The sequence below is a fragment of the Mycobacterium sp. ITM-2016-00316 genome, from assembly GCF_002968335.2.
Lineage (GTDB): Bacteria > Actinomycetota > Actinomycetes > Mycobacteriales > Mycobacteriaceae > Mycobacterium.
Genome location: NZ_CP134398.1, coordinates 628,871 through 742,055, shown reverse-complemented (window position 1 = coordinate 742,055; position 113,185 = coordinate 628,871). Strand labels below are relative to the sequence as shown.

Here is a 113,185-nt window from a genome sequence, read left to right as displayed (position 1 = left end):
CGATGCCCAGTACCGTAAGCACCCCGGCGGCGGTCAGCAATACCAGCGCCAGCACGATCAGTGGCGGGTAATAGACCACCGTCGACACCGTGGGTTGGCCGTCCATGATCGGCGGCACCTGCTCCCTGGATCCGGCGGCGAGCCAGCTCATCACCGCACCGGCCAGGGCCAGAACTGCCACCGCGAGTTGCACCAGCGCGGTGCGCCTCACGACGCCGGCTCCCCGACCAGAGATTCCAACGCCGCGCGCAGTGTGCGATGCCTGCGCGCCCAGGCCTGGCCCGAACGGCCGTCGGTCAGTTTCATGCCGATGCCGGTACGCCCACGCGGAATGCCACTCAGCTCACCGAAGGCGCGGTAGGACTGCCATTTCTCGTTCTCGTGACGCTTGGGTTCCGGGTAGATCTTCACGATCTCGGCGATGGTGACGAACTCGGTGCCCTGCCGCAGCGTGGTGGGTGTCAACTCCACCGACGTGTGGATGCGCGCGGCCTTGATCTGAATCCACAGGAAGCCACTGACCAGGATCATGAAGGCCGCGGGCACCCCGAACTGCACGCCGCCACCACCCGAGAGCTGGATGAACATCATCGCGCCACCAGCCGCCGGGCCCGCCAGCAACCACCACCAGGTGCCGCCCGGCTCGTGGAACAACACCTGCTCGGTGGTGTCGGGTGTCGGCGGGGTGCCCTCGGTCATTGCACCTCCAGAAACCAGTCGGAGGCCGCCGGCCGCATGAACAGCGTCGCACCGATGGCCACCGGCACCACACCGAAAAGGGCCAGCGGCGCGATGGCAAACGGCGCCAGCAGCGCCAGCACGAACACCAGCGCCACCAATACCACTGCCAGCCACACCATCGCCCGGCGGAAGCGCAGGTCCCCGCTGCGCGCACGGCCCGCCAGGAAGCTCAGCACCACACCCGTGATCAGCAGCAGACCACTGATGCCCCCGCGCATGACCACGATGCTGTGGACCTCGCTGTCGGACAGCTCGGCGGAGAAGGCGCTGCGCGGCGTGCTGATCGCACTGATCAGCCCGAGCAGACCACCGGCCAGCATCAGCACCGATCCCGCCAGCACCAGCCAGAACGCGATGTTGACGATGGCCGGACGCGGCGCAGGTGTGGGTTTGGTCATATCCGCGCCAGCCTAACGGGTGAGGTATTCGTGAGCGTCCTTGCGGTGCAACAACACCACGCCGCCGAGAATCAGCACCGAACCGAAGATGGTGCACGCCGCGAACCCGACCGCGGCGAACTCGGACCGGTCCACGGTGAACAGGCTGGAGACCGAATAGACCACCGCCGTCAGGCCGCCCGCGGTCAGCAGCGTGCGCGGCCACCGGTAGCCCAGCCGCATCAGGACCGCGAACGTCGCGACCACGGCGATGGTCACCACGAGGAAAAGACCCGATGCGACGTAGACATAGGCACCGGCATCCGGCATGCGTGCGGTGGCCAGATCGATGATGTAGCCGATCGCCATGAGGGGCAGGGCTGCCATCCAGAGCCAGAACCCGGTGTCGACGTCCTCGGGGCGGCTCACCTGGTCGGCGGCGGGCGGTTCCTCGGTCACGCCAGCCATCCGGCGGCCTCGGCCGCCCAGTAGGTCAGCACGATATCGGCCCCGGCACGCCGGATACCGATCAACGATTCCAGTGCCGAAGCCTGCAGGTCGATCCAGCCGTTGGCCGCGGCGGCGCTGATCATCGCGTACTCCCCCGAGATCTGATACGCAGCCACCGGTACCGGTGAGATGTCCGCGGCGGCGGCCACCACGTCGAGATAGCTCATCGCGGGTTTGACCATCACGATATCGGCGCCCTCATCGATATCCAGCGTGATCTCGTGCACGGCCTCCCGGGCATTGCCCGCATCCTGCTGGTAGGTGCGCCGATCACCGGAAAGGCTGGAGCCGACGGCTTCCCGGAACGGGCCGTAGAAGGCCGAGGCGAACTTCGCGGCGTAGGCCAGGATGGCGACATCTTCGTGCCCGGCCTCGTCGAGACCGTCCCGAATCGCCGCCACCTGACCGTCCATCATGCCACTCGGCCCGACCACGTGCGCACCCGAATGAGCCTGGGCCACAGCGAGTTTCACATACTGTTCGTTGGTGGCGTCGTTGTCGACCCGGCCGTGCGCGTCCAGCACGCCGCAGTGCCCGTGATCGGTGAACTCGTCGAGGCAGGTATCGGCCATCAAAACGGTGGCGTCACCCAAATCAGCGGCAAGATCGCCGAGAGCCACGTTCAGGATGCCGTCCGGGTTCAGGCCTGCGCTACCGATGGCGTCCTTGTCCTCGTCGCGCGGCACACCGAAAAGCATCAGCCCGCCCACCCCGGCGGCCACCGCCTCGGCGGCGGCCCGGCGCAACGAATCCCGGGTGTGCTGGACGACTCCGGGCATCGAGGTGATCGGACGCGGCTCCGACAGTCCGTCGGCGACGAACATCGGCAGCACCAGATGGCGCGGCTCCAACGACGTCTGCGCGACCAGCCGACGCATCGCCGGCGTCGACCGCAGCCTACGGGGGCGGACCCGCATCTAGCTCTCCCGTCGCTTCGCCCGCCCCATTTAGCGGCGGCGGCTCTTCTTACGCGGCGGAGGCAGTGCACCCTCGGCCCGCAGGCGCGCGGCGTGCTCGGCGAGCGCCTCGACCAGCGGACCGACAGCGGCCGTCTCCGGCTGCACGTCGACGCGCAGGCCGAATTCGACTGCCGTTTCCGCGGTCTTGGGGCCGATGCACGCGACGATGGTCCGCGCGTGCGGCTTGCCTGCGATGCCGACCAGGTTGCGCACCGTCGAGCTCGAGGTGAAGCACACCGCGTCGAAACCGCCGGTCTTGATCATCTCGCGGGTCTGCGCCGGCGGCGGGGCTGCACGCACGGTGCGGTAGGCGGTGACATCCTCGATCTCCCAGCCACGTTCGCGCAGGCCCTCGGCCAGAGTTTCGGTGGCGATATCGGCGCGGGGCAACAACACCCGGTTCACCGGATCGAAAATCTCGTCGTAGTCCGGGAATTCGTCAAGCAGACCCAGTGAGGACTGCTCACCGGAGGGCACCAGCTCGGGGTTGATACCGAAGGCGCGAACCCGATCCGCGGTGGCCTGACCGACACAGGCGATCTTCACACCGGAGAACGCCCGCGCATCCAGACCGAACTCGTTGAACTTCTCCCACACCGCACGGACGGCGTTGGTCGAGGTGAACACCACCCACTGGAACCGTCCGTCGACCAAACCCTTGACGGCCCTTTCCATCTGGGCCGGGCTACGTGGCGGCTCGACGGCGATGGTGGGCACCTCGACGGGCAGTGCGCCGTGGGTGACCAGGCGATCGCTCATCTCACCGGCCTGATCCTTGGTGCGCGGCACCAGCACGGTCCAGCCGTACAGCGCACGGCTTTCCCACCAGTTCAGCTTCGCGCGGTTGGCGACGGTCTTGCCGATCGTCACCACCAGCGGCCCGGCCAGCGGACCCGGGGTGCCGCCGGTGGACTCGGCCGCGGTCAGAATCGCCTTGTCCCCCAGGCCGGCCAGCGTGGTCTCCACCGAATGCTGCTGGCAGGTGGTGCCATGCGCGGTGACCACGGCCGGGGTGTTCTCGGCCAGGCCGAACTCGACGAGGGTGCGCGCCGCATCGGCCAGATGCGAGGCGGTGGCGTGCAGGATCAGCGGGCCGGGGGCGGCGGCCAGCGCGGCCCAATCGACGTTGGGGTCCCGGACATCGGCCACGGTGTGCGAGGAGCCCAGCGGCAGACCGGCATACGTCGGCACTGCGGTGGTGTCCGGCAGGCCGGGCACGATCTCGAAATTCAGGTGGGTGCGAGCCAGGGTGTTGACCTCGGTGATGACCGCGTCGACCGAGAGCGGGTCACCGGCCACCAGCCGGACCACATCCACGCCGTGCCGGGCCTCGGCGGCCAGGGTCTTGGCGACCTCGGCCGGGTCGCCCAGCGCGGGACGCACATCGGGGCCACCGGCCACCACGGCCGCCAACTCGGCGCCATCGGAATCCGAGGCGGGAGCCTCCGGCGCCGGCCCGGACGTGGGCGGCAACTCGGAGCCGATCAGCGCCAACACCGCCTCGGGTACATCGGGGTCGGTGAACACCGTCGCGGCGTTGGCGAGTACCGTCCGCGCACGGGTCGTCAGCAGGCCTGGATCGCCCGGGCCTGAGCCAACGAACGTGATGCGGCCGGGCCGGATCTTGCGGCCTCGGCTACCTGCGTGCCCAGTCATCTGTCACTCCCAGCATCTGCCAACACGTCACGTGCACCCAGTTCGAACAGCTCCGCGGCCACCGAGAGCCCAAGCTCCCGTGCCCGCTCCGGAGTACCGATCCCGGACGCACGGATCACGTCGGATCCGTCCAGCGCCGCCACGCATGCCCGCAGCGACAGCTCTTCGAAGACCCGGCCGTCCTCATCGATGGACTCGACCACCTCAGCGATGGCACCCACCGGCGCGGAACAGCCCGCCTCCAGTTCGGCGAGCAGGGCACGTTCAGCGGTGACCGCGGCGCGAGTGTCGGCGTCATCCAACTCCGCCAGCACCGCGACAAGCTCACTGTCACCGGAGCGACACTCCACTGCGAGAGCCCCCTGCGCCGGTGCCGGCAACATCTGCACCGGTTCGAGAGACTCGGTCACAGCGTCGAGCCGTCCGATGCGTGCAAGACCCGCCCGGGCGACGACGACTCCGTCGAGATCACCGCTACTTACCCTGTTCAACCTGGTGTCTAGGTTGCCTCGTAGGGGGCGAATTTCCAAACCGAGACCCAGTGCTCTAAGCTGCGCGGCCCGTCGCGGGCTCGAGGTGCCGATCGTCGAGCCGGCGGGCAACTCTCCCAGCACCATGCCGTCACGGGCCACCAGCGCGTCCCTGGCGTCCTCACGGGGCGGGATGGCGGCGATGTCGAACCTGGGGTCGGCCGCGGTCGGCAAATCCTTGTAGGAGTGCACCGCCATGTCGACGACACCGTCGGCGACCGCCTCGCGCAGCGCCGCGGTGAAGACGCCGACGCCGATCTCAACGATGGGTGCACTGGATTGGTCGCCGGCCGTGGCGACGATGACCAATTCGGCGGGGTGGCCGTTGGCGGTCAGGGCATCACGGATGAAGCCGGCCTGAGTCGTCGCGAGCAGGCTGCCCCGGGTGCCGATCCGGATCACTCGGGCTGGTCGTTATCTGTTGCGATCAAAGGCAATTCGCCACCGGAGACGGCGTCGACAGCCTGCGGATCGAGCTCGAAGAGCTCACGCAGCGCCTCGGCGTAGCTGTCTCCGCCGGGGGCCCCTGCAAGTTGCTTCACCCGCACCGTGGGGGCGTGCAGCAGCTTGTCGACGACGCGGCGCACCGTGCGGGCCACCTCGTCGCGGTGCGTGGAGTCCAGCCCGGGCAGCCGGTTGTCCAGCCGCAGCAATTCGGCCTCCACCACATCGGCGGCACGCTGGCGCAGCGCCGTCACCGTCGGGGTCACCTCGGCCATCCGCTGCCCGGCCAGGTAGTTGGCAACCTCGGCGGCCACGATGGCCCGGGCCGCTTCGGCATCGGAAGCGGCCGCGCGGGCGGTGGGCTCGCGTTGGATGCGGTCCATGTCGATGACGTGCACGCCGGGCAGGCCGGCCACCGCGAGGTCGATATCGCGGGGCATACCCAGATCGCACATCACCAGCGGGCGGTCACCGTCGCGCGCCGTGAGGCCGTGGTGCACGTCGGCCAGCGACATCACCGGCCGGACCGCGCCGGTGCTGCTGACCACCACATCGGCGGTGGCCAGCACGGAGGAGATGTCGTCCAGGGTGTAGGCAGTGGCGGGCACGCCGAGTGCGGAGATGTTCTCGGCGAGCCGGCGGGCCCGCGGCAGCGACCGGTTGACCACATCGATGCGGTCCACCCCGGCCCGGACCAGGTGCTTGGCGGCCAATGCGCCCATCGAGCCGGCGCCGACCACGACGGCGGACTTACCGGCCAGGCCCGTGCCGATTCCCCGGTCGCTGCGCTCCAGCCCGCCGTTGAGCCGCTTTTCGGCCATCTCCAGCGACACCGACACCACCGAGGCGCCCGCGGAGTCGATTCCGGTCTCGTTGTGCACCCGCTTACCGACCGACAGCGCGCGCTGGGCCAGTTCGTGCAGGGTGCGACCGACGGTGTGGTTGGACTCGGCGGCGGCGTAGGCCCGCCGGACCTGGCCCAGGACCTGCTGCTCGCCCATGACGACGGAATCGAGTCCGCTGGTGACGGCAAACAAATGCTCGACGGCGGCCTCCGCGTAGCGCACATAGGCGTACTTGGTGAGGTCATTGAGGCCCATACCGGAATGCTCGGAGAGCACCTGACCGATCACCGACAACCCGCCGTGGAATGCGTCGACCACGGCGTACACCTCGACCCTGTTGCAGGTCGACAGCACCATGGCCTCGGTGACCAGCGAGGACTGCAGGACCTCGTCGATGATCTTGGCCTGATCGGACTCGTCAGTGCTCAACTGCTCCAGTACGGACACCGGCGCACTGCGATGCGAAACCCCGAATAGCAGCACGCTCACGGCATCATCACCTTCGACACTTCCCGTCGCTTCGCTCGCCCAGGACAGCTATTTCCGTCGCTTCGCTCGCCCGGTCAGGGTCCAAAGTAGCCGTTCACCAGCGCGCCACCAAATTAACTGACATCTGCGCGCAACCGGGGTTCGTCGACCTCCCAGTAGCTGTGTTCGGCGCCGTCGAGCAACACGACCGGCAGCCGATCGCCGAATTCGGCACGCAGGGCGGGTTCCCCCGCAGCAGCCGCTGCATCGACGTCGGTGGAGCTCAGCGCGAACCCCAGTTCTTCGGCCAGCGCGGTCAGCGCCGCGGCCGCTCGTTCGCACATGCTGCAGCCGGCTCGTGTGAGCAACACCACCTGATGGTCCACACATCCAGTATCGACCCTGCGTGACTTAGGGTTGAAACGTGTCCGAGACGCCCCCGCCGCCGCCGCCGGACCTGACCGCGGCCGCGTTCTTCGACGTCGACAACACCCTGGTGCATGGTTCGTCGCTGGTGCACTTTGCCCGCGGGCTGGCCGCCCGCAAGTACTTCACCTACGGCGACATCCTCGGAATCGTCTACGCGCAGGCGAAATTCCAGTTCACCGGCAAGGAGAACAGCGACGACGTCGCCGAGGGCAAGCAGAAGGCGCTGGCCTTCATCGAGGGCCGTTCGACCGCGGAACTGGTCGAACTCGGCGAGGACATCTATGACGAGATCATCGCCGACAAGATCTGGCCGGGCACCCGCGCGCTGGCCCAGATGCACCTCGACGCCGGGCAGCAGGTGTGGCTGGTGACCGCCACCCCTTTCGAACTCGCGGACACCATCGCCCGCCGGCTGGGCCTGACCGGGGCGCTGGGCACCATCGCCGAATCGGTCGACGGTGTCTTCACCGGCCGGCTGGTCGGCGACATCCTGCACGGGGCGGGTAAGGCGCACGCGGTCCGGTCGCTGGCCATCCGAGAGGGTCTCAACCTGCGCCGATGCGCGGCGTACTCGGACAGCTTCAACGACGTGCCGATGCTGTCACTGGTCGGCACGGCAGTGGCGATCAACCCCGATGCCGCACTGCGCGATGTCGCGCGTGAACGCGGATGGGAGATACGCGACTTCCGCACCGCACGCAAAGCGGCCCGGATCGGGGTCCCATCGGCGCTGGCCCTGGGCGCGGTCGGCGGAGCCCTGGCCGCGGTGGCCTCCCGGCGCGACGCGGGTCGTTGACCCTCGCGCTGATAGGCTGACCCGCCATGGGAATCGCTGAAGAGATTGTCGGAACCCACTTCCGGTACCCCGACTATTTCGAGGTCGGACGGGAGAAGGTCCGCGAATTCGCGAACGCCGTCAAGGACGAGCATCCCGCGCATCACTCCGAAGAGGGCGCCGCCGAGCACGGGCACGACGCCATGCTTGCGTCGTTGACGTTCATCGCGGTGGCCGGCCGGCGGGTCCAGTTGGAGATCTTCAACCAGTTCGATGTGCCGGTCAACATGGAGCGCGTGCTGCACCGCGACCAGAAGCTGATCTTCCACCGCCCCATCAAGGTCGGCGACAAGTTGTGGTTCGACTCGTACCTGGACTCGGTCATCGAATCGCACGGCGCCATCCTCACCGAGGTGCGGGCCGAGGTCACCGACGACGACGGCAATCCCGTGCTCACCAGCGTCATCACGATCCTCGGTGAGGCCGAACACGAAGGCCACACGGACGAGGTCACCGCGCAGATCGCCGCCGCCCGCGATGCCGCGATCGCGAAGATGGTGGCCGGGCAGAACGCCTGAGCCCGCGCGTCCAGGCCGAGTGTGAATCGTCGTCGGTGAAACTCCCGCGCGGCCGACGAGGACTCACACTCGCGAGCCGGGCATCGGCGAATCAGCCCAGGAAGGTGTTCCGGCGGTTGGCCAGCAGTTGGTACAGGGTGTGCTGGATGGTCTCGCGGACCTGGTCGGTCAGTTCGAAGGTGACCATCGGATCGTCGGCGGCCGTCTCGTCGTAGCCCTCGGTCGAGATCGGTTCCCCGAACTTGATATGCCATTTGGACGGCAGCGGCACCAGCCCGAGCGGCCCGGCCAGCGGGAACAGCGGGGTCACCGGGAAGTACGGCAGGCCCAGCACCCGCGCCAGCAGCTTGATGTCGCCGATCTTGGGATAGATCTCCTCGGATCCCACGATGGAGCACGGCACGATCGGCGCCTTGGCCCGCAGTGCGGCCGAGACGAACCCGCCGCGGCCGAACCGCTGCAGCTTGTAGCGGTCCTTGAACGGTTTGCCGAGGCCCTTGAAGCCCTCGGGGAACACCGCGGTGAGCTCACCCGCGGCGAGCAACCGGTGCGCGTCGGAGGTGCAGGCGACGGTGTGCCCGGCCTTGCGAGCGGCCTGCCCGACAACGGGCATGTCGAACACCAGGTCGGCGGCCAGCATGCGCAGCACGCGCTGACGCGGATGGTGATCGTGCACGGCGACCGCGGCCATCAGCCCGTCGAAGGGCAGCACGCCGGCATGGTTGGCCACCACCAGCGCGGCTCCATCGAGCGGGAGGTTCTCGACACCGCTGACCTCAACCCGGAACCAGGAGTTGAAAAGCCCACGCAGCATGGGCAACACAACGGCGTCGTTGAGGTGTGCGTCGAACCCGAACTCGTCGACGGTGTAGTCACCGGTCATCCGTTTGGTGACGAACTCGGCGATCCCCGAGATGGCCCTGGCCAGCTCGTTGGGGGCGTCGTCGGCAGCAGTTTCGGCGGCACCGTTGCGGTGCTGATCGATCTCGCGGACGACGGCGGCCATCTGCTCGGCGGAGGCGCGACCATCGGGATCGGCGAGCAGCGACGGGTGCCTGCGCGCACTGTCCGCCCGCTGCGAGGCCCGGCGCTGCGCCGAGGAACGGCCCGAATTGGAGTGCAGCGGAATCACTTTCGCTCTGGGTTCACCCGCCACGCGTCACCCTCTCCCCCCGCCCGATCACCTAGTCGACTAGCCTCCGACGCGTTGCGCCAGCGTCACGGCACGGCTCTCCACTGAGCGTACCCATTTCGGGTCGATGATCGGAGTCAGACCACGTCCCCGCACGTAATCGTCAAAAGCCTCCGCTGTCGTCCACTTAGGGTTATACCCTAGGACGTTACGCATGCGCGCGGTGTCCATCACCCGGCCGTAGCTCAGATAATTCAGCTGCTCGCGATCGAGTTCGGTGTAACTCGTTGCGCGCCTCAAGGAATCGACGGCGGCCAGCGCCGAACGAGGCACCGGCAGCGCGACCCGTCCGGATCGGCGGATCGCCTGACTCATCATGATGATGCCCGACGCTCCGACGTTGAAGGTGCCCGCGCGACCGGCGACCGTGGCACGCTCCAGCGCACCGAGCGCATCCTGTTCGTGCAGCAGTTGCAGCCGCGCATCGCGCCCCAGCACCGAGGGCACCACCGGACCGGCCAGGTACCGCGACAGCGCGGTGTCCATCGCAGGGCCGATCATGTTGGCCAGCCGCAGGATCGTCACCGCGATATCGGGACGACGGCGGGCCAAACCGCGGACGTACCCCTCGATATCGATGCTGTCGCGGGCGAAACCGTCCGCGGGCGGCCGGCGGGCCCCGCCGTCCTCGGTGAACATCACCGGGTCCCGTGAGCTCGCCCCGTACACCTCGGAGGTGGACTTGAGAATGACCCGGCGTACCGACGGCGCCTTCTGGCACGCCGCGAAGAGCTGGATCGCCCCCATCACGTTGAGCTCTTTGAGGGTCGCCCGCCCGCCTGCCCGCGGTGCGTACGACGCCGCCGCGGCGTGCACGACGGTGTCGACGTCACCGTTTCGGATGACCTTGGCGATGAACGGGTTGCGGATGTCGGCGCGCACGAATTCCGCGCGCCCCATCCTGCGTAACAGATCCTTGCTCGGCGCGATGGCGTCGACCGCGATGACGTGGTCGATCGCCGGGTTCTGCACGAGCCGAGCGGTCAGGTAGCCGCCGAGGAAACGGCAGGCGCCGGTGACCAACACCACTTTCGGATCGGTCGCCTGCTCGTCCATCGGGCCAGCCTATCGGCTGAAGCCGAAAGCTACTTACCGAGTTTTCTGCGCTGAACCCGAGTGCGACGAAGCAGCTTCCGGTGCTTCTTCTTCGACATGCGCTTGCGCCGCTTCTTGATAACTGAACCCATGAACTCCGCTACCTACCAATGAGTGAACTGACCGGGTCACCTTACCTGGGTGGCCCGGCCAAGTGGAAAACGCGTCCTACCCGGCGTCGAAGTACGACGTCTCCAGCAGATCGTGGACCGCCTTGGCATGCACCCGGAAGGACCGTCCGACGCGTACCGCCGGCAGTTCGCCGTTGTGCACCAGCCGGTAGACGGTCATCTTGCTCACCCGCATCAGGCTTGCCACTTCCGCGACGGTGAGAAATTGAGCCTTCGGCTGGCCGTCGCCGGCGGAATCCCGCGCCGATGGCCCGTTCAATGACGTCATCGCAACCCAATCCATAAGGCACGGCCGTTCCAGCGGCTTCCCCACCGCTGGCACGTACGCGTGCATACACGAGGAGAATAGCGTGGCCACTGGGGTTATTGCGACGGGTGTGGGCTAATCAGTCCGAAATTGGTGAACTACTCGGATGTAATTCCGAGCTGCTCAGAGCGCCTTTTTGCCGCCGCGATGGCATCGGAGACGGCACTGCGGAGGCCGCCTCGCTCCAGTTCCCGCAGACCAGCCGCGGTGGTACCGCCTGGAGACGTCACGATGGCCCGCAGCACGGTCGCCGAGGTGTCCATCACACCGGCCTGCGCGCTGTCCCGGCGGTCCAACAGCATGGCCGCCGATCCGGCCATGGTGTGCACCACGAGTTCGGTGGCGACCTCCCGGCTCAGCCCGGCATCGACGCCTGCGTCGACCAGTGCCTCGACCATCAGGAAGAAGTAGGCGGGCCCGGAACCCGACACCGCGGTCACCGCGTCCAGCTGCGATTCGGCCACCGTCAGCACATCGCCGACGGTGTCGAAGATGTCCGACACCTCCTTGAGCTGCTCGGCCGTCGCGAACCGGCCGGCGGCCACCGCACTGACACCCCCACCGACGACCATCGGGGCGTTCGGCATCACCCGGATGACCGGGGTGCCCGCGGGCAGTTTGGCCTCGAAGAACGCCGTGCTGACGCCCGCGGCCACGCTGACGAAGACCTGCTCCTCGCTCTGGCCCTCGGCCTTGGCGACGGCCTCGGCGATCTGACCGGTCACCGACTCCACATCGGTCGGTTTGACGGCGATGATGACGTAGGTGGCGCTGTCCGCGGCGTCGGACACCGAGGTCACCCGCACCGAGTAGGTTTCTGCCAGCTGCTTGGCACGGTCGGGATGCTTCTCGGCGACGACGAGGTCCTTGACCTGACGGCCCGCCCTCAACAGCCCCGAGAGCAGCGCTTCGCCGATACTTCCTCCGCCGATGATCGCAATTCTTGCCACGGGTGCAGTTTCCCATGGCGGGTGCCAGGGCGAGCGAAGCGACGGGGGAAAACTTCAGGGCGAGCGCAGCGACGGGGAAAGTTCGCGTCTACGTCGACGGCACCAGCGCGAGCTGACGGGTCTGCACCACGATGCGGCCCGCCGAGTCCACCACGACATGGTCCTCGTCGAACCACTCCTGACCGATCTGGGTCGTGGTGCACAGCACCCGCAGCCAGCCGTCGGCCGGGCGGGCCCGCAGGAAGGCCGTCAGCTGGACGGTGGGGGCCCAGCCGAACCGGTTGACCCCGAACGTCACCGGGGCCGACACATCGCCACACAGCAGGGCGAAAAGCACATCGGGAGCTTCGCCCCGGGGCCGCACCCAGTACTCGATGACCGGTGGTCCGCCATCCGAGCGCGGCGCCATGGTCGTCAACGACGGCCGGATATCGCATCCGTGGGCCAGATGCACAATGTCGGCCATCCGGTGTCCGGGACCGATCGGCTCCAGCCCGGGCGGCGGTTCGGGCGTCATCAACGGCACGACGGGGTTGGTCGACAGCAGCGGCGGCGCATCGTGCTCGGGGACGCCGAGGGTGACCGCCGCGCGGACCGCCACCCGGTCGCCCTGCATCAGTTCGACGTCGACCAGGCTGATCCGGCGGCCACGTTTGCGCACGGTCGTGATGACCCGCAGGGCGCCGGGATCCGGTGCCCACAGAAAGTTCCCGGACACCGCAATGGGTTCCATTGGGTTGATCCCCGGGTCGCTGCGCTCCAGCCCGCCGGACGGTTCGGCCAGCTCGGCGCGCGCCGCATTCGCACACAGCGCCAGCATCGCCCCGCCGTGCACCTTGGGCCCGATGGTCCAGTGCTCGTTGAGCGCACCCTCGTACACGCCGTCGCCGGCCGACCGCAGGCGCATGGCATCGCTGAACAACACGCTCATCGCAGCAGGTGCTCCCGGGCGAACTGCAGGGACTCGGTCAACAGGGCCTCCCGTTCGGCGGCGTTACGGGCTCCCGAGGTGGTGACCTCAAGAATGACGTGGCCGGTGAAATCACTGGCGGCCAACTGACGGCACACCTCGGCGGCGGGCTGGGTGCCCCGGCCCGGCACCAGATGCTCGTCGGTGGACGCCCCACTGCCGTCGCACAGGTGCAGATGAACCAGGCCCTGCCCCATCCGTCGCGCCATCTCCAGTGCGTCGGTGCCCGCCGTGGCGCTGTGCGACAGGTCCAAGGTGTAGTGCGCATGCCCGCCGTCGAGCGGGTCGAAGGACGGCGCGAACGCCGAGATGCCCGGGCCGGGGCTGCCGCCGCGTTTGCGCATCCGCTCGATCGAGGGCAGTCCGGTGCCCCAGAACCTGTCTGCCCGGAACGGGAACATGTTCTCCACCGCGACCAGGACATCGCTACCGGCCTCCAGGTCGGCGACCTGCTCGCTGAACCCCTCGGCGTAGCGGCGCTGCCAGCGGAACGGCGGATGCACCACCACGGTCTGGGCGCCCAGCTGCTCGGCGGCCCGCACGCTGCGTTCCAGCTTGGCGATCGGGTTCGCGCCCCACACCCGTTGTGAGATCAGCAGGCACGGCGCATGCACCGAGAGCACCGGGATGCCGTACGTCTGCGACAGGGCTTCGACGGCCTCGATGTCCTGGCTGACCGGTTCTGCCCAGACCATCAACTCGACACCGTCGTAGCCCAGGCGGGCGGCGTAGTCGAAGGCCGCCTCGGTCCGCAGCGGGTACACCGAGGCCGTCGACAGACCGACCTTGATCGCGGGGCGCACTTAGGTGGACTGCAGCAGGGCCAGCGGCCCGAGCGTCACCATGGCGCCCACCGCCACCGCGATCAGCGTGCTCGCGATGTCCTCGGTCTTACGCACCACCCGCACACCCACCACCAGGCCCAGGATCACCAGCACCGAGAGCGCCAGCGCCACGATGTTGTTCCACTTCCACAGCTGGTCGAAAGCGATGAACAGACCTGCGCCGAGCGCGACCGCGAGCACGCTCTGCACCACGATCCACACGCCGCGCATGAACGGCGTCGGAGCGTCGGGTTCGGTCAGGTCCAGCGCCGCCAGCGGCTCGTCGGCGTCGATGGCCACCTTCTGGGTGTCCCCGAGATCGATGTCCTCCGGGCCGAGTGTCCGGCCCTTGCGGGCCACATCGTCGGCGACGGAATCCCCACCGAACAGCGTGTCGGACGGTGACCTCTGGAACGACGGGCGGTTCTTCACGGTGCCGCGGTCATCGTCGCCATCATCGAGGGCTTCGTGATCATCGTCGTCGTGCAGCGGGTCGAAGGTCATCCCCTCGGCGCCACCGGCCGGCACATGCGGGTGCTTCTTCAAGGTGTGCGCGTGGCGGCGCGGGGCAAAGGCCAGTGGCTCGGGCTCCGCATCGCGCTGCTGCAGGTGCTCGGCGTAATCGGTTTCGGCGGCGTCGGGCTCGGCTTCGGGCTCTGTCTCCGGCTCCGGTTCCGGTTCCGGTTCGGCCTCCGGTTCGACATCGGCCTGCACCGGGGTTTCCTCGACAACGGGGGTTTCCTCGACGACGGGGGTGTCCTCGACCGTCGGCGGCTCCTCGACGACCGGGGTCGCCTCGGCCGTGGGTGCGTCCTCGATCGTGATGATCGGCATCTCACCGGTCAGCTCGGCGACGGTGACCGCATCGGCATTGCCACGGCGGCGCCGGCGGCGGCCGCCGGGTGCCGGGGATCCGATCGATCCGTTCTTGGCGAGCAGCTCCGCCACCGATATCGGACGGGTGGACGTGGTATCGCTCGGTTCTGTCATCGTGTGTTGCCCTTGGGAGTGGCTGGGGTGGTCTCGACCAGGGCGGTTCCGTCCGCTTCACTGTCGAGTTTCCGCAGAATCAGTCCCTCCCGCAATGCCCAGGGACAGATCTGTACCGTTTCGACACCCAGCGCCCGCATGCTCGCCTCAGCTACCAATGCGCCCGCCACGATCTGTGGCGCCCGTTCGGCACTCACCCCTTCCAGCTCTGCTCTGTCGGCCGTAGTCATCCTAGAGATGAACGCGATGAGCTGCCGTAGGCCGGCTGCGGTCAGCGTCCGCTTGACCCTCGGGCCTGCACCCGAGGGCGCCGCACCGGTGAGCCGGGCCAGCGAACGGAACGTCTTCGAGGTGGCGACCGCCAGGTCCGGTGTGCCCGCAGCCTGCATCACCGCGCCCGCCTCGGACAACTCGGTGGACAGCCAGTCCCGCAGCATCGCCACCCGGCGGCGACCCGGCGGATCCTCGGACAACCATTCCCTGGTCATCCGGCCGGCGCCCAGCGGTAGCGACATTGCGACCTCCGGCTCCTCGTCGACACCGCTGGAGAGCTCCAGTGAACCGCCGCCGATATCGATGTTGATGATGCGCCCGGCACTCCAGCCGTACCAGCGGCGCACCGCGAGGAAGGTGAGCCGGGATTCGTCGACACCGCTGAGGACCCGCAGCGCGACCCCGGTCTCGGCCTTCACCCGGGCCAGCACCGCCTCGGAGTTCTTGGCGTCGCGCACCGCAGAGGTCGCGAAGGCCATCATCTCCGCGCACCCCGAACTGGTCGCGATCTTCGCGAATTCATCGACGGTGGCGACCAGCGCGTCCGAACCCTTGCGGGTCAGCTTTCCGCTCGAGTTCGATGGCCTCGGCCAAGCGCAGCGCGGCCTTGGTGGAACTCATCGGGGTCGGATGGCCGCCACGGCGCGCATCGACAACCAACAAATGCACCGTATTGCTGCCCACATCCAGCACGCCCAATCGCACGCGACCCACGTTAGTGGGTTTACCGTTGACAACTGTGGGGACATCACATGTCGGCGGTATCGGTGGCGAGGTCGAATTGGACTTCGCCCGCGAGTGGGTGGAGTTCTACGACCCGGAGGACCCCAAGCACCTGATCAAGGCGGACATGACGTGGCTGCTGTCCAGATGGACCTGTGTGTTCGGCACACCCGCATGCCAGGGCACCGTCGAAGGACGCCCCGATGACGGCTGCTGCTCGCACGGCGCGTTCCTGTCCGACGACGACGATCGGGCCCTGCTCGACGACGCCGTCAAGACGCTGACCGACGAGGACTGGCAGTTCCGGTCCAAGGGTCTGGGCCGCAAGGGCTATCTGGAAGAGGACGAGTACGACGGCAAGCCCAACCTGCGCACCCGCAAGTACAAGGGCGCCTGCATCTTCCAGAACCGGCCCGGATTCCCGGGCGGTATCGGATGCGCACTGCACTCCAAGGCGCTCAAGCTCGGGGTCGAACCGCTGACCATGAAACCCGAGGTCTGCTGGCAGCTGCCGATCCGCCGGACCCAGGACTGGGTGACCCGCCCGGACGGTTCCGATGTGCTCCAGACCGTGATCACCGAGTACGACCGGCGCGGCTGGGGCGAGGGCGGTCTCGACCTGCACTGGTACTGCACCGGCGACCCCGCCGCCCATGTGGGTGAACGGCCGGTCTGGCAGTCCTACCGGCCCGAGCTCACTGCGCTGCTCGGTGACAAGGCCTACGCCGAATTGGCGGCCATGTGTAAACGCCGCGGCCAACTCGGCCTGATCGCCGTGCACCCGGCCACCCGCGCCGCGGAGTAGCCGCCCACAACAGGATTCACTATCTGTGGGGACTCAGCCCTCGAGCTTGTAGCCCAGCCCCCGCACCGTCACCAGGTGCACCGGGTTGGCCGGATCGGCTTCGATCTTCGAGCGCAGCCGTTTGACGTGCACATCGAGGGTCTTGGTGTCCCCGACATAATCCGCGCCCCACACCCGGTCGATCAACTGACCGCGGGTCAGCACCCGGCCGCTGTTGCGCATCAGGTACTCCAACAGGTCGAACTCCTTGAGCGGCAAGGTGATCGGCTCGCCATTGACGCTCACCACATGCCGTTCCACATCCATCCGCACCGGGCCGGCCTCCAGCACACCGTCCGCGACACCGACATCTTCGCTGTCGGCGCCGCGCCGCAACACCGCCCGGATCCGGGCGATCAGCTCACGTGCCGAATACGGCTTGGTCACATAGTCGTCGGCGCCGAGCTCCAGCCCGACCACCTTGTCGATCTCGCTGTCGCGGGCGGTGACCATAATGACCGGCACACTCGACCGTGACCGCAACTGCTTGCAGACATCGGTACCGCTCATCCCGGGCAACATCAGGTCCAGCAGCACGATATCGGCACCGGCCCGCTCGAATTCGGCCAGCGCGGACGGGCCGTCCCCGACAACGGTGGCCTCGAACCCCTCCTTACGCAGCAGGAACGCCAGCGGGTCGGCCAGGGACTCCTCGTCCTCAACGATCAGCACACTCGTCATGGGTGGCACGGTCCTCTCTCAATCATCGTCAACCGATCGGTCGTCTGGGATGGCCGGTATGGCAAGGGTGAACGTCGAGCCGGTACCCGGCTGACTCCACAACCGGATGGATCCGTTGTGATTGGCGGCCACGTGCTTGACGATGGCCAGGCCGAGCCCGGTACCGCCGGTGGCACGCGAGCGGGCCTTGTCGACCCGGAAGAACCGCTCGAACACCCGCTCCTGATCGGCCCGTGCGATGCCGATTCCGCGGTCGGTCACCGCGATCTCGATATCGTTGCCGCGCCGGCGCCTGCTGATCGACACCGGCGACCCGTCCGGCGAGTACGCGATGGCGTTGGACACCAGGTTCGCGATGGCGGTCACGAGCAGCCGCTCATCGCCGAGCACCCGGTAACCGGTCGGGGCGTCGGTGGTGATCGCGATATCGGCGTTGTCGGCGGCCACCTTGTAGCGCGACAACGCTTCGGCGACCACGGTGTCGACATCGACGCTGTCCAGCTGGGGCAGCGGTTCGGCGCCTTGGAGCCGGGACAACTCGATCAGCTCGCCGACCATGCTGGCCAGCCGATTCGATTCGACCACCATCTTCTCGCCGAACCGGCGGACGTTGTCGGGGTCATCGGTGGAGGCCAGTAGCGCCTCGGCCAGCACACCCATGGCACCGACCGGCGTCTTCAGCTCATGGCTGACATTGGCGACGAAATCGCGGCGGGTCGCTTCCATCCGCGCCTGCTCGGACTGATCTCCGACAAACACGACCGCGAACTGGTGGTCCTCCTCGACCAGCAGCCGCACATGGCCGCGCACCGAAAGACCCGAGCGGCCCGACTTCTGCTTCTTGCGCGGCGACAGATCGATATCGACGTCGGCGCCGGTGGACAGGCACCGCTGCACCGCCTGCCAGGCACGATCGTCGAGCAGCCGGTCACGCACCAGACCCAGTTCGGCGGCCTGGTCGTTCATGTAGACCACGTCGCGGAAGGCGTCGACCACCACGATCCCCATGGGTGACATCGCCGCGATATGACTGAGCATCTGGGAGATGGTGATTCCGCGGCCCTGCTCGGCCAGCAGGCGGGCCCGGCGTTCGGCAAGTCGCGAGGACACGACCATCCCCGCTGCCACGCCGCCCCCCAGCGCAAGCAATGCCAACGCTGCCGCCAACAGCAACGCGGAACCGACACTCACGCGAAAAGCGTACGCATCGGGTGAACGTCATCCCAGCAGCGTGCGGCCAAACCGGGACAAGTCACACGAACAAAGACAGGAGTTCGGTCACCGTTTACTCGCGTTCACTTGCTGTTGGCTTACTTGGCGCCCTGGGCGGCCACGGCGGCGGCTCCCGCGGCTGCGGCCTCGGGGTCCAGGTACCGGCCGCCGGCCACCACCGGCTTGAGGTCGTCGTCCAGTTCGTAGAGCAGCGGGATACCGGTCGGGATGTTCAGGCTGACAATGTCGTCGTCCGACATGCCGTCCAGGTACTTCACCAGGGCGCGCAGCGAGTTGCCGTGCGCGGCGATGAGCACCGTCTTACCGGCCTTGAGATCGGGGACGATGGTCTGCTCGAAGTAGGGAACGAACCGGGCCACCACATCGGCGAGGCATTCGGTCAGCGGGCCGCCGTCGATATCGGCATAGCGCGGGTCGGTGTCCTGACTGAACTCGCTGCCCTTCTCGATGGGCGGCGGCGGGGTGTCATAGCTGCGGCGCCAGGCCATGAACTGCTCGTCACCGTACTTCTCTTTGGTGGCGGCCTTGTCCAGGCCCTGCAGGGCGCCGTAATGGCGCTCGTTGAGGCGCCAGTCCCGGTGCACCGGGATCCACAGTCGGTCGGCGGCCTCCAGCGCCAGGTTCGCGGTGACGATCGCCCGGCGCAGCAGCGAGGTGTACAGCACATCGGGCAGCACGCCTTGCTCGGCGAGCAGTTCGCCACCGCGGATCGCCTGGGCCCGGCCCTTGTCGGTGAGATCGACATCTACCCAACCGGTGAACAGGTTCTTCTCGTTCCACGTGCTCTCGCCGTGACGCAGCAGGATCAGATTCGCCATGGCTGGCATTCTGTCACGAAGGCTGGTCGTCGATGAGATGTGCAAAGGCCTGCAAGTTCTTCAGCGACTCACCCCTTGCCACCCGCCACTCCCATTCCTTCTGGATGGACGAGCGAAAACCCAACTCCAACAACGTGTTGAAGTCGGAGTCGACGGCTTCGAGCACCTGTCCGAGGATCCGGTCGAGCTCATCGGCGTCGACCGAACTGTTCGACATCCAGCCGACCAGGTAGATATCGCCGAGATTGTCCAGCGTGTAGGCCACCCCGTAGAGCCTGCGGTTGCGCTTGAGCAGGAACTTGTAGACGGCTTCGAAGTTCTCATCGGGGCGGCGGCAGACGAAGGCCTCCACCCGCACCGAGTGCTCGCCGATGCTCAGGATGGTGTTGGTCTTGAGCCTGCGCTCGCCCGGCAGCGCCACCACGATGCCGGGCAGCCCGCCGTGGGCACCCTTGTGGTGCTCGTACTCAGTTCGTTGGCCTGCAGCGTCTTCTCGATGATGGCCTGGACCGTATTGCTCACGCCCGCACTCCCCTGCGCAGCGCGAACCGCCTACCGTTGCGACGCCCGGCGGGTTCACGGCGGGGATGCCGCGCGAGGTAGTCGGTGATGGCGTGGGTGTAGCTGTCCAGCAGCGCATCCACGGTGTGCGCCCAGGAGAACGTCGCGGCGTGCGCCACGGCGGCGGCACCCATCGTCTCGGGGCCACGCTCGAAAAGCGCACCGAGCGCCTGCGACCAGTCCCCGGCATCGTGCCCGTCGACCAGGGTGCCGCTCACCCCGTCGCGCACGGCGACCGGCAGACCACCGACCGACGCGGCCACCACCGGGGTGCCGCAGGCCTGGGCCTCGACCGCGACGAGACCGAACGACTCGTTGTAGCTCGGGACCGCGACGATATCGGCGGCCCGGTACACCTGGACCAGGGCATCCCTGGACTGCGGTGGAATGAATGTCACGCGGTCGGTGATACCCAGTTCGGCGGCGAGCCGAACAAGGTTGTCGGGCGTCGCGAGGCCGTTGCCGGAAGGTCCGCCTGCGATGACCACCTGCACGCTGGGCAGCCGGGCGGCTGCGCGCAGCAACACGTCGGGTGCCTTGAGCGGCTGGATACGCCCGACGAAGGCCACGATCCTGGCATCCGCGCTCAGCCCCAGCGCCGCCCGCGCGGCCTGCTTGTCCCCCGGTGTGAAAACCCGCAGGTCCACCCCGGGATGCACCACGTCGATATGCCGGCGGTCCGCATTGTGCAGCGAAACCAGCTGCTGCGCTTCGATTTCGGTGTTCACGATCAGCCGGTCGGCCTCGTCGACCACCTGCTGCTCGCCGACCGCGCGCAGCGCGGGCTCCGGGGCGTCACCCTCGGCGAGCGCGGCGTTCTTCACCGCGGCAAGGGTGTGCGCGGTGTGCACCAGCGGCACCGCCCAGCGGTCGGCGGCCAGCCATCCGACCTGCCCGGACAGCCAGTAGTGCGAATGCACGATGTCGTAGTAGCCGGGCTCGTGGGTGGCCTCGGCGCGCAGGACGCCCGCGGTGAACGCGCACAGCTGGGTGGGCAGATCGTTCTTGTCGAGCCCCTCGAACGGGCCTGCCACCACGTTGCGCACCAGCACTCCGGGCGCGACCTGGACCAGTGGCGCATCCGCCGACGAGGTGGCCCGGGTGAAGATCTCGACCTCGACACCACGGCGGGCCAACTCCAGCGCGGTCTGCAGCACGTAGACGTTCATGCCGCCGGCATCACCGGTTCCGGGTTGGGCCAGCGGCGAGGTGTGCACCGAGAGCACCGCAACGCGACGGGCAGTGTCCTTCAGTCCGGGCGTTTCTGGGACGGCGCGCACAATGACATGTCTACACCTGCGCCGAGCTGACCACACCCGAGGTATCAGGATGCGCCCAGCACACCCACTTCGCCGCGGCGCAGCTGGGCGCGGCGCATGGCGGCGATCGGATCGGCGTAGAGACCGCCGAGCGACACCACACCGGCACCCGCTTCCTGCACCCGGTTCCCGAACGCGGTCACCCGGATATCGCGGGGTCCCAGCACGGTCCGCGCCGCGAACGCGCGCTCGAGCGACTCCATTCCCTCCGGGTACTCGGTGAAGGCCTGACCGCCGACCACCAGATCGTCGGGGTTGAGCATGTCGCGCAGCAGCGCCACCGCCTCACCGAGCACCCTGGCCCGTTCGGCCAGCAGCGCGTGGGCGCCCTCATGGCCGCCGCGGGCGGCGCGCAGCACCGCAGGCAGCGTCGACGCGGGGCCCTCGGCCGGCACGATGCGCTGGTCGCGGGCCGCGTTCAGCACCGCTTCGTCGCTCACTGTCGACTCCAATTTACCTGTGCCACCGAGCAACTCGGAACTCGCCGGCAGCGCGGCGATGGTGCCTGGACCGCTCGATGGCGAGTGCACGCGGCCGCCGATGGACAGCGCGTAGCCAACCGTCTCGCGGGCGTAGACATAGAGGCTGGTACCGGCCTGCGCGCCCGGACGACGCCCGCCGAGCAACAACTCGGCGCCGGCCATGGCGTCGACGTGCGAGGCCACCGACACCGGCAGTCCCAGCGTCTCGGCCAACACCGGGCCGACCGGCGCTTGCGTCCAGCCCAACCGGGCATGGTCCAGGTAGCCGGAGGTGCTGTCCACGACGCCACCGGCGGCGACACCCACCCACAGTGGGCGGCGGCGGTGCCATCGGCTCAGGTAGCGGCGGGCACTGCCGGCCAGTGCTGCCAGCGCGGCGCCTTGGGGACCGCGCGGGGTCGGGGTCTCGACGACGTCGAGGGTCCGTCCGAACAGATCGGTGGCCACGATGCTGGTGGTCTTGGCGCCGATGTGCAGGCCCAGAGTCAGGAACGGCTCATGGTTGACCTCGACGGGGACGCGCGGGCGACCGATGGCCCCGGACACCGCGAGATCCGCGCGTTCACGCAAAACTCCGACCTCGAGCAGGGCGGTGACCTGGCGGTTCACCGTGGCGATGCTCAGCCCGGTGACGCGCGCGATGGCGTCACGGGCGATCGGGCCGCGCTGACGGACGGCACCGAACACCGATGCGGCCGCCGCATCGGCCACCTTCAGCGACGGCGCGACGATCTGGTGCCGGGCCAACAGGGCGCGCTTGGCGTGCGCGGCCGGGGTCTGACGAGCGGCGGCGGGAGGGGCAGCGATGGTGGTCATGGGAGTCCTCTGGTCTGAGTCGGGGTGGGTGGGCTTCTGCCACACCGGCGACTCAGCGGGACGAAATGGTCCTCGGGGTCAGCAGGGCGCGGCGGGTGCGCAACAACAACACGCACACCGCGCGGCGAGAACGCTCGCCTGACTCATCGAGAACACGCCGTCAACGTAGCACGCCCGCCGGCGCTCGCGCGAAGGTCAGATGCCCGGGATTAGGGTTGTCACCATGACGACCTCAACAGATCGGCGCCGCGTCGCGGTAGTCACCGGAGCCAGTGCCGGAATCGGTGCAGCAACCGCCAAAACGCTTGCTGCACAGGGATTTCACGTGATCTGCGTGGCACGACGGCCCGGCCCCATCGAGGCGCTGGCCGCCGAGATCGACGGCACCGCAATTGTGGCGGACGTCACCGATCCGGCCGCGGTGGCGGCGCTGGCCGAGCGCCTGGACCGGGTGGATGTGCTCGTCAACAACGCCGGCGGCGCACGCGGGCTGGAGTCGGTGGCCGACGCCGACATCGAGAACTGGCGTTGGATGTGGGAGTCCAACGTGCTGGGCACCCTGCACGTGACGAAAGCGCTGCTGCCCAAGCTGATCGACTCCGGTGACGGACTCATCGTCACCGTCACCTCGATCGCCGCACTGGAGACCTACGACAACGGTTCTGGCTACACCACGGCCAAGCACGCCCAGGGTGTCCTGCACCGCACACTGCGCAGCGAGCTGTTCGGCAAGCCGGTGCGGCTCACCGAGGTGGCGCCGGGAATGGTCAAGACCGACTTCTCGCTGAACCGGTTCGACGGGGATGCCGAGCGCGCCGAGAAGGTGTACGCCGGGGTGGAACCACTGGTGGCCGAGGACATCGCCGAGGTCATCGGATTCGTCGCGAGCCGGCCTGCGCACGTCGACCTGGATCTCATCGTGGTGCGCCCGCGTGACCAGGTCACCGGCGCGACCGGTTCCCGCGTCAACCGCCGGGGGTAGGAACCGGCGTCGTGGTGGGCGTCCCCGACAGCGTCGGGGCATCGCTGGGGGTGACCGGCGCGGTGACGGGGATGTTCGCCGGCGGGTCGTCGCTGCTGAGCGCCGACATGGACGTCCACTCGCTCCACGGCACGGCCCAGTCCCAGATGTCGCCGTCCGCGTAGGACAGGTCGATGCGGGTGCCGGTCACCTCGACCGGGTCGCCGTACATGGCGGTGTTGAAGTACTGCTCGGCGTCGGTGAGCGAGAGGTTGATGCAGCCGTTGGTGACGTTGGTGTTGCCCTGCGCACCGGAACTGGCCGGGTTGGCGTGAATGAACTCGCCGTTGTTGGAGATCCGGACCGCGAACCGCTCCCGCACGTTGGCGTACCCGGCGGCCGGGTTGGTCATGTAGAAGTCCTCGTACTTCTCGGTGACCACGTGGATGCCGCTGCGGGTGACGTTGCGGTCCAGGTCGCCTTCGCCGTAGCTGCACGGGAAGTCCATGATGACCGCGCCGGCACCGTCGAGCACCTGGATGCGGTGGCTGGAGGCCTCGGCCCTGACCACCTGGCGTCTGCCGATGGTGAAGTCGAGCGTCGAGTCGGCGGCGCCGTAGGCATCCGGGCCGAAGGACACCCCGTAGAGATTCGCGTCGACGTGCACGGTGGCGCCGGCCGGGTAGTAGTCCTTGGTGCGCCAGTGCACCCGGGAGCCGCCGACCTCGTCGGGCAGCCAGGCCCAACTGCCCTCCACCTCGGGAGTGGTGGTGACCGTGAGCGCCTTCTCGACGGTGGCCTTGTCCGCATCGGCGATGGCGGCGTCGAATTGCAGGATGATCGGCGCGGCCACCCCGACGGTCTGATGATCGGCGAGCTGGAACACGCCGCTCACCCTGGTCTGTGGGTTGACGGTGCTGAACCCGCCGGTGACCGGAACCGCCTTACCGTCACGGCCCACCACCGAACCGGTCCAGGTGTAGTCGCCGCCGTAGCCCAGCGGCTCAGTGACAGTGAACTCGGTCCGATCGCGGTTGAGCTTTCCGTCGACCGGTTCACCCGCGGCATTGGTCAGCGAGATGCGCTGGAACCAGCCGTCGCTGACCGTGGCCCCGGCCGCGGCGGTCGGCACCACATCGGCGGACGCGTCATCGGGGGTCAGGGTGATGCTCGGTGCCGATGCTTCGTCGGTGGGCTCGGGTGCGCTGGTGCCCGTCCCTGAGGTGCTCGAGCAGGCGGCGAGGAAGCCGGCGCCGCCGAGACCCAGGATGGTGAGCGCACGACGCCGACTCAGCTGGGCGCCTTCACATTCACCGGTAGGTCTCACGTGGACCCAGCGTACCTAGAGATTGCACCCGATCAGTACCGGCTCGGGTGTGAGTTCGATCCCGAAGCGGCTGAGTACCCCGTCGCGCACCACCCTGGCCAGGGCGATCAGATCCGCGGTGGTCGCGGAGCCGCGATTGGTCAGCGCCAGCGCATGTTTGGTGGACAGCCGGGCAGGTTCGTCGGGCCCGGGATATCCCTTGCCGAAACCGGACCGTTCCACCAGCCAACCGGCCGCCAGTTTCACGCCGTCGGAGGCGGGATAGTGCGGGACCGGCACGCCGACGTCGGCGCTCAGTCGTTCGAAGGCCTCGGATGTCACCACCGGGTTGGTGAAGAAGGACCCGACGCTCCAGGTGTCGTGGTCAGCGGCGTCGAGCACCATCCCCTTGGCGCCGCGCAACGCCAGCACCGCCTCGCGCACCCGCCCAGGGTCGGCCCTCTGGCCGGCCTGGACGCCCAGCGTGGTGGCGAGTTCTCCGTACCGCAGCGGTGCGCTGCGGCCGGTCGGGTCGAGGGTGAACTCGACCTCCAACACGACGATCGTGGACTGGTACTTGAGCACACTGTGCCGGTACCCGAATCCGAGCCGGTCGGGCGCGACCCATTCGTCGAGTCCGGTGCTGCGGTCCAGCAGCCTGACCCGCGAGATGGTGTCGGCAACCTCGGCCCCGTAGGCGCCGACGTTCTGGATCGGGGTGGCACCCGCCGATCCCGGGATACCGGACAGGCATTCCAGCCCGCCGAGACCGTGGGCCAGCGCGGCGACCACGACATCGTCCCAGGCCGCACCCGCCTCGGCGCGCAGCACGGATCCGTCGACGGTGATCGCGGTGTTGGCGACCGCCACCACCGTCAATCCCGACAGGTCGTCGGCCAACACCACGTTGGAGCCGCCGGCCAGCACCAGCACGTCATCACCCACGGGCAGCGCCGACAGCGTGGCGACGAGTCTGTCGGTGGTGTCGCAGGTGATCAGTCGCCGCGCGACGGGCCCGATGCGCACAGTCGTGCGCGCGGCGAGCGGTACGTTCTCGGCGACCGCCGCGCCCGCGAAATTCGTTCCGGCCACGGCCGCTAACGGTAGCGTGACCGGCATGCCGCGTTCCTATGACATGGCAGCGGAGTACCGGTGCAGCGTGACGCAGGTGCACGGCGCGTTCGCCGATGAGGCGTACTGGTTGGAGCGGCTGGAGAAGTCCGGCTGCGATGTCGCCACCCTGGACGCGCTGACCATCGACGACGACGGCGGCCTGCTCATCGCCACCACCCAGACGATCCGCTTCCACCGGCTGCCCGGATTCGTCAGCCAACTGCACGCCGGGGACCTCACCCTGGTCCGCGAGGAAATCTGGAGTCCGGTCCGGGACGGCCTGGCCACCGGCACCGTCAAGGGCACCGTGCCGGGCGCGCCGGTCAGGGTCGGCGGCACCGCCGCGATGAGCAGCATCGGTGACGGCGCCCGGGTGGACGTGCGGGCCACCGTCGAGGTGCGGATACCGCTGCTGGGCGGCAAAGTCGAGGGCTTCATCGGCGGCCAACTTGCGGAGATGGTCCGGCTGGAAGAACAGTTCACCTCGCAATGGATCAACGAGCACGTCTGAAGAAGCCGCTCGGCCTACCGACCCGCGGCACCACCGGTTACAACCGGCTGCGGCGCAGCGACCGCTGGCTGGTGCACTCGCCGCGGGTGCGCGCGGCGCTGCTGACCGCCGCCGACCCGCTGGTCGTCGATCTGGGTTACGGCGCGCTGCCGGTCACCACCCTGGAACTGGCATCGCGGTTGCAGACGGTGCGCCCGGATACGCGGGTGGTGGGGCTGGAGATCCACCCGGAGCGGGTCCGCACCGCACAACAGGCCGCCACCGACGGGGTCGAGTTCGCGCTCGGCGGTTTCGAATTGGCCGGGCTGCGTCCGGTGCTGGTGCGGGCGTTCAACGTGCTGCGGCAGTATCCGGTCACCGAGGTGGACGCCGCGTGGGCACAGCTGTGTGCGGGGCTGGCTCCGGGCGGGCTACTGGTCGACGGCACCTGCGACGAGTTGGGCCGGCTCTGCTGCTGGGTGCTGCTGGACGCCGACGGGCCGGTGAGCCTGACGCTGGCCTGCGATCCGTTCGCCATCGAACGGCCCTCGGAGCTGGCCGAGCGGCTGCCGAAGGTGCTGATCCACCACAACGTCGAGGGCCAGCAGATCCACACCCTGCTGCACGCCGCGGACCGGGCCTGGGCTGCCGCGGCCGGGCACGGGGTGTTCGGCCCGCGGGTGCGCTGGCGGGCGATGCTGGAGCAGCTACGCGCCGACGGCTTTCCGGTCGACCCGCCGCGCCGTCGGCTGCGTGACGGCGTGCTGACCGTGCCGTGGGCGGCCGTCGCACCCGCGACCTAGGCTGGGCTACATGCGGATTGCCCTGGCTCAGATCCGGTCCGGCACCGACCCCGCGGCCAATCTGGAGCTCGTCGACACGTACAGCCGCGAGGCCGCCGACGCCGGCGCCACGCTGGTGTTGTTCCCCGAGGCCACCATGTGCCGGTTCGGCGTGCCACTGGCCCCGGTCGCCGAACCGCTGAACGGCCGCTGGGCCGACGGTGTCCGCGCCGCCGCGCAGCGCACCGGGATCACGGTCGTGGCAGGCATGTTCTGCCCGTCGGGTGACGGCCGGGTGACCAACACGCTGATCGCGTCCGGCCCCGGCACCGACGCGCACTACGACAAGATCCACCTCTACGACGCGTTCGGTTTCGCCGAGTCCAAGACCGTGGCGCCCGGAGGCCGGCCGACGGTGATCGATGTCGGCGGTGTGCGGGTGGGGCTGACCCTCTGCTATGACGTCCGTTTCCCGGAGCTGTACACCGATCTGGCCGATCGCGGCGCCCAACTCATCACGGTGCACGCGTCGTGGGGCACCGGCCCCGGCAAGCTGGACCAGTGGACGTTGCTGGCCCGGGCCCGCGCGATCGACACCACCGCCGTGGTGGCCGCCGTCGATCAGGCCTACCCCGGTGACGAGATCGCCGCGCTCGGTCCGACCGGGGTCGGGGGCAGCCTCGTCGCGTCGGCAACCGGGGAGGTCATCGCCGTCGCGGACGCCGACGAACGGCTTCTGGTGACCGATATCGACCTGGACGCGGCGGCCAAGGCACGCGAGACGATCGCGGTGCTGCGTAACCGCACTCATTTCGCTAGGGCACAATCGAGTCCGTGACCGATCCCTGGGCCCGACCTGCCGACGAGGTACCGCCGCCCCCGCCCGTGCCGCAGCCGGCGCCGCCGCACCAGCCGGAGCCGACGCCGGAGGCCGAGCCGCAGAGCAGGCTCAAGCGGCTGTTCCGTGACCCGCTGTCCATCGTGCTGGTGGTGGTCATCGTGCTGGCGCTGGCGGTGGCCGGCATCGTCGGCACCGAGCTGGTGGCCCGCCGGATCGCCGATTCGACGGTCACCCGCATCACCTCCTGCGTCGTGCAGGACGGCGTCGACGTGTCGTTCGGCCCGCGCCCGATCGTGCTGCAGTACCTCAGCGACAACTACAACAACATCACCGTGACCACCGGCGGGGAACGCATCCGTGAGGCCGAGGGGATGAAGGCCGAGATCGTCATCAACGACGTCGAGGTCACCAACAACCCGGCCGCACCGGGCACCGTCGGCGCGCTGGACGCCAAGATCACCTGGTCGGCCGACGGCATCAAGCGGACCATCCAGAACGCGATCCCGCTGATCGGCAGCTTCGTCAACGGCGTGACGACCAATCCCAGCGACGGCACCATCGAACTGCAGGGCATGCTCGGCAGCATCGTCACCAAGCCCGAGGTGCGGAACAACGAGCTGACGCTGACGGTGGAGGCGCTGACGGGCCTGGGCTTCGTGCTGCCCCGGGAGACCGTGCAGCCCGCGCTGGACGCGTTCCTCAAGCAGATGACCGAGAATTACCCGCTGGGCATCAAGGCCGACAGCGTGGAGGTCACCGATTCCGGAGTGGTCGCGAAGTTCTTCAGCCGCAATGCCGCCATGCCGCCCAGCACCGGGCAGAGCTCGGATCCCTGCTTCGCGGGACTGTAGCCGAACGACCCGCGTTGAGCAGCCCGGCGATCAGGGTCAGAACGGCTCTTCGGTGCCCCCGGGGTTACAGCCGGTGGCCACCAGTTCGGCATCGCTGACCTCGGGCCGCCACGGCTCGAGATTCCAGCTGGTCTTACCCGGCTCGACGAACTCGGCGAACTGCCAGTGGCAGTTGAATTGCGCCTGCATTCCCGGGATGTCGGCCTCCGGCGAGACGGCCAGCACCTCGGCCCAGGCCTGATTCTGCTGCGGCTGGGTGCCCGGAATTGCGGCCTGTGCGCGGCCGGCCGGGGTCGGATACACCCGCAGGCTCTTCAGGTCGCCCCACTGCACCCATGAGGTGTGGTCGATGTAGGCGCCCGCAGGCTCGGCCGCCGCAATCGGTGCGCTCAGCAGCAGACCGGCCGCGCACAGCGCGGCGCTGAGGACACGCATCGCCTCAGCGTGACTTTCCCTGGATTTCCAGGATCTTCGGCCGCACGTCGACCAGGTAGACACCGGTCGCGCAGGCACAGATCGCGGCGCCGAACGCGTCGCGCAGGAGCAGCGCCAGGAGCACGCCGGCGCCGAGGATCAGCAACCAGACCGGCTTGGTGAGCTTTCCGGCGGCGGTGTACGCGTCGGGCCGTTGCATCGCGGCGTGGACGAAGGCGTACACGCCGACCAGGACCACGATCCCGACCAGGACAAGCAGAATGGCACCCGCCAGGTTTGCAAGCATCACGCCTGCAGCCTATGCGGGTGCCATCCGGTTCGCGAACCTACTTCTGGGTGACCTTCTTGGCCGGGGCCGCCTTCTTGGCCGGGGCGGCCTTCTTGGCGGCGGGGGTGGCCGGGGCCTTCTTGGCCGGAGCCTTCTTGGCCGGAGTGGCCGGGGTGGCCTTCTCGACCTTCTTGGGCAGCTCGACGCCGACCAGCTTGGCGGCGCGCTCGCCGACCGCGCGGGTCTGGCTGGCGACGGTGCCCAGCGCATCCTGGGTCAGCTCGACGGCCTGATCGGTGACCTCTTCGACGCGCGAGGCGGCCTCTTCGAGGGCCGGCTGGTTGCGCAGACGCTCCAGGGCGGCCTCGCCGCGCTCGACGAGCTTGTTGTACTGGCTGGTCGCCTCGTCGGCGTACTTCTCGGCAACCTTGCGCAGCTCCTCGGAGGTCAGCTTGTCGCGCAGCTCGTCGAACTGGGTGGGCAGGTCCTCTTGCAGCTTGGTCAGGCGGGCGCGGCCCTCTTCGACGCGGGTCTTGCTGTCGGTGCGGGCCTCGTCGGCACGATCACGCAGGGTCTCGACGATCTCGTTGACCTTGGCCAGGGCCAGATCGGCAGCGCCGACAGCCGCCAGCAACGGAGCCTTGAGGTCTTCGACGGTGGGCTGGGTCTTCTCGCTCATGGTTCTTCCTCTCAGATGGTGGTCGGTTGTGCAGCGGGTGGTTCGGGTTCAGGCTCGGATTCGGCTGCTGCAGCCTCTATTTCGGCCTCAGCCTCGTTCTGCTGACAGAACGAGTTGTAGATGTCGAGCAGCACCTGCTTCTGCCGCTCGGTGATCGCGGTATCGGTGACTATCGCGTCACGCACCTTGCTGCCCTCGCTGGGTTCGAGCATTCCGGCTTGGACGTAGAGCACCTCGGCGGACACACGCAATGCCTTGGCGATCTGGCTGAGCACATCAGCCGACGGTTTACGGAGCCCACGCTCGATCTGACTGAGGTAGGGATTGCTCACCCCGGCCTTCTCCGCGAGTTGGCGCACCGATACCTGCGCCGCCTCGCGTTGGGCCCGGATATAGCCGCCGATGTCGTGCGCGGCGTTGCTCACCACGACGGCAAGATTTTCGTCCTGCGTCACGATGAACCTCCGATCCGTCGGTTTTTGGCTGACGGAAACCACGGTAGGCGCGAGTGCTAACTATTGCAAGCACTCTGCTAGCACTCTAGAAGAGCAGCTGCGCCGCCGTGTAGATGACCAGACCGGCCAGTGACCCGACCACCGTGCCGTTGATCCGGATGAACTGCAGGTCACGGCCCACGTGAAGCTCAATCCGGCGGCTCGCCTCATCGGCATCCCAGCGCTCGATCGTCTCGGTGATGATCGCTGTGATCTCCGTCCCATACTGCGCGACGAGGTGCTGGGCGGCCCGCACGATCCAGCTGTCGACCTTGTCGCGCATCTCCGGGTCATCGCACAGCGACTCGCCGATCCGCACCACCGAGTCGGCCACCCGGGTCCGCAGGGTCGAAGACGGATCATCGACGGATTCCAGCACGATCCGTTTGGCCGCGGCCCATGCCGTCTCGGCCGCCCGCGCGACCTCATCGCGCGCCATGATCTGCTCCTTGACGTTCTCCGCACGCTGGATCGTGGCGCCGTCGTTCTGCAGATCGTCGGCGAACTCGAACAGGAACTTGGTGGCAGAGCGACGCAGCTCGTGGTTCGGGTCGCGGCGCACCTTGTCGGTGAAGTCCATCAGCTCGCGATGGATCCGGTCGCCGACCAGGTGATCCACCCAGCGCGGTGACCAGGTCGGGGAATCGCGCTCGATCACCCGCTCGATCACCTCGCCGGAGTTCAGCGACCACTGGAAGGCGCGGTCGGCCAGCAATTGGAGCAGCGCCTCCTGGCGACCCTCCTCCAGCAGGCTGGACAGCACCCGCCCGATCGGCGGGCCCCACTGCGGTTCGGCGATGCGCTTGATGATCATCCGGTCCAGCACCTGCTGGACGTCTTCGTCGCGCAGCATCTCGATGAGCACGCGCAACACCGTGGACACCTCGGCGGCCACGCGCTCGGCATTGCGCCGATCCGCGAGCCACTTACCGGTGCGGCCCGCCACCTCGGCGTCGCGCAGCTTCGTCGCGACCACGTCGGGCGACATGAAGTTCTCCCGCACAAAGGTGCCCAGACCTTCACCGAGCTGATCCTTCTTGCGTTTGATGATCGCGGTGTGCGGAATGGGGATGCCGAGCGGATGCTTGAACAGCGCGGTCACCGCGAACCAGTCGGCGAGCGCGCCGATCATGCCCGCCTCGGCGGCGGCGCGCACATAACCCACCCACGGTGCGGCGCCACGGGATTGGAGCCAGGTGCTCAGCAAGAAAATCACCGTCGCGCCGAGCAGGAAGCTCAGCGCGACGACCTTCATCCGCCGTAACCCGCGCTGCCGTTCCCGGTCCGCCTCCGAGTCGGCACCGGCCAGTGACTCCGCGAAACTCGTGTGTACCACTCCCCCATCATCCGCTACGGCACCAGCGGCCCGTCCACCGTAGTATCGAGTCGACCTAGTGATTGGATTATCACGACTGTGGCACAGCAGAGCGCGGCAGCGGTGAAGACCGATGGCCGGAAACGACGCTGGCACCAGCACAAAGTCGAACGACGAAACGAGCTGGTGGACGGCACGCTGGAGGCTATCCGACAGCGCGGCGCCAATGTCAGCATGGACGAGATCGCCGCCGAGATCGGTGTCTCCAAGACGGTGCTCTACCGCTACTTCGTGGACAAGAACGATCTCACCACCGCCGTCATGATGCGGTTCGCTCAGGTCACGCTGATTCCCAACATGGCCGCGGCGCTGTCGTCGAACCTGGACGGCTACACCCTGGTGCGGGAAGTCATCCGGGTCTATGTGGACACGGTCGCCTCCGAACCCGAGCCGTACCGATTCGTCATGTCCAACAGCAGCTCGAGCCGCACCAAGGCCATCAACGACTCCGAGCAGATCATCGCCCGCATGCTCGCCGTCATGCTGCGCCGGCGCATGCAGGCAGAGAAGATGGACACCTCCGGCGTCGAGCCGTGGGCGTTCATGATCGTCGGCGGCGTGCAGCTGGCCACCCACTCCTGGATGTCCAATCCACGGATGTCCACCGATGACCTCATCGACTATCTGACGATGCTGTCGTGGAGCTCGCTGTGCGGCATCGTCGAGGTCGGCGGCTCGCTGGAGAAGTTCAACTCGCAGCCCCATCCGTCCCCCGATCTGCCGCCGCACCTGCTTGACTAGCCAGTTGTGAGCCCTGACAACACCTCGGAACTGTCCACGCTGTGGAGCCACCAGCCGCACGCCCATCTGCGGTTCAAGCCGGGCGACTTGGTGTCCGAGATCGACGCCAACGCCACCCCCGGATTCACCGGCGCCAAATCGGACGCGCCGGCGCTACACGCCGAGCGCAATGAACGCTTCGCCGGCCTGCAGGAGATGCTCTACGCCAACAGCCGCAGTGGTGACCACCGTTCGGTGTTGCTCGTCCTGCAGGGGATGGACACCGCGGGTAAGGGCGGCATCGTGAAACATGTTGTCGGAGCCAGTAATCCGCAAGGCATCCAGTACCGCAGCTTCGGTAAGCCCACGCCAGAGGAGTTGTCGCATCACTACCTGTGGCGCATCAACAAGGCGCTGCCGGCCGCCGGCCACATCGGCGTCTTCGACCGGTCACATTACGAGGACGTGCTGATCGTGCGGGTGCACAATCTGGTGCCACCGGACGTGTGGGGCCCACGGTATGACGAGATCAACACCTTTGAGCGCGAACTCGTCGACGCCGGGACCACCATCGTCAAGGTGGCGATGTTCGTGTCGCTGGAAGAGCAGAAGAAGCGCCTCGCCGAGCGGTTGGACCGGCCCGACAAGTACTGGAAGTACAACCCGGCCGATATCGACGAGCGGCTGAAATGGCCGCTCTACCAAGAGGCCTATCAAGCCATGCTGGACAAGACCTCGACGGAATACGCGCCGTGGCACATCGTGCCGTGCAACCGAAAGTGGTACAGCCGGCTCGCAGTGTTGGAGCTGATGATCGAGGCCCTGAAGAGCCTCGATCTGCAGTGGCCCTCAGCGGATTTCGACGCCGAGGTGGAAAAGCGGCGACTCAAGACCGCCTGATGCGCGCCGAGCCTACGGCTTGACCAGCGTGAACTGACCGATGTTGGTGATGCCCCGGCGGAAGAAGTCCGCACAACCGGTCAGGTACTTCATGTAGCGGTCGTAGACCACCTGGCCCTGCATGGCGATGGCCTCGTCCTTGGCGGCTTCCAGGTTCGCCGCCCACATGTCCAGCGTGCGCGCGTAGTGCGGCTGCAGCAGGTGAATGCGCTGCAGGTCGAAACCGGTGTCCGCGGCCAGTTTCTGGATGTCCTCGACGGCGGGCAGCTGCCCACCGGGGAAGATCTCCTCACCGATGAACTTCATGAACTTCAGATCGCTGAGGGTGACCTTGATGCCGTTCGTGTGGAAGAACTCCTGGGTGTGCGCCAGGATCGTGTGCAGCAGCATGGTGCCGCCCTCGGGCAGGATGCTGTAGGCGCGCTCGAAGAACACCGGGTAGCGCTCGGCCTTGAAGGCCTCGAAGGCACCGATCGACACGATGCGGTCGACGGGCTCGTTGAACTCTTCCCAGCCCTGCAACCGGATCTCGATGGACCGTTTCGTGTCGAGCTTCGCCAACCGCGCGCGGGCCCATTCGGACTGGGCCTTGCTCAGCGTGATGCCGATGACGTTCACATCGAACTTCTCGATCGCGCGCTCCAGCGCACCACCCCAGCCGCACCCGATGTCGAGCAGCGTCATACCCGGCTCCAGGCCGAGCTTCCCGAGCGCCAGATCGAACTTGGCGTTCTGGGACTCCTCGAGGTTCATGTCCTCGCGCTCGTAGTACCCGCACGTGTAGCCCATGGTGGGTCCGAGGAACAGCGCGAAGAAGTCGTTGGAGATGTCGTAGATCGACTGCGACTCTTCGTAGTACGGCTCGAGCTCCGACTCAACTTTTGACATTCGGAAACAACCCTCTGTGATCGTCTGGACAACTGTGGACGAGTACCCAGATTCGGGTGCCCCCACACCGCATCGCCTGACTCTACCTGCCAGGCTCAGTACGAATAGAAGCCCTGACCCGATTTCTTGCCCAGTTGACCGGCCTCGACCATGCGCAGCAACAGTGGCGGCGGGCCGTACAACGGCTCCTTGAACTCCTCATACATCTTGTCGGCGATCAGCTTCAGCGTGTCGAGTCCGACCAGATCCGACAGCCGCAGCGGCCCCATCGGATGCGACAGTCCGCCCACCACGGCCTTGTCGACATCCTCGACGGTGGCGAAGCCGGCCTCGACCATCCGGACCGCCGAGAGCAGGTAGGGCACCAGCAGCGCGTTGACGACAAAACCCGACCGGTCCGAGCAGCGCACGACCTGCTTGCCCAGGGTATTGGCCGCGAAATCCTCGGTGCGCGCGATGGCCCCCTCGGAGGTGACCAGGGTGGAGATGAGCTCCACCAGCGGCAGCACCGGAACCGGGTTGAAGAAGTGCAGGCCCAATACCCGCTGCGGGTTCTGGGTGGCCGACGCGATCCGCATGATCGGAATGCTCGAGGTGTTCGACGCCAGCACGGCGTCCGGATCCTCGATGACGCGGTCGAGTTCGGCGAAGACCTTCGCCTTCACCGTGTCGTCCTCCACGATGGCCTCGATGGTGAGCTGACGGTCGGCCATGTCGGCAAGGCTGGTGGTGAAGCTCAGCCGCGCCAGCGCCGCATCCCGATCGGCCTCGCTGAGCTTGCCCTTGGCCGCCGCGCGGTCCAGGGACGCGGTGATCCGCTTGTTGCCTGCGGCGATGAGATCGTCGGTCGGCTCGAACACCAGAACGTGCGCCCCGGCCTTCGCGCACACCTCGGCGATACCGCCACCCATCTGTCCGGCCCCGATGACGCCGACCCGCTCAATACTCACTGCAACTCCCTTGGACTCCGGACAGCCGTCAGGCCCCGCCCGCATGCACGGACGAGGCCTGACGCTATCAACTCTGGTTGTCGGACTTCTTAGTGGAACTGACCCTCTTCGGTCGAACCCGCCAGCGCGGTGGTCGAGCTGGTCGGATCCACGGTGGTGGCGATCCGGTCGAAGTAGCCGGCGCCGACCTCACGCTGGTGCTTGGTCGCGGTGTAGCCGCGCTCCTCGGCGGCGAACTCGCGCTCCTGCAGCTCGACGTAGGCGCTCATCTGGTTGCGGGCGTAGCCGTGGGCCAGATCGAACATCGAGTAGTTCAGGGCGTGGAAGCCGGCCAGGGTGATGAACTGGAACTTGAAGCCCATGGCGCCGAGCTCGTTCTGGAACTTCGCGATGGTCGAATCGTCCAGGTGCTGCTTCCAGTTGAACGACGGGCTGCAGTTGTAGGCGAGCATCTGGTCGGGGAAGTCCGCCTTGACGGCCTCGGCGAACTTCTTGGCCAGCTCCAGGTCCGGGGTACCGGTCTCCATCCAGATGAGGTCGGAGTACGGGGCGTAGGCCTTGGCGCGGGCGATGCAGGGCTCCACACCGTTCTTGACGTGGTAGAAGCCTTCCTTGGTCCGGTCGCCGGTGATGAACGGCTGATCGCGCTCGTCGACGTCGGAGGTGATCAGGGTGGCGGCCTCGGCGTCGGTGCGGGCGATGACCAGGGTCGGCACGTCGGCGACGTCGGCGGCCAGACGCGCCGAGGTCAGGGTGCGGATGTGCTGCTGGGTGGGGATCAGCACCTTGCCACCGAGGTGGCCACACTTCTTCTCCGAGGCCAGCTGGTCCTCCCAGTGCGACCCGGCGACACCGGCGGCGATCATGGCCTTCTGCAGCTCATAGACGTTGAGCGCGCCGCCGAAGCCGGCCTCACCGTCGGCGACGATCGGGGCCAGCCAGTTCTCCACCGAGGTGTCACCCTCGACCTTGGCGATCTGGTCGGCGCGCAGCAGCGCGTTGTTGATCCGGCGGATGACCTGCGGCACCGAGTTGGCCGGGTACAGGCTCTGGTCGGGGTAGGTGTGGCCGGAGAGGTTCGCGTCGCCGGCGACCTGCCAACCGGACAGGTAGATGGCCTTCAGACCCGCGCGCACCTGCTGCACGGCCTGGTTGCCGGTCAGCGCGCCCAGCGAGTTGACGTAGTCCATGGTGTGCAGCTGGTCCCACAGCACCTCGGCGCCGCGGCGGGCCAGGGTGCTCTCCTCGACCACGTGGCCCTGCAGGGCGACGACGTCTTCGGCGGTGTACGTGCGCTCGATGCCCTTCCAACGGGGGTTGGTGTTCCAGTCGTGCTGGATCTGTTCCGGGCTCTTCGGCGTGCCAACGGTGGACATGGCTGCTCCTCATCAGTATTTGTTAACGCTGCAGCGACTTGGCCGCTTTGCTATACCGAGCATGCCCTACCGCATTACCGCAGGTCCACCCGTTTCAATTGCCAATTTTGTCCAACTGTCACACCAATGTTGCGAAGATTGTTAAGTACGCATCCCGCTTTACCGGTTCAGAAGCTACCGACGGGTAGGTGGTTTCTGCTGGTCAGTACGCCCGTACTGTTAAAACCCGGCGGGTCACAACGAGAACAGTGCCGCGACCGCTTTGGTCTCGTCCCCGACGGCATATGTGAGCGTTGTAACAGTGCGATCCTCAGCTCCGGACCGAACTTGTCGGTCGAGCCGGCCGGATACACGTGCGAGATGATCTCCAGATCGTCACCGAGGGCCACCGCGGAGTCGTGTTCGATGGTCACCCGCAGCGGCGCCTTCAGCAGCTCCGGCGCCTCGTGCAGGTACTCCTCGATCACGCTCCAGTACACCGAGTTGTTCATGTGGTCGAACAGGTCGATATCGCTGACCCGCACCGGGTACTTGCGCACCGCCGCCGCGGTGTCGCGAGGGCCGGCCTTGAGGTAGGACCTCCAGCGCAGCCGGTCCACATCGGTGGTGCGTCGCAATCCGGCAAGGAAGTCGTCGGAGATCCGGGACGGGGCCTGGGTCTCCTGGCTGAAATTGATCCAGAACGCCTCGGACTCCATCAAGCCGGCCCGCCGGCCCTCGATGCGGACCCGCATCTCGCACCACCGATTCGACGTCCCCGAGCACCAGCGGCGCAGCCGCAGGGTGTCCTTGAAGGCGATCGGCTCGATCAGATCGATCATCGTGCGCCGCACGATCCACGCCGGATGTGTGTCCTCATAGCCCATTTCGCGCAGCTGGTCCGAGCCGATGTCCTGGATGTGCCGGGTGGCGGCGTCGAACTTCAGGCGGCCCTCGCGGTCGATATCGGCCACCCGCAACGGCCACTGCACATCGAACACATCCGGGTGCGGGTCGGGGACGGGCATCAGGATCTTCGCCAGGGTCATGGTTCCCAATATGGTCTGCGAAGAATGCAAAGCCAACCTTTGCAGCCTTGACTAGGCTGTTTGGGGTGTCCAAGACCTACGTCGGCTCGCGGGTACGCCAACTCCGCCGGGAGCGTGGCTTCAGCCAGGCTGCGCTGGCGCAGATGCTGGACATCTCCCCGAGCTACCTCAACCAGATCGAACACGACGTCCGCCCGCTGACCGTCGCCGTGCTGCTGCGCATCACCGAGGTCTTCGGAGTGGACGCGACCTTCTTCGCCTCCCAGGACGACACCCGGCTGGTGGCCGAGCTGCGCGAGGTGACCTTGGACCGCGACCTCGACATCGCCATCGACCCGGCCGAGCTCGCCGATATCGTCGCCACCCACCCGGCGATCGCACGGGCGATGGTCAGCCTGCACCAGCGCTACCGGCTGACCAGCACCCAACTGGCCGCCCTCTCAGAGGGCCGTTTCAGCTCCGGGTCCGGCGCGGGTTCCGGAACCATCACCATGCCGCACGAGGAGGTGCGCGACTACTTCTACCAACGGCAGAACTATCTGCACGAGCTCGACACCGCCGCCGAAGATCTCACCATCGCGATGCGCATGCACCGTGCCGAACTCACCCGCGAACTGTCCGATCGGCTGACCCGGGTGCACGGCGTACGTATCGTGCGGCGCACCGACCTCGGCGACCCGGTGCTGCACCGCTTCGACCCCGCGACCCGCACGCTGGAGATCGGCGGGCATCTGGCCAGCGGTCAATACGTCTTCAAGCTGGCCGCCGAACTGGGCTACCTGGAATTCGGGGACCTGATCGACACACTGGTCGACGAGGGCAAATTCACCAGCGACGAGTCACGCACGCTGGCCCGGCTGGGTCTGGCCAACTACGTCGCCGCGGCCACCGTGCTGCCCTACCGGCAGTTCCACGAAGTGGCCGAGAACTTCCGCTACGACGTCGAGCGGCTCTCCGCGTTCTACGCGGTGTCCTACGAGACCATCGCGCACCGGCTGTCCACCCTGCAGCGCCCGTCCATGCGCGGGGTGCCGCTGTCCTTCGTGCGGGTGGACCGGGCCGGCAACATGTCCAAACGCCAGTCCGCCACCGGCTTTCACTTCTCCTCCTCCGGCGGTACCTGCCCGCTGTGGAACGTCTACGAGACGTTCGCCAACCCCGGCAAGATCCTGGTCCAGATTGCCCAGATGCCCGACGGCCGCGACTACATGTGGGTGGCGCGCACCGTCGAGCGCCGCGCGTCGCGCTATGGTCAGCCGGGTAAGACGTTCGCGATCGGCCTGGGCTGTGAGCTCCGACATGCGCACCGGCTGGTCTACTCGGAAGGGCTGGATCTGTCCGGTGGCCCAAACGCTACGACCGCAACACCGATCGGTGCCGGCTGCCGGGTGTGTGAACGGGACAACTGCCCGCAGCGCGCCTTCCCGGCCCTCGGCAAGGCCCTCGACCTCGATGAACACCGCAGCACGGTGTCCCCATATCTGACGAAGCAGACGACATGACCGATTCCGAAGTAGCCCCCGCCGGGGACTCCCCCGCCCGCATCCCGCCCGGCGGGTTGCGCGAACTCGGCCCACTCAACTGGGTCATCGCCAAGGCCGGCGCCCGCCGGATCCGGGCCCCGAAATTCCACCTGATGAACGTCCTGGGTCAGCACCGGCTCATGTTCCTGGCCTGGCTGCCGCTCTCCGGTTACCTGCTCTACGCCGGCAAGCTGGACCGCAAGGATGCCGAACTGGTGATCCTGCGGGTCGGTCACCTGCGCAACAGCGAATACGAACTGCAGCAGCACCGCCGACTGGCCCGCAGTCGCGGACTGGACGCGGAGGTCCAGGCCGCCATCTTCGAGGGCCCCGACGCGCCGGGTCTGGCGCCGCATCAGCGGGTGCTCATCACCGCGACCGACGAGTTCGTCATCACGCGGTCCATGTCGGCCGAGACGTGGACGGCGCTGTCCAAGCTCTACAACCGCGCGCAGATCATCGAATTCTGCACCCTCGCTGGACAATACGATGCACTCGCCGCCACCATGGCTACGTTGCGTATCCCGCTGGACTTCCCGGACTAGAGGCCCGGCCCGCGTCAGCACACATCGGTGATGACGACACAGTCACCGCCGGAGGACTTGGCCTCATACATCGCCGAATCGGCAGCGGCGATCGCGTCGCCGAGACCCGCAACGGTCCGGGCGCCGGTGGCCAAGCCGATGCTCACCGTGACGGCCGGTTGAGCGGGCGCGGAGATTGCCGAGCGAATCCGCTCGGCAATCAGGACGGCTTGAGCTGCCTGGATCAGGTCAACCACCAGGAATTCCTCGCCGCCCCAACGCACGACGACGGCATCGCGACGCACGCTCGCACGGATCCGCCGCGCCGTGCGGATCAGCACGTCGTCACCCACCCCGTGTCCGTAGGTGTCGTTGACGTCCTTGAAGCCGTCGACGTCGATCAGCAGCGCGCACAGGTGCGCATCCGCAGGTGCACCCTCATTGAGCCGTTTCATCGAGACCGGCAGGCCCCGACGATTGGTCAACTCCGTCAGCGGGTCGGTCAGCGATTGCATCGAACTGCCCTGCAGCAGCCAGAACCCGAACTGCAGCGCAGGCAGGATGCACACGGTGACGAGCAGGGCGATCACCGCTCGCGACACCGCCACCTGCAGGCCATGGTCGGAAGTGCTCAACACCAGCCACACCGCGATGCCGATCACGACGAGCGTGCACCACGCGATATGGGCCAGATGCACTCGCGGACCGTGGAAGAACACCACATAGCCGCCGGCGCACAACAAGATCGGGACCCCCGACATCGCCACGGTGGGATCGCCGAACAACAGCACCGACAGCGTCATGATGACGTCGACATAGGCGACCAGGAACGCCGACGCGCGCGCGGTCGGCCATGGCCGCAGCGCCCAGCGCGCCGACCACGCCAGCGACCCGAGGGAGACTACCGCCCAGCCGGCCCGGATGAGGGTGCTGTCCTGACCGGGCGGCAGAAACGCATTGATCGCCGCGAGGACGCCCATGACCACACCGATACCGGCGATCAGGTTCCGCAGGACCGGTAGTAGCCCGCGGCTGCGCAGGAACTCGATCCGCCACGTGTAGTCGTCGCGCTGGCCCCACCACTGGCGGAGCAATTCGCTGCGTCCGCCGTCGCCCATAGCGCGATTCTGGCAAAAGCACCACAGCTAAGTCGGGAAACGCACAGCTGGAGGCGCGCGGCTTACAAGTACGTGACAGCCAGCACCACGAGCGTCAGCAACATCGGGGCCACCGGCACCGACCACAGGAACGCCGTCCACGCCTGATCCTTGCGCTGATACGCGCGCCAGCCCAGCCAGGCGACGATCGCGGACAGCACCGTGATCACCGCCGAGGCGATGAGCACCCAGAAGCTCACCTCGCTGGTGTTGATCGCGAGCGTGATGGCGAGCAACCACAACATGTGCCCGATCACCAGGCCGCCGATGGCGGCGACGATCACTGCCCTGCTCGGCACGGCGGACCCCGTCAGAAGTTGATCATGTGGCCGGCCAGGCCGTGAATGGCTTCCTGCAGCGCCTCGGACAGGGTCGGGTGAGTGTGCACATTGCGGGTGAGCTCGTTGACGGTCAGATCCCACTTCTGGGCCAGCGTCAGCTCGGGCAGCAGCTCGGAGACGTCGGGCCCGATCAGGTGCCCGCCCAGCAGCTCGCCGTACTTGGTGTCGGCGATCAGCTTGACGAAGCCGACGGGGTCGGCCAATCCGTGAGCCTTGCCGTTGGCCGTGAACGGGAACTTGGCGACCTTGACGTCGTAGCCCTCTTCCTTGGCCTGCTCCTCGGTGAGACCGAAGCTGGCGACCTGCGGCTGGCAGAAGGTGGCGCGCGGCATCATCCGGTAGTCACCCAGGGTCAGTGTCTCGGCGCCGGCGATCGTCTCGGCGGCCACCACGCCCATCGCCTCGGCCACATGGGCGAGCTGCAGCTTGCTGGTCACATCGCCGATGGCATAGATGTGCGGCACGTTGGTACGCATGTGGTCATCGATGTCGATGGCCTTGCGCTCGGTGAGCGCCACCCCGGTGTGCTCCAGCCCGAAGCCCTCGATATTGGGCGCAAAACCGATGGCCTGCATGACCTTGTCGGCCTTGAGCTCCTCGGACTTGCCGTCCTTGGACACCGTGACCGTGACCGTGGACCCGTCGTCCTCGATGGTCTCGACCTTGGTGCCGGTGAGGATCTTCACGCCCAGCTTCTTGTACTGCTTCTCGATCTCCTTGGAGACCTCGGCGTCCTCGTTGGGCAGCGCGCGCGGCAGGAACTCGACGATGGTGACCTCGACGCCGTAGTTCTTCAGCACGTAGGCGAACTCCATGCCGATGGCTCCGGCGCCGGCGATGATGATCGACCCGGGCAGGTCCCGCGACATGATCTGCTTCTCATAGGTGACGACGTTCTCGGACAGCGACGTGCCGGGCACCAGGCGGGTGGACGACCCGGTCGCGATGATCGCGTTGTCGAAGGTCAACGACTCGGTGCCGCCCTCGTTGAGGTCGACCTCGATGGTGTTGGCGTCGGTGAACTTGCCGTAGCCGTGGATCTCGGTGATCTTGTTCTTCTTCATCAGGAAGTGCACGCCGGCGACGCGGCCGTCGGCGACCTTGCGGCTGCGGTCGAAGGCGGCACCGAAATCGAAGGTGGCCTCCCCGCTGATGCCGAAGGTCTTGGCTTCCTTGTGGAAGATGTGGGCGAGCTCGGCGTTGCGCAGCAGCGCCTTGGACGGGATGCACCCGACGTTCAGGCAGACGCCGCCCCAGTATTTGGGTTCGACGATCGCGGTGTTCAGACCGAGTTGGGCAGCGCGGATGGCCGCCACATATCCGCCGGGGCCGGCTCCGAGTACGACGACGTCATAATGGGTCACGGGTACCACCCTATCGGGGCGCGCGTTTGGTCGCGGACCCCTCTGGGTAACCCGACACGGGCCTGCTCACCAATCCGAAACATTGATGGTGTCGAATGCCTTGAGATGTGTCGCAGTGCGACCAAGAGGGGGAACCGCAATGCCGAACAAATTGACGCCGCACTTCGAGGATGTCCAGGCCCACTACGACCTGTCCGACGAATTCTTCCAGCTGTTCCTCGACCCGACGCAGACCTACAGCTGCGCCTACTTCGAGCGTGACGATATGACGCTGGAAGAGGCTCAGCTGGCCAAGATCGACCTCGCGCTGGGCAAGCTGGGGCTGCAGCCGGGGATGACGCTGCTCGACGTCGGCTGCGGCTGGGGTGCCACCATGCGGCGCGCGGTGGAGAAGTACGACGTCAACGTCGTCGGCCTGACGTTGTCGAAGAACCAGGCCTCCCACGTGCAGCGCAGCTTCGATGCGATGGACAGCTCGCGGGACCGGCGGGTGCTGCTGCAGGGCTGGGAGCAGTTCAGCGAGCCGGTCGACCGGATCGTCTCCATCGGTGCCTTCGAGCATTTCGGTTTCGACCGTTACCCGGATTTCTTCCGGATGGCCCATGACGCGCTGCCCGACGACGGGGTGATGCTGCTGCACACCATCTGTGCGTTCAATCCCGCGAAGGCCAAGGAGGCCGGCATCCCGGTGACCTTCGAGCTGGCCCGGTTCGTGAAATTCATCATCACCGAGATCTTCCCGGGCGGCCGGTTGCCGTCGGTCGAGATGGTCAAGGAGAAGGCCGCGGAGGGCAATTTCACCTTGACCCGTGAACAGTCCCTGCAGCTGCACTACGCCAAGACCCTCGACATCTGGGCCGAGAAGCTGCAGGAGCACAAGGACGAGGCGATCGCGATCCAGTCCGAAGAGGTCTACGAGCGCTACATGAAGTACCTCACCGGATGCGCGAAGCTGTTCCGTGCGCGCCAGACCGACGTCGTGCAGTTCACCCTGGCGAAAGGCTGAGCTGCCGGTCGGCGAGCGCCGCGATCAGCTCGGGGTCGTGACTGACCACGACGACGACGGCGCCGGCGGCCGAGATCTCCCGCAGTAATCCCCGCACCGACGCCGACGCGATGGGGTCCAGCATCGCGGTGGGTTCGTCGCACAGCACCGTGCCCGCGGATTGGCCGAGCACCCGGCCCAGGCAGGCCCGCTGCAACTGCCCGTCACTGACCTGACCCGGATACCGTTGCAGCAGGCCAGAATCCAGGCCGACCCGCTCGGCGAGCTCATCCACGGTGTCGGGTTCACCGCGGATCGCGGCGGGTTCGCCGATGATCCGCCGCAGCGTCCAGCGCGGGTTGCAGACCAGGCGGGGATGCTGGGCCAGCAGCGCGATGGACCCCGGGGGCGCCACGGCCGCTACCCCGTAGCGCACCGTGCCGCGGTCCGGGGTCTGCAGGCCGGCCAGCACCCGCAGCAGAGTGGTCTTGCCGCTGCCCGATGGGCCGGTGATCCCGGTGATCGACGCGGCGGGCGCATCCAGGTCGATCGTGTCGAGCACGGTTGTGCCACCGAAGGACACGGTCACTCCCGCTGCCCGCAGGCTCACGCCGGCACCGTCCGCAGCAGGGCCCGCGTGTGGGGATCGTCGAGGGCCAGCGCCGCATCGAGCGGCAGTTGCCTGCGCACAGCACCGTGGGCCATCACCGCGATATCGGAGCAGACGGCGGCGCGCAGCAGGGACGGCACGTCATGGGTGATCGCCAGCACCGCGGCACCCGCGGCGGCCGCCGCACCCAATAGTGCCCAGACGACCGCCGCGTTCTCCGGGTCCAGCGCCGAGGTCGGCTCATCGGCCAGGAGCAGGCCAGGGCGTCCCGCGATCGCGGCGGCGATGGCCGCACGCTGGGCCATGCCGCCGGACAGTTCGTGCGGGTAGCGGCGCAGCGCGTCGACGGGAAGTGCGACGGCCGCGCACAGCTGCGCGGGTGTCCGGTCGGCACCCAGCCGGGCACAGACCTCGTCGAGCTGGGCGCCGACGGTGCGCACCGGGGTGAACGAGGTGGCCGCCGACTGCGGCACCACCCCCACGTGAGCACCCCGAAGCAGCCGCCATGCCCGCTCATCATCGTGACGGATTTCCCTGTCGCCGAGCACTATTCGTCCCGACACTCGCGAGCCGGGCGGCATCAGTCCGCTCAGCGCGGAGGCCACCAGCGACTTGCCGCAGCCCGATTCACCGACCAGCGCGGTGACCCGACCGGCGGGCACATCCAGATCCACCCCGTCGAGCACCCGCACGGTTTCCGTGCCGCGTCGCCGGACCGCGATGTCCACGGTCAAGCCTTCGAGCCCGGTCACCAGACCTGGCCCACCGGTGGACGGTGCCGCTCACGTACCAGGGCGCCGACCGCCGCGAAGGCGAGTGCGGTCACGACGAGTGCCGACGCGGGGACGACGAGCGTCCACCATGCGCCGGTCAGCACATCGCCGCGGGCGTCGCTGAGCAATGTGCCGAGGCTGGCCCGGTCCGGGGAGAGCCCGACCCCGAGGAAGGACAGGGTGGATTCGTGCCACACCGCGTGCGGCAGCACCATGACCATGGCGACCAGCGCCTGGCCGGTGACCGCGGGCAGCAGATGGCCGCGGGCGATGAACCAGCGGGAAGCGCCGGCCAGCCGGGAGGTCTGGATCCAGCCCGAGTCGGTGACCGCCAGCAGCTCGGCGCGGACCACCCGGGCCACCGCGGGCCAGTGCGTCAGCGCGATCGAGGCGATGATGGCCAGCGGCGCACCCCGCCACATGGCCGCGATCACGATGCCGACCACCAGGTGCGGCAGCGCGTTGAACCCGTCGACCAGCCGCATCACCACGGCGTCGACCCAGCCGCCGGCCAGCGCGGCGGCCACCCCGATGACCAGGCCCAGCACGGTGGCCGCCACGGCGCACACCGCGGCGATCAGGAGCGACACGCGCAGGCCCTCGGCGGTGCGGACCAGCAGGTCGTATCCGGAATGGTCGGTCCCCGCCAGATGCCCGGCGCCCGGTGGCCGCAGCGCCGCCGCGAAATCGGCGACCTGCTCCCCCGCCACCAGCGGGATGCCGACGGCGGCCGCGGCGATCACCGCAAGCACGATCCATGGCCACCTCATGCACGCTTCGCTCATGCGACCACCTCGCAAGCTCGGGTCTCGCATGCCCATCCATCGATTCGCTCGCAAGCTTCGCTCATGCCGCGATCCTCACCCTCGGGTCGATCGCCACCGCCGCGGCATCCGACAGCGCCGAACCGGCGAGCACCGCGAGCGCAGCCCCGACGGTCAGCGCGGCAAGAAGCGGAAAGTCCAGGGCCGCAGCAGATTCCACCAGTACCGCAGCCATACCGGGCCAGCCGAATACGGTCTCGACGATCGCCGCGCCGGCGATCAGCTCGGGCAGCCGGGTGCCCAGCAGCGCGAACGTGGGGAGCACCGACACCGGCGCAACATGGCCGCGCAGCAGCGCGCCACCGTGCACACCGCGGGCCCGCGCCCCGCGCACGGCGTCGGACTGGGTGCTTGCCACCACCGCGGCGCGGGTGGTGAGCAGCAGCCACGGAATCTGGGAGATGGTCAGCGCGATCCACGGCAGGACGGCGTGCCGCAGCACACCGGCGACCGTGTAGTCCGCTCCCGGCGCCACCGCACCGGATGCCGGCAACCAGCGCAGTCCGACCGCGACCACCAGCACCAACCCCAGGGACACCACGAAGGGCGGCACCGCGGCGAACACCACCGCGACGCCGGTGCAGAGCCGGTCTATGACCCCGCCATTGCGCATCCCGGCGACGGCGCCCGCCACGATCGCCACCACCGCGGCGGTCAACAACGCGGCACCCGAGAGCAGCAGCGTGAACGGCATTCGTTCGGCCAGCACGGTGGCCACCGGCTGGGATTGGGTGGACGACCAGCCGAGGTCACCGTGCACCAGCCCGCCCATCCACTGCCACCACGCCCGCCACCACGGCATATCGGTCTCGTAGGCGGCCCGCATCGCCGCGCGCTGGGACTCGGTGGCGAACTGGTAGTTGGAGCCGAGGTAGGCGGCCAGCGGATCGAACGGTGACAACGAGGCGACCCAGAACATGGCCGCCGAGATCGCCAGGGTCAGCGGGACCGCGACGGCGGCGCGGATCCCGAGCAGTTTCAGCGGCGGGCTGGAGCGCAGCGCCCAGGGGAGTCTCACCGCTTCCACGTCATCGCTTCCAGGCGGCGAGATCCCACCACGGGCCCCAGCCGACACCGTGCGAATGCGGCTCCAGGATGGGTGCGCTCTGCTGCCAGCCCAGCTCCCGGTAGCCGTACGCGTGGTCGAGGAACACCAGGAACACCTGGGACGGCTCGGCCGCGTAGGTGGCCTGAATCCGGCGGTACAGCTCGTCTTTGGCCGACCCGGACGCCGATGCGCTCGCCTGCTCCAGCAGCGCGTCGAGCCCGGGCGCGGTGAAGTCGCCGGGGTTCGAGTACGGGGATGAGTCCGGCACCCGGGTGTGCAGGGCGTCATAGACCTGCGAGTCGATGCTGTAGGGCGTCGCGCCGCCACCGAGCAGCACCGCGGCATCGACGAAGCGGGTGTCGATCTCATCCCAGCTGCTGCCACGCGGCCGGATATCGATGCCGAGCGGTGTCATCGCCGCGGCGAAGGCGACCGAGATATCGCGCCGCAGGGTGTCCTGGGCGTTGTACAACAGTTCGAATGACGCTCGGACGCCGTCTTTTTCGCGGATCTGATCACCTGCGGCGCGCCAGCCGGCCTCCTCGAGCAGCGCCGTGGCGCGCTCCCGGTCGAATCGGTACTCCGCGGCCGGGTTGTGGGCGTCGCCGTAGACGGCAGCCACGGGCGTGCTGGCCGCCCGGCCGTAGCCGACGAGGACGTCGCGGACCAGCGCCTCGCGGTCCACCCCGATGTTCATCGCCAGCCGTACCTTCGGGTCCGCGGTGAACGGGTTGCCTGCGGGCAGCGACACCCCGCGCCAGTCCGCCGATGCGACGCCGACGGTCTGGATGCCGTCGCGCGCGATGGAGCCGATGAGCCGCGGCGGCAGGCTGGTGCCGTCCGCCGACCCGGCGACCATCGCCTGCGCGCGGGCGTTGTCGTCGGGTGTGTAGGTGTAGACGACGCGCTTGATCCGGGCGGGCTCACCCCAGTAGTCGTCGCGGGCGACCATGACGGCCTGATCCGGGCGCAGGCTTTCCAGCCGGTACGGACCGGTGCCCACCGGCTCGGTGTTCACCGCCCAGTCGGCCGCCGGGGCGGCCTCGACCTTCTCCGACGGCAGGATGCCCAGCAGTAGGTAGGGCCGGGGGTCGGCGGCGGTGTTCAATTCGACGGTGACGGCATCGGGACCATCGGCGCCGACCCGCACGATCGGCGCGATGGAGGTGGCGATCTCGGAGGCGACCGCCGGATCGCGCACCGCGGCGTAGGTGGCCACGATATCGGCCGAGTCGAGTGTGCTGCCGTCGGAGAACCTGACCCCGGAACGCAGCGGCAGCCGCCAGGTGTTGGGGCCGGCCGGTTGCGGGGGTTGGGCTGCCAGTGCCGGAACGAGCTCGGGCAGCGACGTATCGGTGGTCGCGGCCGGCCGGTACAGCCCGTCATAGATCGGGGACACACCGGACTCCGCGTAGCCGTTGACCGGGTTGTAGCCACCGAGCTCGAATCCGTCCGAGAGCACGATCTGGTCGGGGTCGGCGCCATCGGACGGCGCGGCGCAGCCCGCCAGCAGCACGACGGCCAACGCGGCGGCCGGGGTCCTCATGTGTCTATCTGAACACATGAAGTGAATATGTTCAGCCCAAACGTTGCGGCACCGGGCAGGCCTCGTGTGCCTCGGCCACGATGCGGGTGCCCTCGTGCTCGGGCCGAGCGCCGGCCTCGTACTGCGCCCCGGTGATCGGGGCGGCCAATCCGGCGGTCTCCTCATCGGTGAACACCCGGCCACGACTCAGGAATCGCATGCCCTCCGGGGACTCCAGGCTGAACCCACCGCCGCGGCCCGGCACGACGTCGATGACCAGCTGGGTGTGCTTCCAGGCGTCGAACTGCGGGCCGGAGATCCAGACCGGCACACCGTCGCCGACGTCGAGCACCGCCAGCAGGATGTCGCGGTCGCCGACGATGAAGTCCCCGTCCGGGTAACACATCGGCGAGGAACCGTCGCAGCACCCGCCCGACTGATGAAACATCAAGGCCCCGTGGCGGTTCTGCAGCGTACGCAACAGGTCCGCGGCGGCCGCGGTGATCAGGGCTCGGCTGGTCATGTGCCCAGGCTACGCGCACGGTAAGAATTGAGGCATGAGTTCTGACCCGTACCTCTGGCTCGAAGACGTCACCGGCGACGACGCCCTGGACTGGGTGCGCCGGCACAATGAACCGACCCTGGCCGATCTCGGCGACGACGAGTTCGAGGCCATGCGCACCGAGGCGCTGCAGGTGCTCGACACCGACGCCCGCATCCCGTACGTGCGCCGGCGCGGGGAATACCTGTACAACTTCTGGCGCGACGAGGCCAACCCGCGCGGCCTGTGGCAGCGCACCACGCTGGAGAGCTACCGCAGCGACACCCCCGACTGGGATGTGGTGATCGATGTCGACGCGCTGGCGGCCGCCGACGGTGAGAACTGGGTGTGGGCCGGCGCCGATGTCATCGAACCCGACCACGCGCTGGCGCTGATCAGCCTGTCCCGCGGCGGGGCCGACGCGGTGGTGGTGCGGGAATTCGACATGCGCACACGCGAATTCGTGACAGGTGGATTCGAACTACCCGAAGCCAAGACCCAGATCACCTGGGAGGACGCGAACACCGTGCTGGTCGGCACCGACTTCGGCCCGGATTCGCTGACCGATTCCGGCTACGCCCGGCTGGTCAAGCGCTGGCACCGCGGGGACGCCCTGGCCGATGCGACAACGGTGTACGCCGGGGAGCAGGCCGATGTCATCGTCGCGGCCTCGGTGGACCGCACCCCCGGTTTCGAGCGGACCATGATCAGCCGTGCGGTCGACTTCTTCAACGACGAGATCTACGAGCTGCGTGACGAGGAACTGCTGCGCATCGACGCCCCCACCGACGCCAGCGTCTCGGTGCATCACGACTGGCTGCTCATCGAGCTGCGCACCGACTGGGACGGGTATGCCGCCGGCTCACTGCTGGCGGCCAGCTACGCCGAGTTCATCTCGGGCACAAAGAATCTGACCGTGGTGTTCGAGCCGGATGCCCGCACCAGCCTGCACCAGTACTCGTGGACCCGGGACAGGCTCGTCGTGGTCACGCTGGCCGATGTCGCCAGCCGGGTGCAGATCTTCACTCCCGGCGCGTGGACGGCCGCCGAGCTGCCCGGGGTGCCGCCGAACACCAACACGGTGATCGCCGCCGCCGACTCGCACGGCGACGAGATCTTCCTGGATTCAAGCGGTTTCGTCACACCCTCACAGCTGCTGCACGGCACACCGGATGGCCCGGTCACCCAGATCAAGCAGGCGCCCGGTTTCTTCGACGCGGCCGGTATCGAGGTCGCACAGCATTTCGCGACGTCGGCCGACGGCACCCGGATCCCGTACTTCGTGGTCGGCAGGCCGGGCGCGACCGGGCCGACACTGCTGGGCGGGTACGGCGGGTTCGAGGTGTCGCGGACACCGGGATATGACGGGGTGCTGGGCCGGCTGTGGCTGGCCCGCGGCGGCACCTACGTGCTGGCCAACATCCGCGGCGGCGGTGAGTACGGGCCCGGCTGGCACACCCAGGCCATGCGCGCGGGACGCCACCTGGTGGACGAGGATTTCGCCGCGGTGGCACGGGATCTGGTGGCGCGCGGGGTGACCACGGTGGCACGACTGGGCGCACAGGGCGGCAGCAACGGCGGCCTACTGATGGGCATCATGCTGACCCGCTACCCGGACCTGTTCGGCGCCTTGGTGTGCAGCGTGCCGTTGCTGGACATGAAACGGTTCCACCTGCTGCTGGCCGGGGCGTCGTGGGTGGCCGAGTACGGCAACCCCGATGATCCCGACGACTGGGAGTTCATCTCGAAATACTCGCCGTATCAGAATATTTCGGCCGACCGCAGCTATCCGCCGATCCTGATCACCACCTCGACCCGCGATGACCGGGTGCACCCCGGGCACGCCCGCAAGATGACCGCGGCCCTCGAGGAGGCCGGGCATCCGGTGAGCTACTACGAGAACATCGAGGGTGGTCACGGTGGCGCGGCGGACAATTCGCAGGCCGCGTTCCGGTCGGCGCTGATCTACCGCTACCTGTGGCGGACCATCGGCGGTTAGTCCGCCTGGTCCGCGCGCGCCAGGGCGTCGCTGTACTCGGCGAGGTCGAGTTCCTCGGCGGTCACCGTCTTGGTGCCGTTGTACACATCGCGGTCGATCTCGTCGTCGGCGTTGGCGACCAGCATCGCCACGAAGGTATCCCCGTTGACGTTGAGGAAGGTGCGAAAGATTCCGGCGAACCAGTCGACGGCGATCAGCAGGCCGACGGCTTCGAACGGCAGCCCCAGTGAGGTCGCCAGGAACATCGCGACGACCGGAAAGCCGCCGGGGACGGTGATGGTGCCCATGTTGAGCAGGATCGCCAGCGCCATCCCGAGCGCGATTTGACCGAAACTGAGGTTGATGTCGCCGGCCTGGGCCAGGAACATCACCACGATCATGTAGTTCAGGACGGCGCCGTAGGAGCCCATCGTCAGTCCGATGGACAGGGTGAAGTTGGCGACCTTCTGGCTGACGCCCACCTTCTCGACGGCGTTGCGCAGCACGGTCGGGAAGGTGACCGCAGAGCTGGTCGTGGTGATGGCGATGGCGGTCTGTTCGGCGAGCTTCTCCGGCAGCTTCAACGGGCTGAGCCGGGTACGCACCGTGACGACGAGGACGAACAGCGCGAAGAGGATGAGCACCCCGAGCAGCGTGGTGCCGAGATACTTCAGCGCCGTGGTCACCACCGAGAAACCCACGTCACCGGCGAGGGCAGCGAGCAGGCAGAAGACGCCGATCGGCGCGATGTACATCACCAACCGGATCATGGTCAGCACGATCTGCTGGATCTGATCGATGAAGCCGAGCACCGAGTCATCGCCACGGGCGTTGATGTGGCTGCGCAGCGCGATGCCGAACAGCAGCGAGAAGACGATGATGGGGACCATCGTGGCGGTCGACATCGCATTGAAGATGTTGGTCGAGACGAAGTTCAGCAGCGTGTCCTGCCAGCCCAGCGCCTCCCCCGCGGACTCCTGCAGGGCGGGATCGAGTTCCTGGGTGAAGACCATGCCCGCGCCGGGCTGGATCAAGGTGCTCAGCAGCCACGCCAACACCGCCGCCACGAAGGAGAAGCCGAGCATCCATTTGAAGGTGCGGAAGGCGATGCGGCCGGTGCCGGCACCCGTCATCGACGCGGTGGCCACGATGACCGAGGCCACCACCAGCGGCACGATCGACATCTGGATGAGCCGGATGAACATGTCCCCGACGAACTTCAGATTTGCCGCCCACTCGCCGACGAGCAGACCGAATGCGATACCTCCGACGGCCGCGATGCCGATCTGCACGGCGGGGCTGGAAAGAGTCTTCATCGGCACGAAAGTAGTTCGGGCGCACTACCCCCAGGTGTCGTCGCTATTTCACGCGCGTTACCCGCCCAGCACGCCCCGGCCGGCGATGATCGGCAGGTCCAGGAACGTGCGGATGCCCGGCGGGGCCGCACACACCGGGGCGATGGCGTGCACCGCGTGCATCGCGGTGCCCAGACAGCCCTGCTCGGTCTCGTCCTCGCCGCGCACGGCGATGGCCGATCGCAGTTCCATCGACGGGTTGCCCTCGACGGTGACGTGCCAGCCCCGTCCGGTCGGCCAGTCCGGCGCCTGATCGTCACCGAGGCGGGTGATGTGCTCGATGGTCAGGGCCCGGCGGCCGTTGACCACCGCGGTGTAGGAGAAGCGTTGCGCGGAAACGGTTCCCGCCTCGATGCGGCCGGCCTTGACGTCGAAGGGGTCGGCCGCCACGGCGAGCTCCCGGTCAAACAGGAAATCGTCGATCGTGGCGCCCAGACCGTCGGCGAGCAGCATCAGCGGGGCCCGGAAGGTCATCCCGGCCAACAGCGGGTCGGCCATCGGGACCGGTTCGTCGGGACGTCGGCCGAAGCCCATGACATCGAACATCATCTCGGCGCTGTCGTAGGTGCTGTAGTCGAGCAGTTCCTGCACCAGCAGCGTGTCGATGCGCTGGAAGAGCCCGGACATGGTCAGCGGCAGAACCTCTGCGGCCCAGCCTGGTTCGATCCCGGTGCCATGAAAGGAAGCCTTGCCTGCGGCGCAGGCTTCGGTCAGCCTGGCCAGTACGCGGCGGCCCATGGCAGCGGGGTAGATCAGTGCGGTGACGGCGGTGGAGATCACGTTCTTGCCCGAGGCCAACAACCGGCAGATGTCGCCGACGGCGCCAAGCGGGTTCATCTCGCCCTGCGGCATGTAGAGCACACAATCGGCGTCGGCCGCGACGATCTCGTCGGGGTCGTCGGTGGCCCTGACCCCGATATCGCCGATACCGCAGATCTCACCGACATCACGGCCGGCCTTGCCCGCGCTGTAGACGTATGCGCCGACAAGTTCCAGGTCAGGATGGCTGTGTACGGCGGCAGCCGACTGCTTGCCGACCGATCCGGTGGCCCACTGAATGACGCGCAGCATGTTGGCTGACGCTACTGTAACCACGACGGTAATTTGCCCAATCGCGGGAACGCCAGCGCGGTTATGCTGACGCCGATGTCCGGATTCTCGGTGTTCAAACGCTATCTCGCCATCCAGGCCATGACGCTGGTCTGCGGGATCGTCGGGCCGATTTTCCTGTTCACCTACTTCGCCGCCCAACCGGATCCCACCATCAGATGGATGTACTGGGCCGGCCTGTTCATCACGGCCGCCGATGTGCTCATCGCGTTGGCGATCACGTCGGCGGTCACCAGCGCCGAGCCGGTGCAGAAACTTCGCCACCGCATGCGCAACCACGACCGATAGCCATCACCCCCCGCGTACGCTCCCCCCATGAGCCGGCTATCGAGCGTGGACGCAGCATTCTGGTTCGCCGAAACCGGTGGCTGGCACATGCACATCGGGGCATGTGCGGTGTGCGACCCGACCGACGCGCCGGACTTCAGCTTCGAACGCGTCCGCGAACTCGTCGCCAGCCGGTTGCCCGAACTTCCCCAGTTGCGCTGGCGTGTGACGGGTGCGCCGATGGGGATGGACCGCCCGTGGTTCGTCGAGGACGACGACCTCGACATCGACTTTCACATCCGGCGGATCGCGGTCCCGGCGCCCGGCGGCCGCAAGGAGTTCGACGAACTCGCCGGCCGGCTGATGTCCTACAAACTCGACCGGTCCAAACCGCTGTGGGAACTGTGGTGGATCGAGGGCCTCAAGAATGGCCGCGTCGCGATCATCACCAAGATGCACCACGCCGTCGTCGACGGCGTCTCCGGCGCCGGACTCACCGAGATCCTCTTCGACGTGACCCGCGAACCGCGCCCACCCGCCGTCGACGTCGACCGCTCCCTCGTCGGCGTCGGTCTGCCGCGGCCCGAGGTTCGGTTCATCAACGGACTGATCAACCTCGGCGTCAAGACGCCCTACCGGATCGCCCGGCTCATCGAGCAGACGGTGCGCCAGCAGATCGCGGTGCGCGGGATCGACAACAAGCCGCCGCGTTATTTCGATGGGCCGACAGTGCGATTCAACGCCCCGATCTCGCCGCACCGCAGGGTGGCGGGGGCGCGGGTGCCGCTGGAGCGGGTCAAGGCGGTGAAGGAGGCATTCGGGGTCAAGCTCAACGATGTCGTGCTCGCACTGGTGTCCGGCGCCATGCGCGAATACCTCAAGGAGCGCAACGAGTTGCCGGAGAAGTCACTGGTTTCCCAGGTGCCGGTGTCCACCCGGTCGGAATCCGATAACGGTGTGGGCAACCAGGTCTCGGCCATGACCGTGGTGCTCGCCAGCGATATCGCCGACCCGGCCCGACGCATCAAGGCCATCTACGCCTACACCCAGGGCGCCAAGGAGATGGCCAAGGCGCTGACCGCGAACCAGATCATGGGTTACACCGAGACCACGCCGCCGGGCCTGCTCGCGCTGGCATCGCGGGCCTACGCGGCCAGTGGGATCGGCAGCTCGATCGCCCCGATGAACGTCGTGATCAGCAATGTGCCCGGCCCGGACTTCCCGCTGTATCTCGGCGGTGCGAAGGTCGAGAGCCTGATGCCGCTCGGCCCGCTGCTCTTCGATGTGGCGCTCAACGTCACGTGCTTCAGCTACTGCGGTTCGGTCGACTTCGGCTTCATCACCACACCCGAGGTGGCGGCGGACATCCACAAGATGGCCGACCTTATCGAACCCGCGCTCTTCGACCTGGAGGTGGCCGCCGGCCTTGCCGTCAGCGACGTGAAACGGGTGCCGCCGCGCGGGCGGCGCTGACCGGTCAGCGCTTGCGGGTGACGGGGACTTCTTCCTGACGTGACCCGCCCAGCCCGCTGAGCAGCGACACGATCACCCCGATGATCACCATGCCGCCGCCGACGGTCAGGGTGAGGTTCAGCCACATGTGCATGCTGTTGATCGCGTGGGCGACCATCACATCGGCGATGGCGTGAATGTTGCCGGTGGTCCGGTTCAGCGCATCGTCGATGTGGCCGCGGCCGATCTCGATACCGGCCCAGCCGGCCGCACCGACCAGCAGTGCCGAAACTCCCAGCGCGGCAAACATTCTGCCGCGCTTGCGGGACGCCGTGAGGGTAAGTAGGGCGAATACGACGGCAAGTACCGCCACCCCGACGCTGACCCACGGGCCCCACAACGCGACGGGCCGCAACTGGCCCGGCCGCAGACCGCCGGATTCGTTCTCGGTCACCGGAACCTGCAGGCTCGTCGGCACCTGGACGCCGAACCCGTCCAGCGTCTGCCGGATGGAACTGTCGGCCAGCATCGGCGACAGGTCCACCACCCACCGGCCCTGCGCGTCGTTGGTGAACAGCCAGCGATGCGCCACCCGGTTGACGGCGGCGAACTGCCCCGGGAAGACCGGGCTACCGGTGTAGGAGTTGGCGGCCGCACCCAGCAGGGTGGCCTGCACGCCCGAGGCTCCGGTGGCACTAGAGACCTGGGCGGTCAGCTCGGCGGCCATCGGCTGCTGCAGGGCCGGACTCCTGGCCGCGCCCGCCGCCAGGTCCGAGTACCCGTCCACGCTGACGATGTTGTGCTGCGTCCACAGCGCGGGCACGGTGACGGCCAGCAGCGCCGTCGTCACCACCCAGAGCAGGAGCGCCAGCAGCGAACGCATGGCACCCCTCTCTGTGTCAGTCCGAAAGCGCGCGGCCCACGATCATCGGATCGGGCTGGCCGATCACCTCGTAGTCCTTGTTGTCGTAGTCGAACTTACTCAGCACATGGCGCATCGCGTTGATCCGGGCGCGTTTCTTGTCGTTGCTTTTCACGACGGTCCACGGCGCGGTCTCGGTGTCGGTCCAGGCGAACATGTCTTCCTTGGCCGCGGTGTAGTCGTCCCACTTGTCCAGCGACGCCAGGTCGGTGGGCGAGAGTTTCCACTGCCGGACCGGGTCGACCTGACGGATGGTGAAACGGGTGCGCTGTTCGTTCTGGGTCACCGAGAACCACAGCTTGGTCAGGCTGATGCCGTCGTTGACCAGCATCTGCTCGAACAGCGGGGCCTGGCGGATGAACTCGGCGTGCTGCTTGGGTGTGCAGTAACCCATCACCCGTTCGACGCCGGCCCGGTTGTACCAGGACCGGTCGAACAACACGATCTCCCCGGCGGCGGGCAGGTGCTCCACATACCGCTGGAAGTACCACTGGGTGCGTTCCTTCTCGGTCGGCTTCTCCAGTGCGACCACCCGCGCCCCGCGCGGGTTGAGATGCTCCATGAACCGCTTAATGGTGCCGCCCTTGCCCGCGGCGTCACGCCCCTCGAACACGATGACGTGCCGTAGGCCGTTGGCCTGGCTCCACTTCTGCAACTTGAGCAGTTCGATCTGCAGCAGGCGCTTCTGCTCTTCGTACTCGATGCGCTTCATGCGCTCGCCGTACGGGTAGTTCTCCCGCCAGGTATCGACGACATCGCCGCCGGGCATCAACAGCAGTTCGGGATCGTCGTCGTCATCGTCACGGACGGCGTAGCGGGAAAGATCCAGGGTCACCGGCCGAAGCTATCCACCCGGACGTACGAGACGGTGACGTCCGGGTGAACAGCAGGTGGTCTACTTGGCTTCGCGCCTGGGCCGCGACAGCGCCATTTTGGTCATCATCTTGTTCATCCGGGCCAGCGCCTTGAGCGAGTTGTTGTAGTAGTTGCCTCCGGCACCGACGCTCAGCCGCGGCACCACCACGGTCTCCTGCCGGCAGTACTTGCGCACACCGTCGACACCGCCGAAGCGTGCGCCGATCCCGGAGGTCTTCCAGCCGCCCATCGGGGCGGTGGTGCACATCAGGTTGGAAATCACGTCGTTGACGTTGACGGCACCGCAATCCAGCTGCAGCGCAATGTCCTTGGCGCGCTCGACATCCTTGGAGAACACCGCCGCACTCAGCCCGTACGGGCTGTCGTTTGCCAGCCGCACGGCCTCACCGACGGAGGACACCTTCATGATGGGCAGCGTGGGACCGAAGGTCTCCTCGGTCATACACGCCATCGAGTGGTCGACATCGACGAGGACCGTGGGCGGGTAGAAACTGCCCGCACCCTCGGAGCGCTTGCCGCCGGTCAGCGCTCTGGCACCCTTGGCCAGGGCATCGTCGACATGCCTGGCGGTGACGGCCACCTGGGACTCATCGATCAGGGCGCCGAAGTCGTAGCCCTCTCCCGAACCCACCTTCAGGTTCTGCACCGCCTTCACCACCGCGGCGACGAACGCGTCGTAGACCTGCTCCATTACGTAGACCCGCTCAACGGACACACAGGTCTGGCCCGCGTTGAACATCGCGCCCCACACCGCGGCATTGGCGGCAAGTTCCACATCGGCGTCGTCGAGCACGATCATCGGGTCTTTGCCACCGAGTTCCAGGCTGACCGGGGTGAGCCGGCGCGCGGCACGCTCCATCACCTTCACACCGGTCGCCGACGATCCGGTGAACTGGATGTAGTCGGAGTTGTCGATGACGGCCTCGGATACTTCACGCGCCCCCTGGGCCAGGGCCAGCACCTCGGGGGCACCCGAATCCAGCCAGCCGCGCAGCAACACCTCGGCGGTCAGCGGGGTGCGCTCGGACGGTTTGAGCAGCACCGCGGCGCCGGCGGCCAGCGCGCCGATGGCGTCCATCATCGCGTTGGCGACGGGGTAGTTCCACGGCGCGATGATCCCGACGACCGCACGCGGGCGGTAGTGCACGGCGATTTTCTTGATGGACAGGAACGGCAGCGGTGCCGGTCGGCTGTCCGGTGCCATCGCCTTCTCGACCGTCTTGATGTAGTAGGACAGGATCATGATCAGCAGCGGCACCTCTTGGGCCGCGTCGGTGGCCGACTTGCCGGTTTCGGCGATCAGCAACCGCTCGATCTCGTCGCGGTGGTCGCCCAGCCAGACGGCGTAGCGGGCGAGCACCTTGGCGCGGCCCTTGGCGCCGCGGGCCTCCCATTCGCGCTGCGCCTCGCGCAGCCCGGCGGCGATCTGGGGTACATCGGCGGGGTTGGTCCAGCGCACCTCGCCGGCCACCGCGCCGGTGGCGGGGTTGAGGATGGTCGACACGTCGGAACGGTCTGCTGTGGCAGTCATGGAGCCATGTTAAACCGGGGCTGTGACGTAGCTCGCACCGGGGTTGACACCTGTCAAGTCGAGGCCAGCGTGCCCTTGAGGTACGCGGCCTGCCCGAGGTGCTGTGCGCTGTCGTCGACGATGCTGACCAGCCGCACGCTCGCCGTCACCGGCGGATCCCAGTTGTCGTCGACGATGCGCTTCAACTCGGCGTCGTCGATCGACGCGATGTACTCCAACGTCACTTTGTGCACCGCGCGGTAGTAGCCGGCAAGCAGGTCGGCCGGGGCACGCACCTTGGCCACCTCATCGGGCGTGTGCCCGTACCCCATGTCATTGCCCGGCAGGTCCAGCCCGAAGCGTTCCCGCCACCCGTCCCGGATCCATACCTGCTCGGTGCCGGCGATATCGGCGAGCTGGATATCGTGCTGACGGGCGCTGTGCCAGATCAGCCAGGCAACGCTGTTCGCACCGGCCACCGGCTGCCACCACGACACCTCGTCGGACAGCCCGTCGGTCAGCTCCTCGACATGCTCGATGAGTCTGGTGAAGGCGTCCCGAAGCAGTTCCCTGGCTGCGTCACTCATAGTCGCCAACGTACCCACCCGGGCGCGCCCTCACGCCGCCCCGTGAAAGACCGCCTCCACGTTGTTGCCGTCCGGGTCCCGGACGAACGCCCCGAAGTAACCCGGGTGATATTCGGGCCACAGCCGCGGCGCATGCAGGGATTCCGCACCCACTTCCAACGCGGCGTCATAGAACGCCCGCACCGCGTCGGTGTCCGCGGCGTGGAACGCGAAATGCGTCTCACGGTTCGGGCCGGCCGCCTCGCCCGCGCTCATATCCGCGATCCAGAAGTCCGGTTTGCCGTCGACGCCGTAGCCGATGGCGACCGGGAAATCCATCTGCCGGGTGAACCCCAGCACGCCGAGGACCCTGTCGTAAAAGGCCTTCGACTTCTCCCAATCCGCACAGTTGATTCCGAAGTGATCTATCACACCGTGACCGTACATTCGGGGTATGACATATGAGCTCGTGATCCGGGGCGGCACCATCGTCGACGGACTCGGTGGCGATCCGTACGTCGGGGACGTCGCGATCTCCGACGGGGTGATCACCGCCGTAGGCACCGTCGACGGCACGGCCGAGCGGGAGATCGACGCGACCGGACTGCTCGTCACGCCCGGCTTCGTGGACCTGCACACCCATTACGACGGCCAGGCGATCTGGAGCGACCGCATGACACCGTCATCGGCGCACGGGGTGACCACCGCCGTGATGGGCAACTGCGGCGTCGGCTTCGCGCCGTGCCGGCCCGAGGACCACGACACCCTGGTCGACGTAATGGCCGGAGTCGAGGACATCCCCGGTGTCGTGATGGTCGACGGCCTGCCGTGGACATGGGAGACCTTCCCGGAGTTCCTCGACGCCCTCGACAGCCGCCGCCGCGATATCGATGTCGCGGCCTTCCTGCCGCACTCCCCGCTGCGGGTGTACGTCATGGGCCGGCGCGGCGTCGACCGTGAACTGCCCACCACCGAAGACCTCGCGCTGATGCGCAAGCTGGCCGAGGAAGCCGTCCGGGCCGGCGCCCTCGGTTTCGCGTCGTCGCGGCTGACATTGCACAAAACCGCGGGCGGACAACCGATTCCGAGCTACGAGGCCGAATACGCCGAGATCGAGGCGATTGCCCGCGGGGTCGACGACGCCGGTGGCGGGCTGCTGCAGTTCGTGCCCGACCTGATGGCCGGTGACTACGAAGGGGCGCTGAAGGCGGTGTTCGACGTCGCCTCCGAGGTGGGTCTGCCCGTGACGTTCACCCTCGCGATCGGCAACGCCGGTCCACCGATCCACCTCGATGCGCTCCGGATGGTGGAGAAGGCCAACGCGGACGGTGGTGACGTCACCGGGCAGATCTTCCCTCGCCCGATCGGGCTGGTATTGGGCCTGGACCTGTCCGGCAACCCGTTCGTCATGTACCCCTCCTACCGGGCGATCGCCGATCTGCCGCTCGCCGAACGCGTGGCCGAGATGCGCAAATCCGAGGTGCGGGAACGTATTCTGACCGACACACCGGCCAGTGACGGGCATCCGCTGATGTTCGCTGCGCAGGCCTGGGACTACATGTACCCGCTCGGCGATCCGCCGAACTACGAACCGGCGGCCGAGGATTCGATCGGTGCGCGGGCCCGGGCCCGCAACGTCAGCCCACTGGAGGAGGCCTACGATCGTCTGCTCGACGATGACGGTCACGCCATGCTGTTGGTGACGCTGGCCAATTTCCGCGACCACTCGCTGGATACCGTGGCCGAGTTGATCCAGCGCGACGACGTCGTACTGGGCCTCGGCGATGGCGGCGCCCATTACGGAATGATCTGTGATGCAAGCTTCCCCACGTACATGCTGACGCACTGGGTGCGCGACCGCCCGGCGGGGCGGCTGCCGTTGCCGCGAGTGATCAAGGAGCTGACCTCGGTGCCCGCCCGGATCGCCGGGATGGCCGACCGCGGACAGCTGACCGCCGGATACAAGGCCGACGTCAACATCATCGACGCCGCCGCGATGCGCCTGCACCGGCCGACGGTGCAGGCCGACCTGCCCGCCGGGGGCCGCCGGCTCGATCAGCGGGCCGACGGCTATGTCGCCACGATCGTGTCCGGCGAGATCATCGCCGAGAACGGGGTGCCCACCGAGGCGCGGCCGGGACGGCTGGTGCGCGGTCGCCAGGCAGCGCCCACCTCGTGAGCCGCGTCGCACCGCTCACTCCCCCGTGGAGCGAGCAGGACACCGCGGGCATCATCAGCTGGGGTCATCCCGACCGCACCTATGAGCCATTGCTCCTGGTGCGCGTGCTGCAGCGCCATCCGACGCTGGCGGCCAGGCTGCGCAAGCTCGGAGAGGCGCTGTACGTCGACGCGCTGCTGCCGCCACGGGTACGCACCATTGCCATCCTGCGGATCTGCGCGTTGGTCGGTTGCGGGTACGAGTGGGGCGGCCAGGCGGCGTTCTGGGGTCCGATCGCCGGGGTGTCCGACGCCGAGTGCGACGCGTTGGTCACCGGCGCGGTGGTCGAGTGGTCCGCCGACGAGCGGGTGCTGATCGCCGCCGTCGACGAGCTCGAAGGGTCCGGTTCGTGGTCGACGGCCACCTGGAACGCGTTGGGCGACAGCCTCTCCGACGAACAGCGCCTCCAGTTGCTGATCGCGGTGGGCTGGTACCGGACCATCTGCACCCTGTGCAACGGTCTGGAACTGCCCGTCGAGGGCTGGATGCGGCCCTGGCCGTCAGCCGGCTGAGGACGCGCGCTTGAGCGCGGGATGCTGTTTGACCAGCAGGGGCAGCAGCAGCCGCTTCGGGATCAGCTGAAAGAGCCGGGTGGACACCTGATTGGCCAGGCCTGGGATGACGCTGCCGCGATCGTCGGCGAGGGCATCGATCCCGGCCTTGGCCACCTCACGCGCGCGCACCCACATGAATTTCGGGAAGGCGTCCGCGAATTCGCGTTCGTCCATTCCGGCGGCCGCGATGAACTCGGTGCGCACCGGGCCGGGGTTCAGTGTCGCCACGGTGACACCGGTGCCGGCCAACTCGGCGCGCAGCCCGTCGGTGTAGGACCGGACGAACGCCTTGGTCGCCGCGTAGCCGGCCTGCCCGGGGAAGGGCTGGAACCCCGCGGTCGAGCCGACGTTGAGGATGGCGCCACGACCGCGCGGGACCATCAGCTGCACGGCGCGCGTCGTCAGGTCGATGACGGCCTCCACGTTGACCCGGATCTGGGCGATCTCGTCGGCCACGTCCGCGTCCTTGACCGCGCCCATGGTGCCGATGCCGGCGTTGTTGACCAGGATTTCGGCCTGCAGTCCGCGTCGCTCGACCTCGTCGAGCAGTCCGGCGCGAGCATCGGGATCGGAGACATCGCAGGCGATGACCTCGACCCGGGCCGATCCGGCCAGTTCGGCGGCCAGCTCGCGCAGCTTGTCCTCACGCCGCGCGACCAGGGTGACCCCATATCCGCGGGAAACGAGCTCACGGGCGATATCGGCGCCGATACCCGCCGATGCTCCGGTGATGACGGCGGTGGTGGTGGGTGACGGGGCGGGAAGTGGCATGCTTCGTTAACTCCGCCCGGCGTCGTTATTGTTCCTCCCATGAGCGTGAAGGTGGATCTGGACAAGCTCGGGCAGACTCTTGCCGATTTCCCATTGGGCTATCTGATCACCGTCGGCGACGACTTCCGGGCCCACACGGTGGCGGTGGCTCCGGTCTTGGAGGGCGGTGCGTTCACCATCGGCCCGGTCGGCAACACCACTGCGCGCAACGCCGCCGCACACGAGGCCGTCACCGTGCTCTGGCCGCCGCGGGAACCGACCGGCTACTCGCTGATCGTCGACGGCACCGCCGAGGTCACCGAGGGCGGTGTACGCCTGACCCCGAGTCGCGCGGTGTTGCACCGCAGCGCCATCGAGCCGGGCGAGGGCACCGACCCCGCCGGTCTGCACGACTGCCTCCCGCTGAAAGGCTGACCGGACCTCCCCGAGTTATCCACAGGTTGGCGACCGGGTCTGTCGTCGGCCTCTTCTCGTGCGCTGCAATTGAGCGGTGGCAGGCATGGCGCACATCCTGGCGGCGAATGGCGGGGTGGTGTCCACCGCACAGCTGCGTGCCGCCGGGATGTCGGCACGGGGTTGGCTGCAGGTGCGGCGCGGCTGGTATGCCGCGCAGTCCGCCGACCCACAGGTGGTCCGCGCGGTCTCAGCCGGAGGTGTGCTGAGTTGTGTCTCAGCGCTGCGCCTGCATCGAGTCTGGGTTCCCGACTCCGCGCTGCACGTCCGGTACCCGTCGCGGGCACGTCGGTCGCGTGTGGGGGTTCGCTCCTGCCATCCGTATCGTCTGGATCCACCCATCGTCGGCGCCGTCGACCCGGTGGACATCGCGGTCGCGGCAGCGGCGAACTGCCTCGGCACCGAGGGCCTCATCGTTGTTCTGGACTCGATGCTGAACAAGCAGATGATCGAGATGGCGGATGCGCGAGCGATTGTGGCGGCGTCCCGCTATGCGCACCTGAACCTCGCCGAGCGGTGCGACGCCAAGAGCGAGTCCGGTACCGAGACGATCATCCGGTTACGACTGCACGCCCTGGGAATTCACTTGCGGTCCCAGGTGGACATTCGGGGAGTCGGGCGGGTCGATTTCCTCGTGGGCGATCGGCTCATCATCGAAGCTGACAGCCGCGAGCACCACCTCCCCAGGTACCAATCCGACCGAACGAGGGACAGAGTGGCTACCGGCTTGGGGTTCTTGGTGATTCGACTGACCTATGAGGATGTTGTCTACCGCTGGGACGTGGTCTGCGCCGACATTCTGTCCGTCATCCGCCGGCGCGCACATCGCGGGCCAATCACAATGTCACCCTGACAGCTACGCCATGGATATATATGCACGACGACGCTGTCAGGGTGACATTGCGTAGACACTGAACACGAAAAAGCCCGGCCCCGCGAACGGGACCGGGCTCTTCCGACAAACAGGACTTAGAAGTCCATACCGCCCATGCCACCGGTCGGGTCGCCCGCGGGTGCGGACGCCTTCTCCGGCTTGTCGGCGACGACGGCCTCGGTGGTGAGGAACAGCGCCGCGATGGACGCCGCGTTCTGCAGCGCCGAGCGGGTGACCTTGACCGGGTCGGCAACGCCAGCGGCCAGCAGGTCCTCGTACACGTTGGTCGCGGCGTTCAGACCGTGACCGTCGGGCAGGTTCGACACCTTCTCGGCGACGACACCGGGCTCCAGACCACCGTTGAAGGCGATCTGCTTGAGCGGAGCCGACAGCGCGACGCGCACGATGTTGGCACCGGTGGCCTCGTCACCCTCGAGCTTCAGCTCGTCGAGCGCCGGAGCCGACTGCAGCAGAGCCACGCCACCACCGGCGACGATGCCCTCTTCGACGGCAGCCTTCGCGTTGCGGACGGCGTCCTCGATGCGGTGCTTGCGCTCCTTGAGCTCCACCTCGGTGGCAGCTCCGGCCTTGATGACTGCAACGCCGCCGGCCAGCTTGGCCAGGCGCTCCTGCAGCTTCTCGCGGTCGTAGTCGGAGTCGCTGTTCTCGATCTCGGCGCGGATCTGGGCCACCCGACCGGCGATGGCATCGGAGTCGCCCGCGCCCTCGACGATGGTGGTCTCATCCTTGGTGATGACGACCTTGCGGGCGGTGCCCAGCAGGGCGATGTCCGCGGTCTCCAGGGACAGGCCGACCTCTTCGCTGACAACCTGGCCACCGGTCAGGATCGCGATGTCCTGCAGCATGGCCTTGCGGCGGTCACCGAAGCCCGGTGCCTTGACGGCGACGGACTTGAAGGTGCCACGGATCTTGTTGACCACCAGGGTCGACAGGGCTTCGCCCTCGACGTCCTCGGCGATGATCAGCAACGGCTTGCCGGACTGGATGACCTTCTCCAGCAGGGGCAGCAGGTCCTTGACGGTCGAGACCTTGGAGCTGACCAGCAGGATGTAGGGATCCTCCAGGACGGCTTCCTGGCGCTCGGCGTCGGTCACGAAGTAACCCGAGATGTAGCCCTTGTCGAAGCGCATGCCCTCGGTGAGCTCGAGCTGCAGGCCGAAGGTGTTGGACTCCTCGACGGTGATGACACCCTCGTTGCCGACCTTGTCCAGCGCCTCGGCGATCAGGTCACCGATGGACTGGTCACCGGCGGAGATGCCGGCGGTGGCAGCGATCTGCTCCTTGGTCTCGACCTCTTTGGCGGTCGAGAGCAGGCGCTCGGTGACGGCCGCGACGGCCTTCTCGATGCCGCGCTTCAGGCCGAGCGGGTTGGCGCCGGCCGCGACGTTGCGCAGGCCTTCGCGAACCAGTGCCTGGGCGAGCACGGTGGCGGTGGTGGTGCCGTCGCCTGCGACGTCATCGGTCTTCTTGGCGACCTCTTTGACCAGCTCGGCGCCGATCTTCTCGTACGGGTCCTCCAGCTCGATCTCCTTGGCGATGGACACACCATCGTTGGTGATCGTGGGGGCGCCCCACTTCTTCTCCAGGACGACGTTGCGGCCCTTGGGGCCCAACGTCACCTTTACGGCGTCAGCGAGGGCATTGAGGCCCCGCTCGAGGCCACGGCGGGCCTCTTCGTCATACGCAATTGTCTTGGCCATTGCGAAGTGTTCCTCCGGATTGGGGATGGCACGTCTTATTGGTCGGGTTCAGTGCCCGCGACGGACGGCGTGGGTGTGCTCCCTGCCTCACCGGCCCGACCTAGCACTCACTAGTCGCGAGTGCCAACGTCATTTTTAGCACTCGCCCATGGCGAGTGCAAGGTTGGTCAGCGCCTGTTCACTTGGCGCGAAGCCCGTCGAACACCACGGCCAACCCCGTTTCGGCGACCGCGGAGTTGTAGGCCTGCATCGCTTGCAGACCCACGACGAGCCCTTTGACCGCCGGCACCGAGACATCGGCACGCACGGTTCCGGCGGCCTGGCCGGCGGCCAGCAGGTCTGCGACCATGCCGAGAAACTCGGCTTCGGCTTCGGGTACGGCACGGTTGATGTCGACGCCGGCACCGGCGAATGCCTCGACCAGCCCGCGGTCGGTGGCGCCCCACTCGAGCACCATGGCCCTCATCAAGGTGAAGATCCCACCGGCCGGATCCGCATCGAGCAGGGCGCGTCCCTCGTCGACGATGTTTCGCATCCGGTCCTCGATCACCGCGCGGAACAGATCTTCCTTGGCCGGAAAGTGCCGGTAGACGGTGCCCGCGCCGACTCCGGCACGCCGGGCGATCTCGTCGATCGGCACGCCGAGGCCGTCGGTGGCGAAGGTGTCATAGGCCACCTCGAGCACCCGTGCGCGGTTCCGTGCCGCATCGGCGCGCATCTTCTTCGACCTCCCGGGAACTAAACAAAGCGGGGCGCACGTTCCGTATATACGGAACGACTCCTCCACTTCTGACAGGATATCTCTCATGACCGCATGGACCACCGCCGACATTCCGGACCAGACCGGCCGCACGGCCGTCATCACCGGCGCCAACACCGGGCTGGGCTTCGAGACCGCCAAGGCACTGGCCGCCAAGGGCGCCCACGTCGTCATCGCGGTGCGCAATACCGACAAAGGCGTCGAGGCCGCCGACCGCATCTCCGGCGCGGTCTCGGTACAGCAACTCGACCTCACCTCTCTGGAGTCCATCCGCGCCGCCGCCGACCAGCTGAAGAACGACCACGCCAAGATCGACCTGTTGATCAACAACGCCGGCGTCATGACCACGCCGAAGGGCACCACCAAGGACGGCTTCGAGCTGCAGTTCGGCACCAACCACCTCGGTCACTTCGCGCTGACCGGTTTGTTGCTCGACGCCATCCTCGATGTCGAAGGCGCGCGCATCGTCACGGTCAGCAGCAACGGCCACAAGATGGGTGGCGCCATCCACTTCGACGATCTGCAGTGGGAACGCTCGTACAGCCGGATGGGCGCCTACACCCAGTCCAAGCTGGCCAACCTGCTGTTCACCTACGAGCTCCAGCGCCGGCTCGCACCGCGGGGCAAGACCATCGCCCTGGCCGCACACCCGGGTACCTCCACCACCGAGCTGGCCCGCAACGTCCCCAAGCCGGTGGAACGTGCCTTCCAGCTCGTCGCGCCACTGATCGCGCAGAGCCCGGCGGGCGGGGCGCTCCCGTCGCTGCGGGCGGCCACCGACCCCGGCGCCCTAGGCGGCCAGTACTACGGCCCCGACAGCATCGCCCAACAGAAGGGCAACCCGGTCGTGGTCGCGTCCAGCGCGCAGTCCTACGATCTGGACCTGCAGCGCCGGCTGTGGGCGGTCTCCGAGGAGCTCACCGGCGTCAATTTCGCCGTCTGACCGCCCGGATGAGCGACACGTCTCCTGCGGATATGCGAACACGGAACCCCTTGCCCTAGACTGCCCTTCGACCAGATAGGAGTCCGGGTGCGGGCATTCGAAGCGCCCAGCACCCAGGCATTGCGGGGCTGGCAACGCCGGGCGTTGGTGAAGTATCTCGCCGCCAGGCCGAAGGACTTCCTGGCTGTCGCGACGCCAGGTGCCGGCAAGACCACCTTTGCGCTGCGCATCGCCGCGGAGTTGCTGGGTGACGGCACGGTGACGCAGGTCGTGGTGGTGGTGCCCACCGAGCATCTCAAGACCCAGTGGGCGCAGGCGGCCGCCCGGTTCGGGATGGCGCTGGACCCCAAGTTCAGCAACTCGGCGGCGCAGACCTCCAGTGACTATCACGGCATCGTCGTCACCTACGCCCAGGTGGCCAGCCACCCGACCCGGCACCGGGTGCGCACCGAGAACTACAAGACGCTGGTCATCTTCGACGAGATCCACCACGGCGGCGACGCCAAGACGTGGGGCGACGCCATCCGGGAGGCCTACGACGATGCGACGCGGCGCCTCGCGCTGACCGGGACTCCGTTCCGCTCCGATGACAGCCCCATCCCGTTCGTCACCTATGAGACCGACGGCGCGGGTTTCCAGCGCTCCAAGGCCGATCACGTCTACGGCTACGCCGACGCACTGGCCGACAGCGTGGTGCGCCCCGTCGTGTTCATGGCCTACTCCGGTGAGGCGCGCTGGCGCGACAGTGCCGGCGAGGAACACGCCGCACGGCTCGGTGAACCGCTGAATGCCGAACAGACCGCACGGGCCTGGCGCACGGCGCTCAACCCCGAAGGCCAGTGGATGCCCGCGGTCATCGCCGCCGCCCACAAACGGCTGATGCAGAAGCGCGAGCATGTGCCCGACGCGGGCGGCATGATCATCGCCACCGACCAGACCACCGCGCGCGCCTACGCGAAGCTGCTGACCACCATCACCGGCACCACCCCGACCGTGGTGCTCTCCGACGATCCGACGGCGTCGAGGCGCATCTCGGAGTTCTCCGAGTCGTCGGAACCCTGGATGGTCGCGGTGCGCATGGTGTCCGAGGGTGTGGACGTGCCCCGGCTGGCGGTCGGTGTCTATGCCACCAGTGCGTCGACCCCGCTGTTCTTCGCCCAGGCCATCGGGCGCTTCGTGCGCAGCAGGCAGCCCGGCGAGACCGCCAGTATCTTCCTGCCCTCGGTACCCAACCTGCTGCAGCTGGCCAGCGAGCTGGAAGCCCAACGCAACCACGTGCTCGGCAAGCCGCACCGCGAATCCGACGGGCTCGACGACGAGCTGATCGAGGACGCCAACAAGACCAAGGACGAGAACACAGACCAGGACCGGGGTTACGAATCTCTGGGCGCGGACGCCGAACTCGACCAGGTCATCTTCGACGGATCATCGTTCGGCACCGCGGCCGCGGCCGGCAGTGACGAGGAGGCCGACTATCTCGGTATCCCCGGGCTGCTCGACGCCGGTCAGATGCGCGATCTGCTGAGCCGCCGCCAGGACGAGCAGTTGCAGAAGCGGACCGCCGCGGCCGGCGCGGCCGGGCTACCGGCACCGCGGACCACGCACGGCCAGCTCCAGGAGCTCCGGCGCGAGCTGAACACCCTGGTATCGATAGCGCATCACCGCACCGGCAAGACGCACGGGCAGATCCACAACGAGCTGCGCCAGATCTGCGGTGGCCCACCGTTGGCGGCGGCCAGCGGCGAGCAGATCAAGGCCCGTATCGATGCGGTGCGCAGCCTGAGCGCCTCGCAGCGTTAAAGCCCCAACAACTCCGGCAGGTCAGCCACCGACTCGATGACATGACTGGGTTGCATGGCGAATTCGTCTGCGGCCCAACGGTCCAACGTGTCCTGCCGGAACTTTCCGGTGCGCACCAGCACACCCGTCATGCCGACCACCTGCCCGGCCAGCACATCGTTGTTCAGGTCGTCACCGACCATGTACATCTCGTCGGCATCCACCCCGAGCCGTCCGGCGGCGGACAGGAACCCCTCGGGTGCGGGCTTACCGACGGCGGTCGCCTTGCGCCCCGAGCACTCCTCCATGCCGTGCAGGTACATCCCGGTATCGATGCGCAGCCCGTCGGTGGTGGTCCACGACATGCTGCGGTGCATGGCGACCACCGGCACGCCTTGGGCCATCCAGTCGTACACCCACGACAGGGTGAGGTGACTGTATTCGGGGCCAGCGCCGCCGAGGAGCACCACGTCAGGCGTGTCCGGCGCGCGCGGCCCGCTGCACTCGCTGGAGTAGACGATGTCGATGCCCGGCATGTCTTCGGCGATCTGCCCGCTGTTGACCAGGAAACATCGCGCCCCCGGATACCGGTCACGGACGTAGTCGGCGGTCAGGGCGGCGGCGGTGATCACCTCGTCGGGGCTCACCGACATCCCCGCCTTGGTCAGCAGATCGGCGATCTGGGTGCGGGTGCGGGTGGTGGTGTTCGTCAGATAGGACCGGGCAATCTGGTTGTCCGCCAGCACCTGCAACGTCCGGGCAGCACCGTCGATCGGCTGCCACGAGGTCACCAGCACCCCGTCGATATCGAAAAGCACTCCACCGATTGCCATGCAGCGAGACTAGGCGTACCACTGGCTGTCTGCGACCCACGGGGAGGCCGTCGCCGCCACCGTCCACGCCAACTCGGCGGGCACATCGATCAGTACATAGCGCTTGGTGCCCGCGGCGGTGGCCGCCACCAGGGTCGCCACCCCGGCGCGACGCTGAAACCAGGTCTGGCGCACGGTCCACCCGATGATGCCCGCCGTCTGCACACAATCGCGCCGGCGTTCGACGCTGCCGGCGCGGGTCACCAGCCACCGTCCGTCGACCCGGTGCCCCAGCGCACGCACCCGATCGAGAGCCAGCAGCACACAGCACACGACCAGCACGACCCAGAAACCCCACATCCAACCCGGAAGCGGCGCAAGCACCAGCACCGCGGCCAGCACCACCGGGAACACCATGGCCCGCACCCACCGCCGCCGCGCCGCGACCGGCCCGTGGGACACCAGCGCTGCGTCCACGACACCGGGTTCCCCCACCAGTTCGGTCAGTACCCGTCGCGCGGTACCGGCCGGGCAGGCCGGCAACAGCAGCGAGGATTCCCCCGCGCCCGCCACCCCGGTCATCACGGCATCCAGGCGGGCCCCACCCAGGGCGCGCACCAGCAGTGGCTCGCGCAGGGTGCCGCCACGCAACCGGCGCAGGTCATAGGTGTGCTCCCGGATCTTCAGCAGGCCGTGCACCAGGTTGAGCGTGTCGGCACGGCGGGTGAGGACCAGATTCCCGTAGGTGAGCAGTGACCGCCCGACCGCCAGCACCACCCCGGCCGACACCGCTGCGAGGATCAGCCAGGCACCGCCGAACATCAGCACCCACTGTTGCAGCACATCACCGAAGCCGGCCTGATAGGCCACGCCCAGGGCGGCACCGATCATCAGCAGACCCGACCAGCTCAACGCGCTGTAGCGCAACCAGGACGGTTCCCAGGACGCCAACGGCTCGGCCTCGGGGGCATCGGCCCGGTGCTCACCCAGCAAGAGCGCACGCAACCCGACGACCTGATCGGAACGCACGGCGTCGAGCTCGAAGGCGTTGTCGCCCTTGGCCTCCTGCCCGGTACTGACCCGCAGCACGGTCAGCCCGAGCAACCGGTGCAACAGCCGCGCCTCGGTCTGCACCGAACGGATCCGGTTGCGCGGCACCGACAGTTCGTTGCGCTGCAGCAGGCCGGTGCGCAGTGCGACATCCCGGTCGTCGATGCGGTAGCTGGTGGTGAACCACCTGGCCAGGCCCAGCACCACGATCAGGCCCAGGCCGACCAGCGACCACACCGGATTCTGGGTGGCCGAACCCAACACGACCGCGCCGATCAGCAATGGCAACTGGTTGAGCACCTCGTGAACCGGGTGAACCAGCAACATACGGGGTGAAAGACGCTGCCATTCACGCATATTGGGCGGCAAGGCAGCACCACTCATGTCGCATCGTGGCCGCCGAGAGCGGCGATGTCGGTCAGCTGGGCGACCACCTGATCGGCGACCGCCACGTCGAGGGCCACGATGCGCACCGCACCCGCCGAGGACGCCGTCGTCACCGTCACGTTGGCCAGACCGAACAACCGGTCCAGCGGCCCGCGGTAGGTGTCGACGGTCTGCACCCGCGATATCGGGGCTATACGGCGTTCCTGCACCAACCATCCGGTGCGGGTGAACACCGCCTGCGGGCTGATCTCCCATCGGTGCACCCGGTACCGCCAGATCGGCGCGACCACCACCGACACCAGCGCACCCACCACGGCGGCGCCCGCCGCGCCCGCATGCAGCCACGGCATCCGCCGTCCAGCACGAACCATACGACCTGGCCGAACGCAATGGCCAGCCACGGAATCGCCGCCCCCAGCGCCCACGCCAACGGTGCGCTGCGACTGGGTGGATAGGCGGGTTCGGCCATCAGCACAGGTGCACCCATCACTCAGCATGGCGGTCCGGGACCGTATGTTCTAGGCATGAGCCAGAAATGGACCGAAGCACATGTCCCTGACCAGTCCGGACGGGTCGCGATCGTCACGGGCTCCAATACCGGCCTCGGCTACGAAACGGCCCGGGTGCTCGCCGAACGCGGCGCCCACGTCGTCATCGCGGTGCGCGACACCGCCAAGGGCGACCAGGCGGCGGCCACGATCCGCGCGGCCGTGCCCGATGCCGATCTCAAGGTGGTGGCCCTCGACCTGGGCTCGCTGCAGTCGGTCCGCACCGCGGCCGCCCAGCTCACGACCGACTACCCGCGTATCGATCTGTTGATCAACAACGCCGGCGTCATGTACCCGCCCAAGCAGACCACCGCCGACGGTTTCGAACTGCAGTTCGGCACCAACCATCTCGGACACTTCGCTCTGACCGGCCTGCTGCTGGAAAGCATTCTGCCCGTGGAGAATTCGCGCGTGGTCACGGTCGCCAGCATCGCCCACCGCAATCAGGCCAAGATCGACTTCGACGATCTGCAGTGGGAACGCAAGAAGTACAACCGGGTCGCCGCCTACGGGCAGGCCAAGCTGGCCAACCTGATGTTCAGCTACGACCTGAACCGCCGCCTCGCCGGCAAGAACACCCTGTCGGTGGCCGCCCACCCAGGTGTCTCCAACACCGAATTGATGCGGCACACCCCCGGCAACACTCTGCCCGGGTTCGACACCCTGGCCGGTCTGGTCACCAACTCGCCGTTGGTCGGCGCGCTGGCCACCCTGCGCGCCGCCACCGCCAAGGATGTCCGCGGCGGGCAGTACTACGGGCCGGCCTTCCCGGTCGCCGCCATGGGGTTGGTCGGCCATCCGCAGCTGGTGACCTCCAGCGCGCAGTCCCACGACACCGCCATCCAGCAGCGGCTGTGGACGGTGTCCGAGGAACTGACCGGCGTGACGTTCCCGCTCTGATGCGTTCGGTCGAGGAACACCAGCAGGTCGTCGCCGGCCTGGTGCGGGCCCGTCCGGCCGTGACGATGGCACCTGGCGACGCCCTCGGGCTGGTGCTGGCCACCGATGTCGTCGCCGAACTGTCGCTGCCCGGTTTCGACAATTCGGCGATGGACGGGTTCGCGGTGCAGGCCACCGATATCGCCGCGGCCAGTGCCGAGAACCCGGTCACGCTGCCGGTCACCGATGACATCCCGGCCGGGCGCACCGATACCCAGCCCCTGAAACCCGGAACCGCACAACGCATCATGACCGGGGCGCCGCTGCCCCCGGGGGCCACCACCGTGGTCCCCGTCGAGTCGACGGATGCAGACTTCTCCGCCAGTGCCGCGCAGGTGCAGATCCGCGCCGCCACCAAGGACGGCCAGCACATCCGGCGGGCCGGCGAGGACGTCGCCGCCGGGACCACGGTGCTGCGGGCCGGTCAGCGGCTCACCCCGGCCGCACTGGGTCTGGTCGCCGCGCTGGGCCTGGCCGAAGTGAGCGTGTTGCCGCGGCCCCGGGTGCTGGTGATGTCGACGGGAACGGAGCTGGTCGCGCCGGGCACACCGCTGCTGCCCGGCCAGATCTACGAGTCCAATGCGGTGATGCTGGCCGCTGCCGTGCGTGATGTGGGCGCCGAGGTGATCGCCTCGACGATGGTCGGTGACGACGTCGAGACCTTCCGGGCCGCGCTGGAGGCCCACGCCGGTCAAGCCGACCTGATCATCACCACCGGCGGGGTGAGCGCGGGAGCCTACGAGGTGGTCAAGGACGCGCTGGGTGGCCAGGTCGAGTTCGTGAAGGTGGCGATGCAGCCGGGGATGCCGCAGGGCTGCGGGCGAGTGGCCGGCGTCCCGATCGTCACCCTGCCCGGCAACCCGGTCAGCGCCCTGGTGTCCTTCGAGGTGTTCCTGCGACCGCCGCTGCGCGCCGCGATGGGCCTGCCCGCCGATCGCCCCCGCATCACCGCCACGCTCGCCGAGGACCTGACCTCCCCGGCCGGCAAACGGCAGTTCCGCCGCGGTGTACTCGGCTTCGAGAAGGGGCAGGCCGTCGTCACCAGCTACGGTCCGCCCGCCTCACATCACCTGCGCTGGTTGGCATCGTCGAACTGCCTGCTGGACATCCCCCGCGGTGTCGACAAGGTGGCCGCCGGGTCACAGGTCGATGTGTGGGACCTGTCGACTTCCTGACCCCACGTAGAATCGGGAGCCAATATGGCCAGACCTGCGCGTTCACCCGATGACGACCGCTCAGAAGCGCAACGCTTCATCGAACTCGTCCGCTCCACCGTCCCCCCCGTCCACCCGGCCGGCCTGCCGTTCATCGCCGGTGGGCTGGGTCTGGCGGCCGCCGGCCGCAACCGCCGCTGGCTGCGCAACGCCGGTCTCGGCGCCGCGAGCTTCAGCGCACTGTTCTTCCGGCATCCGCCCCGGGTGCCACCGAGCAGGCCCGGGGTCGTGGTGGCACCCGCCGACGGACTCGTCACCCTGCTGGACACCGCCGTCCCGCCGGCCGAACTCGGTCTCGGCGCCACCCCGATGAAGCGGATCAGCATCTTCCTGTCCGTGTTCGACGCGCATGTGCAACGCGCGCCGGTGGCCGGTGAGGTCATCGCGGTGCAGCACCGCCCGGGCAAGTTCCTGTCCGCGGACAAGGACACCGCCAGCGCGGACAACGAGCGCAACAGCATGTGGCTGCGCACCCCCGAGGGTGTCGACATCGTCGCCGTACAGATCGCCGGGCTCGTCGCGCGGCGCATCGTGTGCAGCGCGCACACCGGCGACAAGCTCGCCCTCGGCGAGACCTACGGTCTGATCCGGTTCGGCTCCCGGCTGGACACCTATTTCCCGGCCGATGCCCGCGTGCTCGTGGAGGGCGGTCAGCGTGCCATCGGTGGGGAAACCGTGCTAGCCGAGCTGCCCTGATGCAGCGGACCAAGCCTCGTCCGGCGGCGATGCGCATTCTGCCCAGCGCCACCACGGTGCTGGCGATCTGCGCGGGGCTGACCTCCATCAAGTTCGCGCTCGACAGCCGGCCGGACATCGCGCTCGCCCTGATCGGTGCCGCCGCGATCCTGGACGGTATCGACGGCGGTATCGCGCGGGCGCTGGATGCCCAGTCGCGGATGGGCGCCGAGATCGACTCGCTCGCCGACGCGGTGAACTTCGGGGTGGCCCCCGCGCTGGTGGTCTACGTGACCCTGCTGCCGATGTCCCCGGTGGGCTGGATCTTCGCACTCCTGTACTGCGTGTGCATCGTGCTGCGGCTGGCGCGCTTCAATGCGCTGCTCGATGACGACACCAAACCCGCCTACACCCGGCAGTACTTCACCGGAATGCCTGCGCCGTGCGGTGCCGTCGGCGTCATCGGCCCGCTCGCCGCGATGCTGCAGTTCGGGCCGGGTTGGTGGACCGCACCGTGGTTCGTCTGCCTGTGGTTCGCCGCGAACGCCGCCCTGTTGGTCAGCCGGGTCCCCACGCTGGCGCTGAAATCGGTCTCGATGCCGCCCAACGCGGCGCCGTTCCTGCTGATCGCCATCGCCGCCGCGGCCGCTGCGCTGTTGCTGTTCCCCTACGTCCTGGTGCTGCTCATCATCGTCGGCTACGTCTGCATCATCCCGTTCACCGTGCGCAGCGAACGGTGGGCGAAGGCCCGGCCCGAGACGTGGAACGACAAACCCGGCCAACGCCGCCAGGCCCGCCGCGCGATCCGCCGCGCGCAGCCGCACCGCCGCTCGGTGTCACGTCTGGGCCTGCGCAAGCCGCAGGGCCGCAAATGAGCCAGACCGAGCACACCGCAGAGACACCGCTGAACCACCTGCGGCTGACGGCCCGGCTCAACACCTCCGCGATGGACAGCCGCCGCGGCGTGGTGCGCCTGCATCCGGAGGCCATCGCCGCACTCGGTCTCCGCGAATGGGATGCGGTGTCGCTGTTGGGAGCGCGCACCACCGCCGCAGTCGTCGGGATTGCGCCTGCGGGTACCCCGGCCGGGGTGGCACTGCTCGACGACGTCACGCTGTCCAATGCCGGCCTGCGGGAGAACACCGCCGTGGTGGTGGCCCCGGTCACCGTCAACGGCGCCCGCTCGGTCACCCTGACCGGTTCCCGGCTGGCCACCCAGTCGGTATCGCCGTCGACCCTGCGCATGGCGCTGCTCGGCAAGGTGCTGTCCGTCGGTGACACCGTCTCGTTGCTGCCCCGCGATCTCGGTCCGGGCACCTCGACATCGGCGGCGACCACCGCCCTGACCACGTCGGTGGGTATCACCTGGACCTCGGAGCTGCTGACGGTGACCGACGTCGACCCGGCCGGAACCGTGAGCGTGCAACCCAATTCGAATGTCCGCTGGGGTGACGGCACCACGGCCGTGACTCCGGCCGCCCCCAGCCAGGCGCCGGCCGCACCGGCGATCCCGCTCGACGATCTCAAGGGCGCCCACGTACAGGCCGGCAAATTGGCGGAGTGGCTCAAGCTGGCACTCGACGAGCCGCAACTGCTGGAAAGCCTGGGCGCCACAGCGCATCTCGGCATCCTGGTCAGCGGTCCCGCCGGTGTCGGCAAGTCCACCCTGGTGCGGGCCGTCTGCGCCGAACGCCGTCTGATCGAGTTGGACGGCCCCGAGGTCGGATCGTTGCGCGCCGAGGACCGGCTGTCCAGTGTGGCATCCGCGGTCGCCTCGGTCCGCGACGGCGGCGTGCTGCTCATCACCGATATCGACGCGCTGCTGCCGTCGACCGCCGAACCGGTGGCCACCTTGATCCTCGCCGAACTGCGTAATGCGGTATCCACCAAGGGCGCCGCGTTCATCGCCACCTCGGCGCTGCCGGACAACGTCGACGCCCGGTTGCGGGCACCGGACCTGTGTGACCGCGAACTCGGACTGAGCCTGCCCGACGGGGCCACCCGTAAGGCCCTGCTGGAGGTGCTACTGCGCGGGGTACCCGCACACGACCTCAATCTCGACGAGATCGGAGAACGCACACCGGGTTTCGTGGTCGCCGATCTGGCCGCTCTGGTCCGGGAGGCCGCCCTGCGGGCGGCAGCACGCGCCAGCGCCGACGGGCAGCCGCCGGCGCTGACCCAGGAGGATTTCGGCGGGGCGCTGTCGGTCATCCGCCCGCTGTCCCGATCGGCCACCGAGGAGGTGGCCGTCGGTTCGGTCACCCTCGAGGATGTCGGCGATATGGTGCAGACCAAGCAGGCACTGACCGAAGCGGTGCTGTGGCCGCTGCAGCACCCGGACACCTTCGCCCGCCTCGGCGTGCAACCCCCGCGCGGTGTGCTGCTGTACGGACCCCCGGGTTGCGGTAAGACGTTCGTGGTGCGCGCGCTGGCGAGTTCGGGGCGCCTGTCCGTACACGCCGTCAAGGGCGCCGAACTGATGGACAAGTGGGTCGGTTCCTCGGAGAAAGCGGTGCGCGAATTGTTCCGCCGCGCACGCGATTCGGCGCCGTCGCTGGTGTTCCTCGACGAGATCGACGCACTCGCACCGCGTCGCGGGCAGAGTCACGATTCCGGGGTGACCGATCGGGTGGTGGCCGCGCTGCTGACCGAACTGGACGGCATCGACCCACTGCGCGATGTGGTGGTGCTGGGCGCCACCAACCGCCCCGACCTGATAGATCCGGCCCTGCTGCGACCGGGCCGGCTGGAGAAGCTGGTGTTCGTCGAACCTCCGGATGCGCAGGCGCGCAAGGACATTCTGCGTACCTCGGGTAAGTCCATCCCACTCGCCGGGGATGTCGATCTCGATGCGCTCGCCGAGGATCTGGACGGTTACAGCGCCGCGGATTGCGTGGCGCTGCTGCGCGAGGCCGCGCTCACGGCGATGCGGCGCTCCATCGACGCCGCCGATGTCACCGCTGAGGACGTCGCCAAGGCCCGCGAGAATGTGCGCCCGTCACTGGACCCCGCACAGGTCGAGTCGCTACGCGCCTTCGCTGAGGGTCGCTAACCGCTCGATCGAAGCGGCCAGGTTGTCCGCGGTGGTCGCCCTGGCCCGCTCCAGGCGCTTCTCCTCGGTCAGGTTCGTCCAGTCATAGGTGTGGGTCACCCTTGAGCGGACGCTCCCGCCCGCCGGACCGAGAGGCTCGATCTCCCAGCGCCACAGGTGCCCGGGCGGCTCCTTGCCCTCCTCGGACGGCAACCACGCGATGCGGCGCCCTTCCTCGAATTCGACGATGTGGTTCTGCCGCACGGTGCCGGAGTTGACCAACATCGCGAACACATCGCCCACCGCGTGCACGCGCTGCCCGACGGCGGCCTCGGTGAGGTTGCCATTGCCGTCCCAGCGCGGCTGCTGAGCAGGGTCGGCGATCAGTTCGAAGATGACGTCGGGGGCCGCGGCGATCTCGCGACTGGCGCTCACAATCCTGCTCACCCCAGCAGGCTACCCATCTTGACGATGACTAGATAACCGGGGATAGTTGAACTAGCCACTGACAAGATCTGGGGAGGCCGCCATGTCCGATATCCGCGCCGGGGACCGCGAGCGAGAACGGACCGCCACCGATCTGGGACAGGCCCTGGCCCAGGGCTACCTCCCCATGGCGGAGTACGAGGACCGGCTGGGCCGGGCGTTCGCCGCGCACAGCGCCGGCGAACTGGACGCCCTGGTCGCCGATCTCCCGGTGGGTCGGCTGCGCCACAACGACCCCCGCCGGCGCGCCGCACAGATCGCGGCCGCCCGGCTCAGCGTGCGCATCCACGTCGCCGCCTACCTCGCCGGCGCGCTGCTCATGCTCGGCATCTGGCTGGCCGTCGGTCTCGGTGGCGGCGGCTGGTACTTCTGGCCGGTGTGGCCGATCCTGGGCTGGGGCATCGGCGTCATTTCGCACGCCATTCCGATCATGGCTCACGTCAGGTCGTAAAACGGCCCAGGTAGAATGGCATTGGCCCACGTGGCTGACACCCCGACCCCAATCCGATCGGAGTGCCGTGCTCGCCGTTCTCCTCGCCCATGCGGTCGCCACCGCGATGGCACCCCTTCTGGTCGCCAGATGGGGCCGTTTGGCGTTCTATCCGTTGGCCCTGGTTCCGCTCGGATCGCTGATATGGGTCGGGATGAACTGGCCCAGCGACAGCCACACCCCGACCGTTCACATCCCGTGGGTGCCGGAACTGTCCATGGACATCACGCTGCGCTTCGATTCGCTGGCCGCGATCATGAGCGTGCTGGTGCTGGCCATCGGCGCACTCGTGCTGTTCTATTGCGCCGAGTACTTCCACCACCACGAGGGCCGCATCGAGAAGCGGCTGCCCAGCTTCGCCGCCGAGCTCGTCGCCTTCTCCGGCGCGATGTTCGGTCTGGTCGTCAGCGACAACATGCTGTTGCTCTACGTCTTCTGGGAAACCACCACGGTGCTGTCGTTCCTGCTGGTGGGCCACTACGCCGAACGCGCCACCAGCCGCCGCGCCGCCACCCAGGCGCTGCTGGTGACGACCTTCGGCGGGTTGGCGATGCTGGTCGGCATCATCATCCTCGGCAACCTCTCGGGCACCTATCTGCTCTCCGAGCTGATCGCCGCGCCACCGACCGGGACGGCCGCCACCATCGGCATCGCTCTCATCCTGGTCGGCGCGCTGTCCAAGTCGGCCATCGTGCCGCTGCACTTCTGGCTGCCCGGCGCGATGGCCGCGCCCACCCCGGTCAGCGCCTACCTGCACGCCGCCGCCATGGTGAAGGCCGGCGTCTACCTGGTCGCCCGCATGACACCCGGGTTCGCCGACACCCCGCTGTGGAGACCGATGGTGGTGGGGCTGGGCCTGCTCACCATGCTGATGGCGGGCTGGCGTGCGGTCCGCGAATACGACCTCAAACTCATCCTGGCGTTCGGCACGGTCAGCCAGCTCGGTCTGATCACCATCATGGTCGGCGCCGGCGGACCCGACATGATGCTGGCCGGCCTCGCCATGCTCTGCGCGCACGCCATGTTCAAGGCCGCACTGTTCATGGTGGTCGGGGTGATCGACCACGCCACCGGCACCCGCGACATCCGCAAACTCGCCGGTCTCGGCCGACGGCACCGCCCACTGCTGATCATCGCCCTCGGCGCCACGGCGAGCATGGCCGCGTTGCCACCGTTCTTTGGATTCGTCGCCAAAGAGGCCGATCTGGAGACCGTGCTGCACAGCCCTGCACTGGCGGCCGCCGCTCCGTTCGTGTTGGCCGGCATCGTCATCGGCTCGGTCTTCACCACCATCTACAGCCTGCGTTTCCTGTGGGGAGCCTTTGCCGACAAGGGCCAGACCGCACCCAGTGTCCGCGTCACCGAGATGCACCGCCCATCGGTGAACTTCCTGCTGCCGCCGGCCATCCTGGCGGCTGCGGGTCTGGTGTTCGGCCTCTGGCCGGCCGGGGTGGATGCGGTGCTCGACGACTATGCCGCGACGATCCCCGGGCCGTCGGACTATTACCTCGCGCTGTGGCACGGGTTCGGCATTCCGCTGCTGCTGTCGGTGCTCATCCTCGGGGCGGGCACGTTGGTGTTCTTCGGCCGTAACCGCTTGCCCCGACGCAAGACCCGCTACACCCCGCTGGGCAACGCCGACCGGATCTACGACGAGGTGATGCGCGGCCTTGACCTGCTGGCGGTGCGGTTGACGGCGCAGACCCAGCGGGGTTCGCTGCCCGCCACCCAATCGGTGATCCTGTGCACGCTGGTGCTGCTGCCGGTCGCCGCGCTCGTGCTGGGGGCCCGCAACCGGCCGGAACTGGCCCTGTGGGATTCACCGCTGCAGGTGGTCGTCGGTCTGGTGATCCTGGCCGCCGCCGTGGGCGCCACGGTGATGCGCAACCGGCTGGCCGCCGTCCTGCTGGTCGGCGTCACCGGCTACGGCTGCGGCGCCATCTTCGCCTTCCACGGTGCCCCCGATCTGGCGCTGACCCAGTTCCTGGTCGAGACCCTGCTGCTGGTGATTTTCGTGCTGGTGCTGCGGACGCTGCCCGCCGAGGCCGACCGTTCGAACGTCAACCGCAGCCGACTCCCCCGAGCCGTGCTGTCGCTGGCGGTCGGCGCCGCCGTCACCACCCTGGCGGTCTTCGCGATGGCCGCCCGCAACACCCGCCCGATCGCCGAGTTGCTGCCCGAGGCCGCCTACTACCGCGGGCACGGCGCCAACACCGTCAACGTCCTGTTGGTCGATATCCGCGCCTGGGACACCATGGGCGAGATCTCGGTACTGGTGGTCGCCGCGACGGGTGTGGCCTCGATGGTGTTCCGCAACAGGCGTTTCGGCTCGGCTCCCCGAGTGCCCGAGGCCAAACGGAGTGCAATCGGCCAGCCCGACATCGGCCTCGCGGGCGCCTACAGCCCGGCGGCCGGCGATGTCACCTGGCTGCGCGGCAGTGAACTGCGCGACCCGCGGCACCGCTCGCTGGTGCTCGAGGTGGCCACCCGCATCATCTTCCCGCTCATCATGGTGCTCTCGGCGTACCTGTTCTTCACCGGCCACAACACGCCCGGTGGTGGTTTCGCCGGCGGGCTGACCGCCGGGCTCGCACTGGTGCTGAGGTACCTCGCCGGTGGCCGCTACGAACTCGGCGAGACGCTCCCGCTGGACGCCGGAAAGGTGCTGGGCGCCGGTCTGGCGCTCGCCGCAGGAACCGCGGTGACCTCGCTGCTGCTCGGCGCTCCGGTACTGTCCTCGGCGGTACTTCACATCGACATACCGGTGCTCGGCCCGATCAAGCTCGTCACCGCACTGTTCTTCGACCTCGGCGTGTACCTCATCGTGGTCGGTCTGGTTCTCGACATCCTGCGCAGCCTGGGTGCCCGCGTCGATGTGGAGATGGCGCGATGAGCGACGCTTGCGGAGCGAGGAATCAGACATGATCACCTACATCGTTCCCCTCGTCCTGATCGGTGGCCTCACCAGCGCCGGGGTCTACCTATTACTGGAACGCACCCTGACCCGGATGTTGTTGGGGCTGTTGCTCATCGGCAACGCCGTCAACCTGCTGCTGCTCAATGTCGGTGGCCCGGCCGGCAACCCGCCGGTATACGGCCGCACCAGCAACGGCGCGCAGACCGATGCCGACCCGTTGGCCCAGGGCATGATCCTGACCGCCATCGTGATCGCGATGGGCATCGCCTCCTTCGTGCTGGCGCTGGCCTACCGGTCCTATCAGCTGACCACTCTCGAAGAGGTCGGCAACGATCCCGAGGACACCAGGGTGGCCGAGCGCGCCGACGACGATGTCGTCGACCGCGACATCCCGGATGTGGTGCCCTCACGCGATACCGACGCACCCGACGAACTCGACGCGCTGCCGGGTGCGGAGGGCTCACGCTGATGACCCTCGCCTCGATCCTCACCCCCCTGCCCGTGCTCATCCCGACCATCGCGGCGGCCATCACCATGGTCGCCGGCCGCAGTCCACGTCTGCAGCAACTGATCTCGCTGACCGCGCTGACCGCCGTGGTGGCGGTATGCGCGGCGCTGCTCTACCTGGTGGACCGCGACGGCACGGTCGCCGTCCAGGTCGGCGGTTGGGGCCAGAGTGAACCCGGGATGGGCCCGCTCGGCATCACGCTGGTGGCCGACCGACTGTCGGTGATGATGCTGGTCGTCTCCTCGATCGTGCTGTTGGCGGTGGTCTTCTACGCCATCGGGCAGGGCATCAGCGATGGCGATGAGCGCCAACCGGTCTCGATCTTCCAGCCCACCTACCTCATCCTGTCCGCGGGTGTGTGCACCGCGTTCCTGGCGGGCGACCTGTTCAACCTGTTCGTCGGTTTCGAGGTGCTGCTCGCCGCCAGCTTCGTCCTGCTGACCATCGGCGGCAGCGCCGAACGGGTCCGGGCCGGCATCTCCTACGTGATGGTGTCGATGGTGTCGTCACTGATCTTCCTGATCGGTATCGCCATGGTGTACGCGGCGACCGGGACCCTCAACATGGCCGAGGTGGCAGTGCGCCTCGCCGACGTACCCGACGGCACCCGCACGGCGTTGTTCGCGGTGCTGCTGGTCGCGTTCGGCATCAAGGCCGCGGTATTTCCGCTGTCGGCCTGGCTGCCGGACTCCTACCCGACCGCGCCCGCGCCGGTGACGGCCGTGTTCGCCGGCCTGTTGACCAAGGTCGGTGTGTACGCGATCATCCGCACTCACTCACTGCTGTTCCCGGGCGGCCGACTCGATGACGTGTTGATGGTGGCGGCACTGCTGACCATGGTGGTCGGCATCCTCGGTGCCATCGCGCAGAACGACATCAAACGGCTGCTGTCCTTCACCCTGGTCAGCCACATCGGCTACATGATCTTCGGTATCGCGCTGGGCAACAGTCTCGGCATGTCCGGCGCCGTCTACTACGTGGCGCACCACATCGTCGTGCAGACCACCCTGTTCCTGGTGGTGGGTCTGATCGAACGACAGGCCGGGGCGTCGACGTTGCAACGCCTCGGCGGACTGGCCGCCGCCAGCCCGATACTGGCGTTCGTGTTCGTCATCCCGGCGCTGAATCTGGGCGGTATACCACCGTTCTCAGGTTTCATCGGCAAGGTCGCGCTCCTCGAAGCCGGCTCCGAGGTCGGGTCCGCGCTGGCCTGGGTGCTGGTCGGTGGCGCCGTCGTCACCAGTCTGCTCACCCTGTACGCGGTGACCCGGGTATGGACGAAGGCGTTCTGGCGGGCCCGCGCGGACGCCCCGGAGGGCGATCTGTCCAACACCGTACCCGCGGCACTGATCGACGATGACGACGATATCGCCTTCGCGGATCGCAACGATGTCGGCCGGATGCCGGTCGGGATGCTGCTGCCCACCGGGGCGCTGATCGCGGTGGGTCTGGCGCTGACGGTGTTCGCCGGGCCGATATACCACTACAGCGAGCGGACGGCCGCGGAGATACTCGATCGCGGTCAGTACATCTCGGCGGTGTTGCAGCCATGAGGAAAGCCACGCTACGAATCTGGACACTGTGCTGGCTGACGCTGGTGTGGATCCTGCTGTGGGGCACGTTTTCAGCCGCCAACATCGCTTCCGGTCTGATGGTCGCGTTGGTGATCACGCTGCTGCTGCCGCTGCCCCGGGTGCCGGTCGAGGGCAGGGTCCGCCCGTTGGCGCTGGTGCGGCTGATCCTCTATGTCTCGGCCCAGCTGGTGGTGTCGTCGTTCCAGGTGGCCTGGCTGGCCATCAGGCCGGGGCCGCCACCGGCCACCGCGGTGCTGCGCGCGCACCTTCCGGTCAAGTCCGATCTGGTGCTGGCGCTGGCGGCCGGCGTGTTGACCCTGATTCCGGGATCGGTGGTGCTGGAGATCGACCAGAAGCGCCGACTCCTCTACCTGCACGTGCTCGACGTGGGATCCGACGAGAACGTCGAGCGGTTCTACCGCCAGGTCAAAACGGTGGAACGACTGATGGTGGCCGCGTTCGAGCGCGACGCCGACTGGCGACCATCGGCCGAGAAGGAGGACGTCTGATGCACCTGGTGTGGATCACCGCGGCGGTGATGCTGTCGGCCGCCGCCGCCATCACGATGTACCGGCTGCTGGCCGGGCCCAGCACCCTCGATCGGCTGGTGGCCCTCGATGCCTTCGTGGCGGTGTCGATGTGCGGGATCGGGACCTGGGCGGCGTTCAGCCTGGACAGCACCGTCACCTACACGCTGACCGCGCTGGCGCTGATCAGTTTCGTCGGTTCGGTGAGCGTGGCCCGGTTCCGGGTGCCCGACCGTGAGAACAACGATCGGAGTGCCCGATGACCGCCGTCGACATCATCACCGCGGTACTCGTGCTGAGCGGTTCTACGTTGGCACTGACCGCGGCCATCGGGGTGGTGCGCTTCCCCGACACGTTGTCCCGCATGCACGCTGCAAGTAAGCCGCAGGTGCTGGGACTGCTGCTGGTGCTGGCCGGGGCCGCGGTCCGGCTCAGCGGCCATCCCGATGTCGGCATGATCATCCTGGCCGGGCTGTTCACCATCTTCACGGCACCGGTGGTCGCCAACCGCGTCGGCCAGCTGGCCTATCGAGAACAGAATGTCCGCGAGAACATCGTCGCCGACGATCTGTTGCACAACCCGTACCCCGACCCGCAGTAGTCACTCCGAGAGCTGGAACTCCACCATCGCCGCGACGGTCTCCACGGCCTCGCTCAGCGCCTCCAGTCGTGCCCGCGCACCCGGCGCTGCCAGCACGGCGTAGCGGTCGGCCTGGCCGATCGGGATGCGAGCAGCCAACGCGTACAGCCGATCTCCGGCCTCCTGGCCGGGTTCGGGTCCGCCCAGCAGATACTCTCGCGGCGGCAGAGTCGCATTGCGTGACTCGGCGATCCGCTCGAACAGTTCCATCACGGTGTCCTCGATGGTGGCGATATCCGCCCCGGACACCGACGGGCCCGCCTCATCGGGCCACGGCATCGTCGTTGCCCGCGGGTAGGGCGCATCGTCGAGCCACTCGGTCACCCTGATCCGCTCGCCGAGCATGCAGCGCAACCGATACAGTCCGTCCCCCAGTTCGGCATGCTCGACGATCCGGGCCAGCACCCCGACGTCGCTGCGCACATCACCGCCACCGACTTCGCGGCCCGCCGCGATCATCACCACGCCGAACACCGGATCGCCGGCCAGGCAGTCGGAAATCATTGCGGTGTAACGCGGCTCGAAGATCCGCAACGGCAGCTCCTCACCGGGAAGCATCGCCATCTCCAGCGGAAACATCGGTGTCATAGTTCCAGCTCCCCGACCAGCGCGTCGACGACGGCGCGCAGATCACCGTCGTGTTCCTCGGCCACCCGGCGCTGCCGCTGATAGGACCCACCGCCCCGGTAGATCCCGGACACCCGCGCCAATTCGTCGGCGCAGCCCAGCGTCACCGCCACCGGCTCGAGCCGGTTCAACAGGTCATCGAGATCGTCGGTGACCAGACGCTCGTTGCTGTCGGCATCCAGGATGATCTCCGCGTCCAGTCCGTAACGCGCTGCGCGCCACTTGTTCTCCTGTACATGCCAGGGCGGCATGGTCGGCAGCTGCTCGCCGGCGTCGAGCCGGCGGTCCAGGTCGACGATCAGGCAATGGGTCAGCGCGACCAGGGCGCCGAGTTCGGCGATATTGGACACCCCGTCGAAGATCCGCACCTCGATGGTTCCCAGATGAGGCGAAGGCCGGATATCCCAGCGGATTTCGTTCATGTGGTCGATGATGCCGGTCTTCTTCTGGTCGTGAACGAAGCCTTCGAACTGCGACCACTCCTGGAATTGGAACGGCAGTCCCGCAGTGGGCAGCTGCTGGAACATCATCGCCCGGTTGCTGGCGTAGCCGGTGTCGTCGCCGTCCCAGTACGGCGATGACGCCGACAGTGCGAGCAGATGCGGGTACTGGTTGAGCAGCGAGGTGATGATGGGCATCACCTTGTGCGCCGAGGAGATTCCGACGTGCACGTGCACACCCCAGATCAGCATCTGCCGACCCCACCACTGGGTGCGCTTGATCAGCTCCGCGTAGCGCGGTCCCTCGGTGAGCTGCTGGGTGGACCACTCCGCGAACGGGTGCGTGCCCGCGCAGAACAGCTCCATCCCGCGTTCCCGCGCGATGCGGCGCACCGGGACCAGGGTGTCGTGCAGGTCGGTCATCGCCTCCGGGACGGTCTCGCAGATCCCGGTGACGATCTCGACGGTATTGCGCAGCAATTCCTTGTGCACATGTGGGGTTTCGCCGATCTCGGCGATCACCGCGGCGGCCTCGTTGCTCAGGTCACGGGTGTGCGCATCGACCAGCGCGAACTCCCATTCGACACCGACCGTCGGCCGGGGTGACCCGGCGAAATCGATTCGGCTGGGACTACTCCGCGGAGATGACACCGCAGGCCACCCGGCCGCCGGCGTCACCCGTTGACAGCGTCTGCTGGTCAGGACCGGGGGTGCCGTTGACCTGCTGGTACTTCTCGGCAGGGATGTTTCCGAAGTTGTCGGCCTTCTCGTGGATGACGATCGCGGTCTTGGTCCCTGCGAGCAGTTCCTCGGCGGTGAAGGCGTCGGTGGTGGTCACCAGTTTGGCCGAGCCGTCGCTGCGGACCTGCAACGAGCTGAGGTCGCCGCTGGAGGGATGCCCGGAGTGCCCCTCGGCCTGGAAGTGCCCACCGGCACTGGTGAAATCGCCCTCACACGAGCCGACCTGATGGATGTGCAGGCCGTGGAAGCCCGGCGTCAGTTCGCCCGCGGTGGTGGTCTCGACGGTCACGGTCGCGAAGCCGTCGGTGAATTCGATCGTGGCGGTGGCCACCTCGGTGCCGTCCGCGGCCGCCAGGCTCGCGGTCAGCGTCTCGCCACTGGTCGCGCCGGAACCCTGGGCGGCTTCGCCGGACGGCGTCGGTGACGGCGATCCGGTCCACACCGGCGGAGTGGTGCCCGGCTCAGTGGCGACCGGCTCGTTGGGCGAGCACGCAGCAGCGATCGGGACGATGACGGCGGCAGCGGCGAGAAGGCGAATCGTGGCTGAGATCGGCATGTCCGAGAGCCTAGCCGGTGACCACCACGATGACGCCCGGTGGTTGCTCGACGAGTTCGGGGCGTCGCGGCTCGACCGGCGCCTCCAGCAGCCTGCCGACGTCCTCGGCGGCCTCGCGCTCGCCCGGTGCCTCACCGAAGTACACCGTCGTCACCGGTACGCCCTCCAGAACCAGGTTCCCGGTCTCGGTGACATTCCACTCGGCATCGCGCAGGCGGGTGGCCGTCCCCTCGGCCGCGCCGGGCACCTCGGAGATGTTGAACACCCGGACCTCGGCCCTGGCCTGGTCGGGCTCCGGGGAGGGTTCGGCGCTGGAGGTGGCGCTGCTGGTGGTGGTGCTCACCACGGCGGCATCGCCGTCGGCATCGTCGTCGGGACCCAGGTACTGGAGCGCAACCAGCAGGAACACCACGCCGAGAAAGAGCAGCACCATGACCATGGCGCGCAGAGGCAGCCCGGAAGAGTCTCGCTGGTTCATCGGGGGCAAGCCTAACGGCTCAGGTGATGTCGAAGCCGAGCCGCCGGGCCGCCTTCGCCTTCTGCCGGCTCGCACGCACCCGTCGCAGCCGCTTGACCAGCATCGGGTCCGCGGCCAGGGCCTCGGGACGGTCCACCAAAGCGTTGAGCACCTGGTAGTACCGAGTCGCCGACATGGAGAAGAGCTCCTTGATGGCGTCTTCCTTGGATCCCGCGTACTTCCACCACTGGCGTTCGAACGCCAGGATGTCGTGTTCGCGGCGGGTCAGCCCGTCCGCAGGTTCGGAGTCGTCCCCGGATTGGCCGGTCCGCGCGATGGCGCCATCCATATCGCTCTCAGGACCCTTCCGATAACTCGCAAATGACATTCATGTGGTTCGGCGATCATTCAATCACGGCCCCGGTAGTTGAGGCGTGATCGTTACCCGCGCGTCGGCTGACTTAAGCTAGCCAACCGTGGCTGTCGTACCAATCCGCATTGTGGGAGATCCCGTCCTGCACACCCCGACCACTCCCGTGCCTGTCGCCGCCGACGGAACGCTACCGGCCGAACTGGCCGAGCTGATCGCCGACATGTACGACACCATGGACGCAGCAAACGGTGTCGGCCTGGCCGCCAACCAGATCGGGCGCACCGAGCGGGTGTTCGTCTACGACTGCGCCGAGGACCGCGGCAAGACCGCGCGCCGGCGCGGCGTGATCATCAACCCGGTGCTGGAGACCTCCGAGGTCCCCGAGACGATGCCCGACCCCGACGACGATGACGAGGGCTGCCTGTCGGTGCCCGGCGAATCCTTCCCGACGGGCCGCGCGGACTGGGCCCGGGTGACCGGCCTGGACGCCGATGGCACCGAGATCACCCTGGAGGGCACCGGCCTGTTCGCGCGGATGCTGCAGCACGAGACCGGCCACCTGGACGGGTTCACCTATCTGGACCGCCTGATCGGCAGGCACGCGCGCGCCGCCAAGCGAATGGTGAAGTCGAACCAGTGGGGGGTTCCGGGGTTGAGTTGGCTGCCCGGCGAGGACCCCGACCCGTTCGGCCACTAGACCATGCCGTCCGTCGGCGCCCGGGTGTCCCTGCGTTACCGCATGCCTGAATCCCTGACCGACGTGGTCGGGCACCTGGAGGCGCTGGACCCCATCGTGGTGGTGCGCACCAAATCCGGTGAGACCGTCGAGATCGATCCCGCCGATGTGGTGTCGGTGCGTGAGTTGTCCCACGCGCCGGTCCGCAACTCCGAGATCCGCGCCGTGGAGCACGCGGCCGCCCTGGCCTGGCCCGGTACCGAACAGCACTGGTGCGACGGCTGGCTGTTGCGCGCCGGTGGCGGACACACCAGCCGGGCCAATTCTGCTGTCCCGTTGCTCTTCTCGTCGAGCACCGAAGCGCTGCCCGCCATCATCGCCTGGTACACCGAGCGCCATCTGGAGCCGTGGCTGGCCCTGCCGGAGCGGCTGCTGCCCCTGAAGAACCCGGGTATCAAACCCACCCGCATGCTGGTCCGCAACCTGACGACGCCCTCCCCATCCCCGTCGCCCACCGCCGAGCTGGCCGACAGGCCCAGCCAGGCGTGGCTGCAGACCTACCAGCGCGATGTGCCCTCAGCCGTCCTGACCGCCGTCCTCGAAGGCACGGTGACGTTCGCATCCCTGCCCGATGCGGTCGGCCGGGGCGCGGTCACCACCGCACCGGACGGCGTCCGCTGGCTCGGCGTGTCGTGCGTGCGTGTCGCGGAATCGTCGCGGCGCACCGGACTGGCCCGCGCGATCTGCTCGGCGCTGCAGGCCTGGGGGGCCGAACAGGGTGCGACCCGCGCCTATGTCCAGGTCCTCGACGACAACCAACCGGCGCTGGCGCTCTACGAGTCCGCCGGATTCCGGCTGCATCACCGTCACCGCTATGTGCGCGCAGATAACCTCGTGGCCCATGCGTGAGTTACTCGATGCCAACCGCGAGGTGCAGGGCTCGCGCGCACTGCGGCTGCTGGCCACCGCGAACCTCGCGGTGTACGCCACGCTGATGGAACGCCACCTGTTCGAGGGCCTGGTCGGCGAGACCGAGCTGGTGGTCCGGCTGGAACGCGACCTGGAGGCGCTCCATGAGACCGGCGAACAGTCCGGTCTGGCGCTGATCAAGACGTGGGCCAGCCAGGGCTGGCTGCATCGCGTGGCGAGCGGGGAGCGCAACGTCTGCTACCTGACCCAGGATGCGCGCCGCGCCCTGGACTTCGTGCGCGGGATGCGCCGCAACGACACCATCGCCACCGGCGGCTCCATCAACGGCATCGCCTCGCGGCTCAAGCAGGTCGCCATCCGCGTCGGTGACGACCCGGACCGGATCCGGGCGGGCATCGAGGCCGAGATCGCGGTGCTGCACGCCGAACTCGACGAACTCGACGCCGGTCAGCGGCCCGAACCCGATGTCACCGCCATGTACGACGAGGCCCGCGCCATCGCGATGCAGATGGAACGCCTGATCACCGATATCGGGCTGTACGGCACCATGATCGAACAGGCCACCTCGGCGCTGGACGACCCGATAGACACCAATGTCGAATACCGCGACCGGCAGCGCCAGATGTACGCCGACTATCAGGCGGCCTGGGATTCCGCGGGCCGCGATTCGCACCGGGCGTTCCTGCGGATGATCAACGACCCCGATCAGCGGGCCGAGCTCGAGGCCGATATCGCCACCGTGGCCGCCACCCTTCCCGAACTCGATCCGGCGCTGCGCAAGGTGATGGCCGGCTTCTTCGAGCTGGTCGGCCACCAGATCGACGAGGTCGAGCGCATCCAGCAGCGGTGCGCCCAGCGGGTCAAGCGGTTCACCGCGTTCGGCACACTGGAACAGACCCGTGGGGTGGCCCGTCAGCTCAACGAGGCCATCGGCACCGCACGGGCCCTGCTCAAGGAATCGTTCACCGACTCCCGTCTTCCCATCGAGGTGCCGCTGGCCCGGCATACGATCAGCTCGGTCGGCGCGCTGAGCTTCCGCATCAACGACCTGTCCGCGCCCAAGCCCGCCGAGACGGCCGACGGCGAGGTGGACCTGAGCACCTTCTCGTCGCTGACCACCCAGGTCGATGCACCCGCGCTGTCGAAGATGCTGAATTCGTCACTGCCGGTGTCACTCCCGGATGCGCTGGCCATGCTGGACGCACCGTATCTGGGGCACGTGATCGTGCTCTGGTCGTGGGCGCTCAAGCAACCGTCCACACTGGACGCAGTACCGGTCACGGTCCGATTCCACTCGCTGGACGGCCATGACCGCGAGATGGAGGTTCCGCACCTGATGTTCACCGAGCCCGTCCTGGATGGCGCCTCATGACCGAAACACCAGTCGATTTCGCGTCCCTGCCCGACGTCGACACGACGGGACGCGCGCCCCAGCAACGGCGTCCGCGTTTCGACGGCGATGTCAGCGCCATGCCCGACCGCGCCTGCTGGGCGCTGCAGCACCTGCTGACCCGGCGATATGTCAGCAGCGAGTCCGACCCGGACATCTACAGCTGGATCCTGGAGTACCGCACCGAGCTGTCGGTCCGGTTGTCGGAGTTGGATCTCGCGCTGCGGATCGCCGAGCAGGTCGACATCGCCTTCATCGAGCAGGCCCGCTACGAACCGAGCAGGGGCGCCAAGCTGCTGCGCCGCGAACCGCTGGGCACCTACGACTCGATCCTGGCGCTGCACCTGGCCCAGATGATGCGCGCCGGTGGGGATTCCAGCTTCCTCATTACCCGCGATGAGGTGCATGGCCTGTTCTCCGGTGTGCTCAACGACACCGACCGCGACACGGTGACCTTCACCGCGCGTATCGACGCGGCCATCGCCCGCCTCGCCGGTCTGGAGATCCTGCGCAAGACCCGCGATGACGAGGACAGCTACACCGTCAGCCCGGTGATCACCGCGATCATGACGGCCTCGGTCATCACCGAACTACAGCAGCAGTTCGAACAGCTCCGCAACGGCGGTTCGGAATGAGTGAACAGTTCCACCTGTCCCGCCTGCAGGTCATCAACTGGGGTGTCTTCGACGGCTACCACTCGGTGCCCATCAGCGCCGGCGGATCGCTGATCGCTGGGGCCTCCGGCAGCGGCAAATCCTCACTGCTGGACGCCATCTCGCTCGGTTTTCTGCCGTTCAACCGGCGCAACTTCAACGCCTCGGGCGACAATACGGCCGCCGGTTCCAGCGCCGGGCGGCGCACCGTGGACAAGTACGTGCGCGGTGCCTGGGGCCAGCGCAGCGACGCCGGGGTCAGCCAAGTCATCTATCTGCGCGGCGAGGGCACCACCTGGTCGGCGGTCGCGGTCACCTACACCAGCAACACCGGCCGCTCGATCACCGGACTGGTGCTCAAATGGCTCACCGGCGAGTCGCGTTCGGACTCGTCGAGCAGGTTCGTGCTCGGCGACGGCGATATCGACATCGAGGAGGTCTGCAACCGCTGGGCGGCCGCACGCTTCGACAACGGCGCTTTCAAAGATGGGGGCTGGCGGTTCTCCACCAAGGTGGAATCCCAGTATCTGGCCCAGCTGTATGCCTCCATCGGGATCCGCGCCTCCGAGGCCGCCCAGCAGCTGCTCGGAAAAGCCAAGTCGCTCAAGAGCGTCGGCGGTCTGGAACAGTTCGTCCGCGATTTCATGCTCGATGAACCCGACAGCCTGGCCCGGCTGCCCGAAGCCCTCAAGCAGATAGACCCGCTGGTGGAGGCCCGCGAGTTGCTGGCGGTCGCGCAGCGCAAGCGCAAGATCCTCGGTGATATCGAGACCATCCAGATCCGCTACGCCTCGGAGTCCTCCGATCTCGGCATCATCGATCTGGTCGACACGCAGATGGTGCGCGCCTACACCGATCATGTCCGGCTGCAGCAGTGCCCGGCCCAGGTCGAGAACCTGGACAGCACCATCGACCAGCTGGAGAACGAGTACGGCGACCTGACTCGGCAGCTCAATCTGGCCAAGGCCGAGGGTGACTCGCTCAACGCCCAGATCAGCGGTGCCAGCACCAACGTCGGCCCGCTGCAATCGCAGGTGGCCGCCGCCGAGGCGCAGGCCGAGGAGATCACCCGACGTTACGCCGCCTATGAGGAGATGGTCTCCGCGCAGGGCCTGCCGGTCCCCGAAACCGCGGACGAATTCTGGAACTTGCGCGAGGATCTCAGCAAGCAGGCCGCCGGGCTCGCAGTGAAGCTGGAACGCGGCCGGGAAGCCTCCACCGACGCCGAGTACGCCCAGAAGGCGGCACGGATCGCGCGCGATCACGCGGCCAAGGAGCTCAAACGCGTCGAACAGGTGGGTTCGGCGCTGCCGGAGTTCGCGGTGACCATGCGCGAACACATCTGCACCGCAGTCGGTATCGATCCCTCGGCGCTGCCCTATGTCGCCGAACTGATGGACCTGCGTCCCGAGGAGAACCGCTGGCGCGCCGCGGTCGAGAAGGTGCTGCGTTCGGTCGGGCTGCGACTGCTGGTACCCGATGAGCACTACGCCAAGGTGCTGCGCTTCGTCAACGAGACCAACATGCGTGGGCGGCTCGCGCTGCACCATGTGCGGATCAACGCCCCCGACCGCGTACCCGAGCCGAACACGCTGGCGGGCAAGCTGTTCGTCGTCAACCCCGACCATCCTTGCGCGGCCGAGGCGCTCGACGTCCTCAGCGCCGCAGGTGACCACATCTGTGTGGACACCCCGGATCTGTTCACCCGGTTCCGCCGCGCGGTCACCGATGCCGGTCTGTACAAGGACTCCGATCGGTTGGCCATCAAGGACGACCGCCGTGCCCTCAAACCGTCCGAGTACATCTACCAGGGTGATATCACCGCCAAGCTGGACGCACTGACCGGCGAATTGGCGGAAGCCGAAGAGACTTTCACGCAGGCCCGCCAGGCCGCCGACGATATCGCTGCCGGGCGCCAGCAGTGGCGGGACCGCGCCGCGGCCTGCAAGGCCATCTGCGAGCAGTTCCCGCAGTGGAGCCAGATCGACACCGAGACCGCCGACGGACATGCCGACCGGTTGCGCGAGCAGTACGACCTGCTGATGGCCGACAATCCCGATGTGGAGGCGCTCAGCGTCCGCGCCGAGGAGTGCTGGAACGACATCCAGACCCTGATGACGCGACGCGGGGCCGTGCAGACGCGGCGCGACGATCTCGACGGGCGCCGCACCCGGCTGATGGATCTACAGGACCGGTTGGCTCCGGCGGCGATCTCGGATGCCGCCACCGACCTGCTGCGGCGCTATTCCGCCGAGGTACCGGTCGCCTTGGAGCTGCTGAACCCGGAACCACACCGCGAGGCTCTCCTTGGCGCGATCCGGCGCGAGCGCGATCAACTCACCGAAAGCCGCAGGCGGTCCCATGACGAACTGGCGCGCATCATCGCCACCTTCGACACCTCGTTCCCCGATGCCATCCCCAACGACTCCGAGGATTTCGACGAGCGGGTCCACGATTACGTCGCCGTCTGCCGCCACATCGATGAACGCGAGCTTCCGGACGCCTATGACCGGATGATGCGGCTGATCACCGAGCAGGCCCCCGATGCCATCCTGACCCTGCACCGGGTGGCCGAGCAGGAGACCCGGCGGATCAGCGACCAGATCGACAGGGTCAACACCGGTTTGGGTTCGGTGGAGTTCAACCGCGGAACCCGGTTGACGCTGCGCGCCACCCCTCGCAGCCTGGTCGCGGTGGCCGAGCTCACCGACATCGTCAAGTCCATCTCGCGCCGTATCGCCGAGGTGGGTCTCGGGGACAAGAAGGCGATCCTGGATCAGTACGCAGACATTCTGCGGCTTCGTAATCGGCTGGCCGGCAACAGTCCCGAGGACCGAGCCTGGACCCGGGACGCTCTCGATGTGCGCAACCGGTTCACCTTCGACTGTGCCGAGTGGGATGTGCGCAGCGAGGAGCTGATCCGGACGCACAGCAATGCCGGCGACAACTCCGGCGGCGAGCAGGAGAAGTTGATGGCGTTCTGTCTCGCGGGCGCGCTGAGCTTCAACCTGGCCAATCCCGACAGCGGGGACAACAAACCGGTTTTTGCACAGCTGATGCTGGACGAGGCGTTCTCCAAGTCCGATCCGCAGTTCGCCCAGCAGGCCCTGCAGGCGTTCCGCAAGTTCGGGTTCCAGCTCGTCATCGTCGCGACCGTGCAGAACGCCACCACCATCCAGCCCTATATCGATGGGGTGGTCATGGTGTCCAAGACCGAGGCGACCGGCCGCAATGCCCGCCCCGTCGCATCGGTCGCGACCAAGACGATCAGCGATTTCACTGCGCTGCGTAGAGAACTCAAGATCCCGGAGCCCGTCTGATGCGTATTGCCACCTGGAACGTCAACTCCATTCGCACCCGGGTGGACCGGGTGACCGACTGGCTGTCGCGCGCCGATGTCGACGTGCTGGCCATGCAGGAGACCAAGTGCACCGATGCGCAGTTCCCGGCGATGCCGTTCGCCGCGCTCGGTTACGAGATCGCCCATGTGGGGCTCAACCAGTGGAACGGGGTGGCGATCGCCTCCCGTGTCGGACTGGACAACGTGGAGATCGGCTTCGACGGCCAGCCCGAATGGCAGGCGCTTGCCGAGGCCAGGGCCATCGGTGCGACGTGCGGCGGTGTGCGGGTCTGGAGCCTCTATGTCCCCAACGGCCGCACCCTGGCCGACCCGCACTATCCGTACAAGCTGGAATGGCTTGCCGCCCTGCGGGACAGCGCAGCCAAGTGGATCGCCGACGATCCGTCGCTGCCGGTCGCGCTGACCGGTGACTGGAACATCGCCCCCACCGACGAGGACGTCTGGGATCCCGCGGCCTTCGAGGGGTCCACCCACGTGTCTGCGCCGGAGCGGGCGGCCTTCCAGGCGATGGTCGATGCCGGATTCACAGACGTGGTGCGGCCTTTCACTCCGGGGCCCGGCGTCTACACCTACTGGGACTACACCCAGCTGCGGTTCCCCAAGAAACAGGGCATGCGCATCGACTTCATCCTCGGATCCGCCGCGCTCGGCGAGCGGGTGACCCACGCCGAGATCGTCCGCGAGGAACGCAAAGGCAAGTCGCCCAGCGATCATGCTCCCGTACTGATCGAGGTGTCGTGATGGATCTGCTGCCGAAGGCCACCCTGTCGGACAATGACGTGGCCGACGCGCTCGCGCGTGCCGCGGCGCTGTCCGAACTGATCCTGGATGTACTCGCAGAGTTCGATCCGCTCGGAGTCCGGCAGCATCTCGAATTCCTCGAGGTGCCCGGCACCGAGGCGTGGGAGGCCAAGAGCCGTGCCGAACGGGTCAGCTGGTGGATCTGGCGGGTAGGTCTGCTGGACACCGTCGCGGTGGCCTGGCCCGGCGCCCTCGGGGCACTGGCCAGCCGGTTGCCGATCCAGGATTTGCTGGGCTTCGCCGGCCAGACACTCATCCTGTGCGCGGTGGCACGCGAGTATGAGCTGACCGACCGGAAGGACCTGGTGCGGATGCTGGCCTCGGTGCTGTGCGGGCGCGAGATCCCCGACCCACCGCTGCCGGACACCGACGAGCCATGGCCGGACAACATCGTGCAGAAACTGTGGCACCTCGCCGGCATCCTCAACGCCGTCGGCGATGAGCTCGGCAAGCGGCCGCACCCGCGGCGAATCTTCCGCTATATCGGCATGCTCCCGGTGATCGGGGCGGTCGCCGCCTACCTCGGCGAATACGGAGCCCTGCACCGCGCGGCCAAGGCCGCCGAATTGTGGATCACGAAGGCTTGACGCCGACGGTGATCAGATCGGAGACCGGCGTCCACACCGGCCGGCGCACCCGATGCTGTTCCTCGACCCGGAAACCGGCCTCCACGAACAGCTTTCGCATCGCATCCGGGGTCGGCGCATGGGCCGGAGCGCCCAGACCCGCCGACAACGCGTGCAGCGGCGGGAACGCCTGACGCGGGCTCATGGTGGTGACGGCGACGATGCCGCCCGGCATCAGCACCCGGTGGAACTCCCTGAGCGCGGCCGGCTGATCGAAGAAGTGAAAGGCCGAGGTGGTCACCACCGCGTCCAGGAAGCCGTCCTCGAAGGGCAGTTGCTCGGCCGGCGACGACATCCAGCGCACCCGGTCCGAGCGCTGACGGGCCTGAGCGAGCATGCCGTCGGACATGTCGAGGCCGTACACCTCGTCGGGGCGCAGATCCCGCTGGATGCGGGCGGCCAGGATGCCGGTGCCGCACGCCACGTCGGCGATCTGCATGCAATCGTGGCTGCGGAGCTGCTCGATGACTTCGTCCTGGGCGGGCTTGTAGACAAACCGCTGCAGGCACGCCGTGTCATAGGCCGGGGCGGCGAAACTCCAGAACCGGGTGATCGCGTCGTTGAAGGCCCTGCGCTGAATGGTCGTCACCACGCCGAGTGTAGGCGCAGGCGTCACCACGATTGGTCGGGCTGCGTCCCTAGCCGGACGGATTGCCGTGGCTGCGTGGGCCGGTCGTGTCGGCCCCGCGGGGACCCTTGACGCCCTGGTAGCCGGGGCCGAACTCAGTGCCGTTGCCGATGAACGTGACTTCACCGAAGAACGGCAGTTCGATCGTGTCTCCGGTGAAGTCGAACGGGCTGGGGTTGGTATCGAACGGGCTCGGGTTGTCGGTGTAGTCGAATGGCGCAGCCTGCGCCGGCGCAGCTACCCCGATGGTGGCAGCGGCACACGCCGCCGCCAGTGCCCCCATGATGATCTTGTTCATTTGCTATTCCCCCTGGAATGCGATGAGTGATTTCCTCGACTGTACAAGCCCCTGCCCCGAGAGTCACCCACGAAGTAGCAGGTAATCCGCATTTCTGTCGGATCCCCGACGCCTTCAAGATCGCATACTTGCATCTGTAAGGATGCGATCTTGAAAACCGCTGGGATTAGCTGAGTCGATCTTTGTTTGCGCAACTATCAGCACATCTATTGACACTGAATGACGAGGCGTTTGAGTTGTCGAACAGCCACAATGTTCGCGCCCCACGAGCGGACCAGCACAACCGATGTCAGCAAACACTTGGCGAGGTCAGACATCGCGAACGGTAAACATCCACGTCGATGAGATGAACTAGGTGGATTGCCAGAACGGTCCCGGTGCGACCACCACACCTGGCTCGCCGCCCACGACGAATCCGCACCCTGCTAGGCGTCGACTCCGTAGCGGCCGGCGCTGAACATGGACGCCACCGCGCCGATGAGCATCATCACCGCCGCGGCCAGGAACACCACGGTCAGCCCGGAGTGGAATGGTTCGGTGATCAACTCGGGGAAGAACGTCTTGCCGGTCAGCACCTCGGCGTTGACTCCCGGCGCATCCAGCGCGCCTGAGGGCTCCAGCAATTCGCCGATCGGGTTGTAGCCCAGGAACGCCGCGAACAAACTCCCCACCGGGGGCGTATTGGCCACCTCGTGCGCGACGGTGGCCGAAACACCCTGCGCCTGAAGGCCGTTGCTCAGCGCCGATGGTAGCGAGTTGGCCAGCCCGACGACCATCAGCGAGAAGAAGATGCCGATGGACAGCGACGACCCGGCATTGAAGAACGTGGCCCGCACCCCCGAGGCGGCACCACGCTGCGCTGCGGGCACGCTGGACATGATGGCTGCCGTGTTCGGCGCGGTGAAGATGCCCCCGCCCAGGCCGTTCAGGAAGACCAGCAGCGCAAACACCCAGTAATCGAAGTTCACCGGAATCATCAGCAGCGCAATGAAGGACGCCGCCATCAGCAGCATCCCGCCGACCGTCAACGGGCGCGCACCGAACCGGTCGGCCAGCGTGCCGGCCACCGGCGCGGCCACCAGAAAACCGACGGTGACCGGCAGCAGGTAGATACCCGCCCACAGCGGGGTCGATTCGAAGCTGTAGCCGTGCAACGGAAGCCAGATCCCCTGCAGCCAGATGATCAGCATGAACTGCAGACCACCACGGCCTACCGAGGACATCAGCCCGGCGAGGTTCCCCATTCCGAATGCGGCAGAGCGGAACAGCCGGATGTCGACCATCGGCTGATCGACCCGCAACTCGATGAAGCAAAACGCCGCAAGGATCCCCACCCCGGCGATGATCGATCCGAGCACCCAGGGGTTGGTCCACCCGGTGCTGGCGCCGCCGTAGGGCTGGATGCCGTAGGTGATCCCGACGAGCAGCACGGTCAGTCCGACACCGAAGGTCAACGTGCCGGCCCAGTCCAGCCGACCCGGCGTGCGTACGCCGAGTTCGCGCAGCGACCGCACGCTCCAGATCGTGCCGAGCACGCCGATCGGCACCCCGACCCAGAAGATGGCCTGCCAATGCCATTCGGAGAGCACTCCACCGATCAGCAGGCCGAGGAACGACCCGGCCACCGCTGCCACCATGTTCACCCCGAGCGCCATGCCGCGCTGATTGGCGGGGAACGCGTCGGTGAGGATCGCCGACGACGAGGCCATCAGCATGGCGCCACCGATGCCCTGGATGACGCGCCAGGTGATCAGCCAGACCGCGCCGCCGTCGAGGTGGAACGGGTCGAAGGACAGTGCGACGGCCGCCACGGTGAAGACCACGAAGCCCAGGTTGTAGATGCGTACCCGGCCGAACATGTCCCCGAGCCGGCCGAACGGGACGACCAGCACGGCCGTCACCACCAGGTAGCCCATGATCATCCAGAGCAGATAGCTGACATTGCCCGGCGCCAGCGGGTTCAGCCCGATGCCCCGGAAGATCGCGGGCAGCGAGATCAGCACGATGGAGGCGTTGATCGCGGCCAGCAGGATGCCCAACGTGGTGTTGGACAGCACGATCCACTTGTAGAGCGGATGGTCGTGATCCAGCCGGGCGCGCGTCTGTTCAAGCTCAGTTGTCATCAGATCTCGATCTCCGAATCGGCAAAAAACATATATTAGCTATGCAAATGATCTCTCGGCAATCCGGGCGCAATGCGCTACGTTGGACCCGTCCACACGGGAGCACGCACCAGCGTGCTGAGAGGACGGCTAGGGCCGTCGACCGTACGAACCTGACCGGGTAATGCCGGCGTAGGGAGATGTGTAGATGAGTGTTGCTGTCAACCCCACCGTGACGACAGGCCCCATTGCGGGCAGTTCCAAGGTCTACTCGCCGGCGGGTGTGCCGTCCCGGCGCGTGCACCTGAGTACCGGCGACCATCTGGACCTGTACGACACGTCCGGGCCGTACACCGATGAGCACGCCACGATCGACCTGGAGAAGGGCCTGCCACCGCGCGCCGGCATCGTGCGCGACAGAGGCACTCAGCTACAGCGGGCCCGCAACGGCGAGATCACCGCCGAGATGGCGTTCATCGCCGAACGCGAAGGGGTCTCCCCGGAGTTGGTGCGCGACGAGGTGGCGATAGGCCGGGCCGTCATCCCGGCCAACCACAACCATCCCGAGAGCGAGCCGATGATCATCGGCAAGGCCTTCGGGGTGAAAGTCAATGCCAACATCGGCAATTCGGCCATCACGAGCTCGATTGCCGAGGAGGTCGACAAGATGGTGTGGGCGACCCGGTGGGGCGCGGACACCATCATGGACCTGTCCACCGGTAAGGACATCCACCTCACCAGGGAGTGGATCCTGCGCAACTCCCCGGTCCCGGTCGGCACCGTGCCCATGTATCAGGCGCTGGAGAAGGTCAACGGCGATCCCACCAAGATGACGTGGGAGTCCTACCGCGACACCGTGATCGAGCAGTGCGAGCAGGGTGTCGACTACATGACGGTGCACGCCGGGGTGTTGATGCGCTATATCCCGCTGACCGTCAAGCGGGTCACCGGGATCGTGTCCCGCGGCGGTTCGATCATGGCGGCCTGGATGCTCGCCCATCACCGGGAATCGTTCCTGTACGAGAACTTCGAGGAACTCTGCGACATCCTCGCCCGCTACGACGTGACCTTTTCCCTGGGCGACGGACTGCGCCCGGGATCGATCGCCGACGCCAACGACGAGGCCCAGTTCGCCGAACTGCGCACCCTCGGCGAACTCACCACAATCGCCAAATCCCATGGTGTGCAGGTGATGATCGAAGGCCCCGGCCATGTCCCGGTGCACAAGATCGTGGAGAACGTGCGCCTGGAGGAGGAATGGTGCGAGGAGGCGCCGTTCTACACCCTCGGTCCGCTGGCCACCGATATCGCACCGGCCTACGACCACATCACCAGCGCGATCGGTGCGGCGATCATCGCCCAGGCCGGCACCGCGATGCTCTGCTACGTCACACCCAAGGAGCACCTCGGCCTGCCCGACCGCAAGGACGTCAAGGACGGGGTGATCGCCTACCGCATCGCCGCGCATGCCGCCGATCTGGCCAAGGGCCATCCCCGGGCGCAGTTGCGTGATGACGCATTGTCGCTGGCCCGCTTCGAGTTCCGCTGGCACGACCAGTTCGCGCTGTCGCTGGACCCGGACACCGCCCGCGAGTACCACGATGAGACGCTGCCCGCTGAGCCCGCGAAGACCGCGCACTTCTGCTCGATGTGCGGCCCGAAGTTCTGCTCGATGCGCATCACACAGGACATCCGGGACGCCATGGCGGAGAAATCACTGGAGTTCGCGGAACAGGGCAACCGGGTGTATCTACCCTTGACCTCATGACCGAGTTCCTACCGCTGCCCGCGTTCGGGCAGACCCCCACCCGGGTGATGACCATCGCCGGCTCGGATTCCGGCGGCGGCGCGGGCATCCAGGCCGATATGCGCACGTTCGCCATGCTGGGCGTGCACGGCTGCGTCGCGGTCACCGCCGTCACGGTGCAGAACTCGGTGGGTGTCAAGGGGTTCCACGAGATACCGCTCGACGTGGTGGCCGGCCAGATCACCGCCGTCGTCGACGACATCGGCGTGCAGGCGGCCAAGACGGGCATGCTGGCCTCGTCCGAGATCATCGCGACGATTGCCGAGACCTGGCGCGGCCTCGACACCGGGGTGCCCCTGGTGGTGGATCCGGTGTGCGCCTCCATGCACGGGGATCCGCTGCTGCATCCGTCGGCGCTGAACTCGATTCGGACCGAACTCTTTCCGCTCGCCACCCTGGTCACCCCGAACCTCGATGAGGTGCGACTGCTTGTCGACGTCGATGTCGTCGACGCCGCCAGCCAGCGCGAGGCGGCCCGCGCGCTGCACGCGCTGGGCCCGCAATGGACACTGGTCAAGGGCGGCCACCTGCGGTCCTCGGGCGCCAGCCCCGACCTGCTGTTCGACGGCACCGAGTTCCACGAGTTCGACGGCCCGCGCATCGACACCGGCCATGACCACGGCGCCGGCGACACCTTGGCCGCCGCCACCGCCACCGCGTTGGCGCACGGGTACACCGTCCCCGAGGCAGTGGCCTTCGGCAAGCGCTGGGTGACCGAATGTCTGCGCGCCGCATACCCGTTGGGGCACGGACACGGACCTGTCAACGCGTTGTTCAGGCTTCTGCAGTGACGCTTGACGACCTGGCCGGGGTGGCGCACGAGCCGGACGGGAAGCCCAAGGGCACCGTCGTGCTCACCCACGGCGCGGGTGGCAACCGTGACTCCCCGATGCTGGTCCGGATCTGTGACGAATGGGCGCGCCACGGCTACCTGGCGGTCCGCTACAACCTGCCCTACCGCCGCCGCCGCCCGAAGGGGCCTCCGTCGAACTCGGCGAACTCCGATCAGGAGGGCATTGCGGAGGCGATCGCCTGGGCCCGCGCCCAAGGCCACGGCCCGGTCATCGCCGGCGGACATTCCTACGGGGGCCGGATGACGTCGATGGTGGCGGCCGCCCACAGCGCTGTACCCGATGTGCTGACCTTGTTCTCCTATCCCTTGCACCCGCCCGGCAAGCCCGAACGCGCACGCACCGAACACCTGCCCGGCATCACCGCACCGACGGTATTCACCCACGGCACCGCCGATCCGTTCGGCACCATCGACGAGATCCGCGCCGCGGCCGCACTGGTGACCGGGCCGGCCGAAGTTGTCGAGGTCACCGGGGCGCGCCACGATCTGGGCTCCAAGACTTTGGACGTCCCCCTGCTCGCGGTGACCGCCGCGGCTATCTTTCTTTCATGACCCTGCCGCCGCCCCCCGGTTATGGACCACCGCCCGGCGGTTTCCCGCCGCCGCCCGGGAGTTACCCAGCACCCCCCGCGGGAAACTTCCCACCACCCCCACCCCTCCCCTATTCCGACCCCTACGGGCAGGCCTATCCCCCGCCGCGTCCACCGGGCACCAACTGGTGGGCCATCGTCTCGCTGATCTTCGGTGTTCTCGGCGGTGTCCTGGTCAGCGTGATCTGCGGGTTCGTCGGGCTCAAGAAGGCCAAACAGGGCCAGGGCGGGCGCGGCATGGCGATCGCCGGCCTGGTGCTGTCGGGGCTGTGGGTGCTGGTCGGAATCGCGGTGGTCGCGGTGCTCGTCGCCAACAAGGACGAGATCTCGAACAGTGAGTTCGCCGACATCTTCGACCCGAATTCCGTCAACGCCGCCGATGTCGGACTCGGCGACTGCCTCTCGGAGATCCCGTCGGATGCCAGCCTGGTGGCCTCGGTGAAAACGGTGGCGTGCACCGAGCCGCACAAGGGCGAGGTGTACCACGTCGTCATGGTCCCGGACGGTGACTTCCCGGGTGAGACGGCGATCATCGACTATCAGGACCAGTGCCAGCCCGCGCTGGAGGAGTACTCGCCGTCGGCGATGGCGGACCCCGAGGTGGGGATGTTCGTGCTGTACCCGACCGCGGACTCGTGGAAGCGCGGTGACCGTGCGGTGACGTGCATCGCCACCACCGACGTGCCGCGCACCGGTTCGCTTCAGGAGTAGCCCGATACCTGAGGTACCGTTTCACCCATGTTTGACGCCGTCATCGTGGGTGCTGGATTCGCCGGTATCGGCGCAGCCATCCAGCTCAAACGGTCGGGGATCGAGAACTTCGTGATCCTGGACCGCGAGGACGATCTCGGCGGCACCTGGTACGTGAACCACTACCCCGGGCTTGCCGTCGACGTCCCCACCACCACCTACTCCTACTTCTTCGAGCCGAACCCGAACTGGTCGCGGCTGTTCTCCACCGGCGACGAGATCAAGCAGTACGCCGACGATGTCGCCGACAAGTACGACGTGCGCCGCCACATCCGCTTGCGCACCGCGGTCGACGGCGCGCGCTGGGATGAGGAGTCCAACCTGTGGCAGGTGAGTCTGGCCGACGGTGAGGTGCTGAGTGCCCGCTACCTGATCACCGCGACCGGCTTCCTGTCCCAGCCGAAGATTCCCGACATCCCCGGCATCGAGAACTTCGACGGGCGGGTCATCCACACCACCGAGTGGCAGGACGACTACGACCCCACCGGGAAACGGATCGCGGTCATCGGCACCGGCGCCACCGCGGTGCAGCTCATCCCGGAACTGGCCAAGTCCGCCGCCGACCTCACCGTCTACCAGCGCACCCCGATCTGGGTGGTACCCAAGATCGACCTGCGCTTCGGGCCGCTGGTCAAAAAGATGTTCGCCCGTATCCCCGCGACCCAGCGGGTGCTGCGCTGGTTCACCGACTCGGTCTACGAGGTCATGGTGTCGATCGGCGTGGTGCACTTCAAGACGTTCCGCGGTCGCGGCAACGTCTCGGCCGCCGATCTGTCCAAACTGCATCGCTTCATCACCATCCGCGACAAGGAGCTGCGACGCCGGCTCACTCCGGACTACGACTTCGGTTGCAAGCGACCGACATTCAGCAACGGCTACTACCGGGCTTTCACCCGCGACAACGTCCATCTGCAGGATGCCGGCATCGATCACGTGCAGTCCGACGGCATCGTCGGCAAGGACGGCACCAAGATCGAGATCGACACCCTGGTACTGGCCACCGGTTTCGACCTGTGGGAGGCGAACTTCCCCGCCATCGAAGTGATCGGACGTGACGGTCGCAACCTCGGGAAGTGGTGGCGCGAAACGCGTTTCCAGGCCTATCAGGGCGTCTCGATGCCGTATTTCCCGAACTACCTCAGCCTGGCCAGCCCCTATGCCTTCCTGGGTCTGAACTTCTTCAACACCATGGAGTATCAGATGCGGCTGATGGACCGGTTGTTCGGTGAGGTGCAGCGCCGCGGCGCCACCACGTTCGAGGTCTCCGAGGAAGCCAACACCCGCTACCTGGACCGGATGACCGAGCTGCTCGGCGATTCGCTGTTCACCCTGGGCAATTGCGCGAGCGCGCGGTCCTACTACTACAACCCCGCCGGTGAGCCGACGCTGCTACGCCCCACCACCACCGAGACCGCGATCAGGGAAGCCTCCGAGTTCCCCCTGAGCGATTACATCCTGCACTGAGAGGCATTTCCTTGAGCGAGAAGAAGAGTTCGAAGGCCACCACCCTGGCAGGCCTGTCGCTGGTCGGCGCGGGCCTCGGGCACTTCGCCGCCCCGCAGGTGTTCGAGTCGTTCACCAAGCCCGCCTTCCCGAACGACACCGCGCGGTACATCAAGATCAACGGCACCATCGAGACCGCCCTGGGCGTGGCTCTGCTGGTTCCCAAGACGCGCAAGCTGGCGGCGATCGGCGGACTGGGCTACATCGCATATCTGGGCGCCAACGCCATACGCAACCGCTGACACAGGTTCGTGTCATGACCGACCTCGACGAGCTTGCACTGCCCGCACCGGGGCAGACGCCGAGGCGGATCCTGACAATCGCCGGATCCGACTCCGGTGGCAGCGCCGGACTGCAGGCCGATATGCGCGCCTTCGCCATGCTCGGAGTGCACGGATGCGCCGCGGTGACGGCTGTGACGGTGCAGAATTCGTTGGGCGTCCAAGGCTTTCACGAGATCCCCGTCGATGTGGTGGCGGGGCAGATCAGCGCGGTGGCCTCCGATATCGGCATCGAGGCGGCCAAGACCGGCATGCTGGCCTCCACCGCCATCATCGAGACCATCGTGGCGACCTGGCGTGCCGAACGGCTCGACGGCGCCGTCCCGCTGGTGGTCGACCCGGTCTGTGCCTCCAACGTCGGCGAACCACTGCTGCATCCCAGCGCGCTCGACGCGATGCGCGATGACCTGATCCCGTTGGCCACGCTGGTGACACCGAATCTCGACGAGGTGCGTCTGCTCGTCGGCATCGACGTCGTCGACGAGCAGACGCAACGCGACGCCGCCCGGGCCCTGCACGCGCTGGGCCCGCGCTGGGCACTGGTCAAGGGCGGTCACCTGCGCAACTCCCCGGTCAGCTCCGATCTGCTGTTCGACGGCGCGGACTTCCATCGGTTCGCCGCCGCCCGGGTCGACACCCGGCACGACCACGGCGCCGGTGATACCCTCGCCGCGGCGATCGCCGCCGCGCTGGCGCACGGCCACACCGTTCCTGAGGCCGTCAGCTTTGCCAAGGTGTGGGTCACCGAGTGCATCCGGACGGCGTACCCGATCGGCCGGGGCCACGGACCGGTCAACGGCATGGCCCGCCTGAGCGCGACGAAAGGTGACCGCTGAAGCGCACTCTCGGCGTCTTCGACGCCGTCGTCATCGGTTTGGGCTCGATGATCGGGGCGGGCATCTTCGTGGCTCTCGGGCCTGCCGCGGCCGCCGCGGGCTCCGGGCTGCTCATCGGTCTGGCACTGGCCGCCGCGGTCGCCTATTGCAATGCGACCTCCTCGGCCCGGCTCGCGGCGCTGTATCCGCAGTCCGGCGGTACCTATGTCTACGGGCGGGAACGGCTCGGCGCGTTCTGGGGTCACATGGCCGGCTGGAGCTTCATCGTCGGCAAGACAGCCTCATGCGCGGCGATGGCGCTCACCATCGGGGTCTACGCCTGGCCGGAGGCCGCGCACGCCGTCGCGGTCGGAGCGGTCATCGCCCTCACCGCGGTCAACTATGCCGGCGTGCAGAAGTCGGCGCTGCTCACCAGGATCATTGTCGCGACGGTGCTCGCGGTGCTGGCCGCCGTGGTGGTCGCGCTGGCCGGCGCGGGCGAGGCGGCCCGGCTGAGCGTCGCCGCGGACGTCGACGGGTGGGGTGTACTGCAGGCCGCGGGTCTGTTGTTCTTCGCCTTCGCCGGTTACGCACGGATCGCCACCCTCGGCGAGGAGGTTCGCGACCCGGCACGCACCATCGTCCGGGCCATTCCCATCGCGCTCGGCATCACCCTGCTGGTCTACGCGACCGTCGCCGTTGCGGTGCTGTCGGTACTGGGCAGCTCCGGGCTGGCGTCGGCGACCGCACCGCTGGCCGACGCGGTGACGGCGGCCGGGCACCCCGAACTCGCCCCGGTGGTCCGGGTCGGAGCTGCCGTGGCCGCGCTGGGCTCGCTGCTGGCACTGATCCTCGGAGTCTCACGCACCACCCTGGCGATGGCCCGCGACCGGTACCTGCCCGCCGCCCTGGCGGTGGTGCATCCGCGCTTCGGTGGTCCGCACCGCGCGGAGGTGGCCGTGGGGGTGGTCGTCGCCGTATTGGTGGCCTTCGTCGACATCCGCGGGGCGATCGGTTTCTCGTCGTTCGCGGTGCTGGTCTACTACGCGATCGCCAATGCCAGTGCCTGGACGCTGCAACCACGACGTCGGGTCATCCCCGCGCTGGGGCTGGCCGGCTGCCTGCTGCTCGCCTTCACGCTGCCGGCGACGTCGGTGCTGATCGGTCTCGCTGTGATTGCGGTGGGCGCGATGCTGGTGTGTAGTCGACACTCGTGACCATGCTGCGCTGGAAATACGTGGGACCCGATGCCGATGTCGTCGCCCCCGATGAACGACTGAGCTGGCCGCGCACCCTCGGGATCGGCGCCCAGCATGTCGTCGCGATGTTCGGGGCGACGTTCCTGGTGCCGGTGCTGACCGGCTTCCCGCCCGCCACCACCCTGCTGTTCTCCGGTGTCGGCACGATTCTGTTCCTGCTGATCACCGGCAACCGGCTACCCAGCTATCTGGGGTCGAGCTTCGCGGTCATCGCCCCGGTCACCGCCGCGGTCACCGCGCAAGGCACCGGTTCCGCGCTGGGCGGCCTGATCGCGGTGGGGCTCCTGCTCATCCTGATCGGCGGGGTCGTGCACGTGATCGGCACCCGCTGGCTGGATCTGGCGCTGCCCCCGGTGGTCACCGGCGCGATCGTCGCATTGATCGGGTTCAACCTGGCTCCGGCGGCGAAGACGAACTTCGAACAGGGCCCGCTGGTCGGCCTGGTCACGCTGGTGCTGCTGGTCGGCGCGCTGGCCTTCTTCAAGGGCCTCATCGGCCGGCTCGCGATCTTCCTGGCGGTGGTGATCGGATATCTGTTGGCCCTGGCGCTCGGTGAGGTCGATACGTCGGGCATCGCGCAGGCGGCCTGGATCGGGCTGCCACAGTTCCAGACACCAACTTTCAGCCTCGCCGTGCTGCCGCTGTTCCTGCCCGCGGTCATCGCGCTCGTCGCCGAGAACATCGGGCACGTGAAGTCCGTGGGCCAGATGACGGGCACCGACCTGGACCCGCTGATGGGCAAGGCGCTGGCCGCCGACGGGGTGGCCACCGTGCTCGCCGGCGCCGGCGGCGGCTCGGCCACCACCACCTACGCCGAGAACATCGGCGTCATGGCCGCCACCCGTATCTATTCGACGGCCGCCTACTGGGTGGCCGCCGTGGTCGCCATCGTCTTGTCGCTGTGCCCCAAGGTGGGTGCGACGATCTCGGCCATTCCGCCGGGCGTGCTCGGCGGGGCGACCATCGTGCTCTACGGCCTGGTCGGGGTGCTCGGCATCCGGATCTGGCTGACCAACCAGGTGGACTTCTCCAAGCCGGTCAACCAGATGACCGCCGCCATCCCGTTGATCATCGGCATCGCCGACTTCACCTGGCAGGCAGGCACGTTGACGTTCACCGGCATCTCGCTGGGCGCCATCGCGGCGCTGGTCGTCTACCACGGGATGACCGGGCTGGGCGCTATTCGCCCAGCGCGTTCACCACAGTCGAGAACACCGCAGGAAGCGCCGCCGACACCGGAGTGATGGCGGCCCGCACCGGACGGATCCCGGTGGCGTGCAGCAGGCCCGCGGTCAGGAGTCGGTACCGGCGGGTGAGCGTGCGCCACCGGCGGTCGTAGTCCGCGGTGCGATCGTCCACGATGCACTTCACCAGCAGTTCGGCCGCGCCAAATGCCAGACCCATGCCCTCACCGGTCAGGGCGTCCACATAGCCGGCGGCATCACCGACCAGCAGCACCCGCCCGGCCCTGCGGTGCCGGACCTTCTGGCGCAGCGGCCCGGCCGCCCGGTCCTGCCCGTGCGGCAGACCGTGCAGCCGATCCATCAGGGCCGGGAACTGCCGAAGATGGTCCTCGAAGCCGCCGCGGGTGGACTTCAGGATCGCCACGCCCACGCAGTCATCGCCGACCGGGGTCACATACACTTCCCCGGCCTCCGGTCGCCGGCCCCAGTGCACCTCCACGCAGTCCGACCACGGCGCGATCTGGACGTGTCGGCGGATGCCCCAGCGACGGCGCTTCGGCTCCTCGCCCGACAGCCCCAGCGAGCGGCGGATCGGTGAGTGCAGACCGTCCGCCGCGGCCAGGTAGCGGGCCCGGAATCCCGCGGCGCTCACCGAGGTTGCGTCCTGGGTGACCGCGCCGACCTCACCGTGCACCACCTGGACCCCGGCGTCGGCGACGGCCTTGGACAGCGCGTCGTGCAGCACGGTGCGGCGCACCCCGCGGCCTGGACCGTTGGCGAACCGGGCCTCGGCGGTGCGGCGTCCGTCGAGGTAGCGGATGCCGTAAAACGCCCGGCCTTCGAGTTCCACCCCGAGCCGGTCCAGGTGGGCCAGGGAGTGCGGCATCAGACCCTCACCGCAGGCCTTGTCGATGGGCCCGCGCCGGTGCTCGACGACGACGACCTGCAGGCCCGCGCGCGCAGCGTGCGCGGCGGTGACCAGGCCCGCGGGCCCGCCGCCGGCCACCAGCAGATCGATCACGTCAACGCGCTCATGTCAGACCCTGCAGTGCTTCGTTCTCCACCCGGATCCGGGTGCGCAGCAGCAGTGCGTTGGCCACCGAGAACACCCCCGCGGTGATCCAGGCGCCACCCACCAGCGGCAGCGCGGCTCCCTCGAGGATCACGGCCACGTAATTGGGATGCGGCACAAGGCGATACGGACCACCGACGATGCGTGGCGCGCCCGGCACCACGACCACCCTGGTGTTCCACTGCTTACCGAGGGTGGTGATGCACCACCAGCGCAGCGCCTGGGCGACCACCACCACCCAGAACGCCGGCCAGATCCAGCGCCTGCGCGTGCGCGCCTCCAGCACCGCCCCGGCCAGCAGGCCGGTGTGCAGCGCCACCATCACCGGGTAGTGCCCGGCCCCGTATTCGCGGCCGCCGTTGGCCCTGCTCCAATCGAGGTTGCGCTTGGACACCACCAGTTCGGCCACCCGCTCCACCGCGACCAGCAGGATCAGTGCGACGAATGCCCTCATCGGATCAACGCCACCGCAGCAGCACGAGTTCGGAGCAGAAGCCCGGCCCCATCGCCATCAGTACACCGGGGGTGCCCGCGGTCGGCCGTTTGCGGATGGTGTCGCGCAGCACGTGCAGCACCGACGAGGAGGACAGGTTGCCGATCTCGGCGAGCGACTGCCAGGTCAGGTCCAGGGCGTCCGCCGGCAGCGACAGCGTGTCGATGATGGCCTCGATCACCTTCGGGCCGCCGGGATGGCTGACCCAGGTACCGATATCGGGGACCGTGAGGTCATGTGCACCAAGGAATCCGGTGACATCGTCACCGAGGTAGCGCCCGACGAAGGACGGCACCTCCGCGCTGAGCACGATCTCGAAACCGTTCGTGCCGATGTCCCAGCCCATCGCGTGCAGCGAGTCCGGGTACAGGTGGCTGCGCGAGTCCAGCACATCCGGCCCGGTCGGGTTCAGTTGCTCGGCCCGCTGGGCGCCGACGGCCACCACCGCCGAGGCACCGTCGCCGAACAGCGCACCGGCCACCAGCGTCGGCATGGACGGATGGTGTTTGCGCGTGAGCGAACACAGCTCCACCGACACCAGCACCGCCACCTTGTCGGGCGCACCGCGCAGGTAGTCGTGCAGCCGGGCGATCCCGGCCGCGCCGGCCACACAGCCGAGCCCGAAGATCGGGATCCGGCGCACATCGGCGCGCAGCCCGAGCCGGCCTGCGATCCGGGCGTCCAGCGACGGCACCACCGCGCCGGTCACCGTGGTGGTGATGATCAGGTCGACGTCCTCGGGCCGCAGGCCCGCCTCGTCGAGCGCGCCGGCCAGCGCAGCACACCCGAGTTCGGTTGCGTGCTCTATGAAAAGATTGTTCGCCTCGCCGAAATCGGTCAGTGCCGCATACTCTTCCAGTGGCCGGACCAGATACCTGCTGTTCACCTTGGCGCTCTTGTGCAGTCCGCGAACGGCGTCTTCGAGACCCTCGTATCCGGGCAGGGCAAGCAGCGCCTCGGTGATCTCGTCCTGGGTGTAACGGTGCGGGGGCAGCACCCCGTGCACACCGGCGATCGTGCTGTAATTGGGCATTCCGGCGAGATTAGTGGCCATACCCTGATTACGGGGTGCTACGCCGTTGGGTTCAATCCGTCAGTGATTCAGTCCGATCCGGTCATGCAGCCGGGCCAATGGCTTGGGCGCCCACCAGTTCCAGCGCCCCATCAACTGCATGAACGCCGGTACCAGGACCATTCGCACCAGCGTGGCGTCCATCAACACCGCCAATGTCAGCCCCAGACCGAACATCCGCATGAAAGACACATTTGCCGCAATCAGTGCGGCAAACGAGATCGACATCACAAGTGCGGCAGCGGTAACCACGCGACCGGTACGTGCCAGCCCGAGCGCCACGCTCTCCCCGACATCGGCCGAGGTGCGCCCCGAGGCCAGCCAGTACTCGCGGATCCGGGCGAGCAGGAACACCTCGTAGTCCATCGACAACCCAAAGGCGATACAGAACAGCAGCACCGGGATGTTGGCGACCAGTGTGCCGGTGGGCGTGGTGCCCAGCGCGCCGAGGTGCCCGTCCTGGAAGATCCACACCATCGCACCGAAAGTGGCAGTCAGCGACAAGATGTTCAGCACAACCGCTTTCAGTGGGAGCACCACACTGCCGGTGAGCAGGAACAGCAGACAGAACGTGATGGCCGCGATCAGCCCGAGCACCAGCGGCAGCTTCGCGCCGATCGCGTCCACACTGTCCCGATCGGTCTGGGCGACCCCGCCCAGCAACACCTGACGGCCGGCCGGGCCGGTCACCTCGTGCAACCGGTCCAGCTGCGCCGCCGAGGCGTCGGAGAACAACGGCGCCGAACTGGACACCCGCAGGAACATGCTGCCGTCGCGTTCCACCGGGGGTGAGACCGCCGAAACCTCGGGCACTGCGGACAATTCAGCCGTATAGCGGTCCAGGTCGGTGCGTGTCAGCCCGGTCGAATCGGGGATGACGACGCTGATATCGGTCGCCGAGTTGTGTGCGAAATCCTGTCTGAGACGGTCGCCGACCTGATGCGCCGACGCGCCGGCCGGCAGCACCCGGTCATCGGGGAAACCCCATTTGACCCCGGTGAACGGCAGCCCCAGCAAAACCAGCAACACCACCACCGCCAGGCCGATCGAGGCGGCGCGGCGCAGCACGAACTTGGTTGAGCGGTACCAGAACTGTGCCTCGACGGGTTTGGGCTCCCGCGCGCGCCGGCCCTTGACCCGGTCACCGAGCAGCACGACGGCCGCCGGGGTGAGCACCAACGCAGCGATCGCCGCGAACACCACGGTCGCCACCCCGGCGTAGGCGAAAGACTTCAGGAAGTACATCGGGAACAGCACCAGCGTGGACATCGGCAACGCCACCGTCGTCGCCGAGAACACCACGGTGCGCCCCGCCGTCACCATCATCCGCATCAGGGCGTCCTCGGGGGCGGCTCCGTCGGCCAGTTCGTCGCGGTAGCGGCTGATCATCAGCAACGTGTAATCGATGGCCAGCGCCAGCCCCATTGCCATGCAGAGATTCAGGGCGAACACCGACACATCGGTGGCCATCGTGATCAGCCGCAGCACCGCCAGCGAACCGAGGATCGCCATCACACCGACCACCACCGGCACCGCGGCGGCGAGCAGCCCACCGAACACCCACACCAGAACCAGGAAGCTGAACGGGATGGCGATCGACTCCATCACCAGCAGGTCGCGCTGTGACTGCTCGGTGATCTGGGTGTTCACCATGGCCAGGCCACCGGCCTGCACGCGCACCCCGTCCCGGTCGTGGACCAGGCTGTCGACGAGCTCCTTGGCGTGGTTCTGGGCGTACTTCTCGCCC

The 113,185-nt window shown here is 67.8% G+C and carries 116 protein-coding genes, 4 pseudogenes and 1 riboswitch (2 of these 121 cut by a window edge); of the genes and pseudogenes, 50 read left to right on the top strand and 70 right to left on the bottom strand.

The window, feature by feature from the left end; all coding sequences use genetic code 11:
- The 9 genes from C6A86_RS03545 to C6A86_RS03505 all read right to left on the bottom strand — a co-directional run.
- A protein-coding gene (locus C6A86_RS03545) for a hypothetical protein (RefSeq protein WP_105364355.1) crosses the window boundary here: on the bottom strand, positions 1-211 show its 5' portion. It extends 77 nt beyond the left edge of the window; 211 of the gene's 288 nt are visible here — the first part of the coding sequence; the start codon lies at positions 209-211; its stop codon lies beyond the left edge, outside the window.
- Positions 208-699, bottom strand: coding sequence for a DUF3093 domain-containing protein (locus tag C6A86_RS03540; RefSeq protein ID WP_105364356.1), 492 nt, complete (start codon positions 697-699; stop codon positions 208-210). Before C6A86_RS03540 ends, C6A86_RS03545 begins: the two co-directional genes overlap by 4 nt.
- A complete protein-coding gene (locus C6A86_RS03535; protein ID WP_105364357.1) occupies positions 696-1,139 on the bottom strand; it encodes a hypothetical protein in 444 nt (147 codons plus the stop codon). Before C6A86_RS03535 ends, C6A86_RS03540 begins: the two co-directional genes overlap by 4 nt.
- A 12-nt stretch (positions 1,140-1,151) precedes the next feature.
- Positions 1,152-1,586, bottom strand: a complete 435-nt coding sequence (locus C6A86_RS03530; RefSeq protein ID WP_105364358.1) for a hypothetical protein — start codon at positions 1,584-1,586, stop codon at positions 1,152-1,154.
- Entirely contained in the window at positions 1,574-2,545 is a 972-nt protein-coding gene (gene hemB / locus C6A86_RS03525) for a porphobilinogen synthase (RefSeq protein ID WP_105364359.1), read from the bottom strand. Before hemB ends, C6A86_RS03530 begins: the two co-directional genes overlap by 13 nt.
- A gap of 30 nt (positions 2,546-2,575) precedes the next feature.
- On the bottom strand, positions 2,576-4,243 hold the full coding sequence (locus C6A86_RS03520; RefSeq protein WP_105364360.1) for a bifunctional uroporphyrinogen-III C-methyltransferase/uroporphyrinogen-III synthase: 1,668 nt from the start codon (positions 4,241-4,243) through the stop codon (positions 2,576-2,578).
- Positions 4,240-5,175 (bottom strand): hydroxymethylbilane synthase, encoded by a 936-nt coding sequence (gene hemC, locus C6A86_RS03515; RefSeq protein WP_105364361.1) that lies wholly within the window; start codon positions 5,173-5,175, stop codon positions 4,240-4,242. Before hemC ends, C6A86_RS03520 begins: the two co-directional genes overlap by 4 nt.
- Positions 5,172-6,551, bottom strand: coding sequence for a glutamyl-tRNA reductase (locus C6A86_RS03510; protein ID WP_105364362.1), 1,380 nt, complete (start codon positions 6,549-6,551; stop codon positions 5,172-5,174). Before C6A86_RS03510 ends, hemC begins: the two co-directional genes overlap by 4 nt.
- Positions 6,552-6,664: 113 nt before the next feature.
- Positions 6,665-6,874 carry a glutaredoxin family protein gene (locus C6A86_RS03505; protein ID WP_233213083.1) on the bottom strand — a complete coding sequence of 70 codons (210 nt, stop codon included), beginning with the start codon at positions 6,872-6,874 and terminating at the stop codon, positions 6,665-6,667.
- An 80-nt stretch (positions 6,875-6,954) separates the two neighbouring features.
- Here C6A86_RS03505 and C6A86_RS03500 point away from each other — a divergent pair, with 80 nt between their 5' ends.
- Positions 6,955-7,755, top strand: coding sequence for an HAD family phosphatase (locus tag C6A86_RS03500; protein WP_199196268.1), 801 nt, complete (start codon positions 6,955-6,957; stop codon positions 7,753-7,755).
- A gap of 26 nt (positions 7,756-7,781) precedes the next feature.
- Positions 7,782-8,312: a MaoC family dehydratase N-terminal domain-containing protein gene (locus tag C6A86_RS03495; RefSeq protein ID WP_105364364.1), complete on the top strand. Its 531-nt coding sequence runs from the start codon at positions 7,782-7,784 to the stop codon at positions 8,310-8,312.
- 91 nt (positions 8,313-8,403) lie between these two features.
- Here the strand turns inward: C6A86_RS03495 and C6A86_RS03490 are convergent, their stop codons facing one another.
- From C6A86_RS03490 to C6A86_RS03450, 9 genes and pseudogenes are all read right to left on the bottom strand, one after another.
- Entirely contained in the window at positions 8,404-9,468 is a 1,065-nt protein-coding gene (locus C6A86_RS03490; RefSeq protein WP_105364365.1) for a lysophospholipid acyltransferase family protein, read from the bottom strand.
- Positions 9,469-9,504: 36 nt separating this feature from the next.
- Complete coding sequence (locus C6A86_RS03485) at positions 9,505-10,560, bottom strand: SDR family oxidoreductase (protein ID WP_199196269.1); 1,056 nt, start codon at positions 10,558-10,560, stop codon at positions 9,505-9,507.
- Positions 10,561-10,589: 29 nt separating this feature from the next.
- On the bottom strand, positions 10,590-10,691 hold the full coding sequence (locus C6A86_RS03480) for a 30S ribosomal protein bS22 (RefSeq protein WP_003402602.1): 102 nt from the start codon (positions 10,689-10,691) through the stop codon (positions 10,590-10,592).
- Positions 10,692-10,767: 76 nt separating this feature from the next.
- Positions 10,768-10,998 (bottom strand): cell division/environmental response transcriptional regulator, encoded by a 231-nt coding sequence (locus C6A86_RS03475; protein WP_057170115.1) that lies wholly within the window; start codon positions 10,996-10,998, stop codon positions 10,768-10,770.
- A 137-nt stretch (positions 10,999-11,135) separates the two neighbouring features.
- Positions 11,136-11,987 (bottom strand): pyrroline-5-carboxylate reductase, encoded by an 852-nt coding sequence (gene proC / locus C6A86_RS03470; protein WP_105364366.1) that lies wholly within the window; start codon positions 11,985-11,987, stop codon positions 11,136-11,138.
- A gap of 88 nt (positions 11,988-12,075) precedes the next feature.
- Positions 12,076-12,918, bottom strand: coding sequence for a thioesterase family protein (locus C6A86_RS03465; protein WP_105364367.1), 843 nt, complete (start codon positions 12,916-12,918; stop codon positions 12,076-12,078).
- The gene (locus tag C6A86_RS03460) at positions 12,915-13,760 is read right to left on the bottom strand and encodes a sugar phosphate isomerase/epimerase (RefSeq protein ID WP_105364368.1); all 846 of its coding nucleotides are present in this window, start codon (positions 13,758-13,760) and stop codon (positions 12,915-12,917) included. Before C6A86_RS03460 ends, C6A86_RS03465 begins: the two co-directional genes overlap by 4 nt.
- Positions 13,761-14,771, bottom strand: a complete 1,011-nt coding sequence (locus tag C6A86_RS03455; RefSeq protein WP_105364369.1) for an FUSC family protein — start codon at positions 14,769-14,771, stop codon at positions 13,761-13,763. It lies immediately after the preceding gene.
- A pseudogene (locus C6A86_RS03450) lies at positions 14,768-15,749 on the bottom strand (hypothetical protein). Before C6A86_RS03450 ends, C6A86_RS03455 begins: the two are co-directional and overlap by 4 nt.
- Positions 15,750-15,783: 34 nt before the next feature.
- Here C6A86_RS03450 and C6A86_RS03445 point away from each other — a divergent pair.
- Positions 15,784-16,572, top strand: a complete 789-nt coding sequence (locus tag C6A86_RS03445) for a hypothetical protein (protein ID WP_233213084.1) — start codon at positions 15,784-15,786, stop codon at positions 16,570-16,572.
- A gap of 33 nt (positions 16,573-16,605) precedes the next feature.
- Here the strand turns inward: C6A86_RS03445 and regX are convergent, their stop codons facing one another.
- The 6 genes and pseudogenes from regX to C6A86_RS03415 form a co-directional block, all read right to left on the bottom strand.
- On the bottom strand, positions 16,606-17,292 hold the full coding sequence (gene regX / locus C6A86_RS03440) for a two-component sensory transduction protein RegX (protein ID WP_105364371.1): 687 nt from the start codon (positions 17,290-17,292) through the stop codon (positions 16,606-16,608).
- A gap of 18 nt (positions 17,293-17,310) precedes the next feature.
- On the bottom strand, positions 17,311-18,483 hold the full coding sequence (locus C6A86_RS03435; RefSeq protein ID WP_105364372.1) for a cell wall metabolism sensor histidine kinase WalK: 1,173 nt from the start codon (positions 18,481-18,483) through the stop codon (positions 17,311-17,313).
- A gap of 119 nt (positions 18,484-18,602) precedes the next feature.
- On the bottom strand, positions 18,603-19,352 hold the full coding sequence (locus C6A86_RS03430) for a phosphoglyceromutase (RefSeq protein WP_199196271.1): 750 nt from the start codon (positions 19,350-19,352) through the stop codon (positions 18,603-18,605).
- Between the two features lie 4 nt (positions 19,353-19,356).
- Positions 19,357-19,865 (bottom strand): annotated as a pseudogene (locus tag C6A86_RS03425) (YbjN domain-containing protein).
- Positions 19,862-21,187 (bottom strand): D-inositol-3-phosphate glycosyltransferase, encoded by a 1,326-nt coding sequence (gene mshA, locus C6A86_RS03420; RefSeq protein WP_311101208.1) that lies wholly within the window; start codon positions 21,185-21,187, stop codon positions 19,862-19,864. Before mshA ends, C6A86_RS03425 begins: the two are co-directional and overlap by 4 nt.
- Positions 21,188-21,228: 41 nt before the next feature.
- Complete coding sequence (locus tag C6A86_RS03415; RefSeq protein WP_199196272.1) at positions 21,229-22,521, bottom strand: ROK family transcriptional regulator; 1,293 nt, start codon at positions 22,519-22,521, stop codon at positions 21,229-21,231.
- 223 nt (positions 22,522-22,744) lie between these two features.
- On the opposite strand from C6A86_RS03415, the gene C6A86_RS03410 reads away from it, so the two are divergent.
- Positions 22,745-23,503, top strand: a complete 759-nt coding sequence (locus tag C6A86_RS03410; RefSeq protein ID WP_105364375.1) for an SDR family oxidoreductase — start codon at positions 22,745-22,747, stop codon at positions 23,501-23,503.
- Here the strand turns inward: C6A86_RS03410 and C6A86_RS03405 are convergent.
- Both C6A86_RS03405 and C6A86_RS03400 read right to left on the bottom strand, forming a co-directional pair.
- Positions 23,487-24,809 carry an Ig-like domain-containing protein gene (locus C6A86_RS03405; protein WP_105364376.1) on the bottom strand — a complete coding sequence of 441 codons (1,323 nt, stop codon included), beginning with the start codon at positions 24,807-24,809 and terminating at the stop codon, positions 23,487-23,489. The genes C6A86_RS03410 and C6A86_RS03405 overlap by 17 nt on opposite strands.
- A gap of 15 nt (positions 24,810-24,824) precedes the next feature.
- Positions 24,825-25,907, bottom strand: coding sequence for a UDP-N-acetylmuramate dehydrogenase (locus C6A86_RS03400; protein ID WP_396834668.1), 1,083 nt, complete (start codon positions 25,905-25,907; stop codon positions 24,825-24,827).
- Between C6A86_RS03400 and C6A86_RS03395 the strand changes: the two genes are divergently transcribed.
- The 4 genes from C6A86_RS03395 to C6A86_RS03380 are packed head-to-tail and all read left to right on the top strand — an operon-like array spanning position 25,906 to position 28,865.
- The gene (locus C6A86_RS03395; protein WP_105362124.1) at positions 25,906-26,412 is read left to right on the top strand and encodes a DUF2505 domain-containing protein; all 507 of its coding nucleotides are present in this window, start codon (positions 25,906-25,908) and stop codon (positions 26,410-26,412) included. The genes C6A86_RS03400 and C6A86_RS03395 overlap by 2 nt on opposite strands.
- Positions 26,391-27,194 carry a class I SAM-dependent methyltransferase gene (locus tag C6A86_RS03390; protein ID WP_105362123.1) on the top strand — a complete coding sequence of 268 codons (804 nt, stop codon included), beginning with the start codon at positions 26,391-26,393 and terminating at the stop codon, positions 27,192-27,194. Before C6A86_RS03395 ends, C6A86_RS03390 begins: the two co-directional genes overlap by 22 nt.
- A 10-nt stretch (positions 27,195-27,204) precedes the next feature.
- On the top strand, positions 27,205-28,011 hold the full coding sequence (locus C6A86_RS03385) for a carbon-nitrogen hydrolase family protein (RefSeq protein WP_105362122.1): 807 nt from the start codon (positions 27,205-27,207) through the stop codon (positions 28,009-28,011).
- Positions 28,008-28,865 carry a DUF2993 domain-containing protein gene (locus tag C6A86_RS03380; protein ID WP_105362121.1) on the top strand — a complete coding sequence of 286 codons (858 nt, stop codon included), beginning with the start codon at positions 28,008-28,010 and terminating at the stop codon, positions 28,863-28,865. Before C6A86_RS03385 ends, C6A86_RS03380 begins: the two co-directional genes overlap by 4 nt.
- Before the next feature lie 36 nt (positions 28,866-28,901).
- On the opposite strand, the gene C6A86_RS03375 is transcribed toward C6A86_RS03380, so the two are convergent.
- From C6A86_RS03375 to C6A86_RS03355, 5 genes are all read right to left on the bottom strand, one after another.
- Positions 28,902-29,300 carry a DUF2599 domain-containing protein gene (locus tag C6A86_RS03375; protein WP_105362120.1) on the bottom strand — a complete coding sequence of 133 codons (399 nt, stop codon included), beginning with the start codon at positions 29,298-29,300 and terminating at the stop codon, positions 28,902-28,904.
- Positions 29,301-29,304: 4 nt separating this feature from the next.
- Entirely contained in the window at positions 29,305-29,586 is a 282-nt protein-coding gene (locus C6A86_RS03370; protein WP_199196080.1) for a DUF2516 family protein, read from the bottom strand.
- 40 nt (positions 29,587-29,626) lie between these two features.
- Positions 29,627-30,247 (bottom strand): heparin-binding hemagglutinin, encoded by a 621-nt coding sequence (locus C6A86_RS03365; protein ID WP_105362118.1) that lies wholly within the window; start codon positions 30,245-30,247, stop codon positions 29,627-29,629.
- An 11-nt stretch (positions 30,248-30,258) separates the two neighbouring features.
- Positions 30,259-30,702 (bottom strand): helix-turn-helix domain-containing protein, encoded by a 444-nt coding sequence (locus tag C6A86_RS03360; protein ID WP_105362117.1) that lies wholly within the window; start codon positions 30,700-30,702, stop codon positions 30,259-30,261.
- Between the two features lie 85 nt (positions 30,703-30,787).
- Positions 30,788-32,077: a DUF445 domain-containing protein gene (locus C6A86_RS03355; RefSeq protein WP_105362116.1), complete on the bottom strand. Its 1,290-nt coding sequence runs from the start codon at positions 32,075-32,077 to the stop codon at positions 30,788-30,790.
- A 78-nt stretch (positions 32,078-32,155) separates the two neighbouring features.
- Between C6A86_RS03355 and C6A86_RS03350 the strand changes: the two genes are divergently transcribed.
- Together C6A86_RS03350 and C6A86_RS03345 are read left to right on the top strand one after the other, a co-directional pair.
- The gene (locus C6A86_RS03350; protein ID WP_105362115.1) at positions 32,156-32,857 is read left to right on the top strand and encodes a TetR/AcrR family transcriptional regulator; all 702 of its coding nucleotides are present in this window, start codon (positions 32,156-32,158) and stop codon (positions 32,855-32,857) included.
- A gap of 6 nt (positions 32,858-32,863) precedes the next feature.
- Positions 32,864-33,736, top strand: coding sequence for a polyphosphate kinase 2 family protein (locus tag C6A86_RS03345; protein WP_105362114.1), 873 nt, complete (start codon positions 32,864-32,866; stop codon positions 33,734-33,736).
- Positions 33,737-33,748: 12 nt separating this feature from the next.
- Here the strand turns inward: C6A86_RS03345 and C6A86_RS03340 are convergent, their stop codons facing one another.
- The 4 genes and pseudogenes from C6A86_RS03340 to C6A86_RS03325 all read right to left on the bottom strand — a co-directional run bounded on the left by C6A86_RS03340 (position 33,749) and on the right by C6A86_RS03325 (position 37,978).
- Positions 33,749-34,624 (bottom strand): cyclopropane mycolic acid synthase family methyltransferase, encoded by an 876-nt coding sequence (locus tag C6A86_RS03340; RefSeq protein WP_105362113.1) that lies wholly within the window; start codon positions 34,622-34,624, stop codon positions 33,749-33,751.
- A 95-nt stretch (positions 34,625-34,719) separates the two neighbouring features.
- Positions 34,720-35,619, bottom strand: coding sequence for a 3-hydroxybutyryl-CoA dehydrogenase (locus C6A86_RS03335; protein ID WP_105362112.1), 900 nt, complete (start codon positions 35,617-35,619; stop codon positions 34,720-34,722).
- A 44-nt stretch (positions 35,620-35,663) separates the two neighbouring features.
- Complete coding sequence (gene aceA, locus C6A86_RS03330) at positions 35,664-36,950, bottom strand: isocitrate lyase (RefSeq protein ID WP_168141960.1); 1,287 nt, start codon at positions 36,948-36,950, stop codon at positions 35,664-35,666.
- 234 nt (positions 36,951-37,184) lie between these two features.
- Positions 37,185-37,978, bottom strand: a pseudogene (locus C6A86_RS03325) (acyl-ACP thioesterase domain-containing protein).
- A gap of 65 nt (positions 37,979-38,043) precedes the next feature.
- Here C6A86_RS03325 and ramB point away from each other — a divergent pair.
- Complete coding sequence (gene ramB / locus C6A86_RS03320; protein ID WP_105362002.1) at positions 38,044-39,480, top strand: acetate metabolism transcriptional regulator RamB; 1,437 nt, start codon at positions 38,044-38,046, stop codon at positions 39,478-39,480.
- Positions 39,477-40,046 carry a carboxymuconolactone decarboxylase family protein gene (locus C6A86_RS03315; protein WP_105362003.1) on the top strand — a complete coding sequence of 190 codons (570 nt, stop codon included), beginning with the start codon at positions 39,477-39,479 and terminating at the stop codon, positions 40,044-40,046. The genes ramB and C6A86_RS03315 overlap by 4 nt, the downstream gene beginning before the upstream one ends.
- Before the next feature lie 14 nt (positions 40,047-40,060).
- Here C6A86_RS03315 and C6A86_RS03310 read toward each other — a convergent pair whose 3' ends face one another.
- The 3 genes from C6A86_RS03310 to lpdA all read right to left on the bottom strand — a co-directional run bounded on the left by C6A86_RS03310 (position 40,061) and on the right by lpdA (position 42,887).
- Positions 40,061-41,143 carry a diguanylate cyclase gene (locus tag C6A86_RS03310; RefSeq protein ID WP_105362004.1) on the bottom strand — a complete coding sequence of 361 codons (1,083 nt, stop codon included), beginning with the start codon at positions 41,141-41,143 and terminating at the stop codon, positions 40,061-40,063.
- A gap of 62 nt (positions 41,144-41,205) precedes the next feature.
- Positions 41,206-41,481 (bottom strand): hypothetical protein, encoded by a 276-nt coding sequence (locus C6A86_RS03305; protein ID WP_396834663.1) that lies wholly within the window; start codon positions 41,479-41,481, stop codon positions 41,206-41,208.
- A gap of 11 nt (positions 41,482-41,492) precedes the next feature.
- Positions 41,493-42,887: a dihydrolipoyl dehydrogenase gene (gene lpdA / locus C6A86_RS03300; protein WP_105362006.1), complete on the bottom strand. Its 1,395-nt coding sequence runs from the start codon at positions 42,885-42,887 to the stop codon at positions 41,493-41,495.
- A 139-nt stretch (positions 42,888-43,026) separates the two neighbouring features.
- Here lpdA and C6A86_RS03295 point away from each other — a divergent pair, with 139 nt between their 5' ends.
- Positions 43,027-43,893, top strand: coding sequence for a cyclopropane mycolic acid synthase family methyltransferase (locus tag C6A86_RS03295; RefSeq protein ID WP_105362007.1), 867 nt, complete (start codon positions 43,027-43,029; stop codon positions 43,891-43,893).
- On the opposite strand, the gene C6A86_RS03290 is transcribed toward C6A86_RS03295, so the two are convergent.
- The 6 genes from C6A86_RS03290 to C6A86_RS03265 all read right to left on the bottom strand — a co-directional run bounded on the left by C6A86_RS03290 (position 43,874) and on the right by C6A86_RS03265 (position 49,175).
- Entirely contained in the window at positions 43,874-44,482 is a 609-nt protein-coding gene (locus C6A86_RS03290) for an ABC transporter ATP-binding protein (RefSeq protein WP_105362008.1), read from the bottom strand. The two genes, C6A86_RS03295 and C6A86_RS03290, sit on opposite strands and share 20 nt — an antisense overlap.
- Positions 44,479-45,237, bottom strand: a complete 759-nt coding sequence (locus C6A86_RS03285; protein WP_105362009.1) for an ATP-binding cassette domain-containing protein — start codon at positions 45,235-45,237, stop codon at positions 44,479-44,481. Before C6A86_RS03285 ends, C6A86_RS03290 begins: the two co-directional genes overlap by 4 nt.
- Positions 45,231-46,040, bottom strand: a complete 810-nt coding sequence (locus tag C6A86_RS03280; RefSeq protein ID WP_233212886.1) for an ABC transporter permease — start codon at positions 46,038-46,040, stop codon at positions 45,231-45,233. Before C6A86_RS03280 ends, C6A86_RS03285 begins: the two co-directional genes overlap by 7 nt.
- Before the next feature lie 61 nt (positions 46,041-46,101).
- On the bottom strand, positions 46,102-47,097 hold the full coding sequence (locus C6A86_RS03275; protein WP_233212887.1) for an ABC transporter permease: 996 nt from the start codon (positions 47,095-47,097) through the stop codon (positions 46,102-46,104).
- Between the two features lie 10 nt (positions 47,098-47,107).
- Positions 47,108-48,673, bottom strand: a complete 1,566-nt coding sequence (locus tag C6A86_RS03270; protein WP_311101027.1) for an ABC transporter substrate-binding protein — start codon at positions 48,671-48,673, stop codon at positions 47,108-47,110.
- Between the two features lie 31 nt (positions 48,674-48,704).
- Positions 48,705-49,175 (bottom strand): DUF779 domain-containing protein, encoded by a 471-nt coding sequence (locus C6A86_RS03265; protein WP_105362961.1) that lies wholly within the window; start codon positions 49,173-49,175, stop codon positions 48,705-48,707.
- 34 nt (positions 49,176-49,209) lie between these two features.
- Here C6A86_RS03265 and C6A86_RS03260 point away from each other — a divergent pair, with 34 nt between their 5' ends.
- Entirely contained in the window at positions 49,210-51,192 is a 1,983-nt protein-coding gene (locus C6A86_RS03260) for a prolyl oligopeptidase family protein (protein WP_105362962.1), read from the top strand.
- On the opposite strand, the gene C6A86_RS03255 is transcribed toward C6A86_RS03260, so the two are convergent.
- Together C6A86_RS03255 and C6A86_RS03250 are read right to left on the bottom strand one after the other, a co-directional pair.
- Entirely contained in the window at positions 51,189-52,487 is a 1,299-nt protein-coding gene (locus tag C6A86_RS03255) for a dicarboxylate/amino acid:cation symporter (RefSeq protein WP_105362975.1), read from the bottom strand. The two genes, C6A86_RS03260 and C6A86_RS03255, sit on opposite strands and share 4 nt — an antisense overlap.
- A 57-nt stretch (positions 52,488-52,544) precedes the next feature.
- Complete coding sequence (locus tag C6A86_RS03250; protein WP_105362963.1) at positions 52,545-53,597, bottom strand: dihydrodipicolinate reductase; 1,053 nt, start codon at positions 53,595-53,597, stop codon at positions 52,545-52,547.
- Positions 53,598-53,672: 75 nt separating this feature from the next.
- Between C6A86_RS03250 and C6A86_RS03245 the strand changes: the two genes are divergently transcribed.
- Together C6A86_RS03245 and C6A86_RS03240 are read left to right on the top strand one after the other, a co-directional pair.
- The gene (locus tag C6A86_RS03245; protein WP_105362976.1) at positions 53,673-53,924 is read left to right on the top strand and encodes a hypothetical protein; all 252 of its coding nucleotides are present in this window, start codon (positions 53,673-53,675) and stop codon (positions 53,922-53,924) included.
- A gap of 27 nt (positions 53,925-53,951) precedes the next feature.
- A complete protein-coding gene (locus C6A86_RS03240) occupies positions 53,952-55,376 on the top strand; it encodes a wax ester/triacylglycerol synthase family O-acyltransferase (protein WP_105362964.1) in 1,425 nt (474 codons plus the stop codon).
- 4 nt (positions 55,377-55,380) lie between these two features.
- Here C6A86_RS03240 and C6A86_RS03235 read toward each other — a convergent pair whose 3' ends face one another.
- From C6A86_RS03235 to C6A86_RS03215, 5 genes are read right to left on the bottom strand one after another with little or no spacing between them, the layout of a single operon-like run.
- Positions 55,381-56,238 carry a hypothetical protein gene (locus C6A86_RS03235; RefSeq protein ID WP_105362965.1) on the bottom strand — a complete coding sequence of 286 codons (858 nt, stop codon included), beginning with the start codon at positions 56,236-56,238 and terminating at the stop codon, positions 55,381-55,383.
- 16 nt (positions 56,239-56,254) lie between these two features.
- Positions 56,255-57,112: a polyphosphate kinase 2 gene (gene ppk2, locus C6A86_RS03230; RefSeq protein ID WP_105362966.1), complete on the bottom strand. Its 858-nt coding sequence runs from the start codon at positions 57,110-57,112 to the stop codon at positions 56,255-56,257.
- 60 nt (positions 57,113-57,172) lie between these two features.
- Positions 57,173-58,684: an aldehyde dehydrogenase family protein gene (locus C6A86_RS03225; RefSeq protein WP_105362967.1), complete on the bottom strand. Its 1,512-nt coding sequence runs from the start codon at positions 58,682-58,684 to the stop codon at positions 57,173-57,175.
- A gap of 53 nt (positions 58,685-58,737) precedes the next feature.
- Positions 58,738-59,250: a mycothiol transferase gene (locus C6A86_RS03220; protein WP_396834656.1), complete on the bottom strand. Its 513-nt coding sequence runs from the start codon at positions 59,248-59,250 to the stop codon at positions 58,738-58,740.
- Positions 59,251-59,280: 30 nt separating this feature from the next.
- Positions 59,281-59,661 (bottom strand): VOC family protein, encoded by a 381-nt coding sequence (locus tag C6A86_RS03215; protein ID WP_105362978.1) that lies wholly within the window; start codon positions 59,659-59,661, stop codon positions 59,281-59,283.
- A gap of 22 nt (positions 59,662-59,683) precedes the next feature.
- On the opposite strand from C6A86_RS03215, the gene C6A86_RS03210 reads away from it, so the two are divergent.
- Both C6A86_RS03210 and C6A86_RS03205 read left to right on the top strand, forming a co-directional pair.
- Positions 59,684-61,408, top strand: a complete 1,725-nt coding sequence (locus tag C6A86_RS03210) for an amidohydrolase family protein (RefSeq protein WP_105362968.1) — start codon at positions 59,684-59,686, stop codon at positions 61,406-61,408.
- Entirely contained in the window at positions 61,405-61,959 is a 555-nt protein-coding gene (locus C6A86_RS03205; protein ID WP_311101026.1) for a carboxymuconolactone decarboxylase family protein, read from the top strand. Before C6A86_RS03210 ends, C6A86_RS03205 begins: the two co-directional genes overlap by 4 nt.
- Here the strand turns inward: C6A86_RS03205 and C6A86_RS03200 are convergent.
- On the bottom strand, positions 61,948-62,772 hold the full coding sequence (locus C6A86_RS03200) for an SDR family oxidoreductase (protein ID WP_105362970.1): 825 nt from the start codon (positions 62,770-62,772) through the stop codon (positions 61,948-61,950). The genes C6A86_RS03205 and C6A86_RS03200 overlap by 12 nt on opposite strands.
- 39 nt (positions 62,773-62,811) lie before the next feature.
- Between C6A86_RS03200 and C6A86_RS03195 the strand changes: the two genes are divergently transcribed.
- Together C6A86_RS03195 and C6A86_RS03190 are read left to right on the top strand one after the other, a co-directional pair.
- Positions 62,812-63,186: a hypothetical protein gene (locus tag C6A86_RS03195; protein WP_105362971.1), complete on the top strand. Its 375-nt coding sequence runs from the start codon at positions 62,812-62,814 to the stop codon at positions 63,184-63,186.
- Between the two features lie 400 nt (positions 63,187-63,586).
- Positions 63,587-64,078, top strand: coding sequence for an endonuclease domain-containing protein (locus C6A86_RS03190; protein ID WP_233212968.1), 492 nt, complete (start codon positions 63,587-63,589; stop codon positions 64,076-64,078).
- A 116-nt stretch (positions 64,079-64,194) separates the two neighbouring features.
- Here C6A86_RS03190 and groL read toward each other — a convergent pair whose 3' ends face one another.
- A complete protein-coding gene (groL, locus tag C6A86_RS03185) occupies positions 64,195-65,820 on the bottom strand; it encodes a chaperonin GroEL (RefSeq protein WP_105362973.1) in 1,626 nt (541 codons plus the stop codon).
- A gap of 178 nt (positions 65,821-65,998) precedes the next feature.
- The gene (locus C6A86_RS03180; RefSeq protein ID WP_105362974.1) at positions 65,999-66,538 is read right to left on the bottom strand and encodes a TetR/AcrR family transcriptional regulator; all 540 of its coding nucleotides are present in this window, start codon (positions 66,536-66,538) and stop codon (positions 65,999-66,001) included.
- An 88-nt stretch (positions 66,539-66,626) separates the two neighbouring features.
- Between C6A86_RS03180 and C6A86_RS03175 the strand changes: the two genes are divergently transcribed.
- Positions 66,627-67,523 (top strand): SDR family NAD(P)-dependent oxidoreductase, encoded by an 897-nt coding sequence (locus C6A86_RS03175; RefSeq protein WP_311101025.1) that lies wholly within the window; start codon positions 66,627-66,629, stop codon positions 67,521-67,523.
- 87 nt (positions 67,524-67,610) lie between these two features.
- Positions 67,611-69,323, top strand: a complete 1,713-nt coding sequence (locus C6A86_RS03170; protein WP_105364934.1) for a DEAD/DEAH box helicase — start codon at positions 67,611-67,613, stop codon at positions 69,321-69,323.
- On the opposite strand, the gene C6A86_RS03165 is transcribed toward C6A86_RS03170, so the two are convergent.
- The 3 genes and pseudogenes from C6A86_RS03165 to C6A86_RS03155 all read right to left on the bottom strand — a co-directional run bounded on the left by C6A86_RS03165 (position 69,320) and on the right by C6A86_RS03155 (position 72,038).
- Positions 69,320-70,135 carry an HAD-IIA family hydrolase gene (locus C6A86_RS03165; protein WP_105364935.1) on the bottom strand — a complete coding sequence of 272 codons (816 nt, stop codon included), beginning with the start codon at positions 70,133-70,135 and terminating at the stop codon, positions 69,320-69,322. The genes C6A86_RS03170 and C6A86_RS03165 overlap by 4 nt on opposite strands.
- Before the next feature lie 9 nt (positions 70,136-70,144).
- The gene (locus C6A86_RS03160; protein WP_105364936.1) at positions 70,145-71,548 is read right to left on the bottom strand and encodes a PH domain-containing protein; all 1,404 of its coding nucleotides are present in this window, start codon (positions 71,546-71,548) and stop codon (positions 70,145-70,147) included.
- Positions 71,545-72,038 (bottom strand): annotated as a pseudogene (locus C6A86_RS03155) (PH domain-containing protein). The gene C6A86_RS03160 and the pseudogene C6A86_RS03155 overlap by 4 nt, the downstream one beginning before the upstream one ends.
- Positions 72,039-72,075: 37 nt before the next feature.
- Between C6A86_RS03155 and C6A86_RS03150 the strand changes: the two are divergent.
- From C6A86_RS03150 to C6A86_RS03130, 5 genes are read left to right on the top strand one after another with little or no spacing between them, the layout of a single operon-like run.
- Positions 72,076-72,999, top strand: a complete 924-nt coding sequence (locus C6A86_RS03150; protein WP_105364937.1) for an SDR family NAD(P)-dependent oxidoreductase — start codon at positions 72,076-72,078, stop codon at positions 72,997-72,999.
- Positions 72,999-74,213, top strand: a complete 1,215-nt coding sequence (gene glp / locus C6A86_RS03145; RefSeq protein WP_105364938.1) for a gephyrin-like molybdotransferase Glp — start codon at positions 72,999-73,001, stop codon at positions 74,211-74,213. Before C6A86_RS03150 ends, glp begins: the two co-directional genes overlap by 1 nt.
- 24 nt (positions 74,214-74,237) lie before the next feature.
- Entirely contained in the window at positions 74,238-74,948 is a 711-nt protein-coding gene (locus C6A86_RS03140) for a phosphatidylserine decarboxylase (RefSeq protein ID WP_105364939.1), read from the top strand.
- Positions 74,948-75,802, top strand: a complete 855-nt coding sequence (locus C6A86_RS03135; RefSeq protein ID WP_105364940.1) for a phosphatidylcholine/phosphatidylserine synthase — start codon at positions 74,948-74,950, stop codon at positions 75,800-75,802. Before C6A86_RS03140 ends, C6A86_RS03135 begins: the two co-directional genes overlap by 1 nt.
- Complete coding sequence (locus tag C6A86_RS03130) at positions 75,799-77,979, top strand: AAA family ATPase (RefSeq protein ID WP_105364941.1); 2,181 nt, start codon at positions 75,799-75,801, stop codon at positions 77,977-77,979. Before C6A86_RS03135 ends, C6A86_RS03130 begins: the two co-directional genes overlap by 4 nt.
- Here C6A86_RS03130 and C6A86_RS03125 read toward each other — a convergent pair.
- The gene (locus tag C6A86_RS03125) at positions 77,953-78,405 is read right to left on the bottom strand and encodes an SRPBCC family protein (protein ID WP_105364942.1); all 453 of its coding nucleotides are present in this window, start codon (positions 78,403-78,405) and stop codon (positions 77,953-77,955) included. The two genes, C6A86_RS03130 and C6A86_RS03125, sit on opposite strands and share 27 nt — an antisense overlap.
- An 82-nt stretch (positions 78,406-78,487) precedes the next feature.
- Here C6A86_RS03125 and C6A86_RS03120 point away from each other — a divergent pair, with 82 nt between their 5' ends.
- From C6A86_RS03120 to mnhG, 7 genes are all read left to right on the top strand, one after another.
- Positions 78,488-78,895, top strand: coding sequence for a DUF1707 domain-containing protein (locus tag C6A86_RS03120; protein WP_105364943.1), 408 nt, complete (start codon positions 78,488-78,490; stop codon positions 78,893-78,895).
- Positions 78,896-78,962: 67 nt separating this feature from the next.
- Positions 78,963-81,827, top strand: a complete 2,865-nt coding sequence (locus tag C6A86_RS03115) for a Na+/H+ antiporter subunit A (protein ID WP_105364944.1) — start codon at positions 78,963-78,965, stop codon at positions 81,825-81,827.
- A 28-nt stretch (positions 81,828-81,855) separates the two neighbouring features.
- Complete coding sequence (locus tag C6A86_RS03110) at positions 81,856-82,320, top strand: Na(+)/H(+) antiporter subunit C (protein WP_105364945.1); 465 nt, start codon at positions 81,856-81,858, stop codon at positions 82,318-82,320.
- A complete protein-coding gene (locus C6A86_RS03105) occupies positions 82,320-83,912 on the top strand; it encodes a Na+/H+ antiporter subunit D (RefSeq protein ID WP_105364946.1) in 1,593 nt (530 codons plus the stop codon). The genes C6A86_RS03110 and C6A86_RS03105 overlap by 1 nt, the downstream gene beginning before the upstream one ends.
- Positions 83,909-84,442 (top strand): Na+/H+ antiporter subunit E, encoded by a 534-nt coding sequence (locus C6A86_RS03100; RefSeq protein ID WP_105364947.1) that lies wholly within the window; start codon positions 83,909-83,911, stop codon positions 84,440-84,442. The genes C6A86_RS03105 and C6A86_RS03100 overlap by 4 nt, the downstream gene beginning before the upstream one ends.
- Positions 84,442-84,723: a monovalent cation/H+ antiporter complex subunit F gene (locus tag C6A86_RS03095; RefSeq protein WP_105364948.1), complete on the top strand. Its 282-nt coding sequence runs from the start codon at positions 84,442-84,444 to the stop codon at positions 84,721-84,723. Before C6A86_RS03100 ends, C6A86_RS03095 begins: the two co-directional genes overlap by 1 nt.
- Entirely contained in the window at positions 84,720-85,061 is a 342-nt protein-coding gene (gene mnhG, locus C6A86_RS03090) for a monovalent cation/H(+) antiporter subunit G (RefSeq protein WP_105364949.1), read from the top strand. Before C6A86_RS03095 ends, mnhG begins: the two co-directional genes overlap by 4 nt.
- Here mnhG and C6A86_RS03085 read toward each other — a convergent pair whose 3' ends face one another.
- From C6A86_RS03085 to C6A86_RS03065, 5 genes are read right to left on the bottom strand one after another with little or no spacing between them, the layout of a single operon-like run.
- Positions 85,062-85,679, bottom strand: coding sequence for an LON peptidase substrate-binding domain-containing protein (locus tag C6A86_RS03085; RefSeq protein WP_105364965.1), 618 nt, complete (start codon positions 85,677-85,679; stop codon positions 85,062-85,064).
- Between the two features lie 5 nt (positions 85,680-85,684).
- Positions 85,685-86,818, bottom strand: coding sequence for a glutamate--cysteine ligase (locus C6A86_RS03080; protein ID WP_105364964.1), 1,134 nt, complete (start codon positions 86,816-86,818; stop codon positions 85,685-85,687).
- Positions 86,799-87,464: a superoxide dismutase[Cu-Zn] gene (gene sodC, locus C6A86_RS03075; protein ID WP_105364950.1), complete on the bottom strand. Its 666-nt coding sequence runs from the start codon at positions 87,462-87,464 to the stop codon at positions 86,799-86,801. The genes C6A86_RS03080 and sodC overlap by 20 nt, the downstream gene beginning before the upstream one ends.
- 10 nt (positions 87,465-87,474) lie before the next feature.
- Positions 87,475-87,942 carry a LytR C-terminal domain-containing protein gene (locus tag C6A86_RS03070; protein ID WP_105364951.1) on the bottom strand — a complete coding sequence of 156 codons (468 nt, stop codon included), beginning with the start codon at positions 87,940-87,942 and terminating at the stop codon, positions 87,475-87,477.
- Positions 87,943-87,961: 19 nt separating this feature from the next.
- Positions 87,962-88,270 carry a DUF3263 domain-containing protein gene (locus C6A86_RS03065; protein WP_019513723.1) on the bottom strand — a complete coding sequence of 103 codons (309 nt, stop codon included), beginning with the start codon at positions 88,268-88,270 and terminating at the stop codon, positions 87,962-87,964.
- A gap of 127 nt (positions 88,271-88,397) precedes the next feature.
- Here C6A86_RS03065 and C6A86_RS03060 point away from each other — a divergent pair, with 127 nt between their 5' ends.
- The 7 genes from C6A86_RS03060 to C6A86_RS03030 are packed head-to-tail and all read left to right on the top strand — an operon-like array spanning position 88,398 to position 96,692.
- Positions 88,398-88,991: a peptide deformylase gene (locus C6A86_RS03060; protein ID WP_105364952.1), complete on the top strand. Its 594-nt coding sequence runs from the start codon at positions 88,398-88,400 to the stop codon at positions 88,989-88,991.
- Positions 88,992-89,033: 42 nt separating this feature from the next.
- The gene (locus C6A86_RS03055; RefSeq protein WP_396834645.1) at positions 89,034-89,879 is read left to right on the top strand and encodes a GNAT family N-acetyltransferase; all 846 of its coding nucleotides are present in this window, start codon (positions 89,034-89,036) and stop codon (positions 89,877-89,879) included.
- Positions 89,872-91,272: a DUF3375 domain-containing protein gene (locus C6A86_RS03050; RefSeq protein WP_105364954.1), complete on the top strand. Its 1,401-nt coding sequence runs from the start codon at positions 89,872-89,874 to the stop codon at positions 91,270-91,272. Before C6A86_RS03055 ends, C6A86_RS03050 begins: the two co-directional genes overlap by 8 nt.
- Positions 91,269-91,925 (top strand): DUF4194 domain-containing protein, encoded by a 657-nt coding sequence (locus C6A86_RS03045; protein WP_105364955.1) that lies wholly within the window; start codon positions 91,269-91,271, stop codon positions 91,923-91,925. The genes C6A86_RS03050 and C6A86_RS03045 overlap by 4 nt, the downstream gene beginning before the upstream one ends.
- Entirely contained in the window at positions 91,922-95,263 is a 3,342-nt protein-coding gene (locus tag C6A86_RS03040; protein ID WP_105364956.1) for an ATP-binding protein, read from the top strand. Before C6A86_RS03045 ends, C6A86_RS03040 begins: the two co-directional genes overlap by 4 nt.
- On the top strand, positions 95,263-96,045 hold the full coding sequence (locus C6A86_RS03035) for an exodeoxyribonuclease III (RefSeq protein WP_105364957.1): 783 nt from the start codon (positions 95,263-95,265) through the stop codon (positions 96,043-96,045). The genes C6A86_RS03040 and C6A86_RS03035 overlap by 1 nt, the downstream gene beginning before the upstream one ends.
- The gene (locus C6A86_RS03030) at positions 96,045-96,692 is read left to right on the top strand and encodes a hypothetical protein (RefSeq protein ID WP_105364958.1); all 648 of its coding nucleotides are present in this window, start codon (positions 96,045-96,047) and stop codon (positions 96,690-96,692) included. Before C6A86_RS03035 ends, C6A86_RS03030 begins: the two co-directional genes overlap by 1 nt.
- Here the strand turns inward: C6A86_RS03030 and C6A86_RS03025 are convergent.
- The 3 genes from C6A86_RS03025 to C6A86_RS03015 all read right to left on the bottom strand — a co-directional run bounded on the left by C6A86_RS03025 (position 96,679) and on the right by C6A86_RS03015 (position 99,780).
- A complete protein-coding gene (locus C6A86_RS03025) occupies positions 96,679-97,320 on the bottom strand; it encodes a class I SAM-dependent methyltransferase (RefSeq protein WP_105364966.1) in 642 nt (213 codons plus the stop codon). The two genes, C6A86_RS03030 and C6A86_RS03025, sit on opposite strands and share 14 nt — an antisense overlap.
- 49 nt (positions 97,321-97,369) lie before the next feature.
- Positions 97,370-97,657: a hypothetical protein gene (locus C6A86_RS03020; RefSeq protein WP_105364959.1), complete on the bottom strand. Its 288-nt coding sequence runs from the start codon at positions 97,655-97,657 to the stop codon at positions 97,370-97,372.
- A 425-nt stretch (positions 97,658-98,082) separates the two neighbouring features.
- Positions 98,083-99,780, bottom strand: a complete 1,698-nt coding sequence (locus C6A86_RS03015; RefSeq protein ID WP_105364960.1) for an MFS transporter — start codon at positions 99,778-99,780, stop codon at positions 98,083-98,085.
- A gap of 86 nt (positions 99,781-99,866) precedes the next feature.
- Positions 99,867-99,975: riboswitch (TPP riboswitch) on the top strand.
- Here C6A86_RS03015 and thiC point away from each other — a divergent pair.
- The 9 genes from thiC to C6A86_RS02970 all read left to right on the top strand — a co-directional run bounded on the left by thiC (position 99,968) and on the right by C6A86_RS02970 (position 108,861).
- The gene (gene thiC, locus C6A86_RS03010; RefSeq protein ID WP_105364961.1) at positions 99,968-101,527 is read left to right on the top strand and encodes a phosphomethylpyrimidine synthase ThiC; all 1,560 of its coding nucleotides are present in this window, start codon (positions 99,968-99,970) and stop codon (positions 101,525-101,527) included. It overlaps the preceding riboswitch by 8 nt.
- A complete protein-coding gene (gene thiD, locus C6A86_RS03005; RefSeq protein WP_105364962.1) occupies positions 101,524-102,357 on the top strand; it encodes a bifunctional hydroxymethylpyrimidine kinase/phosphomethylpyrimidine kinase in 834 nt (277 codons plus the stop codon). The genes thiC and thiD (C6A86_RS03005) overlap by 4 nt, the downstream gene beginning before the upstream one ends.
- Positions 102,354-102,971, top strand: a complete 618-nt coding sequence (locus tag C6A86_RS03000; RefSeq protein ID WP_105364963.1) for an alpha/beta family hydrolase — start codon at positions 102,354-102,356, stop codon at positions 102,969-102,971. The genes thiD (C6A86_RS03005) and C6A86_RS03000 overlap by 4 nt, the downstream gene beginning before the upstream one ends.
- Positions 102,968-103,720 carry a septum formation family protein gene (locus C6A86_RS02995; protein WP_311101023.1) on the top strand — a complete coding sequence of 251 codons (753 nt, stop codon included), beginning with the start codon at positions 102,968-102,970 and terminating at the stop codon, positions 103,718-103,720. Before C6A86_RS03000 ends, C6A86_RS02995 begins: the two co-directional genes overlap by 4 nt.
- Before the next feature lie 27 nt (positions 103,721-103,747).
- Positions 103,748-105,223 (top strand): NAD(P)/FAD-dependent oxidoreductase, encoded by a 1,476-nt coding sequence (locus C6A86_RS02990; RefSeq protein ID WP_105361604.1) that lies wholly within the window; start codon positions 103,748-103,750, stop codon positions 105,221-105,223.
- Positions 105,224-105,234: 11 nt separating this feature from the next.
- Positions 105,235-105,504 carry a hypothetical protein gene (locus tag C6A86_RS02985; RefSeq protein WP_105361603.1) on the top strand — a complete coding sequence of 90 codons (270 nt, stop codon included), beginning with the start codon at positions 105,235-105,237 and terminating at the stop codon, positions 105,502-105,504.
- A 14-nt stretch (positions 105,505-105,518) separates the two neighbouring features.
- Positions 105,519-106,379 carry a bifunctional hydroxymethylpyrimidine kinase/phosphomethylpyrimidine kinase gene (thiD, locus tag C6A86_RS02980; RefSeq protein ID WP_105361602.1) on the top strand — a complete coding sequence of 287 codons (861 nt, stop codon included), beginning with the start codon at positions 105,519-105,521 and terminating at the stop codon, positions 106,377-106,379.
- A 47-nt stretch (positions 106,380-106,426) separates the two neighbouring features.
- Entirely contained in the window at positions 106,427-107,575 is a 1,149-nt protein-coding gene (locus C6A86_RS02975) for an APC family permease (RefSeq protein WP_105361601.1), read from the top strand.
- Between the two features lie 2 nt (positions 107,576-107,577).
- A complete protein-coding gene (locus tag C6A86_RS02970; protein ID WP_199196049.1) occupies positions 107,578-108,861 on the top strand; it encodes a uracil-xanthine permease family protein in 1,284 nt (427 codons plus the stop codon).
- Here the strand turns inward: C6A86_RS02970 and C6A86_RS02965 are convergent.
- The 4 genes in view from C6A86_RS02965 to C6A86_RS02950 are tightly spaced (at most 60 nt apart) and all read right to left on the bottom strand, a layout consistent with a single transcriptional unit that may run on beyond the window.
- A complete protein-coding gene (locus C6A86_RS02965; protein ID WP_311101022.1) occupies positions 108,797-109,822 on the bottom strand; it encodes an NAD(P)/FAD-dependent oxidoreductase in 1,026 nt (341 codons plus the stop codon). The two genes, C6A86_RS02970 and C6A86_RS02965, sit on opposite strands and share 65 nt — an antisense overlap.
- 10 nt (positions 109,823-109,832) lie before the next feature.
- Complete coding sequence (locus tag C6A86_RS02960; protein WP_105364546.1) at positions 109,833-110,327, bottom strand: isoprenylcysteine carboxyl methyltransferase family protein; 495 nt, start codon at positions 110,325-110,327, stop codon at positions 109,833-109,835.
- Between the two features lie 4 nt (positions 110,328-110,331).
- The gene (locus C6A86_RS02955; RefSeq protein WP_105364575.1) at positions 110,332-111,399 is read right to left on the bottom strand and encodes a type III polyketide synthase; all 1,068 of its coding nucleotides are present in this window, start codon (positions 111,397-111,399) and stop codon (positions 110,332-110,334) included.
- 60 nt (positions 111,400-111,459) lie between these two features.
- On the bottom strand, positions 111,460-113,185 hold the 3' portion of the coding sequence (locus tag C6A86_RS02950; protein WP_105364547.1) for an MMPL family transporter. The gene runs 413 nt beyond the window's last position; 1,726 of the gene's 2,139 nt are visible here — the last part of the coding sequence; the start codon falls outside the window, past its right edge; the stop codon is at positions 111,460-111,462.

Coding starts and splice junctions, on each gene's coding strand:
- C6A86_RS03220 (WP_396834656.1), bottom strand. CDS start 59,250: ATGAGTGACGCAGCCAGGGAACTGCTTCGGGACGCCTTCACCAGACTC.
- C6A86_RS03045 (WP_105364955.1), top strand. CDS start 91,269: ATGACCGAAACACCAGTCGATTTCGCGTCCCTGCCCGACGTCGACACG.
- C6A86_RS03410 (WP_105364375.1), top strand. CDS start 22,745: ATGACGACCTCAACAGATCGGCGCCGCGTCGCGGTAGTCACCGGAGCC.
- C6A86_RS03030 (WP_105364958.1), top strand. CDS start 96,045: ATGGATCTGCTGCCGAAGGCCACCCTGTCGGACAATGACGTGGCCGAC.
- C6A86_RS03335 (WP_105362112.1), bottom strand. CDS start 35,619: ATGCGGGCGGGGCCTGACGGCTGTCCGGAGTCCAAGGGAGTTGCAGTG.
- hemB (WP_105364359.1), bottom strand. CDS start 2,545: ATGCGGGTCCGCCCCCGTAGGCTGCGGTCGACGCCGGCGATGCGTCGG.
- C6A86_RS02975 (WP_105361601.1), top strand. CDS start 106,427: ATGATCGGGGCGGGCATCTTCGTGGCTCTCGGGCCTGCCGCGGCCGCC.
- C6A86_RS03315 (WP_105362003.1), top strand. CDS start 39,477: ATGACCGATTCCGAAGTAGCCCCCGCCGGGGACTCCCCCGCCCGCATC.
- C6A86_RS03195 (WP_105362971.1), top strand. CDS start 62,812: ATGAGCGTGAAGGTGGATCTGGACAAGCTCGGGCAGACTCTTGCCGAT.
- C6A86_RS03245 (WP_105362976.1), top strand. CDS start 53,673: ATGTCCGGATTCTCGGTGTTCAAACGCTATCTCGCCATCCAGGCCATG.
- C6A86_RS03105 (WP_105364946.1), top strand. CDS start 82,320: ATGACCCTCGCCTCGATCCTCACCCCCCTGCCCGTGCTCATCCCGACC.
- C6A86_RS03110 (WP_105364945.1), top strand. CDS start 81,856: ATGATCACCTACATCGTTCCCCTCGTCCTGATCGGTGGCCTCACCAGC.
- C6A86_RS03375 (WP_105362120.1), bottom strand. CDS start 29,300: ATGCGTGTCCTCAGCGCCGCGCTGTGCGCGGCCGGTCTGCTGCTGAGC.
- C6A86_RS03520 (WP_105364360.1), bottom strand. CDS start 4,243: ATGACTGGGCACGCAGGTAGCCGAGGCCGCAAGATCCGGCCCGGCCGC.
- C6A86_RS03260 (WP_105362962.1), top strand. CDS start 49,210: ATGAGTTCTGACCCGTACCTCTGGCTCGAAGACGTCACCGGCGACGAC.
- C6A86_RS03390 (WP_105362123.1), top strand. CDS start 26,391: ATGGATCAACGAGCACGTCTGAAGAAGCCGCTCGGCCTACCGACCCGC.
- C6A86_RS03130 (WP_105364941.1), top strand. CDS start 75,799: ATGAGCCAGACCGAGCACACCGCAGAGACACCGCTGAACCACCTGCGG.
- C6A86_RS03475 (WP_057170115.1), bottom strand. CDS start 10,998: ATGACGTCATTGAACGGGCCATCGGCGCGGGATTCCGCCGGCGACGGC.
- C6A86_RS03505 (WP_233213083.1), bottom strand. CDS start 6,874: ATGTGCGAACGAGCGGCCGCGGCGCTGACCGCGCTGGCCGAAGAACTG.
- C6A86_RS03020 (WP_105364959.1), bottom strand. CDS start 97,657: ATGAACAAGATCATCATGGGGGCACTGGCGGCGGCGTGTGCCGCTGCC.
- C6A86_RS02970 (WP_199196049.1), top strand. CDS start 107,578: ATGCTGCGCTGGAAATACGTGGGACCCGATGCCGATGTCGTCGCCCCC.
- C6A86_RS03055 (WP_396834645.1), top strand. CDS start 89,034: ATGCCTGAATCCCTGACCGACGTGGTCGGGCACCTGGAGGCGCTGGAC.
- C6A86_RS03310 (WP_105362004.1), bottom strand. CDS start 41,143: ATGGGCGACGGCGGACGCAGCGAATTGCTCCGCCAGTGGTGGGGCCAG.
- C6A86_RS03225 (WP_105362967.1), bottom strand. CDS start 58,684: ATGACTGCCACAGCAGACCGTTCCGACGTGTCGACCATCCTCAACCCC.
- C6A86_RS03070 (WP_105364951.1), bottom strand. CDS start 87,942: ATGAACCAGCGAGACTCTTCCGGGCTGCCTCTGCGCGCCATGGTCATG.
- C6A86_RS03235 (WP_105362965.1), bottom strand. CDS start 56,238: ATGCGTTCGCTGCTGGCGCTCCTGCTCTGGGTGGTGACGACGGCGCTG.
- C6A86_RS03280 (WP_233212886.1), bottom strand. CDS start 46,040: ATGAGCGAAGCGTGCATGAGGTGGCCATGGATCGTGCTTGCGGTGATC.
- C6A86_RS03120 (WP_105364943.1), top strand. CDS start 78,488: ATGTCCGATATCCGCGCCGGGGACCGCGAGCGAGAACGGACCGCCACC.
- C6A86_RS03365 (WP_105362118.1), bottom strand. CDS start 30,247: ATGAGCGAGAAGACCCAGCCCACCGTCGAAGACCTCAAGGCTCCGTTG.
- C6A86_RS03035 (WP_105364957.1), top strand. CDS start 95,263: ATGCGTATTGCCACCTGGAACGTCAACTCCATTCGCACCCGGGTGGAC.
- C6A86_RS02960 (WP_105364546.1), bottom strand. CDS start 110,327: ATGAGGGCATTCGTCGCACTGATCCTGCTGGTCGCGGTGGAGCGGGTG.
- C6A86_RS03175 (WP_311101025.1), top strand. CDS start 66,627: ATGACCGCATGGACCACCGCCGACATTCCGGACCAGACCGGCCGCACG.
- C6A86_RS03065 (WP_019513723.1), bottom strand. CDS start 88,270: ATGGATGGCGCCATCGCGCGGACCGGCCAATCCGGGGACGACTCCGAA.
- C6A86_RS03140 (WP_105364939.1), top strand. CDS start 74,238: ATGGCCAGACCTGCGCGTTCACCCGATGACGACCGCTCAGAAGCGCAA.
- C6A86_RS03370 (WP_199196080.1), bottom strand. CDS start 29,586: ATGCTTGCAAACCTGGCGGGTGCCATTCTGCTTGTCCTGGTCGGGATC.
- thiD (WP_105361602.1), top strand. CDS start 105,519: ATGACCGACCTCGACGAGCTTGCACTGCCCGCACCGGGGCAGACGCCG.
- C6A86_RS03485 (WP_199196269.1), bottom strand. CDS start 10,560: ATGGACGAGCAGGCGACCGATCCGAAAGTGGTGTTGGTCACCGGCGCC.
- mnhG (WP_105364949.1), top strand. CDS start 84,720: ATGACCGCCGTCGACATCATCACCGCGGTACTCGTGCTGAGCGGTTCT.
- C6A86_RS03095 (WP_105364948.1), top strand. CDS start 84,442: ATGCACCTGGTGTGGATCACCGCGGCGGTGATGCTGTCGGCCGCCGCC.
- C6A86_RS03385 (WP_105362122.1), top strand. CDS start 27,205: ATGCGGATTGCCCTGGCTCAGATCCGGTCCGGCACCGACCCCGCGGCC.
- C6A86_RS03180 (WP_105362974.1), bottom strand. CDS start 66,538: ATGCGCGCCGATGCGGCACGGAACCGCGCACGGGTGCTCGAGGTGGCC.
- C6A86_RS03430 (WP_199196271.1), bottom strand. CDS start 19,352: ATGCCAGCCATGGCGAATCTGATCCTGCTGCGTCACGGCGAGAGCACG.
- C6A86_RS03040 (WP_105364956.1), top strand. CDS start 91,922: ATGAGTGAACAGTTCCACCTGTCCCGCCTGCAGGTCATCAACTGGGGT.
- C6A86_RS03415 (WP_199196272.1), bottom strand. CDS start 22,521: ATGACCACCATCGCTGCCCCTCCCGCCGCCGCTCGTCAGACCCCGGCC.
- C6A86_RS03265 (WP_105362961.1), bottom strand. CDS start 49,175: ATGACCAGCCGAGCCCTGATCACCGCGGCCGCCGCGGACCTGTTGCGT.
- C6A86_RS03530 (WP_105364358.1), bottom strand. CDS start 1,586: ATGGCTGGCGTGACCGAGGAACCGCCCGCCGCCGACCAGGTGAGCCGC.
- C6A86_RS03535 (WP_105364357.1), bottom strand. CDS start 1,139: ATGACCAAACCCACACCTGCGCCGCGTCCGGCCATCGTCAACATCGCG.
- aceA (WP_168141960.1), bottom strand. CDS start 36,950: ATGTCCACCGTTGGCACGCCGAAGAGCCCGGAACAGATCCAGCACGAC.
- C6A86_RS03100 (WP_105364947.1), top strand. CDS start 83,909: ATGAGGAAAGCCACGCTACGAATCTGGACACTGTGCTGGCTGACGCTG.
- C6A86_RS03495 (WP_105364364.1), top strand. CDS start 7,782: ATGGGAATCGCTGAAGAGATTGTCGGAACCCACTTCCGGTACCCCGAC.
- groL (WP_105362973.1), bottom strand. CDS start 65,820: ATGGCCAAGACAATTGCGTATGACGAAGAGGCCCGCCGTGGCCTCGAG.
- C6A86_RS03340 (WP_105362113.1), bottom strand. CDS start 34,624: ATGTCAAAAGTTGAGTCGGAGCTCGAGCCGTACTACGAAGAGTCGCAG.
- C6A86_RS03400 (WP_396834668.1), bottom strand. CDS start 25,907: ATGCCGGTCACGCTACCGTTAGCGGCCGTGGCCGGAACGAATTTCGCG.
- C6A86_RS03250 (WP_105362963.1), bottom strand. CDS start 53,597: ATGCTGCGCGTCATTCAGTGGGCCACCGGATCGGTCGGCAAGCAGTCG.
- C6A86_RS03480 (WP_003402602.1), bottom strand. CDS start 10,691: ATGGGTTCAGTTATCAAGAAGCGGCGCAAGCGCATGTCGAAGAAGAAG.
- C6A86_RS03150 (WP_105364937.1), top strand. CDS start 72,076: ATGAGCCAGAAATGGACCGAAGCACATGTCCCTGACCAGTCCGGACGG.
- C6A86_RS03210 (WP_105362968.1), top strand. CDS start 59,684: ATGACATATGAGCTCGTGATCCGGGGCGGCACCATCGTCGACGGACTC.
- thiC (WP_105364961.1), top strand. CDS start 99,968: ATGAGTGTTGCTGTCAACCCCACCGTGACGACAGGCCCCATTGCGGGC.
- C6A86_RS03015 (WP_105364960.1), bottom strand. CDS start 99,780: ATGACAACTGAGCTTGAACAGACGCGCGCCCGGCTGGATCACGACCAT.
- thiD (WP_105364962.1), top strand. CDS start 101,524: ATGACCGAGTTCCTACCGCTGCCCGCGTTCGGGCAGACCCCCACCCGG.
- C6A86_RS03160 (WP_105364936.1), bottom strand. CDS start 71,548: ATGAGTGGTGCTGCCTTGCCGCCCAATATGCGTGAATGGCAGCGTCTT.
- C6A86_RS03395 (WP_105362124.1), top strand. CDS start 25,906: ATGCCGCGTTCCTATGACATGGCAGCGGAGTACCGGTGCAGCGTGACG.
- C6A86_RS03050 (WP_105364954.1), top strand. CDS start 89,872: ATGCGTGAGTTACTCGATGCCAACCGCGAGGTGCAGGGCTCGCGCGCA.
- regX (WP_105364371.1), bottom strand. CDS start 17,292: ATGACGAGTGTGCTGATCGTTGAGGACGAGGAGTCCCTGGCCGACCCG.
- C6A86_RS03455 (WP_105364369.1), bottom strand. CDS start 14,771: ATGACAGAACCGAGCGATACCACGTCCACCCGTCCGATATCGGTGGCG.
- C6A86_RS03085 (WP_105364965.1), bottom strand. CDS start 85,679: ATGTTTCCGCTGGAGATGGCGATGCTTCCCGGTGAGGAGCTGCCGTTG.
- C6A86_RS03200 (WP_105362970.1), bottom strand. CDS start 62,772: ATGCCACTTCCCGCCCCGTCACCCACCACCACCGCCGTCATCACCGGA.
- C6A86_RS03255 (WP_105362975.1), bottom strand. CDS start 52,487: ATGAAGACTCTTTCCAGCCCCGCCGTGCAGATCGGCATCGCGGCCGTC.
- C6A86_RS02995 (WP_311101023.1), top strand. CDS start 102,968: ATGACCCTGCCGCCGCCCCCCGGTTATGGACCACCGCCCGGCGGTTTC.
- C6A86_RS02990 (WP_105361604.1), top strand. CDS start 103,748: ATGTTTGACGCCGTCATCGTGGGTGCTGGATTCGCCGGTATCGGCGCA.
- C6A86_RS02955 (WP_105364575.1), bottom strand. CDS start 111,399: ATGCCCAATTACAGCACGATCGCCGGTGTGCACGGGGTGCTGCCCCCG.
- C6A86_RS03465 (WP_105364367.1), bottom strand. CDS start 12,918: ATGAGCGTGTTGTTCAGCGATGCCATGCGCCTGCGGTCGGCCGGCGAC.
- C6A86_RS03135 (WP_105364940.1), top strand. CDS start 74,948: ATGCAGCGGACCAAGCCTCGTCCGGCGGCGATGCGCATTCTGCCCAGC.
- C6A86_RS03270 (WP_311101027.1), bottom strand. CDS start 48,673: ATGAGGACCCCGGCCGCCGCGTTGGCCGTCGTGCTGCTGGCGGGCTGC.
- C6A86_RS03295 (WP_105362007.1), top strand. CDS start 43,027: ATGCCGAACAAATTGACGCCGCACTTCGAGGATGTCCAGGCCCACTAC.
- C6A86_RS03165 (WP_105364935.1), bottom strand. CDS start 70,135: ATGGCAATCGGTGGAGTGCTTTTCGATATCGACGGGGTGCTGGTGACC.
- sodC (WP_105364950.1), bottom strand. CDS start 87,464: ATGCCGATCTCAGCCACGATTCGCCTTCTCGCCGCTGCCGCCGTCATC.
- C6A86_RS03240 (WP_105362964.1), top strand. CDS start 53,952: ATGAGCCGGCTATCGAGCGTGGACGCAGCATTCTGGTTCGCCGAAACC.
- C6A86_RS03540 (WP_105364356.1), bottom strand. CDS start 699: ATGACCGAGGGCACCCCGCCGACACCCGACACCACCGAGCAGGTGTTG.
- glp (WP_105364938.1), top strand. CDS start 72,999: ATGCGTTCGGTCGAGGAACACCAGCAGGTCGTCGCCGGCCTGGTGCGG.